This window comes from Pseudomonas syringae, assembly GCF_023278085.1.
Taxonomy (GTDB): Bacteria; Pseudomonadota; Gammaproteobacteria; order Pseudomonadales; family Pseudomonadaceae; genus Aquipseudomonas; species Aquipseudomonas syringae_Q.
Genome location: NZ_CP066265.1, coordinates 4,325,773 through 4,410,000, shown reverse-complemented (window position 1 = coordinate 4,410,000; position 84,228 = coordinate 4,325,773). Strand labels below are relative to the sequence as shown.

At 57.6% G+C, this 84,228-nt stretch carries 70 protein-coding genes, 1 tRNA gene, 2 rRNA genes and 4 pseudogenes (2 of these 77 cut by a window edge); 37 read left to right on the top strand and 40 right to left on the bottom strand.

Annotation, left to right across the window (positions count from 1 at the left end):
• From I9H07_RS19665 to I9H07_RS19655, 3 genes are all read left to right on the top strand, one after another.
• Positions 1–2,035, top strand: a 23S ribosomal RNA gene (locus I9H07_RS19665) (it extends 859 nt beyond the left edge of the window).
• A gap of 157 nt (positions 2,036–2,192) precedes the next feature.
• Positions 2,193–2,308, top strand: a 5S ribosomal RNA gene (gene rrf, locus I9H07_RS19660).
• Between the two features lie 195 nt (positions 2,309–2,503).
• A complete protein-coding gene (locus I9H07_RS19655) occupies positions 2,504–3,082 on the top strand; it encodes a plasmid pRiA4b ORF-3 family protein (protein ID WP_236425737.1) in 579 nt (192 codons plus the stop codon).
• A gap of 56 nt (positions 3,083–3,138) precedes the next feature.
• On the opposite strand, the gene mksF is transcribed toward I9H07_RS19655, so the two are convergent.
• The 3 genes from mksF to mksB are packed head-to-tail and all read right to left on the bottom strand — an operon-like array spanning position 3,139 to position 7,929.
• Positions 3,139–5,958 carry an Mks condensin complex protein MksF gene (mksF, locus tag I9H07_RS19650; RefSeq protein ID WP_236425738.1) on the bottom strand — a complete coding sequence of 940 codons (2,820 nt, stop codon included), beginning with the start codon at positions 5,956–5,958 and terminating at the stop codon, positions 3,139–3,141.
• On the bottom strand, positions 5,955–6,662 hold the full coding sequence (gene mksE, locus I9H07_RS19645) for an Mks condensin complex protein MksE (RefSeq protein ID WP_024644835.1): 708 nt from the start codon (positions 6,660–6,662) through the stop codon (positions 5,955–5,957). The genes mksF and mksE overlap by 4 nt, the downstream gene beginning before the upstream one ends.
• On the bottom strand, positions 6,652–7,929 hold the full coding sequence (gene mksB, locus I9H07_RS19640; RefSeq protein WP_024672680.1) for an Mks condensin complex protein MksB: 1,278 nt from the start codon (positions 7,927–7,929) through the stop codon (positions 6,652–6,654). The genes mksE and mksB overlap by 11 nt, the downstream gene beginning before the upstream one ends.
• Positions 7,930–8,073: 144 nt before the next feature.
• Between mksB and I9H07_RS19635 the strand changes: the two genes are divergently transcribed.
• Together I9H07_RS19635 and rimI are read left to right on the top strand one after the other, a co-directional pair.
• A complete protein-coding gene (locus tag I9H07_RS19635) occupies positions 8,074–8,880 on the top strand; it encodes a hypothetical protein (protein ID WP_024672679.1) in 807 nt (268 codons plus the stop codon).
• Positions 8,873–9,328, top strand: a complete 456-nt coding sequence (rimI, locus tag I9H07_RS19630) for a ribosomal protein S18-alanine N-acetyltransferase (protein ID WP_024672678.1) — start codon at positions 8,873–8,875, stop codon at positions 9,326–9,328. The genes I9H07_RS19635 and rimI overlap by 8 nt, the downstream gene beginning before the upstream one ends.
• Positions 9,329–9,337: 9 nt before the next feature.
• Here the strand turns inward: rimI and I9H07_RS19625 are convergent, their stop codons facing one another.
• Positions 9,338–9,742, bottom strand: a complete 405-nt coding sequence (locus tag I9H07_RS19625) for a hypothetical protein (protein WP_024672677.1) — start codon at positions 9,740–9,742, stop codon at positions 9,338–9,340.
• Between the two features lie 131 nt (positions 9,743–9,873).
• On the opposite strand from I9H07_RS19625, the gene can reads away from it, so the two are divergent.
• A complete protein-coding gene (gene can, locus I9H07_RS19620) occupies positions 9,874–10,512 on the top strand; it encodes a carbonate dehydratase (RefSeq protein WP_003345939.1) in 639 nt (212 codons plus the stop codon).
• 73 nt (positions 10,513–10,585) lie between these two features.
• Here the strand turns inward: can and I9H07_RS25185 are convergent, their stop codons facing one another.
• The 3 genes and pseudogenes from I9H07_RS25185 to I9H07_RS19610 form a co-directional block, all read right to left on the bottom strand.
• Positions 10,586–11,290, bottom strand: coding sequence for a methyl-accepting chemotaxis protein (locus I9H07_RS25185; protein WP_419204725.1), 705 nt, complete (start codon positions 11,288–11,290; stop codon positions 10,586–10,588).
• Positions 11,291–11,668: 378 nt separating this feature from the next.
• Positions 11,669–12,247: pseudogene (locus I9H07_RS25180) on the bottom strand (MCP four helix bundle domain-containing protein); the annotation flags it as partial.
• A gap of 119 nt (positions 12,248–12,366) precedes the next feature.
• A complete protein-coding gene (locus tag I9H07_RS19610; protein ID WP_236425270.1) occupies positions 12,367–13,026 on the bottom strand; it encodes an HD domain-containing protein in 660 nt (219 codons plus the stop codon).
• A 152-nt stretch (positions 13,027–13,178) separates the two neighbouring features.
• Here I9H07_RS19610 and I9H07_RS19605 point away from each other — a divergent pair, with 152 nt between their 5' ends.
• The 3 genes from I9H07_RS19605 to I9H07_RS19595 all read left to right on the top strand — a co-directional run bounded on the left by I9H07_RS19605 (position 13,179) and on the right by I9H07_RS19595 (position 15,570).
• Entirely contained in the window at positions 13,179–13,520 is a 342-nt protein-coding gene (locus I9H07_RS19605; RefSeq protein WP_007253080.1) for a zinc ribbon domain-containing protein YjdM, read from the top strand.
• Between the two features lie 129 nt (positions 13,521–13,649).
• Positions 13,650–14,081: a thiol-disulfide oxidoreductase DCC family protein gene (locus I9H07_RS19600; protein WP_024672674.1), complete on the top strand. Its 432-nt coding sequence runs from the start codon at positions 13,650–13,652 to the stop codon at positions 14,079–14,081.
• A gap of 268 nt (positions 14,082–14,349) precedes the next feature.
• Positions 14,350–15,570, top strand: a complete 1,221-nt coding sequence (locus I9H07_RS19595) for a sugar transporter (RefSeq protein WP_024672673.1) — start codon at positions 14,350–14,352, stop codon at positions 15,568–15,570.
• Positions 15,571–15,635: 65 nt separating this feature from the next.
• On the opposite strand, the gene pcsA is transcribed toward I9H07_RS19595, so the two are convergent.
• From pcsA to I9H07_RS19565, 6 genes are all read right to left on the bottom strand, one after another.
• The gene (gene pcsA / locus I9H07_RS19590) at positions 15,636–16,355 is read right to left on the bottom strand and encodes a phosphatidylcholine synthase (protein WP_024672672.1); all 720 of its coding nucleotides are present in this window, start codon (positions 16,353–16,355) and stop codon (positions 15,636–15,638) included.
• Between the two features lie 87 nt (positions 16,356–16,442).
• Positions 16,443–18,455 carry an alkaline phosphatase D family protein gene (locus I9H07_RS19585; protein WP_236425269.1) on the bottom strand — a complete coding sequence of 671 codons (2,013 nt, stop codon included), beginning with the start codon at positions 18,453–18,455 and terminating at the stop codon, positions 16,443–16,445.
• Positions 18,456–18,744: 289 nt separating this feature from the next.
• A complete protein-coding gene (locus I9H07_RS19580) occupies positions 18,745–19,176 on the bottom strand; it encodes a GNAT family N-acetyltransferase (protein ID WP_058392835.1) in 432 nt (143 codons plus the stop codon).
• A 118-nt stretch (positions 19,177–19,294) separates the two neighbouring features.
• Positions 19,295–19,822 (bottom strand): hypothetical protein, encoded by a 528-nt coding sequence (locus tag I9H07_RS19575; protein WP_236425268.1) that lies wholly within the window; start codon positions 19,820–19,822, stop codon positions 19,295–19,297.
• Positions 19,815–20,036, bottom strand: coding sequence for a hypothetical protein (locus I9H07_RS19570; RefSeq protein ID WP_024672669.1), 222 nt, complete (start codon positions 20,034–20,036; stop codon positions 19,815–19,817). The genes I9H07_RS19575 and I9H07_RS19570 overlap by 8 nt, the downstream gene beginning before the upstream one ends.
• A gap of 177 nt (positions 20,037–20,213) precedes the next feature.
• Complete coding sequence (locus I9H07_RS19565) at positions 20,214–21,434, bottom strand: GGDEF domain-containing protein (RefSeq protein ID WP_236425267.1); 1,221 nt, start codon at positions 21,432–21,434, stop codon at positions 20,214–20,216.
• A 256-nt stretch (positions 21,435–21,690) separates the two neighbouring features.
• On the opposite strand from I9H07_RS19565, the gene I9H07_RS19560 reads away from it, so the two are divergent.
• The 11 genes from I9H07_RS19560 to I9H07_RS19510 all read left to right on the top strand — a co-directional run bounded on the left by I9H07_RS19560 (position 21,691) and on the right by I9H07_RS19510 (position 39,265).
• A complete protein-coding gene (locus I9H07_RS19560; protein WP_024672665.1) occupies positions 21,691–23,004 on the top strand; it encodes a methyl-accepting chemotaxis protein in 1,314 nt (437 codons plus the stop codon).
• A 166-nt stretch (positions 23,005–23,170) separates the two neighbouring features.
• Positions 23,171–24,361 carry a murein transglycosylase A gene (gene mltA, locus I9H07_RS19555; protein WP_024672664.1) on the top strand — a complete coding sequence of 397 codons (1,191 nt, stop codon included), beginning with the start codon at positions 23,171–23,173 and terminating at the stop codon, positions 24,359–24,361.
• Between the two features lie 287 nt (positions 24,362–24,648).
• The gene (gene bcsQ, locus I9H07_RS19550; protein WP_024672663.1) at positions 24,649–25,773 is read left to right on the top strand and encodes a cellulose biosynthesis protein BcsQ; all 1,125 of its coding nucleotides are present in this window, start codon (positions 24,649–24,651) and stop codon (positions 25,771–25,773) included.
• Complete coding sequence (gene bcsA / locus I9H07_RS19545) at positions 25,770–27,989, top strand: UDP-forming cellulose synthase catalytic subunit (RefSeq protein ID WP_236425266.1); 2,220 nt, start codon at positions 25,770–25,772, stop codon at positions 27,987–27,989. The genes bcsQ and bcsA overlap by 4 nt, the downstream gene beginning before the upstream one ends.
• 14 nt (positions 27,990–28,003) lie before the next feature.
• Positions 28,004–30,259 (top strand): cellulose biosynthesis cyclic di-GMP-binding regulatory protein BcsB, encoded by a 2,256-nt coding sequence (gene bcsB, locus I9H07_RS19540; RefSeq protein WP_236425265.1) that lies wholly within the window; start codon positions 28,004–28,006, stop codon positions 30,257–30,259.
• A 3-nt stretch (positions 30,260–30,262) separates the two neighbouring features.
• Complete coding sequence (gene bcsZ, locus I9H07_RS19535) at positions 30,263–31,474, top strand: cellulose synthase complex periplasmic endoglucanase BcsZ (RefSeq protein ID WP_024672660.1); 1,212 nt, start codon at positions 30,263–30,265, stop codon at positions 31,472–31,474.
• Positions 31,450–35,322 carry a cellulose biosynthesis protein BcsC gene (locus I9H07_RS19530; RefSeq protein WP_236427152.1) on the top strand — a complete coding sequence of 1,291 codons (3,873 nt, stop codon included), beginning with the start codon at positions 31,450–31,452 and terminating at the stop codon, positions 35,320–35,322. The genes bcsZ and I9H07_RS19530 overlap by 25 nt, the downstream gene beginning before the upstream one ends.
• Positions 35,323–35,337: 15 nt before the next feature.
• Complete coding sequence (locus tag I9H07_RS19525; protein WP_024672658.1) at positions 35,338–36,003, top strand: SGNH/GDSL hydrolase family protein; 666 nt, start codon at positions 35,338–35,340, stop codon at positions 36,001–36,003.
• Positions 36,000–36,674, top strand: a complete 675-nt coding sequence (locus tag I9H07_RS19520) for an alginate O-acetyltransferase AlgF (RefSeq protein ID WP_236425233.1) — start codon at positions 36,000–36,002, stop codon at positions 36,672–36,674. Before I9H07_RS19525 ends, I9H07_RS19520 begins: the two co-directional genes overlap by 4 nt.
• Positions 36,675–36,692: 18 nt before the next feature.
• Entirely contained in the window at positions 36,693–38,108 is a 1,416-nt protein-coding gene (locus I9H07_RS19515; RefSeq protein ID WP_236425234.1) for an MBOAT family O-acyltransferase, read from the top strand.
• Positions 38,109–38,119: 11 nt separating this feature from the next.
• Positions 38,120–39,265, top strand: coding sequence for an alginate O-acetyltransferase AlgX-related protein (locus I9H07_RS19510; RefSeq protein WP_236425235.1), 1,146 nt, complete (start codon positions 38,120–38,122; stop codon positions 39,263–39,265).
• An 8-nt stretch (positions 39,266–39,273) separates the two neighbouring features.
• Here I9H07_RS19510 and I9H07_RS19505 read toward each other — a convergent pair whose 3' ends face one another.
• Positions 39,274–39,735: an RES family NAD+ phosphorylase gene (locus I9H07_RS19505; protein WP_024672652.1), complete on the bottom strand. Its 462-nt coding sequence runs from the start codon at positions 39,733–39,735 to the stop codon at positions 39,274–39,276.
• Positions 39,732–40,181 (bottom strand): DUF2384 domain-containing protein, encoded by a 450-nt coding sequence (locus tag I9H07_RS19500; RefSeq protein WP_058392655.1) that lies wholly within the window; start codon positions 40,179–40,181, stop codon positions 39,732–39,734. Before I9H07_RS19500 ends, I9H07_RS19505 begins: the two co-directional genes overlap by 4 nt.
• A 280-nt stretch (positions 40,182–40,461) precedes the next feature.
• On the opposite strand from I9H07_RS19500, the gene I9H07_RS19495 reads away from it, so the two are divergent.
• The 5 genes from I9H07_RS19495 (at position 40,462) to I9H07_RS19475 (ending at position 44,053) form a co-directional block, all read left to right on the top strand.
• The gene (locus tag I9H07_RS19495; RefSeq protein ID WP_024672651.1) at positions 40,462–41,466 is read left to right on the top strand and encodes a response regulator; all 1,005 of its coding nucleotides are present in this window, start codon (positions 40,462–40,464) and stop codon (positions 41,464–41,466) included.
• A 3-nt stretch (positions 41,467–41,469) separates the two neighbouring features.
• On the top strand, positions 41,470–41,952 hold the full coding sequence (locus I9H07_RS19490; protein WP_024672650.1) for a PAS domain-containing protein: 483 nt from the start codon (positions 41,470–41,472) through the stop codon (positions 41,950–41,952).
• A gap of 96 nt (positions 41,953–42,048) precedes the next feature.
• Complete coding sequence (gene aroA / locus I9H07_RS19485) at positions 42,049–43,305, top strand: 3-phosphoshikimate 1-carboxyvinyltransferase (protein ID WP_236425236.1); 1,257 nt, start codon at positions 42,049–42,051, stop codon at positions 43,303–43,305.
• A 149-nt stretch (positions 43,306–43,454) separates the two neighbouring features.
• Positions 43,455–43,709: an AbrB/MazE/SpoVT family DNA-binding domain-containing protein gene (locus tag I9H07_RS19480; protein ID WP_236425237.1), complete on the top strand. Its 255-nt coding sequence runs from the start codon at positions 43,455–43,457 to the stop codon at positions 43,707–43,709.
• Positions 43,706–44,053 (top strand): type II toxin-antitoxin system ChpB family toxin, encoded by a 348-nt coding sequence (locus I9H07_RS19475; protein WP_024672647.1) that lies wholly within the window; start codon positions 43,706–43,708, stop codon positions 44,051–44,053. The genes I9H07_RS19480 and I9H07_RS19475 overlap by 4 nt, the downstream gene beginning before the upstream one ends.
• A 49-nt stretch (positions 44,054–44,102) precedes the next feature.
• Here the strand turns inward: I9H07_RS19475 and I9H07_RS19470 are convergent, their stop codons facing one another.
• The 10 genes from I9H07_RS19470 to I9H07_RS19425 all read right to left on the bottom strand — a co-directional run bounded on the left by I9H07_RS19470 (position 44,103) and on the right by I9H07_RS19425 (position 53,562).
• Positions 44,103–44,765, bottom strand: coding sequence for a ChrR family anti-sigma-E factor (locus I9H07_RS19470; RefSeq protein WP_024672646.1), 663 nt, complete (start codon positions 44,763–44,765; stop codon positions 44,103–44,105).
• Complete coding sequence (locus tag I9H07_RS19465) at positions 44,765–45,277, bottom strand: sigma-70 family RNA polymerase sigma factor (protein WP_024672645.1); 513 nt, start codon at positions 45,275–45,277, stop codon at positions 44,765–44,767. The genes I9H07_RS19470 and I9H07_RS19465 overlap by 1 nt, the downstream gene beginning before the upstream one ends.
• Before the next feature lie 222 nt (positions 45,278–45,499).
• Positions 45,500–46,381 (bottom strand): aldose 1-epimerase, encoded by an 882-nt coding sequence (locus I9H07_RS19460; RefSeq protein WP_236425238.1) that lies wholly within the window; start codon positions 46,379–46,381, stop codon positions 45,500–45,502.
• The gene (locus I9H07_RS19455; RefSeq protein ID WP_236425239.1) at positions 46,356–47,327 is read right to left on the bottom strand and encodes an EamA family transporter; all 972 of its coding nucleotides are present in this window, start codon (positions 47,325–47,327) and stop codon (positions 46,356–46,358) included. Before I9H07_RS19455 ends, I9H07_RS19460 begins: the two co-directional genes overlap by 26 nt.
• 84 nt (positions 47,328–47,411) lie before the next feature.
• Entirely contained in the window at positions 47,412–48,692 is a 1,281-nt protein-coding gene (locus I9H07_RS19450) for a TRAP transporter large permease (protein WP_003404808.1), read from the bottom strand.
• Complete coding sequence (locus tag I9H07_RS19445; protein WP_024672640.1) at positions 48,693–49,220, bottom strand: TRAP transporter small permease; 528 nt, start codon at positions 49,218–49,220, stop codon at positions 48,693–48,695.
• A gap of 60 nt (positions 49,221–49,280) precedes the next feature.
• A complete protein-coding gene (locus I9H07_RS19440) occupies positions 49,281–50,306 on the bottom strand; it encodes a TRAP transporter substrate-binding protein (protein ID WP_024672639.1) in 1,026 nt (341 codons plus the stop codon).
• Positions 50,307–50,362: 56 nt separating this feature from the next.
• A complete protein-coding gene (locus tag I9H07_RS19435) occupies positions 50,363–51,247 on the bottom strand; it encodes a glucurono-1,5-lactonase (protein WP_236425240.1) in 885 nt (294 codons plus the stop codon).
• A gap of 42 nt (positions 51,248–51,289) precedes the next feature.
• On the bottom strand, positions 51,290–52,117 hold the full coding sequence (locus tag I9H07_RS19430; RefSeq protein WP_236425241.1) for an NAD-dependent epimerase/dehydratase family protein: 828 nt from the start codon (positions 52,115–52,117) through the stop codon (positions 51,290–51,292).
• Between the two features lie 176 nt (positions 52,118–52,293).
• Positions 52,294–53,562 carry an OprD family porin gene (locus I9H07_RS19425; RefSeq protein ID WP_058825379.1) on the bottom strand — a complete coding sequence of 423 codons (1,269 nt, stop codon included), beginning with the start codon at positions 53,560–53,562 and terminating at the stop codon, positions 52,294–52,296.
• Positions 53,563–54,033: 471 nt separating this feature from the next.
• Here I9H07_RS19425 and I9H07_RS19420 point away from each other — a divergent pair, with 471 nt between their 5' ends.
• Complete coding sequence (locus I9H07_RS19420; RefSeq protein ID WP_236425242.1) at positions 54,034–54,798, top strand: SDR family NAD(P)-dependent oxidoreductase; 765 nt, start codon at positions 54,034–54,036, stop codon at positions 54,796–54,798.
• 233 nt (positions 54,799–55,031) lie between these two features.
• The gene (locus I9H07_RS19415; protein WP_236425243.1) at positions 55,032–55,700 is read left to right on the top strand and encodes a hypothetical protein; all 669 of its coding nucleotides are present in this window, start codon (positions 55,032–55,034) and stop codon (positions 55,698–55,700) included.
• 47 nt (positions 55,701–55,747) lie between these two features.
• Here I9H07_RS19415 and I9H07_RS25175 read toward each other — a convergent pair.
• Positions 55,748–56,347, bottom strand: a pseudogene (locus I9H07_RS25175) (methyl-accepting chemotaxis protein); the annotation flags it as partial.
• A gap of 303 nt (positions 56,348–56,650) precedes the next feature.
• Positions 56,651–57,535: pseudogene (locus I9H07_RS25170) on the bottom strand (methyl-accepting chemotaxis protein); the annotation flags it as partial.
• Positions 57,536–58,039: 504 nt separating this feature from the next.
• Here I9H07_RS25170 and I9H07_RS25165 point away from each other — a divergent pair.
• A pseudogene (locus tag I9H07_RS25165) lies at positions 58,040–59,014 on the top strand (cache domain-containing protein); the annotation flags it as partial.
• Between the two features lie 45 nt (positions 59,015–59,059).
• A complete protein-coding gene (locus tag I9H07_RS25160; RefSeq protein ID WP_419204833.1) occupies positions 59,060–59,920 on the top strand; it encodes a methyl-accepting chemotaxis protein in 861 nt (286 codons plus the stop codon).
• Positions 59,921–60,058: 138 nt separating this feature from the next.
• Here the strand turns inward: I9H07_RS25160 and I9H07_RS19400 are convergent, their stop codons facing one another.
• The 3 genes from I9H07_RS19400 to I9H07_RS19390 all read right to left on the bottom strand — a co-directional run bounded on the left by I9H07_RS19400 (position 60,059) and on the right by I9H07_RS19390 (position 61,834).
• Positions 60,059–60,322 (bottom strand): hypothetical protein, encoded by a 264-nt coding sequence (locus I9H07_RS19400; protein WP_024674173.1) that lies wholly within the window; start codon positions 60,320–60,322, stop codon positions 60,059–60,061.
• 197 nt (positions 60,323–60,519) lie between these two features.
• Positions 60,520–60,596: transfer RNA gene (locus I9H07_RS19395), tRNA-Met, on the bottom strand.
• A gap of 116 nt (positions 60,597–60,712) precedes the next feature.
• Positions 60,713–61,834, bottom strand: coding sequence for a J domain-containing protein (locus tag I9H07_RS19390; RefSeq protein WP_058825367.1), 1,122 nt, complete (start codon positions 61,832–61,834; stop codon positions 60,713–60,715).
• A 341-nt stretch (positions 61,835–62,175) separates the two neighbouring features.
• Here I9H07_RS19390 and I9H07_RS19385 point away from each other — a divergent pair, with 341 nt between their 5' ends.
• Positions 62,176–64,212: a methyl-accepting chemotaxis protein gene (locus I9H07_RS19385; protein ID WP_248957189.1), complete on the top strand. Its 2,037-nt coding sequence runs from the start codon at positions 62,176–62,178 to the stop codon at positions 64,210–64,212.
• A gap of 30 nt (positions 64,213–64,242) precedes the next feature.
• Here the strand turns inward: I9H07_RS19385 and I9H07_RS19380 are convergent.
• The 4 genes from I9H07_RS19380 to gmd all read right to left on the bottom strand — a co-directional run bounded on the left by I9H07_RS19380 (position 64,243) and on the right by gmd (position 68,730).
• A protein-coding gene (locus tag I9H07_RS19380; RefSeq protein WP_200866803.1) for an IS3 family transposase occupies positions 64,243–65,465 on the bottom strand; the annotation gives its coding sequence in 2 pieces (ribosomal slippage) (positions 64,243–65,114 and positions 65,114–65,465; 1,224 coding nt in all).
• Between the two features lie 110 nt (positions 65,466–65,575).
• Positions 65,576–66,688 (bottom strand): glycosyltransferase family 4 protein, encoded by a 1,113-nt coding sequence (locus I9H07_RS19375; protein WP_236425506.1) that lies wholly within the window; start codon positions 66,686–66,688, stop codon positions 65,576–65,578.
• Between the two features lie 114 nt (positions 66,689–66,802).
• Positions 66,803–67,699 carry a GDP-mannose 4,6-dehydratase gene (locus I9H07_RS19370; RefSeq protein ID WP_236425507.1) on the bottom strand — a complete coding sequence of 299 codons (897 nt, stop codon included), beginning with the start codon at positions 67,697–67,699 and terminating at the stop codon, positions 66,803–66,805.
• Positions 67,699–68,730, bottom strand: a complete 1,032-nt coding sequence (gmd, locus tag I9H07_RS19365; protein WP_058825364.1) for a GDP-mannose 4,6-dehydratase — start codon at positions 68,728–68,730, stop codon at positions 67,699–67,701. The genes I9H07_RS19370 and gmd overlap by 1 nt, the downstream gene beginning before the upstream one ends.
• 526 nt (positions 68,731–69,256) lie before the next feature.
• On the opposite strand from gmd, the gene I9H07_RS19360 reads away from it, so the two are divergent.
• The 7 genes from I9H07_RS19360 (at position 69,257) to I9H07_RS19330 (ending at position 78,567) form a co-directional block, all read left to right on the top strand.
• Positions 69,257–70,051, top strand: a complete 795-nt coding sequence (locus I9H07_RS19360; RefSeq protein ID WP_236425508.1) for an ABC transporter permease — start codon at positions 69,257–69,259, stop codon at positions 70,049–70,051.
• Complete coding sequence (locus I9H07_RS19355; RefSeq protein ID WP_236425509.1) at positions 70,048–71,265, top strand: ABC transporter ATP-binding protein; 1,218 nt, start codon at positions 70,048–70,050, stop codon at positions 71,263–71,265. The genes I9H07_RS19360 and I9H07_RS19355 overlap by 4 nt, the downstream gene beginning before the upstream one ends.
• Complete coding sequence (locus I9H07_RS19350) at positions 71,262–72,971, top strand: class I SAM-dependent methyltransferase (protein WP_236425510.1); 1,710 nt, start codon at positions 71,262–71,264, stop codon at positions 72,969–72,971. The genes I9H07_RS19355 and I9H07_RS19350 overlap by 4 nt, the downstream gene beginning before the upstream one ends.
• Positions 72,971–75,496: a glycosyltransferase family 4 protein gene (locus tag I9H07_RS19345; protein ID WP_236425511.1), complete on the top strand. Its 2,526-nt coding sequence runs from the start codon at positions 72,971–72,973 to the stop codon at positions 75,494–75,496. The genes I9H07_RS19350 and I9H07_RS19345 overlap by 1 nt, the downstream gene beginning before the upstream one ends.
• Before the next feature lie 267 nt (positions 75,497–75,763).
• Entirely contained in the window at positions 75,764–76,246 is a 483-nt protein-coding gene (locus tag I9H07_RS19340) for a GtrA family protein (protein WP_329606842.1), read from the top strand.
• Positions 76,247–76,255: 9 nt separating this feature from the next.
• Complete coding sequence (locus I9H07_RS19335; RefSeq protein ID WP_236425513.1) at positions 76,256–77,110, top strand: polyprenol monophosphomannose synthase; 855 nt, start codon at positions 76,256–76,258, stop codon at positions 77,108–77,110.
• A complete protein-coding gene (locus I9H07_RS19330; protein WP_236425514.1) occupies positions 77,107–78,567 on the top strand; it encodes a hypothetical protein in 1,461 nt (486 codons plus the stop codon). The genes I9H07_RS19335 and I9H07_RS19330 overlap by 4 nt, the downstream gene beginning before the upstream one ends.
• A 105-nt stretch (positions 78,568–78,672) precedes the next feature.
• Here the strand turns inward: I9H07_RS19330 and rfbA are convergent, their stop codons facing one another.
• The 6 genes from rfbA to I9H07_RS19300 form a co-directional block, all read right to left on the bottom strand.
• Positions 78,673–79,554, bottom strand: a complete 882-nt coding sequence (rfbA, locus tag I9H07_RS19325) for a glucose-1-phosphate thymidylyltransferase RfbA (RefSeq protein WP_236425515.1) — start codon at positions 79,552–79,554, stop codon at positions 78,673–78,675.
• Positions 79,555–79,562: 8 nt separating this feature from the next.
• On the bottom strand, positions 79,563–80,468 hold the full coding sequence (gene rfbD, locus I9H07_RS19320) for a dTDP-4-dehydrorhamnose reductase (RefSeq protein WP_236425516.1): 906 nt from the start codon (positions 80,466–80,468) through the stop codon (positions 79,563–79,565).
• Positions 80,465–81,565, bottom strand: coding sequence for a dTDP-glucose 4,6-dehydratase (gene rfbB, locus I9H07_RS19315; protein ID WP_236425517.1), 1,101 nt, complete (start codon positions 81,563–81,565; stop codon positions 80,465–80,467). The genes rfbD and rfbB overlap by 4 nt, the downstream gene beginning before the upstream one ends.
• 105 nt (positions 81,566–81,670) lie before the next feature.
• Positions 81,671–82,558 carry a class I SAM-dependent methyltransferase gene (locus I9H07_RS19310; RefSeq protein WP_236426222.1) on the bottom strand — a complete coding sequence of 296 codons (888 nt, stop codon included), beginning with the start codon at positions 82,556–82,558 and terminating at the stop codon, positions 81,671–81,673.
• A 128-nt stretch (positions 82,559–82,686) separates the two neighbouring features.
• Complete coding sequence (locus I9H07_RS19305; RefSeq protein WP_236427150.1) at positions 82,687–84,012, bottom strand: hypothetical protein; 1,326 nt, start codon at positions 84,010–84,012, stop codon at positions 82,687–82,689.
• Between the two features lie 9 nt (positions 84,013–84,021).
• On the bottom strand, positions 84,022–84,228 hold the 3' portion of the coding sequence (locus I9H07_RS19300; RefSeq protein ID WP_236432237.1) for a glycoside hydrolase family 99-like domain-containing protein. Its footprint extends 3,582 nt past the window's final position; the window shows 207 of its 3,789 coding nt (coding positions 3,583–3,789); its start codon lies off the right edge, out of view; the stop codon is at positions 84,022–84,024.

Sequence of the window (84,228 nt, the reverse complement as noted above, 5' to 3'; positions counted from 1 at the left end):
TTTCGGCTAGGGGGTCATCCCGACTTACCAAACCGATGCAAACTCCGAATACCTACAAGTGCCGAGCATGGGAGACACACGGCGGGTGCTAACGTCCGTCGTGAAAAGGGAAACAACCCAGACCGTCAGCTAAGGTCCCAAAGTCATGGTTAAGTGGGAAACGATGTGGGAAGGCTTAGACAGCTAGGAGGTTGGCTTAGAAGCAGCCACCCTTTAAAGAAAGCGTAATAGCTCACTAGTCGAGTCGGCCTGCGCGGAAGATGTAACGGGGCTCAAACCATGCACCGAAGCTACGGGTATCATCTTATGATGATGCGGTAGAGGAGCGTTCTGTAAGCCTGTGAAGGTGAGTTGAGAAGCTTGCTGGAGGTATCAGAAGTGCGAATGCTGACATGAGTAACGACAATGGGTGTGAAAAACACCCACGCCGAAAGACCAAGGTTTCCTGCGCAACGTTAATCGACGCAGGGTTAGTCGGTCCCTAAGGCGAGGCTGAAAAGCGTAGTCGATGGAAAACAGGTTAATATTCCTGTACTTCTGGTTATTGCGATGGAGGGACGGAGAAGGCTAGGCCAGCCTGGCGTTGGTAGTCCAGGTTTAAGGTGGTAGGCTGAGATCTTAGGTAAATCCGGGATCTTAAGGCCGAGAGCTGATGACGAGTGTTCTTTTAGAACATGAAGTGGTTGATGCCATGCTTCCAAGAAAAGCTTCTAAGCTTCAGGTAACCAGGAACCGTACCCCAAACCGACACAGGTGGTTGGGTAGAGAATACCAAGGCGCTTGAGAGAACTCGGGTGAAGGAACTAGGCAAAATGGCACCGTAACTTCGGGAGAAGGTGCGCCGGTGAGGGTGAAGCATTTACTGCGTAAGCCCACGCCGGTCGAAGATACCAGGCCGCTGCGACTGTTTATTAAAAACACAGCACTCTGCAAACACGAAAGTGGACGTATAGGGTGTGACGCCTGCCCGGTGCCGGAAGGTTAATTGATGGGGTTAGCGCAAGCGAAGCTCTTGATCGAAGCCCCGGTAAACGGCGGCCGTAACTATAACGGTCCTAAGGTAGCGAAATTCCTTGTCGGGTAAGTTCCGACCTGCACGAATGGCGTAACGATGGCGGCGCTGTCTCCACCCGAGACTCAGTGAAATTGAAATCGCTGTGAAGATGCAGTGTATCCGCGGCTAGACGGAAAGACCCCGTGAACCTTTACTATAGCTTTGCACTGGACTTTGAATTTGCTTGTGTAGGATAGGTGGGAGGCTTTGAAGCGTGGACGCCAGTCTGCGTGGAGCCAACCTTGAAATACCACCCTGGCAACTTTGAGGTTCTAACTCAGGTCCGTTATCCGGATCGAGGACAGTGTATGGTGGGTAGTTTGACTGGGGCGGTCTCCTCCTAAAGAGTAACGGAGGAGTACGAAGGTGCGCTCAGACCGGTCGGAAATCGGTCGTAGAGTATAAAGGCAAAAGCGCGCTTGACTGCGAGACAGACACGTCGAGCAGGTACGAAAGTAGGTCTTAGTGATCCGGTGGTTCTGTATGGAAGGGCCATCGCTCAACGGATAAAAGGTACTCCGGGGATAACAGGCTGATACCGCCCAAGAGTTCATATCGACGGCGGTGTTTGGCACCTCGATGTCGGCTCATCACATCCTGGGGCTGAAGCCGGTCCCAAGGGTATGGCTGTTCGCCATTTAAAGTGGTACGCGAGCTGGGTTTAGAACGTCGTGAGACAGTTCGGTCCCTATCTGCCGTGGACGTTTGAGATTTGAGAGGGGCTGCTCCTAGTACGAGAGGACCGGAGTGGACGAACCTCTGGTGTTCCGGTTGTCACGCCAGTGGCATTGCCGGGTAGCTATGTTCGGAAAAGATAACCGCTGAAAGCATCTAAGCGGGAAACTTGCCTCAAGATGAGATCTCACTGGAACCTTGAGTTCCCTGAAGGGCCGTCGAAGACTACGACGTTGATAGGTTGGGTGTGTAAGCGCTGTGAGGCGTTGAGCTAACCAATACTAATTGCCCGTGAGGCTTGACCATATAACACCCAAGCAATTTGATCGAAAGGCCAGATTGCGGTGACTGTGGAGATGACACGAACCGAAGGTTTGCGGTCACGAACAACACCTGAACGACTGACTGTCACATACCCGATTTGCTGAAGCGCGCCGCAAGGCACGACTCGGTACCCGAATTTCTTGACGACCATAGAACATTGGAACCACCTGATCCCATCCCGAACTCAGCAGTGAAACGATGTATCGCCGATGGTAGTGTGGGGTTTCCCCATGTGAGAGTAGGTCATCGTCAAGATTAAATTCCAAAAACCCTCATCGCTCACGCGTTGAGGGTTTTTGTTTTTTAGCTTTGGTAAACTTTGGTCTTTGGGCGTGTTGCGCAGCAACGGGCCGAACATATAGAGCCGGGTGCACAGGTCTTTTCAACGTTACGCTATGGGCTATCAACGTGCGTAATATTTCAAATCCAATGCAAGAGGATGGTCAGTGCATGGTCAATAACACTCTCGCCACCCAGCCTGAAGCAGCTCTGCTGGTTTTGCACATTGAATTGAAAGGTGTCAAACCCAAGACCTGGCGTCGGGTAGTCGTGCCAGAGACCATTACCTTGGTCAGGTTGCACGCCATCATTCAGTGTGTAATGGGCTGGGAAGATGGGCACCTGCATGAGTTCGAAATGAACGGTGAGCGCTACAGCAATCAAGGCGCTGATGACAGGGCGTCGACTGTACACTCCGAAAGCAGGAAGACATTGATCAAGACGTTGGCCGGGAAAAAGACGTTCAACTACCTCTATGACTTTGGTGACTGCTGGGAGCACAAGATCAAAGTCGAGAAGAAACGGCCCAATGAATCGTGCCCGCAAGTGCCTTATTGCATCGACGGGGCTAACGCCTGTCCGCCAGAGGACATAGGCGGTAGTTTGGGCTATGCGGAGTTTCTCGCAGTGATCACGAACCCCGCTCACCCGGATTACGACGACATACTGGATTGGTATGGTGATGATTTTGACCCGGCGCACTTCGACCATCAGCTCACCAATTATCGGCTGTACAGGATGAAGGTCTGAATTCCGGACAACAAAAAAGGCCGCATTCCCATGCGGCCTTCTGATTAAAACTGCCTTTACGAAGCCAGCTCTGGAACCTCTGGTTTCACCTCATCACGACGCTGAATGTATTTCCAGTCCGCTTCATCAATGTAGATGCCATTAGGTCCACTGCCGCCTTCCAGGTCGATGGCTACATGGGCCGATACCTGCGGCTTCACACTGGCCAGAATCGGAACGAAGCCCAGTTGCAGACTCGTTTCCAGCAATGCTGCCTGATTCTTCTCGTCGATGTCTGCGGCTTCGTCGAGGTAGTAAGGCAACCGCACCCGCCCGGCCTGATCGCGATCCATCAAGTGCAACAGCAAGTACATGTTGGTCAGTGCCTTGATGGTCATCGTGGTGCCGTTGGAGGCCGCGCCATCGATATCGGTGTGGATAACCGGCTGACCATTGACCTTGGTGATCTCGAATGCCAGCTCGAACAGGTCTTTCAAGCCCAACTGGTTATGGTTGGCAGCCACAAGCCGCGCCAGATATTCCTTGGCTTCTTCGTTCTTGTTGTCCTGCTCGGCGCTCTGGCTGAGATCGAACACCGACAGTGTTTCGCCTTCTTCGTATTGCCCGGCGCTGTGGATGATCTGATCGATGTGCTTGAGCGCTTCCTTGTTAGGGGCGAGCACGATACGGAAACTTGCCAGGTTCGAGACCTGGCGCTTGTTGATCTCGCGGTTGAACAGCGCCAGTTGATGCTCAAGGCTGTCGTAGTCGCTACGAATGTTGCGCAGGGTGCGCGCAATGTCGGTCACCGCAGCACGACGAGCCTTGCCCAGTGTCAGCGCTTCCTCGCTGCGGTGCGCATAGGCATTGATCAACAGTTGCAGGCGACGCTCCATATCGTCCTCGCTGTCGAACTTGGCCACACCTTTCAGGCGAACCTGTGCATACAGCGCCTCGATCTGCCCATCGCTGCGCAACAGGCCCTGCCAGCTGTCCTGATAATCATTGAGCAGTGGCAGCAGGTTATCCATGGAATCGTCAATCGGGTCCATGAACGGTGTGCCGAATGGCAAATCCGCGGGCAGCAACTGACGGCGACGTAGCGCGTCGTCCAGCGTGCGTTGCTTGGATTCCATATCGCCAATCTGGCGGGCAATCAGTTGCAGCTTGGCTGACAGTTGCTGCACACGTTCGGTGAACGCGTCGCTGGAGCGTTTCAGTTCGTCCTGAGCGGCCTCCATTTGCGCCAGTTCTTCCAGCTTGGAGGATTCCTCAGCGCTCAAGGTCTGGCAACGGCGGAAGTCTTCAAGCGCCTTTTGAGCATCCAGCACCTGCTGGTACAGCGCTTCGGTCTGAGTCTTGCTCGCCGAACGGTCGGCAGCTACCGCCTGCTGGGTTTTCAGTTGCTTGAGCTCTTTCTCTAGACGTTCTTTCTGGTCGCGCAGTGCGGCACGATCAGCAAGCGCTTGCAGGGCTGGAGGTTCGATACTCGACAGATTGATATTTAACCCCGGTACCGCAAACTGATCGCCCTTGAAGCCGTCCAGAATGGTTTCCAGTGATTTGACCCAGGCGCCGTCATCGTCCAGCGCAATGCCTTGTTCGCCCAGCGGCAAACTGAACAGGGCGCTGTTGAACAGGCGCATCAGGCGCTCTACGTCCGGCTGGGAAAACTCTTCACGCAAGCGGGCATAGCTGTTGTTGTCGGCATGATCGAGTTGCTGCCTGACCGATTTGAGCCGTTGCTCGAGATCCCGTAGACGCTCGCCCAGATCCTCGGCGCTGAACTGCCGGGACTGTGCCAGCGCCCCGGCCAGTTCATCGTGAGCATCCTTGGCCGCCAGCAGTTGCTGCTCCAGCACTTTCACGTCATCGACCAGCGCGAAGCGATTCTTGAGCACTGAAAACTCGCCGATCCAGCGCTGCAGGCCGCTAATCTCGCGCTCCAGGCGCATCAGCTCCTGAGTGCTGCTGCGCTGGTCGTTCTGCATTTCATCCTGCTGGGCACGGTAATGCTCGGCCTGGGTGACCAGTTCTTCCTTGCGCGCGCCGGAATAGTCCGACCAGGTGCCGAGCAACGAATCGAGAATCGGTGACAGGCGATGCAGCTTGCCGCGCAGCAGGTCGCGTTGTTTGACGCCCGCAGCCAGCGCTTCGACCAGCGGACCGGCCAGCACCAGCGAGTTGTAATCCTGTTCCATGCGGCGCACGTCGCGGAACGCTTCTTCACAGGCCGCGATGTAATCGACGCTGCCCGAGCGCAGGCTGTGCTCGAACGCATCCAGAAACAGTTGCTTGAGTTTGGCCGCCGTGATTTCGCGCATGTGCAGCAGGTTGATGAACAGCGCACGGAAGGTCTTGAGGCTCTGTTCGCTGGTGGAGCGCAACGGGATCAGCGTCAGGTCCAGTGGAATTGAGGTATGACCGCCGACCAGCAAGCGACGCAGCTCATCCGGCTTGAGCTCATAGGCTTTCAGGCCCTGGCTTTCCAGATTGCTGAACAGCTCTTTCTGACGCAGACAGGTGTCGTTCTTCTGGTAGTGACCCAGATCCAGTTCACCGGCATAGGCGAAGAATTGATGACCGAAGCCACCGCCTGGACCGCGCCCTACGACGCCTATCACATGCGGGCCGTGCGGCAGGGAGACTTCCACCAGAATGTAGCTGGTGTCAGATGCAAAATAGAAGCGCCGGGATTGCTCAAGGCTGTACTTGCCGAAGCTCATGTCCGACATGCGCGCCAGAATCGGGAATTGCAGAGCGTTGATCGAGGCGCTCTTGCCCAGGTTGTTCGCGCCGTACACCGACAACGGATTTTCCAGCGGGAACAGGCCGAGGCTGTAACCGGCAGTGTTCAGCAGAGCGAAGCGGCGGATGCCATAACGTTCCTGGCTCATGTGTCCATCTCCTGTCGTTGCTCATCGGCGATTGCCCGGGCCAGCGCGTCTTCCTCGGTTTCTTCGCTGAATTCATCCAGATCCAGCGGGTCATCGGTTTCCAGCAGCTTTTCGTCGCTGTCGTCATCGATGAGCACTGGCGTCGGCAGTGGCAAAGCGCTGTGCAGGCTGGCCGCCAGGTCGCGGTCCTGTTGCACCGACAGGCAGACATCGAGAAAGCGGTGCATCGGTGGCAGGAAACGGTAAATGCCGACTTCTTCGCTGGCGAACCCCAATTGGGTCATGCGACGCATGATTTTCTCTTCCAGCTCTTCCTGAGTCTGCACTTCAGCCTGGAGAAACAGATCGCGGTACTTTTCCAGCATCGAAGGCAGTTCATCACGTCCCAGACTGCCGCCGTCCAGCACCGACATCGGGTCACGGCCCTGATCAGCCAGGTGCTCGACCAAGATGAAGGTGAACAGCGCCAGACGCTGTGCGGTCTTGTTGACCTGTGCAGCGGCCAGTTCAGGCACGAAGTAATAAAAACCACGTGTGTCGCAGACCAGCTCATACCCCAGTGCCTTGAACAGCGTGCGGTACTGGTCCTGGCAGTTGGACAATTGAGCGTACAGCTCCGGGTCGCGGCGGCTGATGTGGTAACCCTTGAACAGCTCGCGAAAGATCGGCGCGAGCTGGGACATTTCGGATAGATCAAGATGCATGAACAGGGCTCTCGGAATTCTCTGGCTGCTCGTCTTGCGCAGCGAGCAGGGCAAAGGAGCGCAGGCTGACGCGATGCTCCCGGGTGAAGTATTCGCGACGCTCAAGGCGTTCGCGGGCAAAGCGCTTGTCACGCGACAGTCGCGAAAACCAGTACAACAACTCTTCGGTTTCGCCCGTTGGCTCCTGCTCCAGCAGCCAGATCATCAGGTCCGGCATCGGCAGGGCGTCTTCACAGCGCTCAAGCATTTCCTTGACCGTGCGCGGCGCACGTGGCGGCTCGCCCTTGCGGGTGCCGCTGGCCTTGGGAAACTTCGCGGGCTTGGGTTCGAAGCGTGCCAGGGCATAGACATACGCCTCAACCTGGCTTGCACTGCCGAGAAAAGTGCTTTGCGGGCGGGTGAACATCGGCATGGCAGCCTGTGGCACCGCGTCCAGTCCCTTGCGGCGGATCGCGGACAAGGCCAGCGCCGCGCCGCGGGTCACGGCGTTATGGCGACGTGCTTCTTCGCGCAGCGGCAGCAGCAGCTCACGAGCGTGGCGCAGGGTCAGCTGGGCGCTGGTCTGCATTTCCAGAATGCGCGCGTGGGTACGCAGCAGCATGTCGTCATCCACCAGATGGCCAAGCCGCTGCTGTTCGGTCAACAGGCGCAGCAGGACGACCTCGACCTTGCGCACGCCTTGTTCGAAAGCACCGTCAGCGTTGACCAGCTGGATCATCGGCTCGACGTATTCGTCCCAGGTGGCCAGCACTTCCGCGTAGCGCTGGCGCAGCGGGATCTGCCGGTCGCTGGTCTTGGCCCGGTCAGCGACTGCGACCAGCGCCTGTTCGTCATTGGCCAGCTTCTTGAGCACATCCCGCACGCGCATGTCCAGCAGCCGCAGCTGTCTGGCCAGATCGTTGGCATCGCGCACATCGAACGCGTCCTGAATGTAACCGGCCAGTCGTTCCAGGTGGCGCAGATAGGCTTCGATTTCCAGACACAGGCCCAGCCGGTGCTCGCGGCGCAGGTAGGACAGGAAATCGTGAATCTGCGCATTCAGTTCGAAGCGGTTCGGGCTTTTCGCCACGGGCACCAGAATGTCCAGACGAATCCACACGTCCAGCAGATTGGTGATGTCTTGCGGGGTGCTGTCCTGTTGCTGTGCGGCCAGTTGCAGACGCAGCTCGCTCAGGCTCAGCGTGCCCTGGTCGAAATGTTCGCATAAGGGCTCGAGTAGCGCCCAGTGCTCGGCGAGGGCGCGCAGGACGCGCTTGGGTTCGATCATCGTTAGGCCGACTGTTGGCAAGTGAAAAGCGGCGATTGTACTGCATCAGTCGCCTGATATTTCACCTCGCGGCGATATGCTGCAGCGCGAAAAGACGAACAACGCTAGAATTGCGCGCTCAACTTATCCACAGGTGGCTGACCTTTGCTCAACGAGTCCCGTCGCCGCGCTTATTTGACCGCCATGCAGGTGGTCAACTGGCTGCCGCGCACAGAACTGCCCTTCGCCGCGCCGTCGCGCCCGGAACTGCTCGCGCCGTTGCCGCCGCCGGTCGCGGTGCACGGCGTTGCGCCTGCTGCAGCGCCGGTCGAGCAGGCTGCACCGGCTGAAGCTTCAAACGTTGTGCCAATAGCGCGGCAGCCCGAGCGGCCGAAGATCGAGGTGCCGCGTCCGTCACTGGCCAGCACCCGCACGGCCGCACCGGTCGCTGAAGAAGCCGCGCCGACGCCGCCCAAGGCTGCGGTCGTGCCACCGCCGCGTTTTGCTCTGCAATTGCTGCGTGCCGGGCGCTGCCTGTTGCTGGTCGAACTGACGACTGGCCAGCCCTTTCAGAGCCGTGATCCTTCCTATCTGTTGCTCAAGGATATGCTGCGCGCTGCCGGTCTGCCCGACAGCCCGCAGATTATCGGCGAGCCAGTGCGCTGGCCGTTGCTGGTGCGCGGTCAGATGGATCAGGGTCCGGAAGCGGCGCGTGATTTTGTGCAGGGTTTTGTCGGCGCACGGCTGGAAGACGAAGCCTGCGCCTGCCTGTGGCTGATCGGTTTGCCTTCGATGAAATACGCCGGTGAAGTGGATGCCGAGTCGTACAATCTGGAACTTCAGGTCGAAGGTCTGGGGGCTGCCTGGGCGCTGCCGGGCCTTGAATTAATGATGGACGAGCCGCAACGCAAGGCGGACGTCTGGAAAGCCATGCGTCGGCTGATGACGCGCTGGAAATCGATTGATGAGTGACGCCGTAACCTTCCGCCGCATGACCGAAGCCGACATGGATGCGGTGCTGAAAATCGAATACGCAGCGTTCAGCCACCCGTGGACACGCGGGATCTTCCTCGACGGGCTCAAATCCTACGAAATCTGGCTGATGTTCGAAGGCGCGCAGCAGGTCGGCCATGGTGTAATCCAGGTCATCATCGATGAGGCGCACCTGCTCAACATCACCGTCAAACCGGAAAACCAGGGCCGTGGCCTGGGTTTGCTGCTGCTGGATCATCTGATGAAGCGCGCTTACCAGCTCAATGCCCGCGAATGCTTTCTGGAACTGCGCGACAGCAATCGGCCAGCCTATCGCCTGTATGAACACTACGGTTTCAACGAGATAGGCCGGCGTCGTGATTACTATCCGGCACCCGACGGCGGCCGTGAAGACGCCGTGGTGATGGCCTGCACCCTGCTGGACTAGCTGCCTGGATCAGCGCTGGTTGCCGTCCAGCGGGTCGATGATTGCCAATTCTTCCTCATCCAGCCCGTTGCCACCGCCAATGTCATCTTCGTCGACTACGGTCAGGTCGAGGTCGGCCGGGTCACCATCGCCCTGCTCGGACGGGGAGCGAGCGCCGTCTTCACGAATCAGGGTTTCGGGAGACAGATCATCGTCGGTCGAGTGGTGATCATCCGTCGATGCCCCCGTGAGGCCCGCTTCGCGCACGCGCTGATCCGGAATTTCATGTTGCAGCTCGCCTTCAGGGATAAGATCGCCGATACGGCCCGGTTCTTCCTCGTCGAAATCGAGTGTTTCCATGGAGCCCATGCGGTCTTCGTTATCGTCGATGGGTTCCGGTTCGGTAGCACCGAACGGACGGCGTGAATCGTTCATGAGAAATCCTCATTTCAGGTGGTCGTAAAAAGTTGACCGGCCATGACTTTGAAGATTCCTTTTTTGTTGACCGTGACTTAAAGGATCGGACACCAGTCCAAGGCTGGGCATCATTATCGAGGCGTCAAAGCATGAACGAGCTACAAGACCTGATTGATAACAATGCACGCTGGGCCGATGCGATAAAGCAGGAGGACCCTGAGTTCTTCGCCAAGCTGGCCCGCCAGCAAACGCCGGAATTCCTGTGGATCGGTTGTTCGGACGCGCGCGTGCCGGCCAACGAAATCGTCGGTATGTTGCCCGGTGATCTGTTTGTCCACCGCAACGTGGCGAATGTCGTGCTGCACACGGATCTGAATTGCCTGTCAGTGATCCAGTACGCGGTAGACGTATTGAAGGTCAAACACATCCTGGTGACCGGCCACTATGGCTGTGGCGGTGTGCGTGCCTCCATGCAGGATCGTCAGTTCGGCCTGATCGACGGCTGGCTGCGCACGATTCGTGATCTGTATTACGAAAACCGCGAATTGCTCGCCAAACTGCCGACCGAAGAAGAGCGTGTCGACCGTCTGTGCGAACTGAACGTGATTCAGCAAGTGGCCAACGTCGGCCATACCAGCATTGTGCAGAACGCCTGGCACCGTGGGCAGAGCCTGTCTGTGCATGGCTGCATCTACGGCATCAAGGATGGCCGCTGGAAGAGCCTCGACGTGACCATCAGTGGCTTTGAGCAACTGCCGCCGCAATACCGCCTGCGTCCGCAGGACTGATCGCCGCCTCTTTAGGCGCTGTTATCGCTCGTCGGCCTGTTTTTGAACGTGCTGACGGGCGGTAATCAGGCCCTCACAAGACAAAGCGCTGCACCATCAGGTTCAAGTCAGTCGCCAGCATCGCCAAGGCATTGCTCGCGACAGTGGTCTGCTGTGCCCCTGAAGCCGTCTGGCTAGACAGATCACGAATACTGCTCAGGTTGCGATCCACTTCACTCGCGACCTGCGCCTGCTGTTCGGCGGCACTGGCGATCAGCAGATTGCGGTCGTTGATGGTGGCTGTCGAGCTGATGATGACGTTCAGCGCCTCACCGGTCGCGGCGGCCTGTTCCAGCGTGAGGTTTGCCTGAGTCGCCGTATGCCGCAGTGAACTGGCCGTCTGTTGCGTGCTCGGCTGCACTCCGCTGATCAAGCCTTCGATTTCTGCAGTGGACGCGCTGGTGCGCTGCGCCAACGAACGGACTTCATCGGCCACCACGGCAAACCCGCGTCCTGCCTCGCCCGCACGCGCGGCCTCAATGGCTGCGTTCAACGCCAGCAGGTTGGTCTGGTTGGCGATGGCGCGGATCACATCGAGAATGCTGCTGATGCTCTGCGTACGCTCGGCCAGCCCTTCGGCCTGATGCGATGAGTCGAGCACGTTTTCTGTCAGTTCCTTGATCGAACTGATGGTTGCCGACAGCTTGTCCTTGCCCTGTGCCGCCGCCTGGGTCGAGGCTTCGGATTCGGTCACGGTATTGCTGGCGTTGCCGGCTACTTCAACGGCCGCCTGGCTCATCTGGTTGACGGCAACGGCGGCCTGTTCGATTTCGTCGTTCTGCAATTGCAGATTGAGCGCGCTGGCCTCGGCGATGCTGCCCATCTCCTGCACCGATTGCGATAACTGGGTCGCCGCTGCGTAAATCTGGTCAATGGTGCTGTGCAGATTGCTGCGCATACGGCCCAGCGTGATCAGCAGTTGTGCAGTCTCATCCTTGCCTTGCGGAATCTGATGCTCGCTCAGGTCGCCATCGGCGATGGTGCTGGCGATGTGCAGGGCCTGACGAACCGGATGGATGATGCTGACGCTCAGACGCCAGGCCAGCAACAGGGTCAGCGCGAGGGCCACTGCAATCGCACTCAGCGCGATGATTCGGGCTTGTTCGTAGCTGGCGCCCGCAGCTTCGACGGCGCTGGCGGCACTTTGTTTGTTCAGTTCGCGCAGCAGCTGCACCTGCATGTCCATCAGGTCGCCTTGCAGCGCAAGCATGGTGTTGGCCAGCATTCTGGCTTCATCCAGTTTGTTCTGCTCGATCAGTGCGATCTGATCCTGCAATCCGGGCATGAACGCTTTGTAGGCATCCTGCAGCGCGACGATGGAGTCGTGCTCAGTGCCGGATTGAACACGTGCCAGGTACTCCGCGAAACCTTTCTCGACCTCGTTCTTGAGTTGTTCGACGTTGATCTTACTGTTGATGACCGCGCCTGGATCATCGGCATTGGCGATCAGACGAGTGGTTTCGCTACGCAGTTTGACCAAGCCGATGGCGATGGCATCAGCCATGGCGATACTGGGCAGCGCACCGCTCTCGACGGCTTCGCCTTGCTCGCGGATGTCTTGCATTTGCAGCAGACAGAACGCGCCCAATGCGACCATCAGCATTGAGCTGATGCCGAAGCAGATCACCAGCCGCGGGGTGATCCTGAAGCGGCGCAGTAGCGTCGTTGTGGTTCGCCGACGTAAAAAACCAGGCATAAATCTTTTCACGGCACACGACCCCTATGAACACGCTGACCTTCTCGGAGAGCCGTTTATAGGGCAGTTGTGTGATGTCTTTATGACATCTTGCGTTTAATCCGCAAGCAGGCAACGGCTCAGGCTTGAGGCGCGCCGATTTCCTCCATCAATTCATCCAGAAAGCGCTTCAAGCGAGTGTGTCTGACCTTTGCCATCCGCTCACCTGCGTGAGTTTTGAAGCCGTCAGCGAGGTGCAGCAGCTTGGTATGAAAGTGATCAACGGCAAAGTTCTTGTCGTCATACGAGCGCTGGCTGGCGTGAGGATCTATCGGGTCGTAGAGCAATCGGCCCATCCGGCCTGATACATAGAAGGTTCGCGCGACGCCGAGCATGCCCAGAGAGTCAAGCCGGTCAGCGTCCTGCAGAATCTTCGCCTCAAGCGTCAAGGGGGTTATCGCTGCCGAGAAGCTGTGCGCCTCGATAGCGTGGGCCACCGCCGCGATGCTTTCCCCATCCCAGCCCATTCCGGCCAGCAATTCGCTGGCCCGCGCCGCTGCCAGTCGCGAGGCGCCAGATCGAAACGGTGAATCCTTCTCGACCGAAACACAGTCATGCAGCAGTGTCGCGGCGATCAACACACGGGCATCGCCGCCTTCATGGTCACGGATGGCACAGACGTTCTTCCAGACGCGCAGCAAGTGCGAGACGTCGTGCGAACCGTCGACCTTTTCGGCGTGGGTGTGTGGGATCAGCCGGGTGGCCAGATCTTCGAATGGGGCAAAGTGTGCGGCGATCATCAGGTTTTCCGAGCCTTGGTTGTGGCGCTAGCATTGCAGAACGCTTCGTGAAAAGCACTGCCGGCAGAGCGCTGTCACTGGGCGATTAACCTGAAACGGGAAAAGCCCTTTATAATTCATGGTTTTTACCTCCCTTCGATGCGAGAACCACTGTGAGCTTACCGTCCTGCCCGAAATGCAATTCCGAATTCACCTACGAAGATGGCAGCCTGCTGATCTGTCCGGAATGCGCCCATGAGTGGTCCGCTGACGCGGGTAGCGCTGATGCGTCCGACGACGTGAAGGTGATCAAGGACTCCACCGGCAATGTGCTGCAGGACGGCGATACCATCACCGTTATCAAAGACCTGAAAGTCAAAGGTTCTTCGCTGGTGGTCAAGGTGGGCACCAAGGTCAAGAACATCCGTCTGGTCGACGGCGATCACGACATCGACTGCAAGATCGATGGCATCGGCGCCATGAAGCTGAAGTCCGAGTTCGTCCGGAAAGTTTGATCCGGTCGCGCAATCGCTTTAACGTGAACGCCTCGCCGGTCAATCGACAGACGAGGTGTTCAGGTTTCCAGACGCGCCATGCCTGTGTGCTGCTGCAACAGGCGGTAGCTCTCCCAAGGCAGATAAATCATGTCGACAACCCCCGCACCTTATTTGCAGCCTGATGAATGCGTCGTGCTGTTCGATGGCGTGTGCAAGTTGTGCAATGGCGTGGTCCGGTTTCTGATTCGTCACGACCCACACCAGCGCCTGCGACTGGCAGCCGTGCAGTCGAAAGAAGGCCAGGCACTGCTGAAATGGGCCGGGCTGCCGCTGGACGAATTTCATACCATCGCGGTCATCGTCAACAACCGTGTGTTCGTCCGCTCGGACGCTTTCCTGCACATCATGGGGCTATTGCCTGCGCCGTGGCCGCTGCTCAAAGTGCTGCGGGTCTTTCCGCGATTTCTGCGTGACTGGGCCTACAACCGCATTGCACTCAACCGTTACCGCCTGTTCGGGCGCTATGATCACTGCCTGTTGCCGTCGCCTGAGCACCGGCAGCGTTTCCTTGGCGACTGACGACCGGCGGTCACTTGTAAAGTCCCAGAGCGATGGACGGGTTGTGATCCACCTTGGCGGTCCGTAGAATTCGTGTCATCTGGCTGTATCCCCCATATTCACAATAATCCACTTTGCACACTGCGCCCGGTTCTAAAGGTCGAGCGGAGCGTTTTTGCGTTGGTTTTTCAGTGGGGCGAGCCATGTTTTTCTGTACAGGTGCCAGGCGTGAGTTTCATGCGTGGCGGTTGGCCTCCGGGCTGGAACATTTTTAGAGAGCTGTAAATTCTTGATAACGATCCCTCCGAACGCCACCGAAAATGAAAGCGCAGGCAGCTGGCTTGGCGTATTCGCGCTGGCCCTGGCAGCCTTCATTTTCAATACCACCGAGTTCGTGCCGATTGGCTTGCTGAGTAACATCGGCCAGAGCTTTGACATGACACCGGCACAGGTCGGGCTGATGCTCACCATCTATGCCTGGGTCGTGTCACTGATGTCGCTGCCGATGATGCTGGCGACGCGCAATATCGAGCGCCGCAAGCTACTGATGTTTGTGTTCGGCCTGTTTGTGGTCAGTCACGTGATCTCTGCGATGGCTTCCAGCTTCGCGATCCTTCTGGTAAGCCGTGTCGGTATTGCGTTTGCGCATGCGGTGTTCTGGTCGGTCACGGCATCGCTGGCCGTGCGCATCGCGCCGCCGGGCAAGCAGGTTCAGGCGCTTGGCTTGCTGGCGACCGGTACCTCACTGGCGATGGTGCTGGGCATTCCGTTGGGGCGCGTGCTGGGTGAAGCGCTGGGCTGGCGCATCACATTCCTGGGCATCGCCGGGGTCGCTGCGCTGGTGGTGTTCCTGCTGGCGCGTGCGTTGCCGTTGCTGCCGAGTCAGAACTCCGGCTCGCTGCGCAGCCTGCCGATTCTGTTCAAGCGTCCACGTCTGATGGCGATCTACCTGTTGACCGCCATCGTGGTCACCGCCCATTTCACCGCCTACAGCTACATCGAGCCGTTCACGCAGACCGTGTCCCGACTCAGTGGCGAAATGACCACGATCCTGCTGCTGGTCTTCGGCGGTGCCGGGATCATGGGCTCGATCATCTTCAGCCTGTTCAGCGATCGCTTCCCGAACGGGCTGCTGATCACCGCCATCGGCACGCTGACGTTGTGCCTGCTGATGCTGTTGCCACTCTCCGGTGATGCAACGATGCTCGGCACGCTGACCGTGGTGTGGGGCATGGCGATCATGTGTTTCGGGCTGTTGTTGCAGGCGCGAGTGCTGGCGCTGGCACCGGATGCGACCGACGTGGCGATGGCACTGTTCTCGGGCATCTTTAACATCGGTATCGGCGGCGGGGCGTTGCTCGGCAGCGTGGTAAGCAGCCAGCTGGGGGTTGCTAGTGTCGGTATTGTCGGCGGCCTGCTGGCCCTTGGCGGGTTAGGCCTGTGCTGCTACACAACGCATCACTTCGGCAAGGTCCGGCCTGCTGCCGAAGCGCAGTCTGAAGGCAACTAGCTCCACATAAAAAAGCTCGCTGACCGCGCAAGGCGATCAGCGAGCTGTTTATGCTGACTTCAGCGTCAGGCCTTGAGCCTGCCCAGCCATTCCAGCGACGTTCTCCAGATACAGATCCCGAGGAAGTACGCCGACATGGTCATCCACAGGCCCATGACCACCGGGCCATTGTGCGGATGGTTGATGATCAGCAATGCGCTGGACAACAGCCATACAGTGGTGACCGCAATGTTGATCGGCATGAAGCGGCGAACGCGGAACGGGTGCAGGAACTTCATGCGGGTCAGGGTCAGGAGTGCCAGGGCAATGATCGTGACAAACGTCAGCCAGGGCGTTGGCGACAGGATATAGAGACACAGTGCAACCACGTTCCATGCAGCCGGGAAGCCCTGGAAGTAGTTGTCCTTGCTCTTCATGTCGACATTGCAGAAACAGAACAGCGACGAGACCAGAATCACCGAAACGCTCAGCAGCAGCGTGTAGTCCGGGACCGGAATGTACCGGTAAATGAACAGTGCCGGGATGAACACGTAGGTCAGGTAATCAATCACCAGGTCCAGCACTGAACCGTCGAAGTGCGGGAGTACCGAGGTGGTGTTGACCTTGCGCGCCAGCGAGCCGTCCACGCCATCTACAATCAGCGCGGCGCCGAGCCACAGCAGGCAGGCTTTCGGTTCATTGTTGAACAGGGCAATGGTAGCCAGAAACGCAAGGACTACGCCGGTGGCGGTGAAGCCATGCGCGCCCCAGGCGTTGAGTCTGGCTATGCGTTGATTGGTTATCACGGGGGCGCTCTCCAGGAAATAATGCTTGCCAGGGTGTGCCGCAAACCTGACTGGTAGCAACTATCGACCCGGCAATTGCCGATAAGTTTAGCGGTGACTATCCCTTGTTTTCCGGTCGTTTTCCAGAAAACTGCGATCTATTCCAGACCGTTCGTCACGGTAATCTTCCGGTTCGACGAAGCAGGTAGGTGATTCACCGTTGGCATTGAGTTGGTTGATCAGGGTCGGCTGGCCTTGTTCATTGAAGAAAACCTGACCGACACCTGCCGAATTCCATAAGCGTTCACCGGCCTTGCTATGCTCGGGCGTGCGCGGGATGACTTTCATCAGGCGTCGCTTGGTGAACCAGTTCAGCGGTGAGCGGGGGGAGTATAACCAGCGATTCAACCGATCAAAAGTATCCAGTAAGCGTCGGGGGAATTCATTTTTGATACCGCTGCTGGTGATCTGCCAGATATGAGGCCCGCCACTGCGTTGGCGAATCAGGATTTCATAGACAAACGAGTAGTGCACATCGCCTGACAGAATCACGTAATTACCCGGGGTTCTGGAGTGGCGAAAGATGTTCAGAATGACATTCGCCGCGCCCCGGTGCGCCATCCAGTTCTCCGCATCCACCAGCAGCGGATAGCCGCACCAGGCGAAAATTCGCTGTATTGCTTCGATCAGCTTGACCCCGAACACCGGCGCGGGCGACACGATAATCGCTGATGTATGATCGATCAGCTCCTGCTGCAGTTCACTGAGTGCTTCCCAGTCCAGCAGACCGGACGGGTGGTTGAAGTTCGATTCACTGCGCCAGCGTCGCGTACGCGTATCCAGCACCACCAGAGCCGGGCTGGTTGGCAGAACGTAGTGCCACTGCTGAAACTTCAGCAACTGATCGATCAGCGCGTCCTGAGACGGGCTGTCCAGCTGATTGTCGTTGCCGACTGCCTGCACAGTCAGCGCATGGACCTGCCGGATCAGGTCGTTGAGCGGGTCGGGATTGTTCCCCCAGCCCTGACACAACAGATAGGCCAGCAAGGCGTTGCCGATGATGCGTTTTGAAAACGGATGGTTGTAGGCGGTGTGCTCCCAGTTTGCTGACAGATTCCAGTCATCGGTGATGTCGTGGTCATCGAAGATCATCATGCAAGGCACATGCGCCATCGCACGGGCAACGCCTCCAAGCCCGGCGACAAAGTCGTCGATCAGCTGCTGCTCTCTGGCGTAACGCTCAAGCTCTTCTGTGTCGAGCTGTGGCATGTCCGGTTCGATCAGCGTCCAGGGCGTCGGTGACCAGACCAGCAAGTACATGGCCAACACTTCTGCCAGCGTCACCAGATGGTTGTCCGCCGTGCTGCTGGTAAACACCGGCTTGCTCGCACCACCAAAGAATCGCTCGCGCAATGTGTCGTTGCTTTTCAGCGCAGGCAACAGGTCGGCGCGCTGGTAATAGCTCGCCGGGTGCTTGTAGAGGCTGGCGCTGTCCTCGACCACGGCGCCATCGAGAAGCTCATCGAACAGTTCCAGGCGCCCGATCAGCGCATGAACGGCGCGTAACATCGGCCCGGCGACATCATCGGCGTAGATCTGGTCGCCGCTCATCATCAACAGGGCAGGACGTTGCTGCGGTTCCCTGGTGTCGGCCAGTAATCGGTCCACGCAGAGCAGGCCGTCCGCTGCGCAATGGTGTGGCTTGCGGCAAGAGCCATGCAGCAAGTGGTCGATGCTGCCGCGCACCACAAAGTTCGGGTAACGGGCGCCCGGGTACAGCAGGTGCGGCGCCCATTCGGCGATGCCACCTGGCTCACCGTCCACCAGCAGGTCGTAATCGATCCACTCATCGGTGGGCAGTTCGGCGTCGAGGTGCAGGTCAATCAGATGAATAAACGCATGACGACCTGCTGCGATCACCTGGACTTGCTGCCCGTCAAGCCGATAGTCGTCGAACGCTTCGGCCGCTGCATTGCCGTTCGCGCGCAAACGCAGGGTCAGCTCAAGCGGACGTGAGCCTGCCAGCCACAGCACCAGACGATTGGCTTCCTGACGACGTAACAACGGGCCCGCGAGGATGGCAGGTAAAGGTGCAGCGTGCTCGGCGGACGAGGAGGGCATCCTGATTCAAGGCTCTGATTGACCATAAGCGGGAAATAGTAACGCAGCAGGCGCGGAAAGTTCTTGTTACACGGCTTGGGAATATTCTCACCGTGTTTCTGAACGTTACAGAGCAGATGAATCGTTTCGCCTATTGCAGGTTTTCAACTGTCGCGTCTCGGTCAGATGAACACTTTGTTATCTCGGTACCTTCAGTTATCTCAGTACCTCCAAGTCAGGAACTGCCTCGCCTGGCAATCTCCTGCAATACTCCGGCGGGCAGGTTCAAGGTCTGACGCTAGCGTCAGGGCTACTTGCTCGACAAGCGCTTCTGGAAAAAGAAGCGCTTGTGGCCCGGCGGATAGTCGTCGATCTGGCCGAACTCGGCGTAACCGTGACGCCGATAGAAGTCCGGCGCCTGGAAGTCGAAAGTGTCCAGCCAGATGCCGACACATCCTTTTTCTATCGCCAGGTCTTCAGCCATCTGCATCAAGCGCGAGCCCATGCCTCGGCCCCGGGCCTGCTCCGGCACGACCAGCAGCTCGATGAACAGCCACTCGAACAGAATGCGAGCGTGCAGCCCACCGAGAATCTCCCGCGTCTCGTCATCACGAATGAACATCGCCACCTTTTCGGATTTTCCGTCCCCCGCCTGTTCGGCATTGAAACGCTTCAACGGCTCCAGAATCGCCAGACGATCCTCTTCCGTGGGGTTGGTGTTGACGTCAATGTTAATGCTCATGCGATGGCTCCCAGCCAGATTAATGCGCGCCGAGATTAAAGCGGGATGTGATTGGGGTAAAGGGAGAAAGTACGCACTGCAACGGAAAAATCCGCATGTGCACACCTATCGTCAAAAATCAGCTTATGTATTTGGCTGCTGTGAAGGCGAGACCCGCAAGCACCACAGAAATCTGAATAAAACGCCAGGAGGCATCGGAAATGGATTTCTGAACATCCGTTGATATTGATCCACGCAGGACCTCGAGATCTGTCTTGGTCGCCATGCGCTCCTCGATGGTGTCGAAACGCTTGTCAACGGCATCGAAACGCTTGTCTACGGCTTCAAACCGCTTATCGACGGCATCGAAACGCTTGTCTACGCCCTCAAACCGCTTATCTACAGCATCAAAACGCTTGTCTACGGCTTCAAACCGCTTATCCACGGCGTCGAAACGCTTGTCTACATCCTCAAATTTATGGTGTACGCCATCGAGCTTTGTTTCGATACGCGCAAGGCGCTCTCTTATTTCAGGAATCGTCTTTTCAAGATTCGCTACACGAGCTTCCATTTGCCCATCTCCGGGTGGTCCTTCGGAGCCACCATCCTTCTTCAACTGTTCGTAGTGCGTCTGGAATATCCCGAAATCAATGCTGTTTCTAGGCATTTTCGCCCTCAATATCACTGATTTTCTGCAGGATGTCGATCTGGCTCTGGATGCTGTCAAATGCGCACTGAGCGGCGATCCTGGCTTTAGCGGGCAGGTTGTCTGAGCTGAGCAATGCATGACTGAGGTTCATGACTGTCGACAGATTTACGACTGCAAGCTCATAAAGCCCAGAGACTGCAAGCTTGAGTCTTGCCTCTTCTTCATTATCCATCCCGGCTCCGTACTGGCTCAAAAATTGTTTGATGGCCTCCAGTTCCTATGGCGTGCACAACGCATCGTTTGGCCTGACAAAATGGAGCGCACAGAGACAATACCAGCTGGTCTCGGCATGATAGTTCGGACTGTTCTGACACCGCTGTAGGCAAATACCTTTTATCTTGGCGGCTCGCTATACCTGACACTCAAACGCGTCATTGCGCGAGAAACAGGCGCAGTTGCGTCCGGCGTGCTTGGCCGCGTACAGAGCGTTATCTGCAGCGCTTATCAGGCTCTCGGGCGAAGTATCAGGTGCTATTGCGCAGGCTACGCCAAGGCTGATGGTGACGAGTGCGCCTTCGCCCAGTACCGGGTGCGGGAGTTTGAGGGCTGCGACCGAGGCTTGCAGCGTCTCGGTCAATTTCCTTGCCTGGCGGGCATCGGCATTCATCAATATCAGCACTTCTTCGCCGCCGAAGCGAAACGCTACGGCGTCGTTTTCCCGGGTTTTCTGGCGAATGACTTCGCACAGTAGCTTCAGGCAAGTATCACCTTGAGGATGGCCATAACTGTCGTTGTAGGATTTGAAATGGTCGATATCCAGCAGGATCATCGCCACGTTGGTCGGCGTGTCCCGCGCGCGTTCCCAGAATGAAGTGATGACCTCGTCCTGATAACGCCTGTTGAACAATTGAGTCAGCGCGTCGATACGCGCCATTTCTACCAATTGCGCTTGCAGCAGACGACCGCGCAACGCGAACAGGTAACTCAGGCGGCTGCCGCGTTCCAGAAAGTAGGAGGCCATCAACAGCAGGGCTGCGGTTGAGACAAACAGCACCGCATTGGCCTGCCAGGTCAGAAAGTCTGCAAAGCCGGCTGTATAGGTCGTTACCAGTTGAATGGTCAGCATGCACAGTATGGCGACTGTCGCGTAACGGACCGGGAGCTGCTGGATCATGGTGCAGTAGACCATGAGCAGCAGCATCCCCAACTGGTAATGAAGCTGATACGGGCTGTTGCTGTTGATCATCACGATCAGCGGCATCAGCGATGCTATGACCGTGCCGATCGCGGCTGTCGTTTCCAGAACCCTGCGAGATTTAATGCGTGGTGCGAGCAAGAGCATCACGATGAACATCGGTGTGATCAGGCATAGCCGGCTCAGTGCTGCGTAGAAAAATACATCCCGTAACATCAGCCAGTCGCTGATCAGGTACAGGTTGTAAACCAGCGCTCCGGCTACCCCGACAGCGGTAATGAACTGCACACGCTGCTGGTGGGTGTCCGCTTCATAACGTCGTTCCAGATCCTGGCCGAAACGCAGCCCGCCCACACCTGAAGCAATCATCTGCTCTACCTCGGCGAGGGTCTTCGAATCTTCAAGTCTGGGACGATCAAGGGCAGAAGCGAGCATGTTGCACCGGGGCATTCACATCGAGTCCATTAGGACATTGAGGATGATGTCTTAGTGCTATCAATCTGCAAAGGGGTAACTTGCCATATCGACAAGCGGTATCCGTACAGGCTCGCAGGTCACCTGGCGCTACTGGCTTGCCGTCTGCCGGACTCGGGCAGGTTTTTTAAATTTCATCCGTCATATTCCGACGAAATACCTGCGCTACGTCTACGCTTATGCCGATATATACGTACAACCCACCATCGGTGCAGCCATGTTCAATACTCGCTTGAAAAAGGAATTACAGGCACAACAGGCCGAGTTATTTATGTACCGGCAGATGCAAAAAGGCATCGACGCGCGAATGCTGTCGTTGACGCTGGATGCCAGCAACCGTATTTCCCACGCCAATGAAAACTTCCTTCATGCGCTGGGTTATACGCTCGAACAGGTCCTGGGCCGTGACCTTGACCAGTTGGTTCCGAGCTACGTCAGACAGCTCGATTGTTACCGAGACCTCAAGTCTGCGGTGCAGAATGGCGAGTCGGTCATCGATAGATACCGTTTTCTGCACGCCAACGGCAGTCTGGTCTGGATTCGCGCCATGTGGCAGCCGGTTCTGGATGAGCAGGGCAAGCTTGCGCATCTGCAATGCTACGGATCGGATATCACCCAGACCGTCGAAACCGCTGCCGAGAATTCCGCCTTCATTCAGGCATTGTTGCGCTCGAGTGCGGTGATCGAGTTCGATCTGAGCGGGCATGTACTGACGGCCAACGAGCAATTTCTGCGCGGCATGGGTTACAACCTGACGCAGATCAAAGGCAAGCATCACAGCCTGTTCTGCGATCCGCAGGAAACATCACAAACGCCGTACCGTGATTTTTGGGCCACGCTCAACCGTGGCGAGTTTGTCGCCGGCCGGTTCAAGCGTATCGACAGCAATGGTCGCGAGGTGTGGCTGGAGGCGACCTACAACCCGGTACATGACGCCCAGGGCAATCTCTACAAGGTCGTCAAGTTTGCCACGCTGGTCACCGATCAGGTGGCCCGCGAAGATGAAGTCAGCCAGGCAGCCAGCGTGGCTTTCGAAATATCCCAACAGACCGACATCAGCGCTCAGCGCGGGGCCGATGTTGTGCAGAATACTGTCGATACCATGCGCAAGATCTCCGAAGAGATGCAGTCGGCAGCGTCCGGGATCGAAGCGTTGGGCAAACAGTCCTTACTGATCAACTCCATCGTGCAAACCATTGGCGGTATCGCTCAGCAGACCAACCTGCTCGCGCTCAACGCGGCCATCGAGGCCGCCCGGGCCGGCGAGCAGGGCAGAGGCTTTGCAGTGGTGGCTGATGAGGTTCGTCAGCTGGCCGGTCGTACCAGCGCCGCGACCGAAGAAATCGTCAGCGTCGTGCAGCAGAATCAGGCGCTGGCCGATGAGGCCGTGCGCGGCATGGCCAACAGTCGCGCGCAGGCAGAGCAAGGTCTGGTGCTGGCCAACGAGGCGGGCGCGGTGATTGTTGAAATTCAGGAAGGTGCCAAGCAGGTGGTCGGTGCGGTCGGACGGTTTGCCAACCAGCTCAGGTAGCTTCTGACGCTGATGGCTCTGGTTCAGGCTCTGGTGTGCGTGGCATGGATGCCCGCGCGCCTTGCACGTCGAATGGCGCATCCCCTCTAGGTCTCCGCGCCCGCTTCAGCCACAATGACGCCTTTTACCCACCCGCGTGCTGCGGGCTGTAAAAGGATGGTTGCTGATGATGCTCTCTTTCAAACCATGGTCGCGGAGCCTGGCGCTGGCTTTGCCATTGGCCGCCTTGCTGACTGCGTGTGACACGTCCGATAAACCGGCTGCCCCGCCGTCAGCGCCGCATACCACTTACACCCAGGCCACCTGGGAAGCACTGCCAGCGGTCTCTGATGTGGATCTGCAAGCAGGGTTTGCCTCATGGCGCAGCGCCTGCGTCCGCCTCAAGGCTGATGCAGTGTGGGGGCCGACCTGTGCTGCGGCGGCGAGTCTCGCGGCCGCGCCTGATGCGGCGCAGATCCGTACGTTTCTGCAGAGCCAACTGCAGGTCTACAGCCTGCGTGCTGATGGCGGCAGTGCCGATGGCCTGATCACGGGCTATTACGAGCCGGTCTACCCGGGCAGCCTGACTCAGACGGCAACGGCCAACGTGCCGGTGTACGGTATTCCGGATGACCTGATCGTCGTCAACCTGGACAGTATTTACCCCGAGCTCAAGGGCAAGCGCCTGCGTGGACGGCTTGAAGGGCGGGTGCTCAAGCCCTACGACGATGCTGCGACGATCAACGCGCAAGGGTTGAACGCGCCGGTCATTGCCTGGCTGACCGACCCGATGGATGTGCAGTTCCTGCAGATTCAGGGCTCCGGAAGAGTCAGTCTGGAAGACGGCTCGCAATTGCGCCTGGGCTACGCCGATCAGAACGGTCGTCCGTATCGCGCCATTGGCCGCTGGCTGGTGGAGCAGGGCGAGTTGAAGAAGGAAGACGTGACCATGGGCAGCATTGCCGCTTGGGCCAAGGCGCATCCGGAGCGAGTCAGCGAGCTGCTGGCCAGCAACCCGAGCTACGTGTTTTTTGCCCGCAACCCTGACAGCAATGAAGGCCCGCGCGGCTCGCTCAACGTGCCGCTCACACCAGGTTACAGCGTTGCCATCGACCGCAAGGTGATTCCGCTGGGCAGCCTGCTCTGGCTGTCCACCACGCGGCCGGACGGCAGCAGCGTGGTGCGTCCGGTTGCGGCTCAGGACACCGGTGGTGCGATTGCCGGTGAAGTACGCGCCGATCTGTTCTGGGGCACCGGCGACGAAGCCGGCAGGCTGGCCGGAGATATGAAGCAGAAGGGCAATATCTGGCTGTTGTGGCCCAAGGGCATGGCATTACCTCAAACCACGGAGGCCGCGCCGAACCAAACCAGTCATTGACCGAATCCGGTCAATTTCCTCGCAGATAGGCGGCAATACCGTCTGGATAGATGCATAGCCAACTATCTGCAGGATGTCGCTTTAGCCCCCTTTCTCACTCAAAACGACTGAACTCACCGTTTTCGATCGCCAATTAAATGGCATCTTTTCGAGTAAAATACCGCTCATCGAGAAAGTTCAATCAACATATATCAATTTATTGACAGTATCAAAGTGATACTACACATTAGTGTTAATGCTTTTTCACACGGACCGTGCCTTGCGGCCCCTATCTGAGGTCGTAGAGGATGAACCGAACTGACGATGTGGCTAATTTGTTTCGACAATTTGGCGCAAGCTCTGAAGGTTATCTGGAAATGGACAACAGCCTGGATTACCAGGAATCGTTGGCTTCCGGTAAGGCCCCTGTCGCGCTGCACAGCGTGACTCTTCAACCGAATCTTGAATCGCCTCGTACTGAGCTGCCTGCTCAGTCTGATCCGGCCTTGAGTCTGGTGGCCAAACGTACGGCATCGGGTCCACTGGCGAGTCTGCTCGCCGAGGCCGCCACGGCGCGACAGATTCAAGCGCTGGCACGCAATAACGAAGCGCTGGTTCAATCGATGGGCAAGGATCAGCCATCAAGGACTCCGGCGCATGTCATCGCGGTGATATCCGCCAAGGGCGGGGTCGGTAAAAGTACCCTGAGTGCGGCACTGGCCAGCCTGGTCAGAATCCCCGGCGGACAGACACTGGCGATCGACCTCGACCCGCAGGACGCCTTGCAGCATCACCTCAACGCCAGCCCGGATATAGCAGGCTCTGGTGAGGCCAGTCTCTGCGCTGAAAACTGGCGCGCGCTGTTGCTGAGCGGGTCTGCCGACACGCAGGTGCTGCCCTATGGCTCGTTGCAGCCGGATGAGCGCCACGCTCTTCAGCGCTTTCAGGAAAACGACACGAACTGGCTGGTTCGCCAGATCGCCCGCATGCAGTTGAATGCGCGTGATGTGGTGATTCTTGACGTGCCGTGCGGCGATCTGCAAATGCTCCAACAGGCATTGAATGCCGCCGACCAGGTGCTGGCAGTGCTGACCGCCGATGCGGCGTGTTACCTGACGCTGGATCAACTGCAGGGCTGGCTCGCACCGGTGCTGGCTCGCCCGCAACCGCCAGTTTGTCACTACGTCATCAATCAGTTCGATGCCTCACGCACGTTCAGTTGCGACATGCATGACGTGCTGAAGCGGCGCCTGGGCAAACGCCTGCTGGGCGTCATACGCAAGGACGATGCGCTTTCAGAAGCGCTGGCTTACGGCCATAACCCGGTTCAGGTGCCAAGCGCCTCACCGGGTACTCAGGATCTGCGCGTGATGAGTCATGTACTGATTGCCCGACTGCTGGCTCAGGAAGTAGAAGAGACTCAATTGTCATGACCAACCTGTCGCTCGACGCGTCCGCACCCCGGACGCGCACACCGTCGTGGCTGAATGCTTTGCTGGGCTGGTTCGGCAGCCTGTCGAAGACCTTGCGCCGGGTTCTGAAAATCACCTCGATTGTGGTCGGTTTACTGCTGATGCTGCTGGTCGTCACCGCGCCACTGGACCTTACCGCGCAGTGCTTTTTTGCCTTGGCATGCTTTGCCGCAATGCTGTTGATTCGCAAGATACCTGGACGTTTGTCGGTGCTGGCACTGGTGACGCTGTCGCTGCTGGCCTCGTTTCGTTACATGTACTGGCGCCTGACGTCGACTCTGGATTTCGAGAACTGGCTGGACAGCCTGCTGGGTTACGGGCTGATCGTTGCCGAGTTCTATACGCTGATCGTGATCGTACTGGGTTATGTACAGACAGCCTGGCCGCTGCACCGCAAGCCGGTCATCATGCCGAGCGATTCCAGCCAGTGGCCGACCGTGGATGTGTTCATCCCGTCGTACAACGAAGCGCTGAGTATCGTGAAGCTGACCATTTTTGCTGCACAGTCCATCGACTGGCCGAGGGACAAACTTCGGGTCTATGTGCTTGATGATGGCCGTCGCGAAGACTTCCGTGAGTTCTGCGAGCAGATCGGGGTGGGCTACCTGACGCGCGACAATAATCATCATGCCAAGGCCGGCAACCTCAACGAAGCGCTCAAGAGCACCGACGGCGAATACATCGCCATGTTCGATGCCGATCACGTTCCGACCCGTTCTTTTCTGCAAGTTGCCATGGGCTGGTTTCTCAAGGATGCGAAGCTGGCGATGTTACAGACGCCGCACTTTTTCTTTTCGCCGGACGCGTTTGAAAAGAACCTCGACACGTTCCGCACTGTGCCCAACGAAGGTGAACTGTTTTACGGCTTGCTGCAGGATGGCAATGACCTGTGGAACGCGACGTTCTTCTGTGGTTCCTGTGCGGTGCTGCGTCGCTCCTCGTTGCTGGAAATCGGCGGCGTTGCCACCGAAACCGTGACCGAAGACGCGCACACCGCGCTCAAGCTCAACCGTGCGGGTTACAACACGGCCTATCTGGCGATCCCGCAGGCGGCAGGTCTGGCCACCGAAAGTCTGTCGCGCCATGTGGCTCAGCGCATTCGCTGGGCGCGGGGCATGGCGCAGATCTTTCGCACCGACAACCCGCTGCTCGGCAAGGGCCTGTCGCTCGGCCAGCGGCTGTGCTACGCCAACGCCATGCTGCACTTTTTCTATGGCCTGCCGCGTCTGGTGTTCCTCACCGCGCCGCTGGCTTACCTGCTGTTTGGTGCCGAAGTCATGCACGCATCGGCGCTGATGATTACCGCCTATGTGCTGCCACACCTGGCGCACGCCAGCCTGACCAACTCGAAGATACAGGGCCGCTTCCGGCATTCGTTCTGGAACGAGGTCTACGAGGCGGTGCTGGCCTGGTACATCATGGGCCCGGTGCTGATGGCGATGATCAACCCGAAATTCGGCGGTTTCAACGTCACCGACAAGGGCGGTGTGGTCGAAGAAACGTTTTTCGACTGGGCGCTGGCACGGCCTTATATCGTGTTGCTGACGCTGAACGCGGTGGTTTTTGTACTCGGCATCTACAGCCTGTACCAGTTGGGCTGGAACAATGATGCGATCACCCTGACCATCGTGATCAACATGGCCTGGACGCTCTACAACATCATCATCACCAGCGCCGCCATTGCTGTCGCCAGCGAGATTCGCCAGGTGCGCACTGAACCGCGGGTGCAGGCAAAACTGCCGATTCGGGTCACCCGTGCCGATGGTGTGATGTTCAACGCCGTGACCCAGGATTTTTCGCAGACCGGTCTTGGCCTGCTATTGCCTGCTGGCTCGGGCATCGACGCTGGCGACAGCATCACCGTGTCGCTGTATCGCGGCGCTCAGGTCAATGAGTTCCCGGCCACGGTGATGTTCTGCCGCGATGGCTACCTGGGCACTCATTTCGGTGATTTGTCGCTGCGACAGCAAAGCGAACTGGTACGTCTGACATTCGGTCGTGCCGACACCTGGGCGTCGACCTGGGGGCATGGCAAACCGGATTCACCCCTGGCTGCGCTGCGCGAAGTCAGCCATATCGGTGTCCGCGGCGTCATCGAGTTGCTCAAGGCAACCCGCAAGGATTTCAGCCGTTTATTGCCAACACGCAAAAGACCTTCCCCACCTCCCGCAAACTGATGGATTGAATAGTCATGACTAAACGGTATTTTCTCGGTGCCGAGCGGTTCGCCGTTCGCCGCTCATGGGCGCTGCTGGCCTGTGCGTTGTCCGTTCTCTCCACGGGTGGTGTTGCAGCAGCTGCTCCAACGGCAGCCACAACTGACGGTTACAGCGTGACGCTGCAGCAATTGGGGCGCAATTACCCGATGAACCTGCGCGGCGTCGACGCCACCGACAGCGTCAACTTCAACGTGCGTGCCGATCAGGTGGTGACCGGCGCAAGCCTGACCCTGAGCTACAGCTATTCACCGTCGCTGCTGTCAGATCTGTCGCAGATCAATGTCATGATCAACGACGAAGTGGCCGCGACCCTGCCGCTGCCCAAGGACGGCGCGGGCAAGCCGCAGACCCAGGTGATCGAGCTTCCTCCGCAAATGATCACCGAGTTCAACCGCCTGAGCCTGCAGTTCATCGGTCACTATACGATGAGCTGCGAAGACCCGAAGCACTCCAGTCTCTGGGCACGAATCAACAACGAAACGCGTCTGGATATACGCGTTACGCCCTTCGCATTACCGAACGATCTGTCGATTCTGCCGCTGCCGTTTTTCGACCGTCGTGATGACCGTGACGTGAGCCTGCCGGTGGTGATGGGCGCTGCTCCCGACAACGCCACGCTGGAAGCGGCGGGTGCGCTGGCCTCCTGGATCGGTGCAGCCAAGACCCGCTCGCGCATGGCCAGCTTCCCGGCGCATTTCAATGAGCTGCCGGCCAAAGGCAACGCGTTGGTACTGCTCACGGGCGACGGGCCGCTGCAACTCGGTGCGCTCACGATGCCAGCCCCCAAGGGCCCGAGCCTGACAATGGTGACCCACCCCAATGACCCGAACGGCAAACTGCTGGTCATTACCGGGCGCAATTCGGCCGAGCTCAAACGCGCGGTCAATGCACTGGTGGTCGGCGGGCAAAGCCTGGTCGGCAGCAGCGCACTGATCGAGCGTGTCGACATGCTCCAGCCACGCAAGCCCTACGACGCGCCGAACTGGTTGCCCAGTGATCGACCGATCAAGCTCGGCGAACTGATGCCTGCCAACAAACTGAATGTCTCCGGCTACGATCCCGGCGATATCACCATACCGTTGAACCTGCCGCCTGATCTGTTCAGCTGGCGCGAAGATGGCGTGCCGCTGAAACTCAAATACCGCTACACGCCACAGGAGCGTTCCAACAACTCGTCGATCATGGTCAGCCTCAACGACACCCTGATCAAGGCCGAGCCGCTGCCGTCCATTGATAACCTGAGCAATTCGATTCTGTCCCGCCTCACCGGTGGCAATGACTCGGTCAGCCGTGAAGCGCGCGTGTATCTGCCGCTCAACTCCGTGGCCCTGCAATCTCGCCTGCAACTGCGCTACATGTTCGATTACCTCAAGCAGGGCGAATGCGGCGACATCATCATCGATAACATGCGTGGCAGTATCGACCCGGAATCGACGCTGGATTTCAGCGGCTACGACCACTTCATGGCGATGCCGAACCTGGGCGTGTTCAAGGATTCGGGTTTTCCGTTTACCCGCATGGCAGACCTGTCGCAGACCGCCGTTGTGCTGGCTGACAAGCCAAGCGCGGCAGACATCAGTGCTTACCTGAATGTGCTGGGGCGTTTCGGTGAGTCGACCGGGTATCCGGCGACCGGCGTTGCAGTGATTCAGGCTGCGCAGATTTCCACTGCCGCCGACAAGGACATTCTGGTCATGTCCTCAGGCACTGATCAGCCGTTGCTCAAGCAATGGGCCGATCGCTTGCCAGCCTCCGGCAATGGGCAGCATCAGGGCTTCGAGCTTTCCGATCTTTCTTTCCGCCTGCGTGACTGGATGAGTCCGGACCCGGATGAAAACCAGCGCCGTGCCAAGGTCAAAATGGCCTTTTCCAGCGACGCACACAGTACATTCCTGGCCGGTTTCGAATCACCGTTGCAGAAAGGCCGCAGCGTTGTGCTGATCTCTGCCGGTCAGCCCGGCGGTCTTACCGATGTGGCCAAGGCGCTGGGCAGCAGTGACAAGGTGCAGGGCAGTCTGGTGGTGGTGCATGGCGATTCGGTCGATGCGCTGGTTGCCGAACAAACCTACTACGTCGGTGATCTTGGACCGCTCAAGCGCCTGCAGTGGCTGATGTCGCGCAACGTGCTATGGCTGTTGCTGGCCTTGGCCATTGGCGTGGTACTGGTCACCGGAGTTGCCTACCTGACGCTGCGTTCGCTGGCCAGACGTCGTCTGGAGCATGAATAAGCCATGCCGTTCTTAGCAATGAACCTGCGCCGTGCCGCAGGCTGGATGACCGGTCTGCTGGCATCGGCAACCCTGACGCCTGCGCTGGCCGCCGCCGCGTGCGACAGTCCGGCCTGGCCGTTCTGGCAAGACTATGCCACGCGTTACGTGCAGGCGGACGGGCGCATGCTGGAATCCAGCCTGCAAGCCAACCACAGCACCTCCGAAGGCCAGTCCTACGGCATGCTGTTCGCCCTGGTGGCCAATGACCGCGCGCGTTTCGACAAGCTTTGGACGTGGACGGTCGCGAACATGATGGGCGCCGAGCCCAAGACCCGATTGCCGGGCTGGCTATGGGGGCAGGGCGAGGATGGCAACTGGAAACTTCAGGATGCCAACTCAGCCTCGGATGCCGACCTGTGGATCATTTACGCGCTGCTGGAAGCCGCGCGTATCTGGCAGCACCCGGCGTATCGGAACGATGCGCTGGCGCTGCTCAAGACCGTCGAGTCGAGGCTGATCGTCAACTTGCCCGGGCTGGGCAAAATGCTCCTGCCCGGTCCTGAAGGTTTCGCGCAGCCTGATCACTTATGGCGTCTGAACCCCAGCTACCTGCCCATGCCGTTGTTACGGCGGCTGAGCAAGGAAGTGCCCAACGGCCCGTGGCGGGAAGTCGCCGACAACACCGCGAAGCTGATCGAGGCGTCGAGCCCGAAAGGCTTTATCGCTGACTGGGTAGGTTATCGCGGCACTTCGCCGAAAACCGGTCTGTTCGTGGTCGACCCGGCCACCAGCGAACTGGGCAGCTACGACGCCATTCGCGTCTACCTCTGGGCGGGCATGACGCCTGCCTCCGACCCGCTGGCTGCGCGCGTGCTGGCCCGTCTCGACGGGATGTCGAGCAGCACCGCTTCCAAAGGTGTGCCGCCGGAAAAAGTCCAGGTGACCAGTGGCACGAGCCAGGGCCGAGGGCCATTCGGGTATTCAGCTGCGCTGCTGCCGTATTTCCAGGCCAAGGGCCAGACCTGGCTGGTGGAACAGCAACAGCGCCGGGTTGAAAGCGGTGTCAGCAAGGCGCTCGCCCGCGATCCGAAAGACCGCACCGAACCGGCTTATTACAACCTTATGCTCAGCCTGTTTGCGTTGGGCTGGGTCGAAAAACGCTATCAGTTCCGTGAAGACGGAACCCTCACATTGTCCTGGGAGACGTCATGCCCGCGCGCCGCCATACGTTAGTCATCGGACTGGTTGCCGCTATCGCAGCCAGCGTCGCTCATGCTCAAGACAATGCTGTGGAGGCGCAGCTCATCGAGCAGGGCCAATACTGGCAGGCTCGCTCGAACGCTGCTCGCGCCACCGAGATCTGGCAGAAAGTACTGCAGATCGATCCCGATCAAATACAAGCCTTGTATGGCATGGGCTTGATCGGCGTCAGACAGAACACACCGCAACAGGCACAGACCTATCTGGCTCGGCTGAAATCACTGTCGCCGTTGCCTTGGCAAGCCGTGCAGCTGGAGCAGGACATTGCCCTGAGCCAGCCGCAGAATCAGGCGCTGCTCGATGAGGCCCGACGCCTGGCCGATGCCGGTGAGCGCGACAAGGCGACCGGCGTATTTCGCAAGCTGTTCAACGGCCGTTTGCCCGAAGGCAGTGTGGGGCGCGAGTATTACACCAACCTGGGCTTTAACAACGCAGACTGGCCCGAGGCGCGCAAAGGCTTTGAGCGCCTGATGCGGCAGAACCCGGACGACTCGATCCTGGCGCTGTTTTTTGCCAAGCACCTGGCGCGTCGCGAAGACAGTCGCGCCGAAGGTATCGCCGCATTGGCGCGCTTGAGCACTCATCCGGACATCGCTGGTGACGCCGATCAGAGCTGGCGCATGGCGCTGGTCTGGACCGGCCCGCCCACGGCGGCGCAGTGGCCGCTGTTCGACGCGTTTCTAAAGGTCCATCCCGATGATCAGGAAATTCGGGATCAGCTGAACAAGGGGCGCCAGCAGACAGCGGACAGCGCAGCCTCCGGCTGGCAGCAGGACTCACTGGTGGCGCGCGGGCTTAGGGCGCTGGAAAAGAATGATCATGCGGCAGCCGAGGACGCTTTTGTCGCGCGCCTGAAAATCAAGTCGGACGATGCCGATGCATTGGGCGGCCTGGGCGTGGTGCGTCAGCAACAGAATCGACTGTCGGAAGCCGAGCAACTGCTGGCCCGCGCCACTCGCCAGCCGGGCGGTGCGCGCTGGAAAAGCGCGTTAGAGAGCGTGCAGCTCTGGGCCTCGTTGCAACAGGCCCGCGATCTGCAGGCCAAGGGACAGACCGGCAAGGCTCAGGAATTGCTGGCTCAGGCCCAGCGGCAGAACCCCGACAGTATCGATGTGCGTTTGACCCAGGCCGATCTGCAGGCCCAGGCCGGTCAACTCGACGCAGCGCTGGCCGGCTACCGTCAGGTGCTGGCCACCCGGCGCGGTAACCCGCAAGCCGTGCGCGGCCTCATCAACGTGTTGGCGCAGAGCGGTCAGGCTGATGAAGCGCTGCGTATGCTCGACACCTTGTCGCCTGCCGAACAGGCAACACTGGGCAACAGCGACCGCTTCAAGGCGCTGCGTTCCACCCAAGTGGCGCGGCTGGCCGAGCAGCGCGGTGATGTCCGCGCCGCCCAGGCTGCCTTGAAAGAGGCCGTGAAGAATGATCCGGACAATGTCTGGACCCGCTTCGACCTGGCGCGTCTGTACCTCAAGACCGATGAGGCGCCCAAGGCCCGTGCGCTGATCGACGAATTGCTCAAGGCCCAGCCCAACAATATCGATGCGCTCTACACCAGCGCATTGCTTTCGGTGGAAATGGGCCGGTGGCAGGACGCACAGGCGACTTTTGCGCGCATTCCCGTGGATCAGCGAACGCCGGACATGAGGGCGCTGGCTGACGAGATCACCATGACGGTGCAGATCAATCTGGCCATCGGTATCGCCCGCCGCGGGCAGCGTCAGGAAGCGCTGGCGCTGCTTGATCGTCTGCAGCCGGTTGCCAGCAACAGCCCGGAGCGTCAACTCACGCTGGCCAGCGCTTACGTGGATGCGGGTGAAACGGAGCGTGGCCGGGATATGGCTCGCACCGCCATTGCCCAGGCCCCTGCGCCGTCGGCAGACCTGATGCTGCAATACGCCGGTCTGCTGCTCGCCGCGGGCGATGACGTGCAGGTCAATGCGATCCTGCGCAATGTGCAGGGCCAGCCGATGGGCGTAGCGACCCGCAAGCGTTTCGATGACGTGCTGTATCGATACCGCATTCGCCAGGCCGATCTGCTGCGTGAAGGTGGCGATCTGGCAGGCGCCTACAACACACTGGCACCCGCGTTGGCACAGCGTCCGGACGACATTCAGGCAGTGTCTGCCTTCGCCCGGATGTACACCGCCAAGGGGGAACATGGCAGAGCGTTCGAACTGTACAAACCGTTGTTGCAGCGCCAGCCCAATGATCCGCAAGTGCTGCTGGGCGCGGCCGATGCAGCGGTAAAGGCCCATGATTACGCATTCGCCGAAAAAGCGTTGGGCCAGCTTCGTACGCTGGAGCGTAACGACCCGCAGACCCTGACCGAAGCTGCGCGAATCTACCAGAGCATGGGGCAGACCGCAGCCGCGACCGAGCTGCTGCGCAAAGCCGTGGCCATCGAACAGAACGAAAAGCAGCGTGCGCTGGCGCAGGCTGGCACATCCACCCACGCGGCAGCCAACCCGTTCGCGGCCTCGGGCTCACGCCTGGCGGCCGTGTCGGCGATTCCGGCTCCTGCCCAGATGACACTCGGCGGTGGCGCGCCGGCCGAAACCGGCGCGCTGCGCGATACGGCTTATCCCGGTCAGGTGGCCGCTCAACAACCGCTGCCGGCCGGGCAAACACAGAGCGTGCGTGATAATCCGTTTCTCGCAACCGCCGATCGCGACCAGGCCAGTAGCGCGCAGCAGGCGCTTAATCGCATTCTGGAGCGGCGCAGCGGCTTCGTCACCCAAGGGCTGACCGTGCGCAGCAACAACAGCGAATCCGGCCTGAGCAAGCTCACGGTGGTCGAAGCCCCGCTTGAAATCAATGTTCCGGCCGGTGACAACCGGATTGCCGTGCGCGTCACGCCGGTGTCGTTGAATGCTGGCAGCGTAAAGTCCGGCTCGGGTTCCCGCTTCGGCGGCGGTACCAACGGCGCTGCGGGCTCGCAAAACGATAAGGGTGTCGGTCTGGCAGTGGCGTTCGAACGCCCCGAGGAAGGCCTCAAGGCTGACATCGGTACGACGCCGATGGGCTTCAAATACAGCACGGTCGCGGGGGGCGCGAGCGTCGACCGCCCGCTGGGTGACAACCCCGATCTGCGTTACGGCCTGAACGTGTCGCGGCGCCCGGTCACCGACAGCGTGACCTCGTTTGCCGGTTCCACTGACGCGCGCAGCGGCCTCTCCTGGGGCGGCGTCACGGCCAACGGCGGGCGTGGTCAGATCAGTTACGACGATCAGACGATCGGCGGCTATGGCTACGGCTCCTGGCACAAACTGGTCGGCACCAACGTGAAATCCAACACCCGCGGCGAAGTGGGCGCAGGCGTTTACTGGTACCTGCGCAATGCCGAGGACAGCAAGCTGACCGCCGGCCTCAGCGTGATGGGCATGAGCTACGCCAACGACCAGAGTTACTTCACCTACGGCCACGGTGGCTATTTCAGCCCGCAGAGCTTCTTTGCCATTGGCGTGCCGGTGATGTGGTCGCAGCGCACCGAGCGCTTCAGCTATCAGATCAAGAGTTCGGTCGGGGTCCAGCACTTCAAGCAGGACGGCGCCGAGTTCTTCCCCGACGACAGCAACCTGCAAGCCGCTTCCGGCCAGCGCTACGCAGGGCAGAGCAAAACCGGGCTGGGCTACAACCTGAGCGCGGCGGGTGAGTACAAGCTCAATTCCAGGCTGTTTCTGGGGGCCAACCTGGGCCTTGATAACGCTCGGGACTATCGCCAGTTCGGCGGCGCACTCTACCTGCGCTACATGTTCGAGGACATGACCGGCCCCATGGAACTGCCGGTCAGCCCTTACCGTTCACCTTATTCCAACTGATTTCTGGAGAATTCGATGCCTTCCGTTCTTGCCGGTATGACCCTTCTGGTCCTGGGAGAAAGCCACATGAGTCTGGCCGACCATCTGATGGAGCCGCTGCACGACAACCTGACCCGGCAAGGCGCCATCGTGCATTCGATTGGTGCCTGCGGGGCCAGTGCCGGTGACTGGCTGATCAGCAAGAAGGTCGATTGTGGCGCCGAGCAAACAGGCAACGGCAAGATTGTCATCAAGGGCCGCGACGCAACCACCACACCGATTGCCGAGCTGATCGCCGCCGACAAACCTGATCTGGTTGTCATCGTGATCGGCGACACCATGGCTTCCTACGACAAGCCTTCATTTCCCAAGGCCTGGGCGTGGCAGAACGTGACCAGCCTGACCAAGGCCATCGCGGCCACCGGCACCAAGTGCGCCTGGGTCGGCCCGGCGTGGGGCAAGGTCGGTGGCATGTATCAGAAGAACGATGCACGCACCCAACTGATGTCGCAGTTTCTGGCCAGCAACGTGGCGCCGTGCACCTATATTGATTCGCTGAGTTTTTCCAGCCCTGGGCAATGGATCACCACGGACGGCCAGCATTTTACGGTCGCCGGTTATAAGTCCTGGGGAACTGCAATTGGCGATGCACTGGGCAGATTACCGGTCACCAGCGTCAGCGCAGCAGGGGCCAAACAATGATTGCCGTGCGCCTGATGGCTGGCAGTGTTGCAGCCCTGTTGATCGGTTTTGAAGCTTATGCAGCCGATATCGCCCTGTATCCCACCGGGCCTGCGCAGGATTCGGCGTTCATTCGCTTCATCAATGCTGCCGCTGCGCCGCTGCAAGTGGTGGCCCGCGAAGGCCAGACACCGTTGCAGCTGGACATGACGAAGCCGGTCTCCCTGTTCTTCCCGGTGCAGGCCAGCAGCCCGGTAAAAGGCACGCTGATCAGCGCTGATAAAAAGCTGCCACTGGACATCAGTGTCGAGCCCGGCGAGTTCGCCACGGTCGTGGTCACGGCGCAGGCCGATGGCAGCTTAAAGCCTGTCACCGTTCGTGAGCAGCCGGATGACTTCAATGGTTTGAAGGCTTCACTGGCGTTCTTCAGCCTTGATGCCGGCTGCAGCGAGGCAAGCCTGCGCCCGGCCGGTCGCAGCGGCGACCTGTTCAAGGCGGTCCCGACCGGCACGTTGCAGCGTCGCTCAATCAATCCGGTGAGCCTGTCCGTGCAACTGGTCTGCGCTAACGCCATTGTCGGCGCGCCACTGGATCTGGGCGAACTCAAGGCCGGCGAGCGCTACAGCGTGTTGCTGGTGCCGTCCGCCACAGGTCCGCGCCTGTTGTCGGCCACGGACTCATTGTCCAACTGATCAGGCTCTGTCGTCGTTATGGTATTCGCCTCGCTCGAGTTTCTGATGGTGTTCCTGCCCGCTTTTTTGCTGGCCTACGCACTGAGCCCCGCGGCCTGGCGCAATGTCACGCTATTGATTGGCAGCTGGCTGTTCTACGGCTGGCTGAGCCCGTTGTTCCTGTCGCTGCACATGGTCCTGACGCTGGTGGCCTGGGTCGGCGGCTTGCTGATAGATCGGGCGCGGGAAGGCTCAAAGGGGCGAATTCGCCTGCTGGCAGCGTTGATCGTGCTCAACGTCGTTGTGCTGTGCTGGTACAAATACGCCAATATCGTGGCTGGCACCTGGAGTGAGCTGATCACGTACTACGGGGCAATGCCTCTGGAATGGCAGCGGGTGGCGCTGCCTGCCGGGCTTTCGTTCATTGTGTTGCAGGCCATTTCCTATCTGGTGGATGTTCACCGGCATACCGTGCCGGTCGAGCGCAGTTTCATCAATTACGCCACCTACATCTCAATGTTCGGCCATTCGATTGCCGGCCCGATCATTCGCTATGACTGGGTGCGCCGCGAGCTGGTGCAGCGCCATTTCAACCGCCAGAACTTCGCCTTGGGCGCACGGCGCTTCATGATCGGCATGAGCATGAAAGTATTGGTGGCCGATACGTTGTCGCCCTTGGTCGACGTAGCGTTTCACGTGCCGAACCCGTCGCTGGTGGATGCCTGGGTCGGCTGTCTGGCGTACTCGCTGCAGCTGTTTTTCGATTTCGCCGGGTACAGCGCCATGGCCATCGGTCTGGGGCTGATGCTGGGCTTTCACTTCCCGGAAAACTTCAACCGCCCGTATCTGGCCAGCAGCATTCAGGACTTCTGGCGGCGCTGGCATTTGTCACTGTCCAGCTGGCTGCGCGATTACTTGTACATCGCGCTGGGCGGTAATCGTCACGGCGTCTGGAACACCTATCGCAACCTGTTCCTGACCATGGCGATTGCCGGTCTGTGGCACGGCGGCGACAGCTGGAATTACCTGTTGTGGGGGGCGGCGCATGGCGTGGCGTTGTGCGTTGATCGCGCCTGGTCGCGTTCAAGCCTGCCCGCCATTCCCAAGCCCCTGGCGCACCTGCTGACGCTGCTGTTCGTGTGCCTGGCCTGGACGCTGTTCCGCGCGCCGGACTTCGCCACCGCAGTGACGATGTATGCCGGGCAGTTCGGTCAGCATGGTCTGGGCCTCGGCGATGCGCTGGCTGTCACCTTGCGTCCGGCGCACGGCATGGCGGCACTGCTGGGTGTGGCCTGTGTGCTCGCACCGTTAATGCAGATGCGCTGCGAACAGCGTTTTGGCACCCGGCCGGTGTTTGTCTGGGGAGCGGCACTGTGGCCGGTCGCCGGATTTCTGTTGTCGTTCGCGCTGATTGCCAGCCGCGAGACGGTTCCGTTTCTGTACTTTCAGTTTTGAGGGCGGTGCCCATGACCAGTCCGTCGGCAGTACCGCCGCACCCCGGCCAACTGGCCGTGCGCACCTGCAATGTGGCGGGTATTACGCTGGCAGTGTTCCTCGGCGTCGGCTTGCTGTCTTCCTGCATGCTGCTGCTCGGCGGAAAAGTGGAGCTGCTGCCGAAACCGCTTACCCTCGATGCAGCGCTGCACGGTGAAGTGACTCACAAACTGGCCAAACAGCTGTCCGGCACATTTCTGGCGCAGAAAGCTGCCGATATCGAACGAGGTGCTAGCTGGCTGCTGTTTCATGACACTGGCCCGCGTGTCCGTCAGGGCTGCCCTGGCTGGCTGTTCCTCACCGACGAATTCAAGCTCAATCGCAACGCTCAGGCCAATGCGCAACGCAAGGCTCAGGTGGTGATCGACATGCAGCGCAGCCTGAAAAAGCGCGGCATCGACCTGCTAATCGCCGTCGTACCGGACAAGAGCCGTATTGCCGCCCCGCAACTCTGCGGGCTCTACCGACCTGACGTGCTTCAGGCTCGTGTTGCACGCTGGGCCACTGATCTGAAAGCGGCTGGCGTCGACATCCTCGACCTCAGCGCACCCCTGCAATCGCTGGGTGAAACCGCGTACCTGCGCACTGACACGCACTGGAGTGAAGCAGGCGCCAGTGCGGCAGCCAGGTTGATTGCCGCACACGTTCAGCACGCCGGCATCAAGGCGACTCCGCAACGGCAGTTCCAGGTCAGCACTGCGCCGATGGCCGAGCGCCCTGGCGATCTGGTGCGCCTGGCCGGGCTCGACTGGCTGCCGCTGTCGTTGCAGCCCCCTCCACAAGATGTGGCGACCACGCAGATCAGCGAGCTTGCCGACGAAACGGCGGCGGGCGGCGATAACCTGGATGACCTGTTTGGCGACAGCAACCTGCCGAATGTCGCCCTCATCGGCACCTCGTTCTCGCGCAACTCGGGTTTTGTGGGCTTTCTGCAAAAGGAACTGGGCGCCCCGATCGGCAACTTCGCCAAGGACGGCGGCGAGTTCTCAGGCGCCGCGAACGCTTATTTCGACAACCCGGCATTCCGCCAGACACCGCCGAAACTGCTGATCTGGGAAATCCCCGAGAGGGACCTGCAAACGCCTTATGCAGTGATCAGTTCGTGGCCGGAGCGCTGATAGCCAGCTCACTTCAAGCGCGGGTCTACATCAAACTCCAGCGCTCTGGCCGCTGCTACAACGGTTCTGAATTCAGGATGCTGGACATTGAGCAGGTAGTTGCATTCGCGAGGAATGATGACGCTGGGTACGGCCAAGGCCAGGCTTTGACCCGATGCCAGCCAGGCGTCGCCGAACGAGGCCGTGGCGGGGGGCGCAGGTTCTTCGCGCCAGTCGGGTGGCAGGGTGTCGGGGCGCGCATTGAGGATCAGCTCTTCGGCGATCTGCAGTTCAAGCATCGTGTAATGCCGGGCCACGCTGGCGTTGTTCAGGTGCACCAGTATTTCCAGCAACGCGAGCGATTCGCTGCCGGCGCAGTAGACGCAAGCGTTGCCCTTGCTGTTCCAGCGTCCGCCATAGAGTTTGGCGCCTTCGCCGTCGAACGCTTGCGCCAGCCATTTGCGCTTTACCAGACGATAGAGCGCAATCACGCCACGACTCCGTGCTCCAGCCGGCCGATCAGGTCCAGCACTGCCTGGGCTTCGGCTGAGGTGGCAAGCATCTCCAGCGGTTTGCGATTGCCCAGCCCGTGTACCGGGTTCGCCAGCCACTGGCGGGTGCCTTCGGTGTCGTCTTCGAACAGGTCCAGTGCCGCTTTGTAGACCGCTGCCAGACGAAACAGGCGATCACTCTCTTCGGCATTGAAGCGCCGCACCTTGAGACGCCGCTGCAAGGTTGCCGGCGCGATGCCCAGATGTTCAGCCAGCGTCGAGCGATTCAGGTCGGTGTAGTTTGCCAGGCGCTCGAACACTTCATAGGGCAAACCGCTGTGCAAGGCCGTATGCAGGCGGGTGCCACGTGCCGGGATGCCCAGGTGCTGCCAGAAATCGTCTTGCCGGGGCAGGGCTGGATGGTAATCGCTGATAGGCAGAGACATGAGGCACCTCGCTGTTGAACTGAGGATCTATCGATTGATTGCTAATAAATCTATCACTTGATACTAAGCCTGTTTGATCGGCAGCGGTAGTGATCTGTAGCAACAGATATCGACTTAAATTACAGAAACTTCAAAGATCGCCGATTTAGGCTATAGGTTTAGTTTGAATGTTACCGATCGAGCGTTATAGGCTCAGGCCAGTCTCTTCTGAGAGTGCAGTCGAACGTATACGTGCTGTCCGCCACCGTCGGCCTGATTTTTCTGCAGTGAGAACCACACGATGTCCACGCTTGCGCTGTTGATATGTGACGACTCGAACATGGCGCGCAAGCAGCTGTTGCGTGCCTTGCCCGAAGATTGGGATGTGTCGGTCACGCTGGCTACCCAAGGCCAGGAAGGTCTGGAGGCCATACGCAAAGGGCAGGGCCAGGTCGTGTTGCTCGACCTGACCATGCCAGTGATGGACGGCTACCAGACGCTGGCGGCGATTCGTGCCGAAAACCTGGACGCCAAGGTGATTGTCGTGTCCGGCGACGTGCAGGACGAAGCGGTACGCCGGGTCATGGAACTAGGGGCGCTGGCGTTCCTGAAAAAGCCTGCCGACCCGGACGAGCTCAAAAGCACGCTGGACCGGCTCGGCCTGCTGGGCAAACCTGCCGTTGTGCCGGTTGCGTTGCCGGCGCTGAACAACACGGGCGGGGTGATCAGCTTTCAGGATGCCTTCCGCGAAACCATCAACGTTGCCATGGGCCGTGCTGCAGCATTGCTGGCCAAGGTGCTGGGGGTGTTCGTACAGCTGCCGGTGCCCAACGTGAACATGCTCGAAGTCGGCGAATTGCACATGGCACTGGCCGATGCGCACAGTGATCAGCGTCTGACGGCAGTGTGTCAGGGCTACATCGGTGGCGGTATTTCCGGTGAAGCGCTGCTGATTTTTCATGACTCGGATATTTCCGGCATCTCGCAACTGATGGGCGGCGATCACTCCGACAGTTCCGACATGGAGATGCTGCTCGACCTGTCGACCATCCTGATCGGTGCCTGCCTGAGCGGTATTGCCGAGCAAATCGACATCGCTTTTTCGCAAGGCCACCCGCAGTTGCTGGGCGCGCAGGGCGGAATCGATGAACTGATCCGCATCAATCAGCAGCGCTGGAAAAAGACCCTGGCGGTCGAAATCAGTTACAGCGTGGAAGGTCACAACCTGCATTTCGATCTGCTGATGCTGTTCACCGAAGATTCGGTCGAGCTGCTTACCAAAAAACTCGCCTACATGATGAGCTGACCCATGAGCAACGCTATCGAAATCAACGAGCTTCATTGGTTGCTGGCCGTCACCCAGAACATTGACGTAGGCATTGTGGTGCTGGACCTGAATTACCGGGTAACGGTCTGGAACACCTTCATGGAAAACCGCTCCGGTGTGGTGCCCTATGTGGCCATCGACAAGACCTTTTTCGAGATTTTTCCCGAGGTCAACGCGAAGTGGTTCAGCAAGAAAATCGATAACGTCGTGACCCTCGGTACGCCCGCATTCACCATCTGGGAGCAGCGGCCTTACCTGGTGCGCTTCAAGAACTATCAGCCGATCACCGGGCAGGAGGCGTTCATGTACCAGAACACCACGCTGTTCCCGCTGCGCTCCACCACGGGCGCGATCAGCCATGTGTGTCTGGTGATTTACGATGTGACCGATGTGGCGGCCAACCGCAATCAATTGCTGGCGGCCAACGACAAGCTGCAGCAACTGTCCGGCACCGCGCAAAAGTGATCGGCCTGCAGTCATCGCCATCCACCAAAACCGCCCTGCGGGCTTGCTCGTCCTCGTGCTAGGATCGCGATTTTTCCGCTGACGCTCAGGGACATCATGCGATCTCAAGCCACCCTCACTGTTTTGCCTGTCGAGCGCCCGCTGGTCGGGCGCGTCAGCCCGCCGGGCTCCAAGTCGATCACCAACCGTGCGCTGCTGCTGGCGGGGCTGGCCAAAGGCACCAGCCGCCTGACCGGCGCGCTGAAGAGCGACGACACCCGAGTGATGTCCGAAGCCCTGCGTCTGATGGGCGTGCAGGTCGATGAGCCAGATGACAGCACCTTTGTTGTGACCAGCAGCGGTCGCTGGCAGGCACCGCAGCAGGCGCTGTTTCTGGGCAATGCCGGGACCGCGACGCGTTTTCTGACGGCCGCGCTGGCCAATTTCGAAGGCAACTTCGTGGTGGATGGCGACGAGTACATGCGCAAGCGCCCGATAGGCCCGCTGGTCGATGCCTTGCAGCGCATGGGTGTGGACGTCAGCGCTCCGACGGGTTGCCCGCCGGTGGCGATCAAGGGCACCGGCGGTCTGGCGGCAGGCCGCATCGAGATCGACGGCAACCTGTCCAGCCAGTACGTGTCGGCGCTGCTGATGGCCGGAGCCTGCGGCAAGGGGCCTCTCGAAGTGGCCCTGACCGGCAGCGAAATCGGCGCACGCGGTTACGTCGACCTGACCCTCGCAGCCATGCAGGCCTTCGGTGCCGAGGTTCAGGCTATCGGTGACTCAGCCTGGAAAGTATCGGCCACCGGCTATCGCGCGACCGATTTCCACATCGAGCCTGACGCTTCGGCAGCGACTTATCTGTGGGCCGCACAGGCTCTGACCGGGGGCACTATCGACCTCGGCGTGGCGAGTGACGCCTTCACCCAGCCTGATGCACTTGCCAGCCAGATCATTGATAGCTTCCCGAACATGCCCGCCGTCATCGACGGCTCGCAAATGCAGGATGCGATTCCGACGCTGGCGGTGCTCGCTGCGTTCAATCGTCAGCCAGTGCGCTTTGTCGGCATCGCCAACCTGCGGGTCAAGGAGTGCGACCGGATTTCAGCCCTGTCCCAAGGCCTGTGCGCCATCGCGCCCGGTCTGGCGGTCGAGGAGGGTGATGATCTGGTGGTCAATGCCAACCCGGCGCTGGCAGGCACCACGGTCGATGCGTTGATCGACACCCACGCCGACCACCGTATTGCCATGTGCTTTGCGCTGGCCGGCCTGAAGATCAAAGGCATCCGTATCCAGGACCCCGATTGCGTCGGCAAGACCTACCCCGGTTACTGGGATGCACTGGCTTCGCTGGGTGTCAGTATTCAGCGCTGAACGCCCGGTCTTGATGGGCTCGGGACGTCTGCAAACTTCTGAAACAGGGTGAGCTGGCAGTTGGCGACTGTAGATACTATGTTTCTCTTTTTTGGGTTGCATGCTCTCTGTAATGTATCTACAGTGGCTCTACATTGTGAGGTGTCTTGATGGAAGTGAAAATTCAGCAGTGGGGCAATAGTGCGGCGATTCGTCTGCCCGCAAACGTGCTCAAGCAGATGAGTCTGTCCACTGGGGATGTACTTACGCTCGATGCGTCTGCAGAAGTGATTACACTCAAGCCAGCCAAGGCAAAGCTGCATTATCGATTGGCTGACTTGATGGCCCAATGTGATTTGAGCGCGCCCGAGCCTGCAGAGCTGGCCGCATGGAACGCAATTCAGCCAGTTGGGCGCGAAGTTTGAAACGGGTCAAATTCAACCGCTCGGATATTGTGCGACTGAACCTGAATCCAACCGCAGGACGCGAGCAGCAAGGTGATTTTCGTCCAGCGTTGATTCTCACACCTGCGGCTTACAACGCATCAGGCCTTGTAATCATTGCGCCAATCACACAGGGCGGCGATTTTGCGCGATATGCGGGTTTCGCGGTGCCGTTGAGTGGCTCAGGCACAGAGACGCAGGGTGTCGTTCTTTGCAATCAGATTCGAACCGTTGATCTTGAGGCTCGTGGTGCAAAGCGTATTGAGTCAGTCCCTGAAATGGTGATCGACGATGTGCTTGCTCGTGTCCAGGCGCTCTTCGAATAGCAGATTTCTCGAATTCCGGGTCTGCCCGATCTGCTCCCCGCAAGATTTTTCAAATCCCGAAAAACGGCTGCATCATCCTCGCCAGCAGCCCATGAAAGCGCAGCTTTGATTCAGCAGCCAGTACGCAGATGCATTCCCGGTCCGGGTAGGCAATCGGCTGGTGCTGGATATGGCTGTCCAGATCGGCCACATCCCCCAGTCCGAACTCTCCCTGCACGTCGTGATAAGCACCCTTGAGAACCATGGTCATTTCGCCGCTTTCATGGCTGTGAACCGGCATGCTGACGCCCGGTGCGATTTTCAGCAGCATGAGGTTGCCGTGCTCGATGCCTTCGGCGCGTACGCGCTGCACGCCGGGGATCAGGGTCTTCCATTTCAACTCGCTCAGATGTCGGCCGAAATGCGCCTGCATGCAGGTCGGCAGCAAATCCGGGTCCTGGTTGGCCGCAGGCATTGAATGCATTGGCGGGGCAACGTTCATGGCCTGTTCATCCAGACGCGCAAGCATCCCCGAACGACCTTTGAGCGGTACCACCGTGCTGCTGTGTTGCTGCATCAATACGCCGCCGATCTGCTCTGCCTGCCTGAGCCGCGCTCTGCATTCGGCGCAGCGCTCCAGATGCGCGGCGGTGACCAGCGAGATGACCTGCGACAGTGCCCCTGACGCATAGCTGATCAGCGTTGCGTCGTCCGGATGATGCGTTGGGCCCATCATGACTCCTCCATCCTTGAGCGCAGCTTTTGAAAGGCCAGACGCAAGCACGATTTCACCGTCCCCAGAGGCATGTCCAGGCGTTCGGAAATCTCCCGATGGCTGAGCGCTTCGAAATAAGACATTCGCAACACCTTGGCCTGATCGGTGGGCAGGTTCTGGATGGCAGTGTTCAGTTGTTGCTCCTGACGCTGGCTGTAATCGAGCGTTCTGTCGACCGGGGCCTCCAGACGCTCGAGTTGCTCCAGCGAATTTTGTACCTGCACCCAGCCTCGATCCTTGCGCACGCTGTCGATGTACATATTGCGCGCAATGCGGAACAGCCAGGTCCCCAGGCTGGCCTTGCTCGGGTCGAAGGACTCGGCCTTGTGCCACAGCTTCAGCAGCACCTCCTGCACCAGCTCCTCAGCCTGACCTTCGGGCACATTCAACCCCGTCAGATAACGCAGCAAACGCGGGGCGAAGTGATCGTAGATGCGCATGAAGCTGTCGCGGTCCCTTTGACGGGCCACGGCGGCGACTTCTTCGATCCAAAGTCGGGTTATCGGCAAATCGCTGTGCGGGTTGGACAAGTGACAGAAGGTCCTGAGACTGGCAGTAATGCGCATGATCCACCTTCTGATCACCATTGTCTGGTATTGGTTCGCGGGTCAGAGATGTTACGAAGATGGAGAGGGGATGGATCACAGGATGCGATGAGTGGATTAACAGTCATTTTTCCGTGATGTTTCATATCAGGGCACTGTGCCGGAAGCCTTGTAGGCCAGACTGACCCTCAGCCGCATCGACTCTCCCTGCCGCAACAGCTTCAACCCCGGCCGTCCTGGCAAATGATGGGCGTTGACCGGGTGGCTGACCGGCTCGAAACAGAAGAAATCCAGCCCCGGCGGACAGAAGACCAGAAAGTATTCACTGCCGCTTGCCTGGCAGTGCAGTTCATAGCCCAGGTCCGGCTGGCTGATGATGCTGTGGCCATCCCAGCCGGTGAAGCCGTTGTCGAGGCGTGTGTCGGGCAGGGCGCGGCTGTGCTGGAAGTCCCATTCGGCAGGAAGGTCCTGCAAGGCGGTGGGCAATCCTCTTTCATCGCACAGCCAGACCTGTGCGGCGTTGGTCTGCAAGCGCGTATGGGCCGTGCGAGGCAGATAAGGGTGCAAGCCCAGCCCATGCCAGGCGGCGCGGTTGTCCAAGTGAGTAGTGGTCAGTTCGATGCTCAGTTGGCCGTCGTGCAGGGTGTAGCGCAGTTCAGCGCGATAGGCAAAGGGGATCAGACTGTCGAGTTGCAGGCAGACTTGCCATGGCGTCTGCTCGACGACCGTCCAGGCTTGCTGCCAGGCACTTCCATGAATCGGCAGCGGGTCATTGGCGCTGTTGGGGGGCAACGCCAGCCAGCCATCCGGCGTGTCGAAACCGCCGTTGCCGATCCGGTTCGACCAGGGCGCCAGCGGGTAGCAGGCCAGTCGGCGCGGTGTGCAGGCCGCCAGTGCATCGTCGTTGCTTGCGCGAAGCAAGGGCCGGCCGCTGGCCAATACGCTCCAGTTGACGATGCTGCCGCCTATTTCTGGGGCGATGCTCAGGCGGGTCACGCCATCTTCAAGGGTCAGAATGTTCACGGGCATGATGCAGCACCTTGCTGGAGGTTTGAGGGGCAGGCGGCGTAGTGCGGCGCCAGGTCAGCAGAACAATGCCGCTGACCACGATCAGCCCGCCGATGACCTGGCCGCCGCTGAGCAACTGGTCCAGAATCAGCCAGCCAAACAACAGGCTCGCCACCGGTTCGATGTTCATCACCGGTGCATTGCGGCTGATGTCCAGACGCGCCATGCAGATGAACAGCAGCGAAAAGCCCAGCCCGTAAAGCAGCACCAGACTGGCCAGTGCGGTCCAGCCGACCTGACTCGCCGGCAGATCCACGCCGCCGGGCAACACGCCACTGCTGCCTGCAACGGCGGCGACCACAAACACCACGGCCATGGTCAGCATGCTGCGTACGCTGCCGCGCATGCTCGCCAGTTTGTTATCGGTAATCCACAGCGCAAACGCGAACACCACTGCGGCGGTAGACGCGTAAGCGATGCCCTCCAGCCATTGCGGCTCGCTGTTGCCCGGGTTGGACAAGCGCTGTGGCACATCCAGCGCCAGCGTCAGGCCAAACAGAATCAGCCCCATCAGGCCTGCTGCACGGCGCGTAGGCCTGGCACCGCCCAGTGCCCAGCTCAGCAACGCCAGCAGGATTGGCGAGACATTGACCACCAGCAGCGCCAGGGCCACCGGAATGCGCGCCACCGCCGAGTAGATACAAAAACTCTGGGTCGCGATCAGCAACCCGAGGAGCAGTTGCCAGCGCCAGGTGCTGGCCGGCAAACTGATTTTTTCACGTTGCCACAGCACCAAGCTGGTCAGGACCAGCAAGGTCACACCAGAGCGACAAAGGATCGCCAGCAGCAGGCCGGTGTCGTGGTCGAAAGCGATGCGCGCTGCAATATGATTGCCGGCAAACGAGCAGGCCAGCAGCGCGAGGATCAGCACGGCAATGTGACGGGGAAACAGGGCGGGGGCGGACATACGCAACCAGCCTCCTTGGCTGGAAAACAGACGTTGCACACCGGAGCCCTTTGCGGGGCTCCGGTGGCACAGCAGCGACAGACTTTAGAGCACCACGCTCGGCAGCCACAGCGAGATGGCCGGAATGTAGGTCACCAGCATCAGCACCAGGAACAGTGCGACATAGAAGGGCACCAGTGCTTTCACGGTGGCTTCGATGGTGACTTTACCCACCGCCGCACCGACGAACAGCACCGCACCCACCGGCGGTGTGATCAGTCCGATCCCCAGATTGACCAGCATGATCATGCCGAAATGCACTGGGTCGATGCCGACGCCGACGATGACCGGCAACAGAATCGGAGTCAGGATCAGAATCAGCGGCGCCATGTCCATCACGGTGCCGAGCAGCAGCAACATGACGTTGATGCACATCAGGATCACGTAACGGTTATCCGACAGGGTCAGGAATGCTGTGGTGATCTTCATCGGGATCTCCATCAGCGTCAGGATGTAACCGAAGCTGGCGGCGAAACCGATCAGGATCATCACGATGGAAATGGTGCGTGCCGCCCGGTGCATCAGCTTGGGCAGATCGCGCCATTTGTAGTCGCGGTAGATGAACATGGTAACGAAGAACGCCCAGAGCACGGCAATCGCGGCCGACTCGGTGGCGGTGAAGATACCCGACAGGATACCGCCGAGGATGATGACCATGGCCATCATGCCCCAGAGCGCTTCACCGGCGATTTTCAGCGCCTGACGCAACGGCACCACTTCGCCCTTGGGGTAGTTGCGCTTGCGCGCGAAGATCATGCACAGGCCCATCATCACGGCGCTGAGCAGCAGGCCCGGCAGAATGCCCGCCATGAACAGCGAAGCGATCGATACCGTGCCGCCTGCTGCCAGCGAGTACAGCACCGAGTTATGGCTGGGCGGCGTCAATAACGCTTGAACCGAGCCGCTGACGGTGACCGCTGTCGAGAAGTCGCGAGGGTAGCCGTTACGCTCCATTTCCGGGATCAGCACCGAGCCGACCGATGCGGTATCGGCGACTGACGAGCCCGAGATGGCGCCAAAGAACGTCGAGGCCACGATGTTGACCAGCGACAGCCCGCCGCGCACGAAGCCCACCAGTACTGCGGCAAACGCAACCAGCCGCCGGGACATCCCGCCTTCGGCCATGATCGCCCCGGCGAGTACAAAGAACGGAATTGCCAGCAACGAGAATTTATTCACGCCGCCAGCGATCTGGATCATCAGCGCATCGGCTGGAATATCGATCCACCAGGCGCCGATCAAGGCTGACAGGCCCAGTGCGTAAGCGACCGGCATGCCGATCAGGATCAGTGCGATAAAGCTGCCCAACAGTATAAAAGCGTCCATTTATGCGGCACCTTCGCTTTCTTCAATGACGTCGAAGCGCATCACCGCGCGATGACTCTGGTCACCCAGAAACAACCGTTCCAGCACGAAAATCAGGGTCACGATGCCGCCGACGGGAATCGGCAGGTAAGAGATGCCCACGCGCAGAAACGGCAGTTCGCCGACGAACTGATTCCAGGTGGTGGCGCACAACTTGAAGCCCTTGAAAATCATGAACAGGGCTACAATCGCCATCAGCACCTGCACCACCACGGCAGCGATGCGGCGTACCTGCTGCGGCATGCGGTCCACGGCCATCGAGACGGCCATGTGCGCACCGGCACGGTAGCTGGCGGCGGCGCCGAAGAAGGTGAACACCACCATCAGCAGAATGGCGGTGGGTTCCGGCCAGCTGGAGCCGCTGCCCAGGATGTAGCGGGCAAAGATGCCCCAGGGAATGATCAGCGTCATGATCAGCACCGACAGACCCGCAATGCCGATACAGACGCGATAGATCGTGTCGTTGATGCGCAACAGATTACTTTTCATAGAGGCTCACCACGGCGGCGAACGAGCATGTGCTCGTTCCCGCAGCTTGATCGGACAGGCTTATTGGGCCGCTTGGGCGTTGTTCGCAGCCAGGGCCGGATTGGTCTGGACCGCTTCGATGCGGCTGATCAGATCCTTGTAGGGTGCGCCGAATTTGTCGCGTACCGGCTGGGTAGCGTCATAGAAGGCTTTCTTCTGCTCTGGCGTCAGGGTGATGAATTCCACACCTGCTGCCTTGAGTTTGGTCTCGGCATCGGCTGACGACTTGTCCCACAGCACGCGCTCTTCCATCTGCGCTTCACGTGCGAGTTTTTTCACCAGTGCCTGTTGGTCAGGCTTGAGCTTTTCCCACGTGGTTTTCGACATCACGATCGGCTCAGGCAGGATCAAGTGCTCGGTAATGGTGAAGAACTTCGCGTTCTGGTAGTGGTTGTGCTGGAAATAGGTAGGCGGGTTGTTTTCGGCGCCATCGATCACGCCGGTCTGCAGGGCACTGAAGATCTCGCCGGTGGCCATGGCGATGCCGTTGCCGCCCATGTCATTGATGGTTTCGATGAATACGGGGTTGCCCTGAACGCGGATCTTCATGCCTTTGAGATCGGAAATCTGCCGTACAGGTTTCTTGGTGTACAGGTTACGGGTGCCGCCATCCATCCAGGCCAGGGCGACCATGTTGAATTGCGAGTTGGTGATCTTGTCGAGAATTTCCTGACCGATTTCGCCGTCGATGATGGTGCGCATGTGCGCCTGATCACGGAACACGAATGGCAGGTTGAAGACGTTGACGTCCGGCACGACCGGGCCAACGATGCCGAGGCTGACGCGCGTCATCTGCACTGCGCCACTCTGGACTTGCTCGACGACTTCCTTCTCGGAGCCGAGCACGCCGCCCGCGTACATCTTGAAGCTGATCTCGCCCTTGGATTGCTCTTCGAGTTTTTTTCCCATGTTCTGTTCCGCCACGACTGGCGCATAGCCTGCGGGGTGGACCTCGGCGAACTTGATCTTGACCTCTGCCTGGGCCATGCCCGACATGCAGAAGGCCAGCGGAAGCGCTGCGATGAGGAACTTGCGTTTGAAATCCATGGATATCTCCGATGTTGTTATTTTTGGTCGAGCTAAGGGATTTTCGGAAGGCGCAGTCAGCCTTTGAACGTGGGTTCCTCCAGGCCTTTGACGCCAGGTCGCAAAGCGAATACACCACCGGCGAGTGGCTGGTCGCTGAGGTCGCCGCCGGGGCGAATGGAGGTCACGAACAGGGTGTCGAGGTTCGGGCCGCCAAATGCACACATGGCAGGTTTTTTCACCGGCACGACCAGCGAGCGGTCGAGTTTGCCGTTGGGCGTGAAGCGATGGATCAGGCCGGCGTCGTTGCCGCAGATCCAGTAACAGCCGTCGCTGTCGATTGCCGCGCCGTCGGGGCGCCCCAGGTGATGGTTCATGTCCACGAACAAGCGACGGTCATAGGGCGTGCCGCTGTCAGTGTCGTAATTGAAAGCCCAGATTTTTTGCACGTTGGGGTGTGAGTCAGACAGGTACATGGTGTTGCCATCAGGGCTGAACGCCAGACCGTTGGGAACAATGAAATCCTGGAGCAGTGGGTCCAGCGTCTTCTGGCCAGCGCTGTAGCGATACATCGCGCCGACCACGGCACCTGCCGCCATGTCCATCAACATGGTGCCGGCCCAGAAACGGCCTTGCCGGTCGCACCGGCCATCGTTGAAGCGCATACCTGTGCGGGCGTGCTCAACGCTGACCAGCAGCGTGCTGATCAGATTGCCGTCGTCGCAGGGTTGCAGATGAAAGATCCCGCTTTCCATCCCGGCTATCCAGCCGCCCCGGCTGTCAGCGGCAATGCAGGCGAGCATCTGCGGCGCTTTCCAGCTGCGCATCGTGTTGTCGGCGCACGTCCAGCGATGCAGGCGGCCCGCCGGGATATCCACCCAGTACAGGGCTTGGTCGCGAACGCTCCAGACCGGGCTTTCACCCGTGGCATTTTGTGCATCGACGATCAGTTCGGCATCCATGACGATTCGTGTCTCCGGATTTCTGAAAGGAAGCAGCGATGCTTATTGGTCGCCAAACGGCCCCGAGGCCACGAAGGCGCCACCCTGATAGACCATCGCCGGATCGTCGGCTGCCGGTAGCGGCTGCGCGTCGACTTTTGCACGGAATGGTTCCGAACTGTCTTTGGGCGCGTAGTCCAGTTTGCTGGCGAAGCGGTTGTCCCACCACACCGTCTTGTTGTCTGACACGCCGTAGACCACGGTATGGCCCACATCCCGCGCATACAGGGAGCGCTCGATGAGTTGGGTCAGGTCACCAAAGCTCAGCCAGGTGCTCATCATTCGGCGGTTCTGCGGTTCAGGGAAGGACGAGCCAATGCGGATGCTGACGGTTTCGATACCGTAGCGATCGAAGTAGAAGCTGGCCATGTCTTCGCCGTAGGACTTGGACAGGCCGTAGTAGCTGTCCGGGCGGCGAGGGGAGTGCGCGTCGATGGTTTCGGTCTGCTTGTAGAAGCCGATCACATGATTGGAGCTGGCGAAGATCACGCGTTTCACGCCATGCCGACGAGCGGCTTCATAGATGTGGAACACCCCGCAGATATTGGCACCGAGGATTTCCTCGAACGGGCGTTCGACCGACACTCCACCAAAATGCAGAATCGCATCGACGCCTTCGACAAGGCCGTGTACTGCATGCTTGTCGGCCAGATCGCAGACCTGAACTTCTTCACTGTCGTCGATGGCAGGTGCCATCTCGGCAATGTCGGAAAGTCGCAGGACCTTCGCGTAAGGGCGCAGGGTCTCGCGCAATACTTTGCCCAGGCCACCTGCCGCACCTGTCAGCAGGAGGCGATTGAAGGGAGTTTGGGTGGTATGAGCCGATGCCATGAGAAAAGTCCTGATTGTTATTGTTGTCATCTGTTGTCGTATGACTTGCCGAATTATCGACACCGCATGCGCTGATTGTCAACGCGGCCAAGGTATAAATCGGCCATGAGCGCAGCGGGCGACACAGCTGGTTACAAAGGCGAAGTCTGCACGATCGACAGACTTCGCCACAGGGGTCAGAGCAGCGAAATCGGATAGCTGACGAACACGCGGTTCTCATCGAATTCGTTGGCACTGAAATCGCGACGCAGCGTTGAGTTACGCCATTTGACGTTCAGGTTCTTGAATGCGCCACTCTGTACGGTATAGGCCAGCTCGGACTCGCGGCCCCATTCCTTGCCGTCGGTGATGGTGCCGGTGTGCACGTTATCGCCGCTGATGTAGCGGTTCATCAGGGTCAGGCCGGGTACACCGAGCACCGCGAAGTTGTAGTCGTGGCGCAGTTGCCAGGACTTCTCTTTGGCGTTGTCGTAACTTGAGTTGTAACTGTCGTTGGCCAGCGTACCGCCGCTGGTGCCGTTGACACGCATCCACGCATTATCGCCAGTGAGCTTCTGCAGCCCGACGTAGAACGTGCTGCCGCCATAGCGTGCCGAGAGCAGTGCATAGGTGGTCTTGTTGTCCAGATCGCCCGCGAGTTTGTTGCCGTCTTCCTTGCCGGTAAAGAAACCGAGGTTGGCGCCCAGGGTCCAGTCGCCGATCGGCTGGCTGTGCAGCAAATTGAAGAACTGCTGCTGATAGATATCCTGCAACTCCGAGTACCAGACGCCCACCTGAGTGCGCTTGTCGTTGAACACGTATTCACCGCCGCCGAAATTGAAGCGGTCCGACGTAAACGCCCCCCGTCCGTTCAACGACATGTCTTCCATGCTGGCATCGTTGCGCGGGCTGTTGCCACGGAATTGCCCGCCGTACAGCGTCAGGCCGTCGATCTCTTTAGAGGTCACCTGACCGCCCTGGAAGGTCTGCGGCAGCGAGCGACCGTCATCGGAGCGCAGGATTGGCAGCACCGGCATCCATTCGCCGACTTTCAGCTCGGTTTTGGAAACCCGCGCCTTGCCCGCGACGCCCAGACGCCCGAAATCATCAGCCGGACGCCCGTCGTCATGGATGGGCAGCAACTGCGTGCCGCCGGTGCCTTTGCCGCCATCGAGCTTGACCGAGTACAGGCCCAGCACGTCGACACCGAAACCCACCACGCCTTGAGTGAATCCGGACTTGGCATCAAGAATGAAGCTTTGTGTCCATTCTTCGGCCTTGTTCTGCGGCGCCGCACTGTTCGGGAAAGCCGGGTTGGTGAAGTTGCGGTTGAAGTACGCGTTGCGCAGGGTGAGCGTGGCCTTGGTGTCGTCCACGAAGCCTTCGGCCATGCCGAGCATCGGGAATACCAGCGTCATGCCGCCGACGCCCAGCAGCATGCGTGAACGGGTCGTTTGAGATGTCATTATTGTTGTGCTCCCTTGTTTATTGAAACTGTCCCCTTCTCTGGCTGTGCACGCGCAGCAGCCGACACCTTCGAGGATTGCGTGATGCCCGTCGCCAGGCAGGGCCTCGACCGACAGACGGCCGAGTACCGCTCGCCGAACGTCAGCGAATGCTATGAATCAGGAAGGGTGTCGAGTGCTGCAAAGCAGGCAGCGAGGGCGAAGCTTCAATAAACGATAGAGCAAGCGAGCAGGCGCAAGTCTTCATGTAAACGTACCCCGATGTTGTTTTTATTGTTGGCGTTATAGGTTGTCGTACAACTGCTGCGATTATTTACAGCCTGGCTGTTCTTTGTCAACGAGCGGTTAGTCGAGCTTTACCGATTCACCTGGTTTTTGCGCTTTAAAAAGGGCGGTAAATAAATGGGAGTGAACGCTGTGGACACGTCGGCAGTCCACCCGGTAACCCCATTGTTTGATTGGAGCTGCCACATGAATCGGTTCACCCAAAAAGTCGTTGTCGTCACAGGCGCAGGTTCCGGGATCGGCGAAGCCACCGCCACGCGCTTCGCTCAGGAAGGCGCGAGCGTGGTATTGGTTGGCCGCAATCGCGAGAAACTTGCCAAAGTGGCCGCACAGCTGGCGGGCGAAGAACACTTGATCAGAGCGACCGACGTCGCCGATCTGACTGACGTGGAAGCGTTGTTCAAGGAAGTGGCCGAACGCTTCGGCCGCCTGGATGTATTGGTCAACAACGCCGGTGTCGCAACCTCTGGCAAAGTCACCGAGCTGGGCGTGGACGACTGGAAAGCGCTGATGTCAGTGGACCTGGACGGCGTGTTCTATTGCACCCGCACGGCCATGCCGGCGCTGATCGCCAGCAAGGGCAACATTATCAATGTGTCGTCGGTGTCCGGCCTGGGCGGGGACTGGGGCATGAGTTTTTACAACGCGGCCAAGGGCGCGATCACCAACTTCACCCGCGCGCTGGCCATGGACCATGGCGTGGATGGCGTCCGTATCAATGCCGTCTGCCCGTCACTGACCCGCAGCGAGCTGACCGAAGACATGTTGGGTAATGAGGCGCTGATGGCCAAGTTCAAGGAGCGCATCCCGCTGGGTCGTGCGGGCGAAGCCGAAGATGTGGGCGACGTCATCGCCTTTCTGGCCAGCGATGATGCGCGCTTCGTGACGGGCGTGAATCTGCCGGTGGATGGCGGATTGTCTGCATCCAATGGGCAGCCGCCGCAGGCTTGATAGTAATGGCGGGGACACTGATGCCTGCGCAGAGGCTGTCCCCGTTTTATCGCGACCCTCAACCACCCGTCGCCCAATCAGGCCGGGTTCGTCGGTCACTGCCACACTGTTCCTGACGGGCAGATATTCTGCCCGAGTCAAATGCCTCACCCTCCACGACAACGCATAAGCCGTTGGCCGCCGTATCGCCCTTGTTGCGTTCAGCCCTTAACTTTTCGGCATCGAACAGCCCTATGAACACATCGTCTGAAATCGATATTTCAGGCCTGAGGTGTTACGACAAAATCGTCGATGATGTCACCTACAGCGTTCCACGCGGCATTACCCGAGAGGCCCGGGGGCGCATCTGGATAGTGCGTGTCCGGAAGGAAGCGTGCGTGAGGGTCAACGCGCGCTTCACGGATCTGCGCTTTGGCTGCACGCGTCGCGCACTGGACGCCGCGATCATTCATCTGATCTACAGCGGGCATGCCTGGCGACGTGAGGACGTTCTCAGGCTCGGCGAAAATACCGTGGTGCATTGGCGTAAGCGCAGTGGTGTGGGGCTTTGCGCAGTGGCGTATGTATCGCGCAATGAACCCGGTCGTGGCGAGACGTTCTTTTTGGCAACCTACAAACGGATAGCCAGCGGGCGCGGGCTGGAGAAGCTGCATACCCGGTTGGCGTATGTGCTGGAAAGTGCCCATGAGATTGAGCACGGGAAGGCGGACATCGCACATTCCGTGCAGAACAAGATTGGTGAGCATGTCAGCCAGGTGCTCGAAAGCGAGGTGTTCCGGTTATTTCTGTTGGCAGGCAAACGGAAGGTCGATGAGATTGCCGTGGCTGACTATGTCGAGCGTCTTGGCACGCCTGGCGAACGGCGGGTCAAGCCTGTGTGGACTGGTTTTGCGAGTCTCTGAAACGATCAAGCCCGGTAAAAACCGGGCTTGAAGGTGATGACTGACAATCAGATCCTGAAGCGGCTGACCAGTGTCTGCAAATGACCACCGAGGCGTGCCAGTTCGACGCTGGAGGCCGCTGTTTCTTCGCTGGCCGACGCGGTTTGCTCGGACACATCGCGCACGTTGACGATGCTGCGACTGATTTCTTCAGCCACCGCACTCTGCTCTTCAGCGGCTGCAGCGATCTGCTGGTTCATGGCCTGAATGCTGGAAACGGTCTGAGTAATGCTGCCCAGCGATGTACCGGCCTTGCGGCTCAGTTCAACGCTACTGACCGTCAGCTCGCGGCTGTTGAGCATGATGCTGGACACTTGACGGGTCCCGCTTTGCAGGGCCGCGACCAGGGTTTCGATCTCGACTGTCGACTGCTGCGTACGCTGAGCCAGGCCGCGGACTTCATCGGCAACCACGGCAAAACCACGCCCGGCTTCACCGGCCCGCGCGGCTTCGATCGCTGCGTTGAGGGCCAGGAGATTGGTCTGCTCGGCCACCGCCTTGATCACGTCCATGACCTTGCCGATCTTGTCGCTTTCCTGCTCCAGCTGGTTCATCGCATCGGCCGAACGACCTACTTCGGTGGCCAGGCGTTCGATCTGGGCGATAGCCTCGCCCACCACTTTGTCGCCATCGCGTGCTTCTTTGTCAGCGTTGGACGCAGCATGTGAGGCTTGCTCGGCGTTGCGCGCAACTTCTGCCACAGTGGCCGACATCTCGTGCATGGCTGTGGCTACCTGATCGGTTTCCACTTTCTGGCTGTTGACGCCTGCGCTGGTCTGCTCGGTAACGGCCGACAACTCTTCGGCGGCGCTGGCGATTTGCACGACGCTGTCGCGAATCCCGCCGATCAATTCACGCAACGTGCTGCCCATGCGCTGAATGCCTTGCTGCAGCACACCCAGCTCGTCGCGACGGGTTACCGCCACGGTCTGGGTCAGGTCACCGGATGCGATACGGTCGACCACCGCCATGGTTTCTTTCAGCGGACGGGTAATCTGCCGGGTGATGATCACTGCTGCGATCACGCCGAGAATCATGGCCAACAGCGTACAGATGATCTGTGTGGTACGGGCCTGTGCGCTTTCCTGGTCGCGACGATCCAGTTGCAGTTGATACATGGCCTCGCTGATCTTGACGATGTCCTGCCCTTGGGTGGTCATTTCCTTGCGTGCCTGGGCAATATTCGCGCTGGCCGTCTTGAAGTTTTGCAGCGTTGTGCGGTACGCCTGCAAGGAGGTTTCCAGTTGCTTCAGTTGATCGGCCTGAGGGCCAGTGAACGTTGCCTTGAGCTTGTCCAGATCCTTGATGGCCGCATCCAGTTTCGAGACGGCTGCCTGTTCGGTTTCAGGCGTGACATTGGTGGTGTAGCCACGCACGTCATAACGCGCGAGCCTCAAGTCGTCCTTGGCATCGGTAACGATCTGATACTGATCGAATCGATTGGCATCGGCAGGGTCCATGTTCTTCACTTCAGCTTGAAGCTGGTCGAACACCGTCAGGCTTTTCACTGCATGGGTGGTCAACTCGTCGCGCGCAAGCGTGCTCGCCTTGTAGCCGCTGCGCATGTTGTTCAATGATTGCTGATAGTCAGCGATCACTGCGGCCAGCTGCTCAAGCATTTTCACGTTCTCGGGGCTCTTGAACGAGCTCAGCAGCTTTTGCTGATAGGCCTTGAAGCCATCCAGTGAGACTTGAACGGTCTCTGCCACTTTCTCGTCGCCATCCGCGACCATGTATTGCAGGCGCGTCACCCGCAGTTTGGTCAACTGCGCATTGAGCGAGGTGATGTCGCTCATCCAGTTGCTGCGTTTGATCAGCCCACTCATGCTGGTCCAGCCAGTGAGCGCAAGAATGGCAGTAAATACAAGTACCAGACCAAACCCGACGGCCAGCTTCATATTGACGCTGATGTTTGCAAACCAGCTATTCATAAAATTCTCCGGGACAGCCATTTAAAAAGTAAAGCAATTGACAGGCATGGCGTTAACGCCATTGTCAGGGCAGGGGATACAGACGCTATCGGCTGGCTCTCTCCAAGCTGAAATGAAAACATCGAGAATGTTAAAAAAAGGCTGAATCGCTTGTGCAGGTCTGGAATTCGCGGCAGGCCACGGCTATAAATAGGCGGCCATAAGCACTTAAGCAGGGCGTTTTTTCATTTGAAATCACGCCGGATTGCCGTCTATACGATGCAATGAAAACCTGATCTCATTTTAGCGTCGTTGCTTATAAGGAATGGCGTTCTTGTTCCGCAAGTTGCTTTGGCGTGTGGTTCCCCATTCCTATTGAGATGTCTCGTAATGACCTTGAAGTTTCGGCATAAAATTCTTCTGGCTGCGTCCGGTGTCGTGGTTTTGGCGTTCGCCCTGTTCACGCTCTATAACGATTATCTGCAACGCACGACCATCACCCAGAACCTCGAGTCCTCCGTGGCGCAAGCGGGTCAGTTGACGGCGAGCAGTGTGCAGAACTGGTTGAGCGGACGCATTCTGGTGCTGGAAAACCTCACCCAGGATGTGGCCTATCAGGGTGTCAACTCCGACCTTGCAGGTCTGGTATCACAATCCTCGCTGGTTTCCACCTTCCAGTTCACCTATGTCGGCGACAGCAAGGGCACGTTCACCCAACGGCCGGATGTGGCGATGCCAGCAGGCTATGACCCGCGTCAGCGCCCTTGGTACAAATCGACGGTCGACGCGGGCAAAACCATTCTGAGTGCTCCTTATCTGGCCTCTGTCGGCGGTCTGGTGGTGACCATTGCCAGCCCGGTCAAGACCGACGGCCAGGTGTCCGGTGTGGTGGGGGGAGACCTGAGCCTCGACACGCTGGTCAAGATCATCAACTCGGTCGAGTTCGGCGGACTCGGCTACGCCTTTCTGGTCAGCGGCGACGGGCAGATCATCGTCAGCCCTGACAAGGATCAGGTCATGAAAAACCTGAAGGATATCTATCCCGGGCAGACCGTCAGCCTGGACGCGCGTCTGCGTGAAGTCACGCTCAATGGTCAGCAAAGGCTGCTGTCGTTCACTCCGATCACCGGCCTGCCTTCGGCTGACTGGCACATCGGTTTGTCGATCGACAAAGACAAGGCTTACGCGCCCTTGAGCCAGTTTCGCAGCTCGGCGATAGTGGCCGTGCTGATCGCCGTGGCAGTGATCGCCTTGCTGTTAAGCTTGCTGATTCGAGCGTTGATGCGCCCGCTGACCGACATGGGCCGGGCAATGCAGGACATCGCTCAGGGCGAAGGCGACCTGACCCGTCGCCTGAGCATTCAGGGCAAGGACGAGTTCGCTGAACTGGGTGGCTCGTTCAATCAGTTCGTGGAGCGCGTGCATGCGTCCATTGCCGAGGTTTCATCCGCCACGTTGCAGGTGCATGACCTGTCGCAGCGGGTCGTCACCTCCTCCAACTCCTCGATTGTCGGCTTCGATGAGCAAAGCGCGCGCACCAACAGCGTAGCTGCAGCCATCAACGAGCTGGGGGCTGCGACGCAGGAGATTGCCCGTAATGCGTCCGACGCCTCGATCCAGGCCAGCGAAGCACGCACTCAGGCAGAAGACGGTCAGGTCGTGGTCGAAAAAACCATCCGCGCCATGAGTGAGCTCTCGAGCAAGATCAGCGACTCATGCACGCAAGTCGAACAGCTCAATGCCAGTACCGATAACATCGGGCATATTCTGGATGTCATCAAAAGCATTTCCCAGCAGACCAACCTGCTGGCGCTCAACGCCGCCATCGAGGCGGCGCGCGCCGGTGAAGCCGGTCGCGGTTTTGCCGTGGTGGCCGACGAAGTACGCAACCTGGCTCACCGTACTCAGGTGTCGGCCGATGAGATTTATCAGATGATCGGAGGCCTGCAAACGGGCTCTCAAGAAGCTGTGCTCAACATGAACCAAAGTCAGGCTTCCAGTCAGGACAGCGTCGAAGTTGCCAATCAGGCAGGCAGCCGTTTGCGCGACGTAACACGCCGCATTGGTGAAATCGATGGCATGAACCAGTCAGTCGCCGCCGCGACCGAAGAGCAGACGGCTGTTGTTGAAACACTCAACATCGATATCAACCAGATCAACACGCTCAATCAGCAGGGCGTGGCCAATTTGAACGAAACACTCAAGGACTGTGCCGCGCTCTCACAACAGGCCGGGCGCTTGAAGCAACTGGTCGACAGCTTCAAGATTTGACCGTACATCCAGTGACAGAGCCGGATCACTTGAAACGTGATCCGGTCGTTGATGGTGATGCTCTGGACTCGATTGAATCTCCGGCACATTCATCATAAAAATCATCATAAAAAAGCCTGCTCGACGGCAGGCTTTCTGTCAGAGATCCTTTTTGATCTCTTTATCGATGTGCTTATCCTCTTTGTGACGCTCTTTGTCGTCATGCTTCGCGCCTTTGTCGATCTCATCCGCGTCGTGCTTCACACCCTTGTCCACTTCCTTGGCGTCGTGATCGACACCTTTGTCCAGCTCACGATTGTCGTGCCGGATGCCTTTCTCCAGCTCGCTTTCTGCGAACGCGGCGGGAACCAGGGTGCCCGTCAGGAAGAGGGCGGCCGTCATCGAAAGTACGAGTTTGCGCATGCGTTGCTCCTTTATGAGAAATGCTGGCCCTTCGTGAGCCATCATTTTTGATCATAGCTGAGGCAGGCAAGGTGGAAAGGCCGCTCGTCGAAGGGAGGCGCAAGGGGAAAAACAGGCGCGCCAGAAACAAGAAAGCCCGCACGAGGCGGGCTTCTTGTTTGGTTTAAAAGCTTCAGTGAAGTCTCTAAACCGGTACTTGGTGGCTACACAGGGACTTGAACCCCGGACCCCAGCATTATGAATGCTATGCTCTAACCAACTGAGCTATGTAGCCAAGTGGCGCGCATTATTCGCGCAAAGCGGATATGTGTCAAGCGTTGCTGTGAAAATAATTGCGTGCGATCAACCGGTTAGGTGGCAGCCGTCGTCAGGGCCTGGTTTTCCGGGCGTTTACCGGAACAGCGTATCCAGCATTTCCAGATCGTCGAACTCTTCTACCATGTCCAGCATGTCAGCCATCTCCCGTTGCTCCCTGAGCCAGGCCTTCAGGCTTTTCGGGTCGGTGAGCGCGTACAGTTCCTCGTGAACTTCGTCGAGATTTTCACGCAGGGCATTAATCTGCCTCACACATTTTGCGTTGACTGTCTTGGGCCTGATGTCCTCGTAGGGATCCATCAGGAAGCGTTCCCGGATCATCATCTTGCGATCATGAATCTCGTCTTCCAGCTCCCGGAGCTGCTCGCTCAGGATCCGGTTGAAGTGCTTGAGGCGTTTGTCGGAGATGCTGTCGATGTGCGTCTGGTCGATCTGCTCGATCTCCATTTGCATCTGTAGCAGCGCCAGCAGGTTGTCGCTTTCATACGCTTCGTTTACCCGTTGCATGAGCGCCGTTTTGCGGTCGCGCTCATCGGCATCCTGCTCACGGTCCGGGTGCAGTGCGCTGACCAGCCTGCGGTAGATTTCGCGCAACGACTGACTGCCCTCTGCCTGTTCCTGCTCACGACGCAGTTCGCTGGCAGTGGGCTTCTTCGGCTTCTGTGAGTCTTGCGCTTGTTCGGCCCGTTCTCTCAGTTGCTCTTCAATGTGCCGGGTCACGTCGTCAATGGATTGCAGGTCCACATCGTCTCCCAGTTCCACGCCCAGCTCTTCTTCCAGTGATGCTTTGAACCCCTCGTCTTCCAGGCGTCGATCCTCGTCGTAATCGCTGCCGGTATATTTGAGATAAAGGCGCTTCAGTTCTTCATCGTGCTCGCCGCCCATGAGCGACATCGTCATGACACAGATGATCTCCAGCAAGGTGGCGCGGTCTTTCTTGCTTAACCGGAACTGATCACTGGCCTGATCAAGCAAGCGCAGCTTTGCTACATCGCTCTCGGCCTGTTCTTTGAAGATCGGGACCAGTTCTTCGACCCACAACCGTTCACAGGTCGTGGACGCAGCAAGCCATTGCTGCAGAAGCCTGCGTCTGGTTTCGAGCTTCTCCATCAGCGTGTTGAATTTTTTCTGGCCAGCGCTCAGTTGCGGCCTTGAGGGTTGCGCAACGATACGCGGCGAAGCCGGTGCAACAGTCATGAAAAGACCTCCTGTGGGGACGAGATCGCAGTGAGGTGATCGATACGTTTGCGCAGTTTACTTTTCTCGGGATTCTCCCGGGGTGAATAATTTGCTGCTGTGATAAAGCCTTTCGCGCGCACGGGAGGCGGTCCGGTTCTTGCTTGGCTGTGCCTGATACGTCAATGACTACGCTATTTGCCGGAAAAACGAGGAGGGAACCGCGTTTTTCGACCCAATCTGTGGCGGCATGTATCGCCATTGAAACAAGAACATGGCATTTTGCTGTCAGTGTTTTTCCAAAAAAAAGCATCGCCTCTGTTTGTTCAGATCCGGCGGGTGTTCACGGGGAGTTGCAGGGCATGAACAGTTTTTTGTCGCCGGGCATGCGTCTGATGGGACGTTTTGGTTTTGCTCGCAAGTTTCAGGTCTTGTTCCTGTTGTTTATTCTGCCGCTGGCGGGCAGTGCCTGGTTCATCACCAAGGACTATCGCAACAAGCTCGAAGTCATTTCGGGTGAGCAGTCAGGCGTACGGCAACTGTTGGCGCTCGATGACCTGAACGTCGAGCTGTCTGCCCAGCGTGACCATGCCGCGCGCTGGAAAGCGGCCGACATTCTTCGTGAACCGACACCCGCAGCCAGGGAGGCAATGGCTAATGTCGATGCTGGCATCCCGCGCATCACCAAAGCACTGCAAGGGGTGAACGCATTGCTGGTCCAGGAAAGCGCTCCAGCCGATACGATGGCCCGCTACAACGCATTGCAGGCGGCAGTGACCGGTCTGGACACCGCATCGTTGCGCACCGTGGGGTGGTGGCCGGATGGCTACGACCGGTTCACGACAGTCCTGAATCTGGTGCAGGCCCTGCGTGAGCAGATCGCGATGGACAGCGGCCTGATTCTCGATCCGTGGCTTGAAACCTACATGCTGATGCAGCTCTCCACGCAGCAAGTGCCGGACCTGATCGAACGTATCGGCCGTCTGTCCAGCGTTGGCCAGACGTCAGTTGCTTCCGGCCAGTTCAGCCTGCAAAGCCGTCTGCAAATGCGCGATCTGCGCGGCCGTATCGATGACTCCAAGGAGCAGATGAACAAAGCAGCCAGCCTGTTGTTGTCCAAGCTGCCAGAGCAGCTTCAGCCTTGGGCTGACAAGTATGCGGGCGTCAAGCAGGTACTGGAAACCGAACTGAAAGTCATTGATGACGGTGTGTTTGGCGGCAGTATCAAGCTCAAGCCTGAAGAGTTCGAGAAGAGCATCGATACACTCACCAGCAGCACGTCCGACCTGCGCAAGCACTCGCTTGAATCACTCAATGGCCGGCTTGATTACTACCACGAGTCCTCCAACATGGAGTTCATCCCGCTGGCAGTGGCGTTCTGTGTTCTGGTGGCAATGGCGATTTACCTGTTCGCCTGCCTGCAATCGTCCATTCGTAACAGCGCTCGCGGTATCACCACCCTGGCCGAGTCGCTGCGTGACGGCAATCTGTGCGTGGAAGTCTCGGTGCAGGGGCGTGACGAACTCGCGGCCATCAGCAAGGCCTTGAACGTTGCGGTCGTGCAGTTGCGCACCAGTCTGTTGGGCGTGAATCAGGAGACGGTACGAGTGGGCGATGCGGTGCTGACACTGACCGCCCAATCCAGCGGAACACTCAACGAGGTCGAAGAGCAACAACAACAGATCAGCCAGATTGCAACGGCAGCCACCGAGCTGGCGGCGACTTCGCAAGGCGTGGCGAGAAGCTGCGAGCAGGCATCGGAAAGTGCTCGTCACACTCGCCGTATCGCCGAGCAAAGTAGCCAGGACAGTCAGCGCACCACCGACAGCATTCAGCAGCTCAACCAGCGCCTGACCGAGACGGCCGCCGCATTGGGGCGGGTCAGCGAGCAAGGCCAGCAGATCCAGTCAGTCGTGGATGCCATTCGCGGCATTGCCGAACAGACCAACTTGCTGGCGCTCAACGCAGCCATCGAAGCGGCGCGTGCGGGCGAGCAAGGCCGTGGGTTTGCCGTGGTCGCCGATGAAGTGCGCAGCCTGTCACAACGCACCCAGGCATCCACCGCGCAGATCGCCGGTACAGTCGACAGCTTGCGCTCGACCGTGACCCAGGCCGTGGACCTGATGGAGGTCGCGTGCGGCCAGGCGGTCAACGATGCGCAATCGGTCACCGGGCTGGGCGTGCGTCTGGGAGAAATCGCCACGGCGGTGCAAGGCGTCGCCGATACGTTGGCGCAGATATCGACAGCTGTGGAAGAGCAGGCTTCGACTGCCGATGAAGTCAGCAGCAACATCCAGCAGGTCGATCAGGCAGCGGGCCGTTTGCTGGAGGGCGCGCGCGCGGTCAATCAGGCGGCGGATACGCTGAGCCAGGGGAGTCGGGCGTTGAATGATGTCTAGTCCTGAAATAGGTTTACACCTGTTTCACGCTCAAAACGCCCGATGCACCGCATCGGGCGTTTTGTATTTCAGGGATAAGTGTGGCCGCTCTCCGTTGTAGATCTGCACCGATTCATCCACCATTTTCACTGCATCTGCCAAGTCTTTAGGTCGATGGAGTAGAAACTCGGTCTTCAAAATCCCGTTTACTCGCTCGGCCATAGCGTTCTGATAGCAGTCATAGCCATCAGTCATCGAGCACCGGATTCCATGCCTGGTATGCAGCTGCTGATAGAGATCGGAACAGTACTGGGCGCCGCGATCTGAATGATGAATCAGCATCTGATCGGTTTTTCGCTCACCTACCGCTTTTTCCAGTGCCTTTATCACCGACTGGGTATGCAGGCTTTCATGCACATGATGACCAACGATCTTGCGTGAGTACGCATCGGTTACAAGGCTCACGTATGCCACGCTTTCCTGCGTAGGCAGATAGGTGATGTCTGCAACCCAGACCTGTTCGGGTCCATTGGCCACGACTTGTTCCGGACCTGCTTTGAGCAGGTTGGGGTGGCGGCGAAAGCGATGATGACTATGAGTGGTCTTGTGATAAGCCCGTTTGCGCGCAACCAGTTCGCGCGCATCACGAAGGATGGTAAACAGACGGTCTCTACCCACGCACAACGACGCAGGAGCTTCGACGCTCATCAAGTAGTGCAACTTGCGCGCTCCCAACCTTGGCTGGCGACGACGCTTTTCCAGAACGAAATCCATTACCTCTTGGTCCTGGCGGACCCTGGCATCAAAAACGCGATTACGCTTGTAATACGCTTGGCGCGAAATGCCCATGAACAGGCAAGCCCTGCTAATACTCAGGTCTTGGATTTGCCCTTGCGAGAGGACTTGCCGGGTCGCTTTTTTACGACAGAAACGCCGTAGTCATTTTTCAGAACGTTGACGACGGCTTCAAAGAACTGGGCCTTCTGATTGCTCAGCATCAGCTGTTCTTCAAGCTCTTTAATCCGCTGCTCGGGTGTCGGCGGGAGGGTTGGCTCGGTCATGGACCTGCTCCTCGGCTCTCGAATTGATGCGCCTTGGCTCCAATCCTGTCGACCGTGCTTTCGTAACCAGACCAGCACCGTCGACCGGCCTTGGATGCCATAGCGTCGTTGGGCTTCTTTATAACTCAACTCGCCTTTTTCAACCTGATCTACGACCGATAATTTAAAGGCTAGCGTGTAATCGCGCTGGCTGCGCCTTTTACCCGTATCCATTGAGTCCTCCTGAGGAAAGGTCAGAAGGTGTAAACCTTATTCAGGACGGGACAGCCTTGAAACAAAAAGCCCCGAGTCTCGGGGCTTTTTTATTCAGCGGGGATTAGCCGTCACTTCAGGACCTCGTGATAAACCTGCACCGTCGATGCGCACATACGCTCAGCAGTGAACAGCTTCTGGAACCGTGCCAGAGCGTTATGACCAAAACCGGATGCTTCCTCTGGCGCTTCCCACAAGCGCCGCATTGCTTCTCGTAACGCCAACGGATCATTTGGCGGCACCGCCAGACCGGTTTCTTCGTGAATGTTCACGTAGGTAGTGCCGGTGCCGATCTCGCAAGAGATCATCGGTTTGCCATGCATCGAGGCCTCAAGCAGCGAAATGCCAAATGCTTCCGAACGCAGGTGCGACGGGAAGACCAAGGCGTAGCAGAGCTGCAGCAGGCAGGCCTTGTCTTCATCGTCGAGCCGTCCCAGAAACAGCACATTGCGCAGTTGCAGCTTTTCTGCCTGCTCCTTGAGCTCCGCCTCCTGAGGCCCGCCACCCAGAATCACCACCGGATAGTCGATGCCTTCCAGTGCGCTGAGCAGGTTGTGGAGGCCCTTGTAATAGCGCAGGACCCCGACAAACAGAAAAAACTTTTCGGGCAGACGTTGTTGCCACGTGGATTTTTTCTGAGCATCGACCACCGGGTAGGCCGACTGATCCAGCCCGAAGGGCACAACGACGGTCTTGTCGGCAAACGGCTTCAGGGTTTCGCTGGTCTGCAAATAATTGGGCGAAGCAACCAGGATACGGTCCATGCGCTTGAGAAACTGGTTCATCAGCGGGCTGTACAGCTTCAGCAGCGTGCGCTGCTTGATGATGTCCGAGTGATAGCTGAGCACGGTCGGCTTGCCATGACGCGTGGCGAAATGCACCAGATCCATCAACGGCCATGGGAAGTGAAAATGCACCAGATCGGCCTCGGCGGCCATTTCCTTGAACTGGCTGAAGACCTGAGCAGAAAAGCCGGTGGACGCCAGATTGAAGTTTTCCTTCACTCGCATGACGTGGTGATCAGCGACCTGCAGGCGAGCGGGGGAAGGCGTCGGGCTTAGCGTCAGCACCTGGCTTTCCACATCGAGCGCTCTACAGCCCTGCGCGAGCTGAAAAATGACCTGTTCTATTCCGCCGGTCGTATCCGGGTAATAGGTTTTGAAGAAGTGAAGAACCTTGATCATCGTCTGCCTGACTCAGCCATGCGTGCTGAACCTGTCATCACGGGCTTGAAGGATCGTTAAAAAGGAAAGGCCTGTCTACAGAATAGACAGGCCTTGTTTGTAACAGTCAGCAGCTCAACCGGCCGTCAGCATCCAGCTCAGGGTTTCCCGAAGCGGAGGGGTCGTCCAGTCGGGGACCAGCGCTCGCAGACAAGCGTTGTTCCCGCACAGGGTTTTGACCTCATTGGCGCGGACAAACGCAGGATTGACCTGCACTTCAATGTCCTGGCCAGTGATCTGTCTGCACATGTCGATCACTTCACGCAGCGAGTGTGTGACACCGGAGCTGACGTTGATGGTCTGCCCCACTGGCCGGGTTTCCAGCAAGCCACGATAGGCGCTGACGACAGCGCGCACGTCGCTGAAATCACGCCATACGTCCAGGTTACCCAGTTCGATGGTGTCGGCCTTGCGGGCAAAGTGCGAAACGATCTTGGGCAGCAGGAAGTTTTCCGCCTGCCCGACACCGGTGTAGTTGAACGGCCTGGCCGTGACAATGGGCAATCTGGTGTGCCAAAGGCTCGCCATGTATTCCATTGCCAGCTTACTCACGGCGTAGTCGTTGGCAGGCGCCGGCGGGGTGGTTTCATCCAGCATGCCGGATGAAGCGTTACCGTAGACATTGGCGCTGCTCGCCAGCAGCACGCAATCAGGCACCTTGCCGCACGCATCAATCGCTTCAAGCAGGTTGCGGGTGCCAATCAGGTTGACCTGATAAAAAGCCTCCGCAGCCCCATGCCCTACAAACGCCAGTGCAGCAAGGTGCACGACGATATCCGGTTGAGTGTCTGCCAGCAGCTTGCGAAGACCGGCCACGTCTGCCAGGTCCACCTGATAGTAGCCAGGGCTGTCCGAAGGCTGACTGCCGACGCCGAGGACTTCACAGCCCTGGGCGGCAAGCTCGGTCGCCATGAAGCGACCTGTAAAGCCGTTGATGCCTGTGATCAGTGCGCGCTTGCCAGCAATACTCATCAGAACGAAAAGCCTTTTTCATTACGACGCAGGTCCGCTTCAACCATCATGCGGCACAGCTCTTCCAGATTGGTCTTCGGTTCCCAGCCCAGAACTTCCTTGGCTTTTGCAGGGTCGCCGATCAACAGCTCCACTTCGGTAGGGCGGTAGAACTTCGGATTGACCGAAATCAGCACTTTGCCAGTCGCAGCACAAATACCTTTTTCGGATTCGGCTTCGCCTTCCCACTTGATGGTTACGCCAGTGGCCTTGAACGCCATGCTCACGAAATCGCGTACGGTTTCGGTGCGGTTGGTCGCCAGTACAAAGGTGTCCGGCTCGTCAGCCTGCAGCATGCGCCACATGCCTTCGACGTATTCCTTGGCAAAACCCCAGTCGCGCTTGGCGTCCATGTTGCCGAGTTCGAACGACTCGATCAGGCCCAGTTTGATCTTGGCAACCGAATCAGTGATCTTGCGGGTCACGAACTCACGACCGCGCAGCGGCGATTCGTGGTTGAACAGGATCCCGCTGGTAGCGAAGATGCCGTAGGACTCGCGGTAGTTGATGGTCATCCAGTGAGCGTACAGCTTGGCCACGCCGTAAGGGCTGCGCGGGTAGAACGGCGTGCTCTCGATCTGTGGAATGGCCTGAACCTTGCCGAACATCTCGGAAGTCGACGCCTGGTAGAAGCGGATCTTCGTGTTGACGATACGGATGGCTTCCAGCAGGTTCACTGCGCCAAGGCCGGTGATCTCGGCAGTGGTCAGTGGCTGTTCGAACGAAACACCCACGAAGCTTTGAGCCGCGAGGTTATAGACCTCGGTAGCGCCCGTGGTTTGCAGCAAACGAATGCTGGCAGACAGGTCAGTCAGGTCATACTCGACGAGATGCAGATTAGGATTATTCTGGATCCCGAGCTCTTCTATGCGCCAGAAGTTTACGGAGCTGGTACGGCGATAGGTGCCATAAACGGTATAGCCTTTTTCGAGCAGCAGCTCAGCCAGGTAAGCGCCGTCTTGACCAGTAATGCCGGTAATGATTGCTTTCATGCTATGTCTTTTAACTCCATCGAAGAACGGGTGCCCCAGGTTGTTTGCGAGGCTTGTACTGTATGCCTGGCGAGCGATGATACAGGTTAGAAAGCCTATATACGACTGCTACACCCTACTGTCAGGCAAAGATCCTGAGCTTTCGGGGCGGCGTGACTCGCGAAAACGGGCGTCAATATGTGCAATCTGTATGGCCATGAGGCATCAACCGGGGTGCTCGTTACCGCACGTCTCTATTATACGAGTACCGTAGTGTTCGATAATCGCCCGGTTGTCAGGTATTTCCTACCGCAGTTCAGCCGATCTTCATGAACAATTCAACTATAAAGTGAGGATTTAAAGACTAAACGGTGACTATTCCAGCGAAGGCGATATAGTGCGCCCCCAGAAACCTTTTTCTGATTTTTGCGTTTCGTCGCTGGGTAGGACCCTCGTATCGCGTGCTTCGGCCGAGACCTTGAGTACCACTGCGCGGAACAGGAACACATAGGGTAAGCGCGACTTCACCCTTATTCAGGAGTCATCAATGTTGGAGCTGTTCAGAAGCCTTTGGGGATACCGGGGATTCGTCTTTTCGTCCATTCGCAATGAGTTTTCCGCACGTTTTGCCCGTAGCCGCCTGGGCGGTCTGTGGATGATCATCAACCCGCTGGCGCAGGTTGCGATCTATGCACTGGTCCTGTCTAACGTGCTGGCTGCCAAACTGCCCGGCATTGATAACAAGTACGCATACGCCGTCTACCTTATGGCCGGCATGCTGGCCTGGAGCTACTTTGCAGAGATAATCAGTCGCTGCCTGACGCTGTTCATCGACCAGGGCAACCTGATGAAAAAGATGCGTTTTCCTCGCATTACCTTACCGGTGATTGTCGCGGGGTCATGCCTGCTCAACTACGTATTGTTGTTCGCCGCCATATTGCTGGTCTTCGCTGCGTTGGGACAATGGCCGCACTGGCAGATGCTGTGGCTGATTCCGCTGACCATCGTAGTCACTGCGCTGGCTGTAGGACTGGGGTTGATTCTCGGCGTATTGAACGTTTTCATACGCGATGTCGGTCAGGTCATTCCTATTTTGTTGCAGGTATGGTTCTGGTTCACGCCGATTGTTTACCCGCTCAATATCATTCCCGAGCAATTCAAGAGCGTCATGGGTATCAACCCTATGTTTCCGATCGTCAGTGCCTATCACGATGTATTGGTCTACGCCCGATCGCCTGACTTGCAGAGCCTGGCCGTCACTGCTGCTGTAGCAGCAGGCTTGATGCTGTTGGGGTTATTCATGTTTCGCCGGGCTGCGCCGGAAATGGTGGACGTACTATGAGCCTGCTGAGTGTCAACAACCTGGGCAAGGCCTATCGCGTTTATGCTTCCGAGTTCCAGCGTATCGCTCGCTGGTTCGGGCTGAGCACCAAGCCGAAAGAGGAGCATTGGGTCCTCAAACACATCAGTTTTTCGATCTACCCAGGTGAGGCCATTGGCATCGTCGGGCAGAACGGCGCAGGTAAATCGACGTTGCTCAAAATGATTACCGGTACGTTGCAGCCCACTGAGGGCAGCGTGCAGGTCAACGGTCGTATTGCCGCTATTCTTGAGTTGGGTATGGGCTTTACACCCGACCTGACCGGTCGCCAGAACGTGTATCACGCGGCAGGCCTTATGGGCTTCAATGCTGATCGGATAGATACCGTCATCAGGGAGATCGAAGCCTTTGCCGAAATCGGCACCTACTTTGACGAGCCGGTACGCACGTACTCCAGTGGTATGCAGATGCGTGTTGCGTTTGCCGTTGCCACTGCTATCAGGCCTGAAATCCTTATCGTCGACGAAGCGTTGTCGGTGGGTGACAGTTATTTCCAGCATAAAAGTTTCGATCGCATACGCGAGTTTCAAAAACAAGGCACGACCCTGTTGATCGTCTCGCACGACCGTGGATCAATCCAGGCTTTATGCAATCGCGCGATCCTGCTTGAAAAAGGTACCGTCATAAAAGACGGCAAGCCTGAAGAAGTCATGGACTTCTACAATGCACTGATTGCTGAAAAAGAAAACGCCACGGTTCAGACTCGCGAACTGGAAGAGGGTGTGGTGCAAACCCGATCGGGTAGCGGCGAGGCCACAATAGGTCCTGTCACGCTACACAACGCTGCAGGCGAACGCATTGAATACGTGTCCGTTGGTGAGCCTGTTTCCTTGCGTATTAACGCGCAGGTAAACAGCGCCATCCCTGAGCTGGTAGTGGGCTACCTGATCAAGGACCGACTGGGGCAACCGGTGTATGGCACCAACACCCATCATATGGGGTGCAAGATTGTCGATCTGCAGGCAGGCGAATCGTTGGACTACGTGTTCAGCTTTGCGGCCAACCTCGGTCCGGGTTCCTACTCGATTGCAGTCGCGCTCCATACAACAGACAGTCATTTATCACGCAACTATGAATGGGTAGACCTGACGCTTGTGTTTAACGTAGTCAATATTTCGCAAAGCGAGTTTGTAGGGCTGGCCTGGTTACCGCCTGTTGTGGAGTGTAGTCGATGACCATTCCGTTCTATCGTGCTTTTGAAGACCGCCATCGTGGTTCTCGCGAATTGATTAGCGAGCGACAGCAAGCGTATTTTCCGTTTATTGAGCCTCTCCAGCAGATGTACCCGGCTTGCCAAGCGCTGGACCTCGGCTGTGGTCGCGGGGAATGGCTGGAGATTCTGATTCAAGTCGGTTTCACGCCCCGTGGTATAGACCTTGACAGCGGAATGCTCGACGCCTGTGTTGAGCGCGGTTTGCCCGTTGAACTGGATGACGCGCTCAGCGCGTTAAAAAAACTGCCGGACGATAGCCAGGCGCTCGTTTCGGGTTTTCACATTGCCGAGCACATTCCGTTCAAGGATCTGAAAGTGCTGGTTGCCGAAGCGCTACGGGTTTTGAAGCCGGCAGGACTGTTGATTCTGGAAACACCCAACGCAGAGAACCTGGTAGTAGGTACTCAGAACTTCTATCTTGATCCGACCCATGAGCGTCCGATTCCGCACTTGCTGCTGGATTTTCTGATCGAGTTCTCGGGGTTTAGTCGTTCGAAGTTGATGCGTCTTCATGAGCCCCCAGTGCTGGTAAATGGCGGCCCTGTCGATTTGATGGATGTTCTGGGGGGGGCCAGCCCGGATTATGCGATTGTCGCTCAAAAAGCGGCATCAGCCGAACAGACCCAATGTTTCGACAGCGCTTTTGCGACGGACTATGGCTTGGCGCTGGATACGCTTGCCAAGCGATACGATGAGCAAGCCCTGAATCGGTTGCAGCAGATTGAACAACGTAATCAGCATCTGGAAGTTCTTTTAGAGCAAACCAAACAGTTTACAGAGCAGGCAAAGCTGCACAGCGAGCAGCTTGAAGTGGTCGTCCATGAACTTGGAGGGCGTAGCGATATCAATTTCGCGCAAATGAACACTCAGTTTCAAGAAAATCGTGAGCACATGAACACCCAACTGCAAGAAAGTCGCACAGACATGAACACCCAGATGCAAGAGAGTCACGCTCACATGAACGCCCGGCTGGAAGAGAGTCACGCTTACATGGCCGCCCAGGTGCGCGAGGTCGGCTTGCGTGCGGATCTCGCAGAGTCGCGTTATCACACCGTACAACTGTTGCAGAAAGACACGCTCGATACCGTCAAGCACACTGACGCCCGTCTTGATGAAGCCTTCGCAACTATTGAGCAACTCCAGATCAGGCTGGAGTTTCTGACTCGAGATTCGTTGACCCATGAGCAGGTAGAGCAAGCGCAAACGCAAGCGCATCTGGACGACTTGAACGCTCGTTTGAACGCCTCGCTGGGCAACGCGCACCATTGGTGGCTACAGGCCACAGCGTACGAGCGGCAATTAGCGGCGATACATAGCAGCACGTCCTGGCGCATCTCGGCACCCCTGCGAATGGTCGCACGTGCTATCTATTGGCCGTTCCGCAGCAGCCGCTCGACGCTGGGGCAGGTACTGCGTCGAAGTGTTCCGCATGCACGCCTCTGGCTGGCCCGCAGACCTGTGATTGAACGTCCGGTCTTGGCAGTCCTGAAATCCAGTCCGTGGCTACATGCCAAGCTAAGCGGTATGCATCAGGCTACAGTGAATCCTGCTCCTGAGACAATTGTCAGCGATCCACCGCACGGCGTGATTGATCACGCACCACTGACCCAGCGAGGCCGCACTATCGAGAATGCCCTCAGGGAAGCTATCACGAGGGGGCAGAAATAATGCGTATCGTAATCGACATGCAGGGCGCGCAAACAGAAAGCAGATTTCGCGGTATTGGTCGTTACAGCCTGTCTTTGGCATTAGGCATTGTGCGCAACCGTGGTGATCACGATGTTTACCTGGTGCTCAACGGCATGCTCAGTGAGAGCATTGAAAGCATCCGCACTGCGTTTGCCGGCTTGCTGCCGCAAAGTCATATCCGGGTGTGGTATGCACAGGGGCCTGTGTGTGATCACGACCCGGCCAATAGTGTCAGAAGAGATGTGGCACAGCATATTCGTCAGGCGTGTATCAGTGACCTCAAACCTGATGTGGTGCACGTCACCAGCGCAGTAGAAGGGTATGGCGACGACGCTGTCATTGGCAGCCCTTTGCTTGACACGAGTTCGTTGGTCAGCTCGACACTGTATGACCTGATCCCCTTCGTCAGTCCGGAACAATATCTGGACGGTAACCCGGTGTACAAGAAGCATTACCTGAACAAGGTTGAAGACTTCAAGCACTACGGCCTGCTGCTGTCCATTTCGGAATTCGCGAGAGAGGAAGCGTTATCGCTGCTGCCGCTGGACAAGGCCCGAATCGTTAATGTCTCGACGGCCGCCGACGATGTCTTCCGGCCAGTTGCATTGAGTATTAACGAGCGTGTTGCACTTGAGAAAAAGTTCGGCCTGCGAGAGAAGTTCGTGCTTTATTCAGGCGGAGCTGATGAACGCAAGAATCTGCCGCAACTGATCAGGGCGTTTGCCATGATCAAGGCAGAGCAAAGCGACATTCAGCTAGTATTTGCCGGGAAAATGCCCGACTTCCATGTCAACACTTACCTGACTCTGGCTCAGGAACTTGGCCTGAGCGGAAACGATCTGGTGCTGACTGGCTACATCACTGATGCGGAGCTGGTAGCGTTATACAGTTCATGCCAGCTTTACGTATTCCCTTCGTGGCATGAAGGTTTCGGTCTTCCACCCCTTGAAGCAATGAAGTGTGGGGCTCCAGTAATAGGTGCCAATACTTCCAGCGTGCCTGAAGTCATTGGCTGGGAAGACGCAACGTTCGATCCGTTCGATGTTAACGCGATTGCCGACAAAATACGTGCTGCGCTGACCGACGACTCGTTCCGCATAGCGTTGGCCAAGCACGGTCTTCAGCGCGCCGAGCTGTTTTCATGGGACCGCACTGGCATTGCTTCAGTGAAAGCGTTCGAACAGGCTCTGGAGAACTTCAAGCACCCGGTAGACAGCACTCCGCCAGAGCAGGATAGCGCGTTGGCTCTGGTGCATGCGTTGGAGGCAACAGGACACCTGAACTCCGGAGATCTGGACATCCCGCGTCTGGCCAAAGCCATTGATTTTTCATTGCAAGGTCCGGCTGATAAGCCAACGCTGTTCGTTGATATCTCGGAATTGTGCAAACACGACGGCAAAAGCGGGATCCAGCGAGTTGTGCGCAGCATCCTGGCCGAGTGGTTGAACTACCCGCCCGAAGGCTACGTTATCAAGCCGGTCTATACCAAGGCCGGTGAGCCCTTCTACCGGTATGCCGCGCAGTTCACCACATTGTTTCTGGGCAAAGAAGCCAGCGAAGCAGAAGAAGACGAAGTCATCAGCTACCGTGCAGGTGATACGTACCTGTGTCTGGATTTGCTGATGGACGTGCTGCCGCACAAGCAGACCTATCTGGATACGATGCGCGCGCATGGCGTCAATATCTTCTTCGTCGTCTACGATTTGCTGATTCTTCAACTGCCACACTGCTTCGTGGACAGTCTGCAAGCGCATTACGTGAAATGGATTCACGCAGTCGCCCAGTACGATGGCGCGATGTGTATTTCTCATGCTGTTGCAGACGAGTTGCGCGAATGGCTGGAGCACAATGCACCACCGCGCACTCGTCCATTCCGCATCGGCGCCTTTCACCTTGGTGCAGACATTGATCAGTCGATGCCTTCCAGAGGGTTTCCGGAGAATCCGGCTCTTCGCATTGAGTCGCTTGAGCCGTTCCCGCATTTCCTGATGGTGGGTACGCTTGAGCCGCGTAAAGGTCATGCGCAGACTCTGGATGCGTTTGAGCTGCTCTGGGCCGCAGGTGTTCAGGCAAACCTGATCATCGTCGGCAAGCACGGCTGGCTGGTAGATGATCTGGCGTCAAGGCTGATGAGCCATGAACAGTTGGGCAAGCAGTTGCTGTGGCTGGACGGCGTAAGTGACGAGTACCTTGAGCATCTCTATAACCATTCTGATTGCCTGATAGCCGCTTCATATGGCGAAGGCTTTGGGCTGCCCTTGATTGAGGCAGCGCAATACAAGCTGCCGATTATCGCAAGAGATTTGCCTGTATTCCGTGAGGTGGCGGGTGAGTTCGCCTGGTACTTCAATGGCGCGACTGCGCAGGATGTGGCTGACAGCCTTGCCGAATGGCTGAAACTGTACGAGGTTCAACAGCATCCGCAGTCTGGAGAAATGCCTTGGCTCACATGGAAAGGCAGTGCGCAACAGCTCATTGGCGAGATTGAAAAGTGCGTACTTTAACGCACCGTTCGTCCTTTTAAGTTCTGATCCAGGGCCGTCTGATACGTCAGGCGGCCGTGAAAAATATCAGATCAAGCTTGATGCTGCCGGTTCTCCGGCATTTATCTGCAGCACGCCTGATGGGAGCATGTGTTTCATCATAGGCGCTGGTGATAGCACGGTGTGGCTTGCTAGATGGGGCTAAAAACTCTATCATTCCGGCCTATTTTTTGGGCGATTTCTGCGCGTTAATAAGCGTTTGTCAGCGTCAAAACCTTCGATACGGTAGTGAGCAGCGTGATACCAACATTAATACGACGAATCGCCAATCTGGTTTACAGGCTCACCCGAGGGATATTTCCGTTATCGCTCATATCATTCCTGATTGTAGGGTCACTCGGCGTGCTGGTGCACATGAGCGTTCTCAAGACGCTGATGCTGACCTCGACAGACAGCTTCCGGTACGCCAACGCAGGCGCGATGATTGTGGCTGCCAGTTTCAATTATCTGATGAACAACAAGTCGACTTACCGCGAGACAAGCCTGACCGGCAAGCGAATCATCGCCGGGTATCTGATCTATCTCACGATCACGTCTCTCGGCCTCGGTTTGAGCTTGCTGATTTCGGGAGAAATCTACGACCGTATCCAGTTGCCTATGATTTCCGCGCTGTGCGGGATCGTGGTGGGTTCGCTCTGGAATTACTTTATGTCGTACAACTTCGTTTGGAAAATGCTGTCTCCAAAACCCAAACCAATTGAACAGAATTAAGCAAAAATAATGAAAAAATTGATCTTCTTTGCCACCTACAACGAGGCTGGCAACGTTACCTCCATGATCGAGCGGATCACGGCCGCCGCCCCCGATGCGGATATCCTTGTCGTAGATGACAGCAGCAAGGACGGCACCCTCGATATTCTGGCCACGTTAGCAAGGCCGAGCCTGAAGGTGATCGTGCGTCCAGGCAAGTTAGGTCTGGGGACTGCGCATCTGCTGGCATGGAAGTATGCAATTTTTCATTCCTACGACATTCTTGTCACGATGGATGGTGACCACTCCCACGATCCTGCCGACATTCCGAAACTGATTGGCGCTCTGGATGCCACGACGGATCTGGTCATCGGTTCGCGTTATGCTGAAGGCGGAAAGTGCGATTACACCGGTTATCGTTTGCGTGTCAGTCAGGCAGCCAATAAGGCCGCGCGGCTTTTGCTGGGCATCAAGCTTTCCGAGTTCACGACCTCGTTTCGTGCGTTTCGCGTCAGCCGGTTGAACGCAATCGACTTTGACACGCTGGTTGTCGGTGGTTATTCGTTCTTCCTTGCGGTGATCGTCCAGGCATATCGACATGGTCTGAAGTTGTCCGAGCGTCCGATCCATTTCCATGAGCGTAATGCAGGCGTGTCGAAGATTCCGCCGCTGGAAATTTTTCGCGGCATCGCCAATCTGCTGAGACTGACGGCGATCAGTCATTTCACCAAGGTTTCTCCTTCGGTGAACAACGTGATAATGAAATGCGAGAAATGCCAGTGTGAATTCTCGTTGATCAAGGTTGATCAGCCGAACTCAAAAAGCATCAAGGACAACGTTTGTCTGAGCTGCGGTAACCGTCAGATCGGTGCAAAAAGCGCATGACGGGTGTATCCACCAGTGATGATCGTCGTACGCTTTTGCTGGGCGTTCTGCTTATCCTGTTGTCGGGCGTTATTGCGGGTGCAATACTCCCGCTAACCCAGTCATTGGCGGGCTTTCAGGATGGAGATGGCATTCTTACTTCTCTGATGTCGACCCAGAAACTGACCTGGTATTTCTGGGGTCAGGATCGCCTGCTGAATTTCATACCTGCATTGGCTTCTCCATTTACAGATGTAGAAACCAATCTGCGGGTGCAGGTCTTTTTTCGCAGCATGTTTGCTTACCTGTCCCCTCTGGGTATCTTGATCTTCTTCAATAGAAGCCCAAAATTCCTGCTTGTCGCAATTGCGATCACCAACATCATTTTGCTCGCCTGCTTGAGCCAATACGCTCAGTTCAACTTTTACGTCCAGCACAACACGTTCGGTACTTCGCTGGTTATGTTGGCTCTCGCGTACGCGCTGACTTACTCGCAGCTACCCAAGGCCGTCATCGCGGTGATTGCCCTTTTCGTGTGCAGCCTTGCTTACGCGACCAACTATGCCTTACTGACCTACGCGATCCCCGTGATCTTTTTGCTGGGCGTGTTGAGATGGCCTTTCTGGAAACGATATCTTTCCTTCTTTGTCATCAACTGCCTGGCTGTCCTTATTGCGCGCTATCACAGTCAGACATATGGCGTGGCGCCTACCGAGCTAGGTCTGTTGATATCGCCTCAGGCCGTTATTGACGCCCTGCACGTTATTTATCAGAACCTTAACTTGGGTGCGTTCCTGCTTTTTCTCGCCATCGCTTTGATTTGTTATCAGATAGCAGCGGAAAAAAAGTTTCTCGAGTTGAGTGGCGTGTTATGCGTCGCGCTAGCCATCGTGGTCTTGTTAGCAAACACGTTGTGGGTTCAGATGAACCTGCATAACGTGCGTTACTTCCTGACCAGCGAACTCATCATCGCCAGTGTCTTCGGGTTGGTCATTACCCGGACGTTGATGCTGGGTCAGTACAAGTACGCGTTGCTCATCCCTGGCCTGGCATTGGTGTATTGCATCTTCGTTCCCTTGGGCGGCTTCACGGCGACTTATAAAGAACTGGTCGGTGCGCCATGGCGTTCCAACTCCAAGGCAGTCGCCGATCTGGCTGTGAAAGAAAAAGCCGAAGTCATTACCGGTACTTTCTGGGACGTGTGGCCGGCCGTGTTCGAGACCAAGCATCTTCAGCGCACGCTGCCGGTTTATGGCGCTGCATTTCGGGGCGGCGTCCTCAGGGATGACTTCCTGGCAACGACCAAGGACAAAGGCGAGTTCACGGCGCTTTGCTTCTTCGATACCACCGAGTTGTGTGTTAACGAAATCGTTGGCAATTTCGGTGTCACGGGTGAGAATCACCTGATCGTCAAGAGCGTAGAACCTGTTGTTGCCGGTGAGAAAAAGCTGCTTAAAATGGTGCTTGAAGTCGATTGATTTCAAAGTAATCCATTAAGCTGCTTGGTACTGCAAAGGGCGCGATACTGTTTATAACGGTATCGCGCCCTTTGCCGGTTTAGCCTATCAAGCCGCCAGACTCAATCAGAAAATCTTTTCCTTCAAGACGTTTTTCAAATACTGGCCGTAACCATTCTTGATCAACGGCTGCGCAAGCTTTTCAAGCTGTGCGGCATCGATCCAGCCTGCGCGGTAGCAGATCTCTTCCGGGCAGGCGACCTTCAGGCCTTGTCGTCTTTCCAGCGTGGCGATGTACTGACCTGCCTCAAGCAGACTGTCATGCGTGCCGGTGTCCAGCCAGGCATAACCACGGCCCATGATTTCGACGTGCAGCTGCTTCTGCTCCAGGTACAGCGTGTTGAGATCGGTGATCTCCAGTTCACCGCGCGGGGAGGGCTTCAACTGACGCGCCAGATCCACTACCTGGTTATCGTAGAAATACAAACCAGTGACGGCGTAGTTAGACTTGGCAACCGTGGGCTTTTCTTCCAGCGACAATACGCGACCGCCGTCGTCGAACTCGGCCACGCCGTAACGCTCGGGGTCTTGCACGTGATAAGCAAACACCGATGCGCCGGATTCGCGGTTGCTGGCATTGAGCAGTAGCGACTGGAAGTCATGGCCATAGAAAATGTTGTCGCCCAGCACCAGCGCTGACGCATCGTTACCGATGAAATCCGCACCGATGGTGAATGCTTGAGCCAGCCCGTCCGGGCTTGGCTGCACGGCGTAGGTCAGGTTCAGACCCCATTGGCTGCCATCGCCCAGCAGCTGCGAAAAGCGTGGTGTGTCCTGTGGCGTAGAAATGATCAGGATGTCGCGTATCCCCGCCAGCAGCAGCGTGCTCAGCGGGTAATAGATCATCGGCTTGTCGTACACAGGCAGCAGCTGCTTGGAGACAGCGAGTGTGGCCGGGTGCAAACGGGTACCCGAGCCGCCGGCGAGAATGATTCCTTTACGAGCCATGAAAGTCCTTAGCGCTGAATTTCGTCCAGCATGCGTTGTGCGCCTTGTTGCCAAGGCGGCATCTTCAGTTGAAAAGTGGTTTCGAGTTTACCCAAAGCCAGCCGGGAATTGTGCGGACGTGGCGCCGGAAGTGGATAAGCCTCGGTAGGGATCGCCCCTATCTTGTCGGCCGACACCTTCAGCATTGCTCCATTGCGCTCGGCATGCGCCAGAACAAACTGCGCAAAACCGTGCCACGTTGTTTCGCCCGCAGCCGCCAGATGGTAAACGCCGGCCAGATCGGCCGAGTGTTGATCGCCAACGATACGGGTCAGGATGTGTGCCGTCACGTCGGCAATCAGTTCCGCCCCGGTAGGTGCGCCGTACTGATCAGCCACAACGTTCAGGGAGTCTCGCTCGGTGGCGAGGCGCAGCATGGTCTTGGCAAAGTTGTTGCCCTTTGCCGCGTACACCCAGCTGGTGCGCAGTATCAGCGCCTTGGCACCGCTGGCCTGAATCGCCTGCTCGCCCGTCAGCTTGCTACGGCCATAGGCCGACAACGGGCCAGTTGGCGCGCTTTCCTGCCATTGCTCTTCGCCACTGCCATCAAACACATAGTCAGTGGAGTAGTGGATCAACCAGGCACCCAGCGCCGCGGCTTCTCGCGCCAGCACACCGGGCGCCTCGCCGTTGATCAGCGCTGCCAGTTCCTGTTCGGTCTCAGCCTTATCCACTGCGGTATAAGCAGCAGCATTGACGATCACGTCCGGCGCCAGCTTGCGAACCGTGGCCGCCAGGCCTTGCAGATCGGCAAGGTCTCCGCACAAACCGTCGGCACCCTGGCGATCCAGCGCAACCACTTCACCCAGCGGTGCGAGGGCGCGTTGCAGCTCCCAGCCGACCTGCCCGTTCTTGCCCAACAGCAAAATCTTCATGCGTTGCTGACCTCATACTGTTGCACGATCCAGTCACGATAACTGCCATCCATGACGCCATTCACCCATTGCTGATTGGCCAGGTACCACTCTACGGTCTTGCGGATACCGGTATCAAAGGTCTCCGCAGGTTTCCAGCCTAGCTCGCGCTCGATCTTTCGCGCATCAATCGCGTAACGACGGTCATGCCCCAGGCGATCGGTGACATAAGTGATCAACTCTGCATAAGCGCTGACCGGTGCGCCCGTTTGCTGATTGATGACTTGGCGCTTGGCAGCGGGCGCCAGTTCGTCAAGCAGTGCGCACAGTGTTTGTACGATCTCGATATTGGCCTTCTCGTTCCAGCCGCCAATGTTGTATGTCTCACCCAGCGCGCCAGCTTCCAGAACACGACGAATGCCAGAGCAGTGATCTTCGACAAACAGCCAGTCACGAATCTGCTGACCGTCCCCGTAAACCGGTAGAGCCTTACCAGCCAGGGCGTTGACGATCATCAACGGAATCAGCTTTTCGGGAAAATGAAACGGCCCGTAGTTGTTCGAGCAATTGGTGGTCAAGACCGGCATGCCGTAAGTGTGGTGATAGGAACGCACCAAGTGGTCACTGGCTGCCTTGCTGGCCGAGTAGGGGCTGTTTGGCGCATAAGGCGTGGTTTCGGTGAACGCCGGATCGTTCGCGCCCAGCGTGCCATACACCTCATCAGTGGATACATGCAGGAAACGGAATGCAGCTTTATCGGCTGCTTCCAGACCACTCCAGTACGCACGGGCCGCTTCCAGCAAACGAAACGTGCCCATCACGTTGGTCTCGACGAATGCTTCGGGACCGGTAATCGAACGATCCACATGCGACTCCGCCGCAAAATGCAGCACGGCCCGTGGCCGATGCTCTGCGAACAGCCTGGTCAGCAGCTCAGCGTCGCCGATGTTGCCGTGTACGAAGCGATGCTGCTCATTGCCTTCCAGCGACTGGAGATTGGCAAGATTGCCTGCGTAGGTCAGCGCATCCAGGTTCAACACCGGCTCATCATTGCGAGCACACCATTGCAGCACGAAATTCGAACCGATGAAGCCGGCTCCGCCTGTTATTAGAATCATTTGGGCTCTTTAATAGAGTATTGGGTAAGAATGGAGAACACACTCAGCCAAAATGTAAAAGCGTTAAGCAAGCATGGGACGAAAATTTAGACAGGAAGCTATGTGTCAATCCTGAGTATCCATGCCGGTATTTCTGCGCAGTACATTAAGCTGTTTTTCTGTGTGTGAGAGCTGCTCCAATAACTGCTTTCGCCGTAGTTCCAGTTCGGTTATCTCTAATAGCTTCACGTCAACATGCTGCGGCGGTGATTCGCAAAAAGTGCCATCAACTTGCTTGACCGGGCATACAGGCTCATCTCGGCCAACCACGTGACGTACGCCTAACACATTTTGCTCAATCGGACGGCGAGTGATGATACACATCGAGTTGACAAACTCAACTGAATGTATCTCAGCCAACAGCTCTTCGCACAACGCTGAACTGATCCCGAAGGGCTGCAACGCCTGAGTTCTGCTAAGGTCTAGCTCCCAATGCTCATAATTTATGATGTCAGCAAGCACTTTGAAGAAAGCCATTGATGAACTAGGATTATAAAGGCCGCCCTCCCATTCTCCCCAGTAGCTGCAATGCAAATCTTCTGCGACGAAAATACCACCTTGCTTTAAACACGGGAAAAGGCAGCCGAAAGCTTCGATGATATCGCTGCTGGTATGAGAACCGTCATCGATGATGATATCCAGCGTCGTTGAAATAGCATATATGGCTGAGCGAGTGTGAACGTCTTTAATGTCGCCAATAATGATAGCGATTTTGTCAGACGAGTACGTCAGTTGGTCGCATTGGGGGTTTATGTCGCACCCTATGATGCTGGTGGCGTTTGGGAAGTACTTATTCCAGATTTCAACAGAGCCTCCATTCTGTACTCCGATCTCCAAAACTGAAACAGGTTCTAAACGTAAACGGTTGAAGAGACGTTCATATTCAGATAGGTAGATATCCCACTTATCCGATACAAACCCTTCGTGAGCGGCATAAAGTTGTGCGAGAGACATAAAGAATATCCTTGTGTAACCCAGTGCTGTGGATTGATGTGTTTTCAGTCTTAAGGTGTTGTAGCTGAAACCTAATTGCAGCACTGACACTCACGGCGTGAATGATTGTTATGTTGAATCTTGAGAGGTTATAGCATAGAGGTGTAAAACGTTTCGTTGCCACTGAGTGAGTGATCTTGAAGTTTCATAATCTTTCTTACCTCCAGAGCGCTGAAATTTTCGATTTTGGAGCGTATCAATCTTCTGACGCTGTGTGTGCCAAGATACTCAGGAGCTACATTAATAAACCTGGAGTTTGATTGCAATAATACGTATTTTGATTTTTCATGGCTAATGATCTCTGTGTCAAGCTCCGCAGCGCTGTGGACCAAAACAACCCGACGAAAATACATCTGGAAAAACTTGACAAAGTTGTAGGCAGACGAGCTTCCGAAAATCAGTATAGAGTCAGAACACAAAGGTTGTGTGTTTTCGGAAATTATAATACGTCCGTTATTTGGAATGTGGTTGTCATAGATGACAACCTCAGATGGTTTACAGTTGCGTTCAGATAGTTGAACTTTTGGTTGCTTCGGGTGCCCGGGCAACTTTTCAGAGAGGTCACCAATCGAATACTTAATGGAAAACTCGATGTGGCAGTGAAGATCAAAATTCAGAACCGGCAGGTTGAATCTGCTAAGGATATCCTTGAAGATAAGATAGGCACCATAGTCTGTCCAGTGAGTATCACCTTTCCAATAGCTCAATTCCCTATCTTGGATAAGTAAATCTAGAGGATAAATGATTTTTTGATGACCATTAAAGAGCTTCATGAATTGGCCGGGTGTGTTGTGTTCGCTCAATTCGTGAGGGTAATAATCTTGGAAAACGTATTCTTTTGACGGTGCTAAAACCATCAGCCATTCGAACTTGTTTATTGTTGATATGGATTGCACATCTGAGAGGTAGGTAATCCATTTCTCTTGATCTGAAACGGGGAACTCCAAATGCCCTGTGAACTGATCAACACTGTCATTAGAATCATTGTCAAGAAAAAGCCATTGATGTTTTCCGATTAGTACTTTTTGAGGATCCTCAAAGAAGAAGGTACCTACCCATTCAATCTTTTCCTCAAAAATAAAGCCGATATCAAAAGAGGCAATGGAAGACAATTTAGATTGAAGGGTTATGGAAAAACCACATGAACTATCGTTTGCGCCGTCTTCGGATTTACCGAAGACGGCCTCAATGACATCAGGCCTCTGGGTATCAAGGTCGGCATAATAAATTTCGTTAGAAACTTCTAACGCGAGCTTTCTTATGGGCCGGTGCCCGATCGCCCAGCCACTTATTTTTAAATAGTCTTCAGCCACTGACTGGCTGATCTCTGGTGCAGGCTCTTCAATATTCCAGCCTTTCAACAGTTCCTTGACGGCACTTGCTTTAGACGGGACAAAATTTAAGATTTTGTTCATGAAGTTTCCTCAATGGCTATTTAGTTTTTTCTTTATCTCCAATTTGAGATCTTCTACACGCTTCTTGCATTTTTCGAATTCAGTGTTGGTGATAACGGAGCTTCTCGAGGCCGTATCTGTAATGGCTAACGTATGCGATCTGTCAGTGCAGTGCAGATAATCACCTACATAAAAATTATCTTGGAGTGACGCCCAGTCAGTATTCTCTCCGTCAAA

Bases quoted from the DNA above. Each gene is read 5' to 3' on its own strand.
- aroA (WP_236425236.1), top strand. From the start codon at position 42,049: ATGCGATCTCAAGCCACCCTCACTGTTTTGCCTGTCGAGCGCCCGCTG.
- I9H07_RS19370 (WP_236425507.1), bottom strand. From the start codon at position 67,699: ATGAGTATTGCTGGCAAGCGCGCACTGATCACAGGCATCAACGGCTTT.
- I9H07_RS19305 (WP_236427150.1), bottom strand. From the start codon at position 84,012: ATGAACAAAATCTTAAATTTTGTCCCGTCTAAAGCAAGTGCCGTCAAG.
- rfbD (WP_236425516.1), bottom strand. From the start codon at position 80,468: ATGAAGATTTTGCTGTTGGGCAAGAACGGGCAGGTCGGCTGGGAGCTG.
- bcsB (WP_236425265.1), top strand. From the start codon at position 28,004: ATGACTAAACGGTATTTTCTCGGTGCCGAGCGGTTCGCCGTTCGCCGC.
- mksE (WP_024644835.1), bottom strand. From the start codon at position 6,662: ATGCATCTTGATCTATCCGAAATGTCCCAGCTCGCGCCGATCTTTCGC.
- I9H07_RS19470 (WP_024672646.1), bottom strand. From the start codon at position 44,765: ATGGGCCCAACGCATCATCCGGACGACGCAACGCTGATCAGCTATGCG.
- I9H07_RS19625 (WP_024672677.1), bottom strand. From the start codon at position 9,742: ATGAACGATTCACGCCGTCCGTTCGGTGCTACCGAACCGGAACCCATC.
- I9H07_RS19575 (WP_236425268.1), bottom strand. From the start codon at position 19,822: ATGCCTAGAAACAGCATTGATTTCGGGATATTCCAGACGCACTACGAA.
- I9H07_RS19560 (WP_024672665.1), top strand. From the start codon at position 21,691: ATGTTCAATACTCGCTTGAAAAAGGAATTACAGGCACAACAGGCCGAG.
- I9H07_RS19515 (WP_236425234.1), top strand. From the start codon at position 36,693: ATGGTATTCGCCTCGCTCGAGTTTCTGATGGTGTTCCTGCCCGCTTTT.
- I9H07_RS19330 (WP_236425514.1), top strand. From the start codon at position 77,107: ATGACGGGTGTATCCACCAGTGATGATCGTCGTACGCTTTTGCTGGGC.
- I9H07_RS19440 (WP_024672639.1), bottom strand. From the start codon at position 50,306: ATGGATTTCAAACGCAAGTTCCTCATCGCAGCGCTTCCGCTGGCCTTC.
- bcsA (WP_236425266.1), top strand. From the start codon at position 25,770: ATGACCAACCTGTCGCTCGACGCGTCCGCACCCCGGACGCGCACACCG.
- I9H07_RS19335 (WP_236425513.1), top strand. From the start codon at position 76,256: ATGAAAAAATTGATCTTCTTTGCCACCTACAACGAGGCTGGCAACGTT.
- rimI (WP_024672678.1), top strand. From the start codon at position 8,873: ATGAGTGACGCCGTAACCTTCCGCCGCATGACCGAAGCCGACATGGAT.
- bcsQ (WP_024672663.1), top strand. From the start codon at position 24,649: ATGAACCGAACTGACGATGTGGCTAATTTGTTTCGACAATTTGGCGCA.
- I9H07_RS19655 (WP_236425737.1), top strand. From the start codon at position 2,504: ATGGTCAATAACACTCTCGCCACCCAGCCTGAAGCAGCTCTGCTGGTT.
- I9H07_RS19525 (WP_024672658.1), top strand. From the start codon at position 35,338: ATGCCTTCCGTTCTTGCCGGTATGACCCTTCTGGTCCTGGGAGAAAGC.
- I9H07_RS19425 (WP_058825379.1), bottom strand. From the start codon at position 53,562: ATGACATCTCAAACGACCCGTTCACGCATGCTGCTGGGCGTCGGCGGC.
- I9H07_RS19350 (WP_236425510.1), top strand. From the start codon at position 71,262: ATGACCATTCCGTTCTATCGTGCTTTTGAAGACCGCCATCGTGGTTCT.
- I9H07_RS19480 (WP_236425237.1), top strand. From the start codon at position 43,455: ATGGAAGTGAAAATTCAGCAGTGGGGCAATAGTGCGGCGATTCGTCTG.
- I9H07_RS19510 (WP_236425235.1), top strand. From the start codon at position 38,120: ATGACCAGTCCGTCGGCAGTACCGCCGCACCCCGGCCAACTGGCCGTG.
- I9H07_RS19520 (WP_236425233.1), top strand. From the start codon at position 36,000: ATGATTGCCGTGCGCCTGATGGCTGGCAGTGTTGCAGCCCTGTTGATC.
- I9H07_RS19530 (WP_236427152.1), top strand. From the start codon at position 31,450: ATGCCCGCGCGCCGCCATACGTTAGTCATCGGACTGGTTGCCGCTATC.
- I9H07_RS19400 (WP_024674173.1), bottom strand. From the start codon at position 60,322: ATGCGCAAACTCGTACTTTCGATGACGGCCGCCCTCTTCCTGACGGGC.
- I9H07_RS19570 (WP_024672669.1), bottom strand. From the start codon at position 20,036: ATGGATAATGAAGAAGAGGCAAGACTCAAGCTTGCAGTCTCTGGGCTT.
- I9H07_RS19580 (WP_058392835.1), bottom strand. From the start codon at position 19,176: ATGAGCATTAACATTGACGTCAACACCAACCCCACGGAAGAGGATCGT.
- I9H07_RS19435 (WP_236425240.1), bottom strand. From the start codon at position 51,247: ATGGATGCCGAACTGATCGTCGATGCACAAAATGCCACGGGTGAAAGC.
- I9H07_RS19500 (WP_058392655.1), bottom strand. From the start codon at position 40,181: ATGTCTCTGCCTATCAGCGATTACCATCCAGCCCTGCCCCGGCAAGAC.
- gmd (WP_058825364.1), bottom strand. From the start codon at position 68,730: ATGAAAGCAATCATTACCGGCATTACTGGTCAAGACGGCGCTTACCTG.
- I9H07_RS19600 (WP_024672674.1), top strand. From the start codon at position 13,650: ATGTCGACAACCCCCGCACCTTATTTGCAGCCTGATGAATGCGTCGTG.
- I9H07_RS19345 (WP_236425511.1), top strand. From the start codon at position 72,971: ATGCGTATCGTAATCGACATGCAGGGCGCGCAAACAGAAAGCAGATTT.
- rfbA (WP_236425515.1), bottom strand. From the start codon at position 79,554: ATGGCTCGTAAAGGAATCATTCTCGCCGGCGGCTCGGGTACCCGTTTG.
- I9H07_RS19495 (WP_024672651.1), top strand. From the start codon at position 40,462: ATGTCCACGCTTGCGCTGTTGATATGTGACGACTCGAACATGGCGCGC.
- mltA (WP_024672664.1), top strand. From the start codon at position 23,171: ATGATGCTCTCTTTCAAACCATGGTCGCGGAGCCTGGCGCTGGCTTTG.
- I9H07_RS19490 (WP_024672650.1), top strand. From the start codon at position 41,470: ATGAGCAACGCTATCGAAATCAACGAGCTTCATTGGTTGCTGGCCGTC.
- I9H07_RS19355 (WP_236425509.1), top strand. From the start codon at position 70,048: ATGAGCCTGCTGAGTGTCAACAACCTGGGCAAGGCCTATCGCGTTTAT.
- I9H07_RS25185 (WP_419204725.1), bottom strand. From the start codon at position 11,290: ATGAGCCAGGCGGCCGTTGAAGTAGCCGGCAACGCCAGCAATACCGTG.
- I9H07_RS19445 (WP_024672640.1), bottom strand. From the start codon at position 49,220: ATGAAAAGTAATCTGTTGCGCATCAACGACACGATCTATCGCGTCTGT.
- I9H07_RS19415 (WP_236425243.1), top strand. From the start codon at position 55,032: ATGAACACATCGTCTGAAATCGATATTTCAGGCCTGAGGTGTTACGAC.
- can (WP_003345939.1), top strand. From the start codon at position 9,874: ATGAACGAGCTACAAGACCTGATTGATAACAATGCACGCTGGGCCGAT.
- bcsZ (WP_024672660.1), top strand. From the start codon at position 30,263: ATGCCGTTCTTAGCAATGAACCTGCGCCGTGCCGCAGGCTGGATGACC.
- I9H07_RS19450 (WP_003404808.1), bottom strand. From the start codon at position 48,692: ATGGACGCTTTTATACTGTTGGGCAGCTTTATCGCACTGATCCTGATC.
- I9H07_RS19455 (WP_236425239.1), bottom strand. From the start codon at position 47,327: ATGTCCGCCCCCGCCCTGTTTCCCCGTCACATTGCCGTGCTGATCCTC.
- I9H07_RS19385 (WP_248957189.1), top strand. From the start codon at position 62,176: ATGAACAGTTTTTTGTCGCCGGGCATGCGTCTGATGGGACGTTTTGGT.
- I9H07_RS19585 (WP_236425269.1), bottom strand. From the start codon at position 18,455: ATGCCCTCCTCGTCCGCCGAGCACGCTGCACCTTTACCTGCCATCCTC.
- I9H07_RS19360 (WP_236425508.1), top strand. From the start codon at position 69,257: ATGTTGGAGCTGTTCAGAAGCCTTTGGGGATACCGGGGATTCGTCTTT.
- mksF (WP_236425738.1), bottom strand. From the start codon at position 5,958: ATGAGCCAGGAACGTTATGGCATCCGCCGCTTCGCTCTGCTGAACACT.
- I9H07_RS19565 (WP_236425267.1), bottom strand. From the start codon at position 21,434: ATGCTCGCTTCTGCCCTTGATCGTCCCAGACTTGAAGATTCGAAGACC.
- I9H07_RS19310 (WP_236426222.1), bottom strand. From the start codon at position 82,558: ATGTCTCTCGCACAACTTTATGCCGCTCACGAAGGGTTTGTATCGGAT.
- I9H07_RS19375 (WP_236425506.1), bottom strand. From the start codon at position 66,688: ATGATCAAGGTTCTTCACTTCTTCAAAACCTATTACCCGGATACGACC.
- I9H07_RS19390 (WP_058825367.1), bottom strand. From the start codon at position 61,834: ATGACTGTTGCACCGGCTTCGCCGCGTATCGTTGCGCAACCCTCAAGG.
- I9H07_RS19610 (WP_236425270.1), bottom strand. From the start codon at position 13,026: ATGATCGCCGCACACTTTGCCCCATTCGAAGATCTGGCCACCCGGCTG.
- I9H07_RS19420 (WP_236425242.1), top strand. From the start codon at position 54,034: ATGAATCGGTTCACCCAAAAAGTCGTTGTCGTCACAGGCGCAGGTTCC.
- rfbB (WP_236425517.1), bottom strand. From the start codon at position 81,565: ATGATTCTAATAACAGGCGGAGCCGGCTTCATCGGTTCGAATTTCGTG.
- I9H07_RS19460 (WP_236425238.1), bottom strand. From the start codon at position 46,381: ATGCCCGTGAACATTCTGACCCTTGAAGATGGCGTGACCCGCCTGAGC.
- mksB (WP_024672680.1), bottom strand. From the start codon at position 7,929: ATGATCGAACCCAAGCGCGTCCTGCGCGCCCTCGCCGAGCACTGGGCG.
- I9H07_RS19430 (WP_236425241.1), bottom strand. From the start codon at position 52,117: ATGGCATCGGCTCATACCACCCAAACTCCCTTCAATCGCCTCCTGCTG.